Source organism: Pseudocitrobacter sp. 2023LY-00077 (genome assembly GCF_055796175.1).
In genome coordinates this window covers 1-115,343 of the sequence record NZ_JBSPEI010000009.1, presented here as the reverse complement: position 1 = coordinate 115,343, position 115,343 = coordinate 1, and the positions used below count along the sequence as shown (strand labels likewise).

Genomic DNA, 115,343 nt, shown 5'->3' with positions numbered 1-115,343 from the left:
ATGGGGTGATGACGCTCATGTGGGTCGTTTTGGCGATTTTCGGTATTAAGCTGGCCCTTCGCTCATCATTTTTCTTAACGTTGGTCACACTGGCGATCACGGCATTTATGATTTACCAGATTTATGTGACTGACGGGATTTCTCTGGCCGCCGTGCTGGCCTTTCCGGGCATTATTCCCGGTGGTGCATGGCAGCATTTTGACGCCGGGCTGGCGCTTACCGGCGGAACCGCTGGCACTATTGCGCTGGTTAGTGCTGATTTTGGCCGCTACAGCCGTAGTCGCAGAGATGTCACTATTCTGGCGGCACTGGGCCCTTTGGTACAGAACCTGTTGACGTTAATAATGGGGGCGCTGATTTTTATTGGCAGCCTGCCGCAAATCGTCGATTTCCTGTTACGTAAACATCCTGAACTGAATCAGCAAGCGGCGAGTGCCATGGCGCATCATTTCGCCATGGGTAACACCGGCGCCTATTACGTTATCCTGGCAGGGATGGTGGGGTTTGTGACGATTTATGCCGCTCAGGCAAAAGCTCAGGCGATCAACGCCTATTCGGGGTCGTTGGCGCTGGTTAACCTGGTGGATAGCCTGTTCAACGTGAAACCGGGGCGCGCCGCGATGGTTATCTTCGGCAACGTGCTGGCCTTGCTGATGATCGCCGCAGGTATTCTTGAGCAATTCGCCGCGTGGATTGCCTGGCTCGGTTGCATGACGATGGCGCTGTGCGGCGTGATGATTGCGGATTACTACCTGGTGCGTCGCCAGCGGCCACCGACTCAGGTGGAAAACTGCAACTGGGCCGGGGTGATTACGCTGATGGTTTCAAGCGCGGTCGGGATTGCGCTGATTCACAGTCAGGTTTTCCCCTGTGGTTTTCTTGTCACGCTGGTTATGACATTCCTGCTTTATCCCCTGTTACGCAAGTGGCTACCCGACGGCACCGCGACGCATTATGTCGCCGAACACGCCGCGCTGGAAGAGGCGCTTTAAAGCTCACTGTTTTTCCTTACTTAAGAGAGATAAACCATGCTTTCATTTCGTGAAGGTTGTATTGCCTGCGCGTTTTTTCTGGTCGCTGTCGTGACACCGGCGCAGGGGGCCACGCCGACGGTCAATCAGCCGGCAGGGCTAAATACCGGGTTTACCAGTTTTTATGATGGTTTTCCGGCGGCACAGCCGGGGCAGTTTGCTTATCTGGGTTATTACCGTTACTCACATGCTAATCAGTTGCGCGACAACAGCGGTAATCGTATAGATGCGTTCAATCCGATGAAGCTGGATGTGTGGGTAAGTAATCACCAGTTCCTCTACACCTTTGCCGACTCGCCTTTCGATGGCGCTTCGCTGGGACTGGATTTGATTATTCCACTTGTCGGGTTTGATACGCATTTTGGTGGCCCGGCAAAACTAAAAGCGAACAGCGGCGGGGTCGGGGATATCTTTATCGGAACGTATCTGCAATATCACCCGCTAACCAACGTGCGCGGTGAACCCGTCTTTGTTCACCGTTTTGAGATTGGTTTTAACGTTCCTACGGGGAAATATGATGCGAACAGGGATATTAACCCCGGTGCAAATCAGTGGTCATTTACGCCTACCTGGTCTGCCACCTGGCTGCCTGAACCACGCTGGACGGTAAACTGGCGCTTGCAATATCTGTATAACTTTAAGAATGATGATCCCGCCAGCAGCCAGCCGCTTACCTGGCGAGACGGTAGTGTGAATGACACCCAGGCGGGGCAACTGGTGTGGCTCAACTTTGCCAGTGAATATGAGGTGGCGCCGACGTGGCACGTCGGTATTAATGGTTACTATCTGAAGCAGATCACCGACGATAAAGTGAATAGCGATACGTTAAAAGATTCACGGGAACAGGTATTGGGAATAGGGCCTGGTGTGATGTGGGGATATTCGCCAACGGATACGTTGACGCTTAATGTCTACACGGAAACGGAAGTGCGCAACCGCAGTCGTAATGCGGCAATCGTCAATTTTCTGTACGTCAAAGCATTTTAAAAAAAGCCACCGGTTATGGCCGGTGGCTTTTCACATTCGGGATCACGCCAACACTAAATCACCCTGCGGATGACAGGAGCACGCCAGCACGTATCCGTCGGCGATTTCCTGCTCGCTCAGCGTCATGATGCTGGTGACGGTGTAATCGCCAGACACCACTTTGGTTTTGCAGCAGCCGCACACGCCTGCGCGGCAAGCGGCCTGTACCGGCACTTTGTTGCTTTCCATCGCTTCCAGAAGCGTCGTGCCTACCGGGCCGTAAAACTCCTGTGCCGGTTGCAGTTTGGTGAATTTCAGACCGCTGTTAACGGCGTCGGCCACCGGCGTGAAGAACTTCTCTTTAAAGAAGCGGGTTACGCCGAGCGCTTTCACCTCTTTCTCCACCATGTCCATGTACGGCGCGGGACCGCAGGTCATCACGGTGCGAGACGCAATCTCCGGCACGCTTTGCAGCAGTTCACGGCTCAGACGACCAGAGACAAAACCATGGGTGGCATTGTTTTCTGCCACCAGCGTGACCGGATAGTTGCGCCATTCGTCGGCGAAAATCACATCCTGTGGCGAGCGAATGTTGAAGATAACCTGCACGTCAGCCTGCGGGCGATATTTTGCCAACCAGCGACGCATCGACATGATCGGCGTCACCCCGCAACCGGCTGCCAGCAGCAGGAAACGGTCGTTCGGCTCATTGTCACAGGTAAACTCGCCCATCGCATCAGACAGCCAGATGTAATCGCCGCGTTTGACATCGCGGGTCAGCCACTGGGAGCCTGCGCCATCGTCGATACGACGAACGGTCAGCGTAATGTATTCGCTCACGCCCGGCGTCGATGAGAGGGTATACGCGCGCAGGGTGTCGGCCGAGTTACCCACGCTCACCAGCGCATGCTGGCCAGGGCGGTACGGATAGTAGTCGTGACACAGCAGTGACAGCGTCCATACATCCGGTGTTTCCTGGTGGATGTGGTGTACCTGCATCCGCCACGGACATTGAGGGGTTGGCATCGTCATCGTTTACTCCTTACGCGCTCAGCAGCTGCTTCATATCTTCTTCAACGGTGGTCACAGAACGCAGACCAAACTTCTCGTTGAGGATTGCCAGCAGGTCCGGCGTGAAGAAGCCCGGTGCGGTTGGGCCAGTAACGATGTTTTTCACGCCCAGCGACAGCAGAGTCAGCAGAATGACGATCGCTTTCTGTTCGAACCAGGAGAGCACCAGGGAGAGCGGCAGGTCATTGACGCCACAGCCCAGTTTTTCCGCCAGCGTCACCGCCAGGATAATTGCGGAGTATGCATCGTTACACTGACCGGCATCCACCAGACGCGGCAGACCTTCAATATCGCCGAAGTCCAGTTTGTTGAAGCGGTATTTCCCGCACGCCAGGGTCAGGATCAGGCAATCGTCCGGCACGCTGGTGGCGAAATCGGTGAAGTAGTTACGTTCGCCGCGCGCGCCATCGCAGCCGCCGACCAGGAAGATGTGACGCAGTTTTTCGCGGCTCACCAGGTCAATCAGAGTATCCGTTGCGCCCAGCAGCGTCTGGCGACCGAAACCAACGGTGATCAGGTGCGGGATTTCGCTGTACGGGAAGCCCGCCATCTGCTGTGCCTGGGCAATAACCGGCCCGAAGTTGTCGCCTTCGAGGTGGCTCACGCCCGGCCAGCCGACGATGCTACGGGTCCAGATACGGTCGTCGTATGCGCCAACAGTCGGGTCGATGATGCAGTTAGATGTCATCACGATAGGGCCAGGGAAGCGGGCGAATTCCACCTGCTGATTCTGCCAGCCGCTACCGTAGTTGCCGATCAGATGTTTGAATTTACGCAGTTCCGGGTAGCCGTGTGCTGGCAGCATTTCACCGTGGGTATAAACGTTAACGCCGGTGCCTTCGGTTTGTTCCAGCAGATTGTAGAGATCTTTCAGGTCGTGACCGGAAATCAGAATACATTTCCCTTCGGTCGCTTTGACGTTCACCTGAGTCGGCGTCGGGTGACCATATTTGGTGGTTTCACCGGCATCCAGAATGCTCATTACTTTGAAGTTCATCTGGCCGATTTCCATTGAGCACTCCAGCAGAGCGTTCATATCGGAAGGCCAGGTGCCCAGCCACGCCATGATTTTGTGATACTGCGCGTAGATATCGTTGTCGTACTGACCGAGAACGTGCGCGTGCTCCATGTAAGCTGCCGCGCCTTTCAGGCCGTACAGGCACAGCAGACGCAGGCCGAGGATGTTCTCGCCAATCGCTGCTTTGTCTTTGTTCGGGGTAAATTCGGCCGCCTGCTGTTGCAGTGCGCCTAAATCATCGCTGACCAGTTGCAGATCGGCCATCGGGTTATTCACGCTTGCGCTGGCATCAACGGCCAGACATTGGGCTTTCAGTGCATCACGCAGGGCGATGGCTTCACGTGCGTAGCCGACGATGCGCGGAGAATCGAAGTTAACGTTGGTCAGCGTGGAGAAGAAGGCGCGCGGCGCAAAGTTATCAATCGCATGATCGACAATGCCATATTCACGCGCTTTCACCGCCCAGGCGGAGAGGCCTTGCAGAGCGGCAATCAACAGGTCCTGAAGATCGGACGTTTCGGCGGTTTTACCGCACATACCCTGCGAGTACGCGCAGCCGTTTCCTGCCGGAGTACGGATGGTTTGTTCACATTGCACACAAAACATGGTCATACCTTTTAAAGTTATATTTAATATACATGTTTAAGGGTAAGCCTGAGCCATGTGGTTGAAAAGCGGTTTTTATGGCTAGTTAAAGGGAGGTTGATTTAGCGCAATTTTGGCGGCAGCGAAGGCTACCGCCATGGGGGTAATCAGGCGGTGAAGAAGGCCATCAGCAGGGGAACCAGCAGGCTCAACACAAAGCCGTGAACAATCGCGGGCGGCACCATTTCCACGCCGCCGGAGCGCTGAAGAACAGGGAGTGTGAAGTCCATTGACGTCGCACCGCACAAACCGAGTGCCGTAGAACGACTACGCTGCACCAGCGCCGGAATGAGCATAATGGCAATGAGTTCGCGTGCCAGATCGTTAAAGAAAGTGGCGCTGCCAATCACCGGGCCAAAAGCATCGGTGGTCATAATGCCGGAAAGGGAGTACCAGCCAAATCCGGACGCCATCGCCAGCCCGGTTTTTAACGGCAGACCGAGAATCAGGGAATTAATCGCTCCGCCAATTAAAGAACTTACCATCACCACCACGGAAATAATCATCCCACGGCGATTGAGGACAATCTGTTTTAGCGTCATGCCGCTATTGCGCAGTTGAATACCCACAAGGAACAAAAGGAAAATAAGCGTATATTCGCTGGCGGCGGTCGCGTGTTGTAAAAATGAGAGGCCAGTTAAACCCACGACAAAACCACCGACTACCACAAAGCACAGTTTTAATGATTCCAGCGCCATTGCGAGGCGTGAAGGTAATTTTTCCTGCTGATGATGGTGACGCCAGGGCAGCGACTTTTCGAGCCAGAAAAGTGCTGCAATATTACACAGCAAAATAACCACAATACTGATAGAGGAATAGTAGAAAATAGCCAACAGATTGCTGGCCAGATTATCGAGAAATGCCAGGCTCACGCCCATCAAAAAGAGGATTACGTAAACAATCCAGCTAAGCAGTCGATTAATCAGCTGAAGCGTGGGGCGATGGGTGAGGGGGATCAGGTAACCCAGAATCAGGGGTACAAGAATGATCAGCAGTCCCGACAACATGAGCGGTCTATTCCTTGCAGTGTGTATTGAGCGGCAATGACACTACCGAAATTGGCATCAAATATCAAACCTGCCCGGTGGCGCTGCACTTACCGGGCCTACGGGGCGGTGATGAAGTAGGTCGGATAAGCGTAGCGCCATCCGACACAAAAAAAAGCCCGCATAGCGGGCTTTTCATCAAACGCAGCGTAAATCAGTCGCGTTTTTCCAGCAGAGTACGGTAGATGAGGCCACCGAGGATACCGCCGATAATCGGCATAACCCAGAACAGCCACAGCTGTTGCAGCGCCCAGCCGCCCTGGAAGATAGCGACCGCGGTGCTACGCGCCGGGTTAACAGAGGTGTTGGTAACCGGGATGCTGATCAGGTGGATAAGAGTCAGCGCCAGGCCGATAGCGATCGGTGCAAAGCCTGCCGGCGCATGTTTGTCGGTCGCGCCGTGGATGACCAGCAGGAAGCCACAGGTCAGCACGATTTCAATGACGATAGCGGAAAGCATAGAGAAGCCGCCCGGTGAATGTTCGCCATAGCCGTTAGACGCGAAGCCGCTTGCCGCAGCGTCGAAGCCTGCTTTACCGCTGGCCACCAGATACAGCACTGCCGCAGCGACGATACCGCCGATAACCTGCGCCACGATGTAGCCGATAACGTCTTTCGCCGGGAAACGACCGCCCGCCCACAGGCCCAGCGTAACGGCCGGGTTAAAGTGACCGCCGGAGATATGACCGACAGCGAACGCCATGGTCAGCACGGTCAGACCGAATGCCAGCGCCACGCCCGCGAAACCGATACCCAGTTCCGGGAATGCCGCAGCCAGAACGGCGCTACCGCAACCACCAAACACCAGCCAGAAAGTACCGAAGAACTCTGCAGCTAATTTTCTAAACATAACCACCTCAATAAAAAAGCACGTACAGGATGAGAAAATTCTCTCTGTACATTATTTATCGTCAGAAAGGGGTGACGACACAATTTATACCCACGACATTACTGCTGGCAGGGAAAGTGAGCAGAATCACCGCAATGCCAACAGAATAAAGCCGAGTATAGAAGTCGTTATTTTAAAAACGTTGTCATCCCTTCACCAGTTAAATTTATACGTTAAATTTGATGTAAGGCAATGTGATGTTATTCCTTAAACAATCTGCGTGGTTGAATAGAGTGTAGTGCATTCTTTTAAGAATATTCATTGGTAGCATTATCTGTTTACTCTCACATTTTTGTGTTAGCGAAAAGCACCGTCGCGTTGCGACCGGGCAGTCCGGATCCGTATCAATGCCGCACTCTCTTAACGGCTTGACGCAACTTGAATGTTTTTGCGTATATACTCCCGATAACAGAAGGAAAAGGCGGTAGCTAAACGGAGGGGACATGCTTCTTGAACGCGTAGAAATTGTCGGTTTTCGTGGCATTAATCGATTGTCATTAATGCTTGAGCAAAACAACGTCCTGATTGGCGAGAACGCCTGGGGCAAATCGAGCCTGCTGGACGCGTTAACCCTGCTGTTATCTCCTCGTGATGAGCTCTATCACTTTGTGCGTAACGATTTTTGGTTTCCGCCAGGCGATGTGAAGGGCCGCGAACATCATTTGCATATTATTCTGACCTTCCGCGAATCTGAACCGGGGCGTTATCGTGGGCGGCGCTACCGCCCGCTGGCCGATTGCTGGTCGCGCGGCGAAGATGGTTATCATCGTCTGTTTTACCGTCTGGAAGGTGAGCTGGGCGCGGATGACAGCGTCATGACGCTGCGCAGTTTTATCGACAGCAACGGGCATGCGCTGGAGCTGGACGATATCGATGCGATGGCGCGCCATTTGATTCGCCTGATGCCAGTGCTGCGCCTGCGCGACGCGCGCTTTATGCGCCGCATTCGCAACGGCACCGTGCCTAATACGCCGGACGTCGAAGTGACCGCGCAACAGCTTGATTTTCTCTCCCGCGAGCTGGTTTCCAGCCCGCAAAATCTGAGCGATGCACAAATTCGTCAGGGGCTGTCGGCGATGGTGCAACTGCTGGAGCACTACTTCTCTGAACAAGGCTCGGATGAAGCGCGCAACCGCCTGATGCGTCAGCGCTCTCACGATGAACAGCGAAGCTGGCGTTATCTCGATATCATCAACCGAATGATTGATAAACCTGGCGCACGCAGCCACCGGATGATCCTTCTCGCGCTCTTTTCCACGTTATTGCAGGCAAAAGGCACCGTACGCCTCGATAAAGACGCGCGTCCGTTGCTGTTAATTGAAGACCCGGAAACGCGACTACACCCGATCATGCTGTCGGTGGCGTGGAATTTACTCAATCTGCTGCCGCTACAGCGCGTGACCACCACCAATTCTGGCGAGCTATTATCGTTAACGCCGATGGAACACGTATGCCGTCTGGTGCGTGAATCCTCCCGCGTGGCGGCGTGGCGTTTAGGGCCGGGCGGTATGAACCCCGACGACAGCCGCCGCATTTCGTTCCACATTCGCTTTAATCGCGCGTCGTCGCTGTTTGCGCGCTGTTGGCTGCTGGTGGAGGGCGAAACCGAAACCTGGGTCATTAACGAACTGGCGCGCCAGTGTGGTCATCACTTCGATGCCGAAGGCGTTAAAGTTATTGAATTTGCCCAGTCAGGCCTGAAGCCGTTGATTAAATTCGCCCGGCGAATGGGGATTGAGTGGCACGTGCTGGTGGATGGCGATGAGGCCGGTAAGAAGTACGCCGCGACCGTGCGCGGCCTGCTCAATAATGACAGGGAACAGGAGCGTCACTACCTGACGACGCTCCCGGCGCTGGATATGGAACACTTTATGTATCGTCAGGGTTTCTCTGATGTTTACCATCGGGTGGCGCAGTTGCCGGAGAATATTCCCATGAACATGCGCCGGGTGATCACCAAAGCGATTCACCGCTCCTCAAAACCTGACCTGGCCATTGAGGTGGCGATGGAAGCAGGGCGGCGCGGCGTGGACGCCGTACCGACGCTGCTGCGAAAAATGTTCTCGCGGGTTATCTGGCTGGCGCGCGGGAAAGCCGACTAAATATTGAAGCGCTGCTGGATCTGGCTGGTGATGCTGTCCAGCAGCGCGTAACGGCGGCGATATTCCGCGCGTTTTTTACTGGCGATATCCGCTTCGTCTTTACGGGCGACGGAGAGCGGTAAATGGTAATAACCACGCTCATCGTTCACCCCGCCGACAGCTTCCCAGAAATTGTCATAATCCGCGTGGATTTTTTTCTCTTTATCGCGATAACGCAGGCTGCGGTAAATGTGCGCCTGATTGCTCACTGCGAGAATTTGCTCCATCTGCCAGCGCTGGGCAAAGCTGCACACCGCTTCCATCACCACGCGCTTCGGGAACAGGCCGTGACAGGCTTTGGTCGCCTGATGAATATCCTGCTGTGACTGCTCGGTTTTCCCGCCCTGCAAGCCGCCAATAAACAGCGTGCGCTTACCTTCATATTCGCAAATGGTGAAAGTAATTTCCGCCAGCATTTCATTGCGCGCGTTGCGCAGCAGAATCGTGCTTTCCCCCTCTTTATCCAGTGAGATGACGGACGCAAAATGGAGGGTAAAGATTTCGCCGTCTTTGCCTTCGATTTCTGCCAGCGGAATGCCTGCGTGGGCGAAGTAGCGCTGTAACTCATCCGTGGTCAGCGCCTGGCGCAGCGTATGATAATGATAGCGCAGGGCATCCAGCAACTGATGGCGATCAAGATTGACGGCCAGATAAGGGCGGTGCAGGCGAACCGGCAGGCGCGGCTGAATTAATAACAGGCGTTCGAGGTCGGGCCATTTCGCCATTTCTGCCATCCATTGGCGTGATAAACGCGGCATCACCAGTGAACGCAGCATAAACTTTCTACGAAAGCTGCGCTGATGCCAGAACTTTCCGGGGCGCCACAGCCCGCTCCATAAGCAGAAAAACAGGCCAACGCTGGAGGTAGGGAGTGTCGGGTAATGGGAGTTTTCAGTGGTTTGCAACATATCAGCAATCCGCGTAATGGATGATGCGTTGATTTCACCACTGGCAAACTTAACCAATTCTCAATAACTCTGTTACCCTGTTCACCTTTACTTATTTGTTTAGTAACGGTTGATGTTGACGCTCTCACTCTGGCTGAAACAACGAAAAATATCAGGATAGGTATGCGTATTAAGGGAAAAATAAAAAAACGATATGTGCTGCTCGCGGTGGTGGTCATCGTGGGGCTGATTGCCGTCTGGCGCACGCTGAATGCGCCACTGCCGCAGTATCAAACGCTGATTGTTCGCCCGGGCGAGCTGGAACAAAGCGTGCTGGCGACAGGCAAGCTTGATGCGCTGCGTAAAGTTGACGTCGGCGCGCAGGTGAGCGGGCAGTTGAAAACGCTCTCCGTTGAGATTGGCGACAAAGTCAAAAAAGGGCAACTGCTGGGGGTGATTGACCCGGAGCAGGCGGAAAACCAGATTAAAGAAGTTGAAGCGACGCTGATGGAACTGCGCGCGCAACGTGCTCAGGCGGAAGCCGAACGTAAGCTGGCGCAGGTGACGCTGGCACGTCAACAGCAGCTGGCGAAAACGCAGGCCATTTCGCGCCAGGAACTCGACACCGCGACGACCGAACTTGCAGTGAAACAGGCGCAAATCGGCACGATTGATGCGCAAATTAAGCGGAATCAGGCCTCGCTTGATACGGCAAAAACGAATCTCGATTATACGCGGATCGTGGCGCCAATGGCCGGTGAAGTCACGCAAATTACGACTCTGCAAGGGCAGACGGTGATTGCGGCGCAGCAAGCGCCAAACATCCTGACGCTGGCGGATCTCAGCACCATGCTGGTGAAAGCACAGGTCTCTGAAGCCGATGTCATTAACCTGAAACCGGGGCAGAAAGCCTGGTTCACCGTTCTCGGCGATCCGTTAACGCGCTACGAAGGCACGCTGAAAGATATCCTGCCGACGCCGGAAAAAGTGAACGATGCCATTTTCTATCATGCGCGTTTTGAAGTGCCTAACCCACAGGGCGTATTACGTCTGGAGATGACCGCGCAGGTACATATTCAGCTCACAGGCGTGAAAAACGTGCTGACCATCCCGCTGAGTGCGCTGGGCGACAGCGTGGGCGATAACCGCTATACCGTGCGCCTGCTGCGTAACGGTGAGGTGAAACCGCGCGAAGTATCCATCGGTTCGCGCAACGACACGGAAGTGGAAATTGCGAAAGGTCTGGAAGCGGGCGACGAAGTGATTATTGGCGAGGGCAAAGCGGGAGCCGCGAAATGACGGCGCTGCTGCAGCTCACGGATATTCGCCGTAGTTATCCTTCCGGTGACGGGAATGTTGACGTCCTGAAAGGCATTACGCTGGATATCAACGCCGGGGAGATGGTGGCGATTGTCGGCGCGTCCGGCTCCGGTAAATCCACGCTGATGAATATCATTGGCTGCCTCGATAAACCGACCAGTGGCACCTATCGCGTGGCGGGCGTTGACGTCGCCACACTCGATAGCGATGCGCTGGCGCAACTGCGCCGTGAGCACTTTGGTTTTATCTTCCAGCGTTATCATTTGCTCTCGCATTTGACGGCGGTGCAAAACGTGGAAATGCCCGCGGTGTACGCCGGTATGGAGCGCAAAGCCCGCCTGACGCGCGCGGCGGAACTGCTCAAGCGCCTCGGACTGGAAGAGCGCGTCGAGTACGCGCCTTCACAACTTTCCGGTGGCCAGCAGCAGCGCGTGAGTATTGCGCGTGCGTTGATGAACGGCGGGCAGGTGATCCTCGCGGATGAACCGACCGGGGCGCTGGATAGCCGTTCCGGCGAAGAGGTGATGGCGATTCTGCACCAGCTCAAAGAGCAGGGGCACACGATTATTATCGTCACCCACGACCCGCAGGTGGCCGCGCAGGCCGAACGGGTGATCGAAATTCATGACGGTGAGATTTTGCGTAATCCGCCGGCCAAAACAGCGACGGGCGAAGCGCGACGCCTGAGCGGTGAGCACGTCTCCGGCTGGCGGCAGTTCAGCAACAGTTTCCGCGAAGCGCTGTCGATGGCGTGGCGCGCGCTGGCGGCCAATAAAATGCGCACGCTGTTAACCATGCTCGGCATCATTATCGGTATTGCCTCGGTGGTGTCGATTGTGGTGGTGGGCGATGCGGCAAAACAGATGGTGCTGGCGGATATTCGTTCTATTGGTACCAACACGATTGATGTGTATCCCGGTAAAGACTTTGGCGATGACGACCCGCAGTATCAACAATCGCTAAAATACGACGACCTGCTGGCGATTGAAAAACAGTCGTGGGTGAGTTCCGCAACGCCCGCCGTTTCTAAAAACCTGCGGTTACGCGCGGGTAATATTGATGTTGCCGCCAGCGTGCAGGGCATTGGCCAGCAGTACTTCAATGTTTACGGCATGACCTTCAGCGAGGGCAACACCTTTAATGCGATTCAGGCCGCTGAGCGCGCGCAGGTGGTGGTGCTGGATAACAATACTCGTCGCCAGCTTTTCCCGAATAAAACCAGCGTGGTCGGCGAAATTATTCTGGTCGGGAATATGCCCGCCACGGTAATTGGCGTGGCGGATGAGAAGCAGTCGATGTTTGGCAGCAGTACAATTTTGCGCGTCTGGCTGCCTTACTCAACGATGGCGGGGCGCGTAATGGGGCAGTCGTGGCTCAATTCGATCACGGTACGCGTGAAAGAGGGCTACGACAGCAGTTTTGCCGAGCAGCAGCTCACGCGGTTGCTCAATCTTCGCCATGGCAAAAAAGATTTCTTCGTCTGGAATATGGACAGCGTCTTGAAAACGGCGGAACGCACCACACATACATTACAGCTGTTTCTGACATTGGTGGCGGTCATCTCGCTGGTGGTCGGCGGTATTGGCGTGATGAATATTATGCTGGTGTCGGTGACCGAGCGAACGCGCGAAATCGGTATTCGTATGGCGGTGGGGGCGCGGGCCAGCAATGTGCTGCAACAATTTTTGATTGAAGCGGTTTTGGTGTGTCTGGTAGGCGGAGCGTTAGGTGTGACGCTATCCTTAATGATAGCGCTGGCGCTGCAGCTGATTTTGCCGGGCTGGGAAATTGGTTTTTCGCCCGTCGCGCTGCTCACGGCGTTTATCTGTTCGACGCTCACCGGCGTGCTGTTTGGCTGGCTACCCGCTCGCAATGCGGCCCGGCTTGACCCGGTGGATGCGCTGGCGCGCGAGTAAAAGAAAAATGCCAGTCGAAGGGACTGGCATTTTGACGGCGGGATGTACACAATGAAGCGTGAAGGCTATGCGGCAGTTTCTGCCTCGACGACGGGAATAATCACGCTGGCGTGGTTACCCTTCGGGCCTTCATGAACATCAAACTGGACCGATTGCCCGGCTTTTAGCGTTCTGTAACCATCCATCTGAATGGTGGAGTAATGGGCGAATATGTCATCGCCACCGCCTTCCGGGCAGATAAAACCAAACCCTTTGGCATTGTTGAACCACTTAACAGTACCCATTTCCATACTTCGACATCCTTCGTAACTCTTATATGTAGATGGAATGAACCGGTGGTGGAGTCAGGGGCTGTTTAAAACCTCGCCAACTCTCGCCACTACAATTTAGAGTTTTCGCGCGAAGCGTCAAGGGTTTGAAGGGGTAGATTGGCGGAAAATGAATCAAAATTTGAAGCAGTTAACGCTATTGACGGGAATGTGACAGAGTTCGCTAATGACAGCTATAGGTGATAGTTATCTATGATCTACAGTAGATTTAGTACCTGTATAAACAGAGGTCAGCGACTGCGCACTTGCCACCGAAGATGATGACTGACAATGAGTAAGAGCAGAGACTGGCTGGATTTTGACCAGCTAACGGAAGACAAACTACAGGATGGGCTGAAACCCCCATCGATGTATAAAGTGATTTTAGTCAATGATGATTACACGCCAATGGAGTTTGTTATTGACGTGTTACAAAAATTCTTTTCTTATGATGTAGAACGTGCCACACAACTCATGCTCACGGTTCACTATCAGGGTAAAGCTATTTGTGGTGTTTTCACTGCCGAGGTGGCAGAAACCAAAGTAGCCATGGTGAACAAATACGCGAGGGAGAACGAGCATCCATTGTTGTGTACGCTGGAAAAAGCCTGAAATCAGGCATGAAAATTGGGGGAGGTGCCTATGCTCAATCAAGAACTGGAACTCAGTTTAAACATGGCTTTCGCCAGAGCGCGCGAGCACCGTCATGAGTTTATGACCGTCGAGCACTTGCTGCTGGCACTGCTTAGCAACCCATCGGCCCGTGAAGCGCTGGAAGCGTGTTCTGTAGACCTGGTCGCGCTGCGTCAGGAACTCGAAGCCTTCATCGAACAAACCACGCCGGTTCTGCCGGTTAGTGAAGAAGAGCGCGACACACAGCCGACGCTCAGCTTCCAGCGTGTCCTGCAACGCGCGGTATTCCACGTTCAGTCTTCTGGCCGTAGCGAAGTCACCGGCGCAAATGTTCTGGTCGCCATTTTCAGCGAGCAGGAGTCGCAAGCTGCGTATCTTCTGCGTAAACATGAAGTGAGCCGCCTCGATGTGGTCAACTTTATCTCTCACGGTACGCGTAAAGACGAACCGAGCCAGTCTTCTGACTCCGGAAGCCCGGCCCCGAACAATGAAGAGCAAGCAGGCGGGGAGGAACGTATGGAAAACTTCACCACCAACCTTAACCAGCTTGCTCGCGTCGGCGGTATTGACCCGCTGATTGGCCGCGACAAAGAGCTGGAGCGCGCCATTCAGGTGCTCTGCCGTCGTCGCAAAAACAACCCGCTGCTGGTGGGCGAATCCGGCGTCGGTAAAACCGCAATTGCCGAAGGTCTGGCATGGCGCATCGTGCGCGGTGACGTGCCGGAAATTATGGCCGACTGCACCATCTACTCACTGGATATCGGCTCGCTGCTGGCGGGGACTAAATATCGCGGTGACTTTGAAAAACGCTTTAAAGCGTTGCTCAAACAGCTGGAGCAGGACAACAACAGTATTCTGTTCATCGACGAAATCCATACCATTATCGGTGCGGGTGCGGCGTCGGGTGGCCAGGTGGATGCCGCTAACCTGATTAAACCGCTGCTCTCCAGCGGTAAAATTCGGGTGATGGGCTCAACCACTTACCAGGAATTCAGCAACATCTTTGAGAAAGACCGCGCCCTGGCGCGTCGTTTCCAGAAAATCGACATTACCGAACCTTCTGTCGAGGAAACCGTGCAGATTATCAACGGTCTGAAACCGAAGTATGAAGCTCACCATGACGTGCGCTACACCGCGAAAGCGGTACGTGCGGCGGTTGAGCTGGCGGTGAAATACATCAACGACCGTCATCTGCCGGATAAAGCGATTGACGTGATTGATGAAGCAGGTGCGCGTGCGCGCCTGATGCCTATCAGCAAGCGTAAGAAAACGATCAACGTGGCGGACATTGAATCCGTGGTCGCGCGTATTGCGCGTATCCCGGAGAAAAGCGTCTCCCAGAGCGATCGCGATACGCTGAAAACGCTGGGTAATCGCCTGAAAATGCTGGTGTTTGGTCAGGATAAAGCCATCGATGCGTTAACCGAAGCGATCAAGATGAGCCGTGCCGGTCTCGGCCACGATCATCGTCCGGTCGGTTCATTCCTGTTCGCCGGGCCAACCGGGGTCGGGAAAACCGAGGTGACGGTCCAGCTGGCAAAAGCGATGGGCATTGAACTCCTGCGCTTTGATATGTCCGAATACATGGAACGCCATACGGTGAGCCGCCTGATTGGCGCGCCTCCTGGATACGTGGGCTTTGACCAGGGCGGTCTGCTCACCGATGCGGTTATCAAACATCCGCACGCGGTACTGCTGCTTGATGAAATCGAGAAAGCGCACCCGGACGTCTTTAACCTGCTGTTGCAGGTCATGGACAACGGCACGCTGACCGATAACAACGGCCGCAAAGCCGACTTCCGTAACGTGGTGCTGGTGATGACCACCAACGCCGGGGTGCGTGAAACCGAGCGTAAATCTATCGGCCTTATCCAGCAGGATAACAGCACCGATGCGATGGAAGAGATCAAAAAGATCTTTACGCCGGAATTCCGCAACCGTCTGGACAACATTATCTGGTTCGATCACCTCTCTACCGAGGTTATCCATCAGGTTGTCGATAAGTTTATCGTCGAGCTGCAGGTGCAGTTGGATCAGAAAGGCGTGTCGCTGGAAGTCACTCAGGAAGCCCGCAACTGGCTGGCGGAGAAAGGCTATGACCGCGCAATGGGCGCCCGTCCAATGTCCCGCGTGATTCAGGATAACCTGAAAAAACCGCTGGCGAACGAGCTGCTGTTCGGCTCACTGGTCGATGGCGGCCAGGTGACGGTGGCGCTGGATAAAGAGAAAAATGAGCTGACCTACGGGTTCCAGAGTGCGCAAAAGCACAAACCGGAAGCGGCGCATTGATTCTCTGAAGTCAGTAATTTGAAACCGGGCGAGAGCCCGGTTTTTTTATTTTTATAAAATAGAAAAGGCCGGGGATTACCCGGCCTTTCAGCATCTGGTTGCCACTAAAAGGGCTCAGGAACGATCAGCGACTACGGAAGACAATGCGGCCTTTGCTCAGGTCGTACGGGGTCAACTCAACAGTCACTTTGTCGCCCGTCAGAATGCGGATGTAGTTTTTGCGCATTTTACCGGAGATGTGCGCAGTTACCACGTGACCGTTTTCAAGTTCTACGCGGAACATAGTGTTAGGTAACGTATCAAGTACGGTACCCTGCATTTCAATATTGTCTTCTTTGGCCATCTAGTCCTCGGGGTATCACTACCATAGTTTTTAACCGGCAAGATAATGCCGAACTTCATCATGTAAGTAAAGATTTTGCGAATGAATCGCCGAAAGTCGTTTTTGCGCATTACCCCAACACCACGCGAAAAGAGCGTGCGAGTGACGCAGATCGGGTTGGATACTGCGGGAGATCTGACTCGAATGATTCCCAAACGGCGGCGGGGCAAAAGGCAGAAGCGACTCTCAGGGCACAATTATATCATCCCGACAAAAATTGTGCTGAAAACATTTACACTTCCGGTGAAAAGAGTGTCCGGGGGACCCAGAAATGTTCCGGCAAACGATGTATGCGTAATATATCGAGCTGTTCCAGGTAGTCGCGTCGCGCTATTTCTACCGCACCTAATGAGGCGGTATGACTATTCAGCACCTGACAGTCTATGAGTTTTCCGCCGCTTTGCTTAAACGTATCGCAAAATACCAACAGCGCCGTTTTTGACGCGTTTTCCGCACGGCTGAACATGGATTCCCCACAAAATAGGGCGCCCAGCGAGACACCGTACATGCCGCCAACCAGCTCGTCGCCTTTCCACACTTCAATAGAGTGCGCATGACCCAGTTCGTGCAGGCGATGATAGGCCTGTACGATGCCGGTGGTAATCCAGGTGCCTTCGTTGCGGTCTTGCGCGCAACCTTCAATCACCTGGCCAAACGCATAATTCAGCGTGATGCGATAGGGGGAACGGCTGTGAAAACGCTTCATGCTGCGGCTGATGTGAAAGGTATCTGGCCACAGCACCGCACGCGGATCGGGCGACCACCATAGAATTGGGTCGCCCGGTGAGAACCAGGGGAAAATGCCGCGCTGATAGGCCATCAGCAGGCGAGCGGGGCTTAAGTCGCCCCCTAAGGCCAGTAAACCATTCGGCTCGCGAAGCGCCCCTTCCGGGGAAGGAAACGCTATCGAGTGACGTGAGAGCTGAACAAGGCGCATGTTTCTACTACCTCATAATACCGATCGCTCAATAATAGCCTACAAACGCTGCTTAAACTTGTAATAACGCCCCTGTTGCGACAGCAATTCTGCGTGAGTACCTTGCTCAATAACTTGCCCGTTGTCCATCACCACGATGCGATTAAAACGCGCCAGCCCACGCAGGCGATGCGTCACCATCAGCACGGTTTTATCACGCATTAGCTCTGCCAGTAAATCGAGGATCTGGCTTTCAGTCGTGGCATCCAGACCTTCGGTGGGTTCATCCAGCAGCATCAGCGGCGCATCGTGCAGCAACGCTCGGGCGATTGCCAGGCGTCGCAGCTCACCACCGGACAGCTGGCGTCCACCTTCGCCCAGCCAACTGTTGAGACCGCTATCTTCCAGCAGTTTGCTAAGGCCCGTTTGTTCCAGAACGGCGCTCAGTTCGGCATCGCTGGCGTCAGGACGCGCCAGCAGAAGGTTGTCGCGGAGTGTGGCGCTAAAAAGATGCACACGCTGCGGCACCACGCTCATGGTACGGCGCAGTGTCGGTTCGTCCAGATTGCTGAGCGGTTGTTCATTAAGCAAAATCGCCCCTTGCTGCGGATCCCATGCACGCGTAATCAACTGAAGCAACGTCGATTTACCACAACCTGTGCGCCCCAGAATGGCAATATGCTCGCCTGCGTTCACCTGCAGGGAGATATCGCTCAGCGCTGACTGCGCCTGCTCCGGATAGCGGAAAGTCACTTTCTCAAAGCGTAGCGCAACCTGCGTTGGCACAGCGGCTTTTGTTTGTGGGAACGTCACTTCGGGTTTTTGCTCGATAATCTGCGTCAGGCGCAGCGCTGAAGCGATCACCTGACCAAGATGCTGGAACGCGCCGGTAACCGGGGCCAGCGCTTCAAACGCGGCCAGCGCACAGAAGACAAACAGTGCAATCAGCGCGCCAGGCTGCGTGTTGCCGCCTACGCCACCAGCGGCCAGCCAAAGCATGGCGATAACGGCTAAACCGCCAATCAGCAGCATCAGCGCTTGCGACAGGGCCGTCAGCTCCGACTGGCGACGCTGTGCGTCATGCCAGTTTACTTCCGTCTGTTCCATCTGTTCGCGGTAACGTGCGCTGGCGTTAAAAATCGTCAGCTCAGCCTGACCCTGTAGCCAACTGGTCAACTGCTGGCGATAGCGCCCGCGCAGGTGCGTTAATTGCTCGCCGGTGGGTTTGCCGGCGCGATAGAACAGCGGCGGCAGCAAAAAGAGCGTCAGCAGCATAATACCGCCGAGGGTCAGCGCCAGCGTGCCATCCAGGAAACTCAGTCCGAAGGTCACGACCAGAATAACCACCAGCGCGCCGACTAACGGCGAAATCACGCGCAGGTAGAGGTGGTCCAGCGTATCAACATCAGCCACCATGCGGTTAAGCAGTTCGCCCTGGCGAAAACGTGCCAGCCCGGCAGGGGAGAGGGGAAGCAATTTGCTGAAGGTGAAGACGCGCAGGTGTTGCAACACGCGGAAGGTGGCGTCGTGGCTGACCAGACGCTCGAAATAGCGCCCTGCGGTACGGATAATCGCTGAACCGCGTACGCCTGCCGCCGGCAGCATGTAGTTGAAGCTGTAGACGCCAGCCACGCCGACGACGGCGGAGGCCGATAAGAACCAGCCGGACAGCGTCAGCAGGCCGATGCTCGCCAGCAGGGTGACAATCGCCAGCACCACGCCGAGCGTCAGCAGCCATTTATGGCGTTTATACAGCGCCAGGTAGGGAAGTAACGCACGCATTTAAATTTCCTCCTGACGGTTAGCGAGCAGCCGCGCAAACGGCCCTTGCGCTACGGCAAGCTGCTGATAGCGGCCTTGCTCAACAATCTGACCGTTATCCATCACCCAGATGGCATCCCAGTCGGTAATTTCTTCCAGCTGGTGCGTCACCATCAGCGTGGTTTGCTGGGTAGAGGCGCGCGTCAGCGCCTGCATGACACGCTGCTCACTGTGCGCGTCCAGGCTGGCGGTGGGCTCATCGAGCAACAATAACCGGCACGGCATCAGCAGCGCACGTGCCACGGCAACGCGTTGCGCCTGGCCGACGGAGAGACGCGCGGCCTGATCGCCTACGACGGTATCAACACCCTGCGGAAGCTGCGGTAAAAACTCGCTGACCCAGGCGTTATCCAGCGCGGCCTGTAACTGTTGCTCGCTGGCGTGAGGATTGGCCAGCAGAACGTTTTCGCGCAGCGTGGTGGCCGGGAGCTGCGGGTTCTGCCCGACCCAACTCATCATGCGCCGCCAGCTATCGGGGTGAAGCTGACTCAGTTCCACGCCATTAACCTGTAAAGAACCGGTATACGGCAGAAATCCTGCCAGCGTGTTCAGCAATGAACTCTTTCCTGAGCCACTTTGCCCAACCATCACCACGCGCTGCCCGGCCTCCAGATTAAAGTTCAGAGGCCCGGCAAGGATTTTCCCTTCCGGTGAGGTAATGAAAAGCTCCCGCGCTGTCAGTGTGACCGGCTCTTTATCATTGATTTCTCGCTCACCCTGTTCCGGATGCGCCAGCGGCGTTTCCATAAATGTTTTTAAACTGTCGGCTGCGCCAACGGCCTGCGCTTTGGCGTGATAGAAGGTGCCTAAATCGCGCAATGGCTGGAAAAACTCCGGGGCGAGGATTAACGCGAGGAAACCCGACGAGAGCGTGACCGCCATCCCGTAGCTGCCAAAATTGAGTTCGCCGAGATACGAGAAACCAAAATAGACCGCCACCAGGGCGATAGAGAGTGAAGTAAAGAACTCCAGCACGCCGGAAGAGAGGAACGCCATGCGTAATACTTCCATCGTGCGCTGACGGAAATCTTGCGAGGCTTCACGGATACTGTCGGTTTCAGCCTCCCCGCGACCAAAGATACGCAGCGTTTCCATCCCACGCAGGCGGTCGAGGAAGTGGCCGCTCAGGCGAGCCAGCGCCTGGAAGTTGCGCCGGTTAGCGTCCGCCGCGCCCATCCCGACCAGCGCCATAAATAGCGGGATCAGCGGAGCGGTAAACAGCAGAATCAGCGCCGCTGCCCAGTTTGATGGGAAGATAGCAACCACAATCAGCAGCGGCACGCAGACGGCCAGCGCCATTTGCGGCAGATAACGCGCATAGTAGTCGTGCATGTCGTCAATCTGCTCAAGAATCAGCGTCGCCCAGCTACCGGCTGGTTTACCCTGAATCCATGCCGGGCCTGCCTGCTGCAGGTGGTCGAGCACCTGTTTGCGGATTTCAAAGCGAATATGCTGCCCCGCATGGAAACCCACGCGCTCGCGCAGCCACACCACCCAGGCGCGCAGAATAAAGACCAGCACCAGCAGCACAAAAGGCAGCAACAGCGCCTCGCGTGGAATATTTTCCATAATCATGTGGTGCAGAATGCGGGCCAGAAGCCAAGCTTGCGCGATAATTAATGCGCCGCTGACAAAGCCCAGCAGACGGGAAATCATCAACCAGCGACGGGAGATCAAACTTTGCTGTTTTAACCAGCGGGTGAGTTCTTGTTGACGGCTTTTATTCATTGCGTGCTTCGCAGGTGCTTGTAATGAGAATTTTTAGGCACGGCAATGTTACATCGCGGCAAAAATAAAGGCGACTTATAGTCGCCTTATTTACCTTTGTTACTGACTTGTAAAGATTATTTACACGCGTCAGCCAAACCGTCGAGATAACGCTCTGCATCGAGCGCCGCCATACAGCCGGTGCCCGCAGAGGTAATAGCCTGACGGTAGATGTGGTCCATGACGTCGCCTGCGGCGAACACGCCAGGGATGCTGGTTTGGGTAGCGTTACCGTGAATACCGGACTGCACTTTGATGTAGCCGTTTTCCAGCTCCAGCTGACCTTCAAAGATAGCCGTATTCGGGCTGTGGCCGATGGCGACAAACAGACCCGCAACGTCCAGCGTTTCAATATTGTCGCTGTTTTGCGTATCGCGCAGGCGCAGACCGCTCACGCCCATCTGATCGCCCGTCACTTCTTCGAGCGTACGGTGGGTGTGCAGCACGATGTTGCCGCTTTCCACTTTATCCATCAGACGCTTGATCAGAATTTTTTCCGCGCGGAAGCTGTCGCGACGGTGAATAAGGTGCACTTCAGCGGCGATATTAGAGAGGTACAGCGCTTCTTCAACTGCAGTGTTGCCCCCGCCGATAACCGCGACTTTCTGGTTGCGATAGAAGAAACCGTCGCAGGTCGCGCAGGCGGAAACGCCGCGGCCTTTGAACGCGTCTTCAGAAGGCAGACCCAGATAGCGAGCAGATGCTCCCGTGGCAATGATTAACGCATCGCAGGTGTATTCGCCGCTGTCGCCAATCAGGCGGAACGGACGATTTTGTAAATCCACGCTGGTGATGTGATCGAACAGAATTTCGGTTTCGAATTTCGTCGCATGCTCGTGCATACGTTCCATCAGCAGCGGCCCGGTCAGGTCGTTTGGATCGCCAGGCCAGTTTTCCACTTCTGTGGTGGTGGTCAGCTGACCGCCTTTTTCCATGCCGGTAATCAGTACCGGGTGCAGGTTTGCGCGTGCGGCGTAGACCGCTGCGGTGTATCCCGCAGGTCCTGAACCAAGGATAAGCAGCTTACTGTGTTTGGCCGTGCCCATGAGATCCCCATAATTGTTGGCAGACATTGGGCTGGATTGTAGGGAATTTGTTGACGTAAAAAAAGGGCAGAGCGATTTTGTTAACGATATGTGCAATAGCAAGAACCGATGAATTGATGGTTTTTACTACAGGGAATATAACTATTCCTACTGTGAGTCGCCCAATTATAAGACGATTTGCTATCAATTTTGCCCCACTGATAATGAATATCCGGCATGTTGTACTAAAAAACGATGTTTTGCTTTGACAATCCCCTGTGCTTTTGCGAAAACATTCAAGGAAGAAGAAAAGCAGTGTTGGCAGTGTTACGAATTTTAATGCACTGAAACACCATTTTTACCCGGCTCGCTGAAATCTACGTATGGTGTGGACAGACATCATACGTGATGTCAGCGGTGCTTTGCGGCACCGGGCTTCTCATACACGTACCCCTGGGTTATGCGCCGTCAGTGAATAGATTGCGCATAGACAACGGGTTAAGGCTCTGAACAGTGAAGTGCACAGGGTCAAGACAGGAGTAGGGAAGGAATACAGAGAGACAATAATAATGGTAGATAGTAAAAAGCGCCCCGGCAAAGATCTCGACCGCATCGATCGTAATATTCTGAACGAATTGCAAAAAGATGGGCGTATTTCCAACGTCGAGCTTTCAAAACGAGTAGGGCTTTCTCCGACGCCGTGCCTTGAGCGTGTGCGCCGACTGGAACGTCAGGGCTTCATTCAGGGCTATACTGCACTGTTGAACCCGCATTATCTGGACGCTTCACTGCTGGTCTTTGTTGAGATTACTCTGAATCGCGGTGCGCCGGATGTGTTTGAACAATTTAACGCCGCTGTACAAAAACTTGAAGAAATTCAAGAGTGTCATCTGGTCTCCGGTGATTTCGACTACCTGTTGAAAACCCGCGTACCGGATATGTCGGCATACCGTAAACTCCTGGGCGAAACCCTGCTGCGCCTGCCTGGCGTGAACGACACCCGTACCTATGTTGTTATGGAAGAAGTTAAGCAGAGTAATCGTCTGGTAATTAAGACTCGCTAATACGGAACAGGTGCAAAATCAGCTCAGTTTGATTACACTCCTGTTAATCCATACAGCAACAGTGCCGGGGAGACCCGGCGCTGTTGTCCGTTTTAGCATTTGGCACCTGGAGAGCCTTTCTTGAGCCAGGAATATACAGAAGACAAAGAAGTCAAACTGACAAAACTGAGCAGTGGACGCCGACTCCTTGAGGCGTTACTCCTCTTATGTTCCCTTTTTGCCATCTGGTTGATGGCGGCACTACTGAGCTTCAATCCTTCCGATCCCAGTTGGTCGCAAACAGCCTGGCATGAACCTATCCATAATCTGTGCGGCGCATCGGGCGCATGGCTTGCTGATACGCTGTTCTTTATTTTTGGCGTAATGGCTTACACCATTCCGGTGATAATCGTCGGCGGCTGCTGGTTTGCCTGGCGACACCGCGCCAGCGATGAATACATCGATTACTTCGCGGTCTCGTTACGCCTGATTGGCGTGCTGGCGATGATCCTCACCGCCTGCGGTCTGGCCGCGATAAACGCCGATGATATCTGGTACTTTGCCTCCGGTGGCGTGATTGGCAGCCTGCTCAGCACCGCGCTGCAACCGATGCTGCACAGCAGCGGCGGCACCATTGCCCTGTTATGTATCTGGGCGGCGGGCTTAACGCTGTTCACCGGCTGGTCCTGGGTCAGCATTGCCGAGAAAATCGGTAGCTGGATCCTCAATATTCTCACCTTCGCCAGTAATCGTACGCGCCGGGATGACACCTGGGTGGACGAAGAAGAGTACGAAGATGACGAAGAGTACGAAGACGATGTCCCTGTCGCGAAGCGTGAGTCTCGTCGGGCGCGTATTCTTCGTGGCGCACTGGCACGCCGTCAGCGTATCGCTGAAAAATTCTCAAACCCGATGGGGCGCAAGACCGATGCCGCGCTTTTCTCGGGTAAACGCATGGACGACCCGGAAGAGGCGGTACAGTACAGCGCCCGTGGCGTACAGGCCGATCCTGATGATGTGTTGTTTTCTGGCTCTACCGCATTGCGCCCGGATGCCGATGATGTGCTGTTCTCTGGCTCAAGTGCAGTGCGCAGCGAAAACGATGAATACGATCCGCTGCTGAACGGTCATTCCGTGAACGAACCGATTGCCGCCGCTGCCGCTGCTACAACGGCGACGCAGGCCTGGGCGGCCCCGGCTGACCCTGTGACGACAGCGCCGAGCGCGCTCGATGGTGCAGCACAGCCTGGCGTCGAGTGGCAGACTATCTCTGCCGCAAATCCGGTAGAACCGTCAATTGCGCCAGCGCCAGAAGGTTGGCCACCTGCGCAACCCCAACAGTACCAGGATGACCCGCTGTTGCAGGGCTATCAACAAACTCAACCGTATGTTCAGGAACCGGTTTATCAGCAACCGCAGCAGTATCAGCCGTATGAGCCTGAACCGGTGTACGAACAGCCGCAGCAATATGTGTCAGAGCCGGTCTATCAACAGCCGCAGCCGTACGTGCAAGAGCCTGTTTACGAACAGCCGCAACAGCCTCAGCCGTATACGCCGGAGCCAGTTTATCAGCAGCCGCAGGTTGAGCCTGTCGCGCCTGAACCGGTTGTAGAAGAAGAGCCGAAACCGCATCAGCGTCCGCCGCTTTACTATTTCGAAGAGGTGGAAGAAAAACGTGCGCGCGAGCGTGAGCAACTTGCCGCCTGGTATCAACCGATTCCTGAGCCGCTGGCTCCGGTTGAACAGCACATTGCGCCAGCCGTTACGCCAGCGATAGACCCGACGCCTGCCGTCGCGCCTGTTGCCGCCAGCGTGCGTGAGGCCTCCTCCACCGTTGCCGCAGTCGCCGCCACGGCAGCCGCTGCCGCACCGCTCTTTAGCCCGGTTGATGGCCCGCGCCCACAGGTAAAAGAGGGCATTGGCCCGAAATTGCCGCGGCCTAACCGCGTACGTGTGCCTACTCGCCGCGAGCTGGCGTCTTTTGGTATCAAACTGCCGTCACAGCGCATGGCGGAAGAGCGTGCCCGTGGCGTGGAGCGCGATCAGCACGATGACGATATCGACAACCTGACCGATGATGAAGCCGATGCGCTGCAACAGGATGCGTTAGCGCGTCAGTTTGCGGCGACGCAGCAGCAGCGTTACGGCAGCGATACCGATATCGATAGCGCTGAAGACGACGCAGATGATGCCGCCGAAGCGGAACTGGCTCGCCAGTTTGCCGCCAGCCAGCAGTCGCGTTATGCCAGTGAACAGCCGGCAGGCGCGCATCCGTTCTCGCTGGATGACTTCGATTTCTCGCCAACGAAAGCGCTGGTTGATGACACCCCGAAAGCCCCGCTGTTTACGCCGAGCGTAGCGCCGGAGCCGCAGGTGCAGCAGCCTCAGACACAGCAGCATTATCAGCAGCCACCTGTGCAGCAGCCGCCGCAGCATCAGCAGGCTTACCAGCCTCAGGTGCAGCAACCACCAGTGCAACAGCCGCATTATCAGCAGCCACCTGTGCAGCAACCGCAGCAGCAGGGCTATCAACCTCAGGTTCAGCAGCCGCAACAACCGGCCCCGCAGCCTAAAGAGAGCCTGATCCACCCGCTGTTGATGCGCAACGGTGACGATCGTCCGGCGCTTAAGCCGACTACGCCGCTGCCGTCATTAGATTTGCTGACTCCGCCGCCAACGGAAGTTGAGCCGGTGGATACCTTCGCGCTGGAACAAATGGCGCGTCTGGTTGAAGCACGTCTGGCTGATTTCCGTATCAAAGCGGACGTGGTGAACTACTCTCCAGGCCCGGTCATCACTCGCTTCGAGCTGAACCTGGCTCCGGGCGTAAAAGCGGCGCGTATCTCTAACCTGTCGCGCGACCTGGCCCGTTCACTCTCCACCGTCGCTGTGCGTGTGGTGGAAGTGATCCCAGGAAAACCGTACGTTGGCCTGGAACTGCCAAACAAAAAACGTCAGACCGTGTATCTGCGCGAAGTGCTCGACTGCGCACGTTTCCGCGATAACCCGTCGCCACTCTCTGTGGTGCTGGGTAAAGACATTGCCGGTGATCCGGTGGTAGCCGATCTGGCGAAAATGCCGCACCTGCTGGTTGCCGGTACGACGGGTTCCGGTAAGTCTGTCGGCGTGAACGCCATGATCCTCAGCATGCTTTACAAAGCGCAGCCTGAAGATGTGCGTTTCATCATGATCGACCCGAAAATGCTGGAGCTTTCCGTTTATGAAGGTATTCCGCATCTGTTAACGGAAGTGGTCACCGACATGAAAGACGCGGCCAACGCCCTGCGCTGGAGCGTTAACGAGATGGAACGTCGCTACAAGCTGATGTCGGCATTGGGCGTGCGAAACCTGGCGGGCTACAACGAGAAAATCGCCGAAGCGAAACGCATGGGCCGTCCGATTCCGGACCCATACTGGAAACCGGGCGACAGCATGGATGCCACGCATCCGGTGCTGGAAAAACTGCCGTACATCGTGGTGCTGGTGGATGAATTTGCTGACCTGATGATGACGGTCGGTAAAAAAGTGGAAGAGCTGATCGCCCGTCTGGCACAGAAAGCGCGTGCCGCCGGTATCCACCTGGTGCTGGCAACCCAGCGTCCGTCGGTTGACGTTATTACTGGCCTGATTAAAGCGAACATCCCGACGCGTATCGCGTTTACCGTGTCGAGTAAAATCGACTCCCGTACCATCCTTGATCAGGGCGGCGCGGAATCGCTGCTGGGGATGGGCGACATGCTCTACTCCGGGCCGAACTCCAGCACGCCGGTGCGTGTCCATGGCGCGTTTGTGCGCGATGAAGAAGTTCACGCCGTGGTGCAGGACTGGAAAGCGCGCGGTCGTCCGCAGTATGTTGACGGCATCACCTCTGACAGCGAAAGCGAAGGCGGCGGTGGCGGCTTAGACGGCGGCGAAGAGCTGGATCCGTTATTCGATCAGGCGGTGAATTTTGTGACGCAAAAACGTAAAGCCTCGATCTCTGGCGTACAGCGCCAGTTCCGTATCGGTTATAACCGTGCGGCGCGCATCATCGAACAGATGGAAGCGCAGGGTATCGTGAGCGAGCAAGGGCACAACGGTAACCGCGAAGTGCTTGCGCCACCACCGTTTGAGTGATCGTAAAACCAGGTAAATAAGTCAAAATTCAGTATTTTCTTCTGTCGCCTCGCCGGGCTTAGGCCTAAAGTGAGCGACAGAAGACTCCCCGTCGGGAGCATGATGCTATTAAGGATTAACGATGAAAAAGGCAGCAATCACGTGTGCATTACTTTCCAGCTTTGTTGTCACTAGCGTCTGGGCAGATGCTGCCAGCGACCTGAAAAGCCGTCTGGATAAAGTGAGCAGTTTCCACGCGAGTTTCACCCAGAAAGTGACTGACGGTAGCGGCAATGCGGTACAGGAAGGTCAGGGCGATCTGTGGGTGAAACGCCCGAATCTGTTTAACTGGCACATGACTCAGCCGGATGAAAGCATTCTGGTGTCTGATGGTAAAACCCTGTGGTTCTACAACCCGTTTGTGGAACAGGCCACCGCCACGCGTCTGAGCGATGCGACCGGCAATACGCCGTTTATGCTGATTGCGCGCAACCAGTCCAGCGACTGGGCGCAGTACAACATCAAACAGAGCGGCGATGACTTCATGCTGACGCCGAAAGGCAGCAACGGCAATCTGAAGCAGTTCACCATTAACGTCGGTCGCGATGGCACCATCCATCAGTTCAGCGCGATTGAACAGGACGACCAGCGCAGCAGCTATCAGCTGAAATCGCAGCAAAACGGCGCGGTGGACGCGTCTAAGTTTACCTTTACGCCGCCAGCCGGGGTGACGGTGGACGATCAACGTAAATAGAGGTAAGTCGTGAGCAACATGTCGCTCGACTTTTCAGATAATACCTTTCAACCTCTGGCCGCCCGTATGCGGCCAGAAAATTTAGCGCAGTACATCGGCCAGCAGCATCTGCTGGCCGCCGGGAAACCGCTGCCGCGCGCTATCGAAGCCGGGCATTTGCACTCAATGATCCTGTGGGGGCCGCCGGGCACCGGTAAAACGACCCTTGCGGAAGTGATTGCCCGTTACGCCAGCGCTGATGTCGAACGCATCTCTGCGGTGACGTCCGGGGTGAAAGAGATCCGCGAAGCCATTGAACGCGCCCGACAGAATCGCAATGCCGGTCGTCGCACCATTCTGTTTGTCGATGAAGTCCACCGTTTCAATAAAAGTCAGCAGGACGCCTTTCTGCCGCACATTGAAGACGGCACCATTACCTTTATCGGCGCGACAACCGAAAACCCCTCGTTTGAACTGAATTCGGCGCTGCTCTCCAGGGCGCGCGTCTATTTGCTGAAATCCCTCACCACTGAGGATATTGAGCAGGTTCTGGCTCAGGCGATGGAAGACAAAACGCGCGGCTACGGCGGCCAGGATATCGTGTTGCCGGATGATACCCGCCGGGCAATTGCCGAACTGGTGAATGGCGATGCGCGTCGCGCCCTGAATACGCTGGAAATGATGGCCGATATGGCCGAAGTGGATGATTCCGGCAAGCGCACGCTCAAACCTGAACTGTTAACGGAAATCGCCGGCGAGCGCAGCGCGCGCTTTGATAACAAAGGCGACCGTTTCTACGATTTGATTTCCGCGCTGCATAAATCGGTACGCGGCAGCGCGCCGGATGCGGCGCTTTACTGGTATGCACGTATCATCTCCGCCGGTGGCGACCCGCTGTACGTCGCGCGTCGTTGCCTGGCGATTGCCTCCGAAGATGTTGGCAACGCCGACCCCCGCGCGATGCAGGTCGCCATTTCAGCATGGGATTGCTTCACCCGCGTTGGCCCTTCGGAAGGTGAACGCGCAATTGCCCAGGCGATCGTGTATCTCGCCTGTGCGCCGAAAAGTAATGCCGTCTACACCGCGTTTAAAGCGGCAATGGCCGATGCGCGTGAACGCCCGGACTATGACGTGCCGGTTCACCTGCGTAACGCGCCGACCAAACTGATGAAAGAGATGGGCTATGGGCAGGAGTATCGCTATGCCCATGATGAGCCAAATGCCTATGCTGCCGGTGAAGAGTACTTCCCGCAGGAAATGGCACAAACGCGCTATTATCGTCCAACTAACCGTGGCCTTGAAGGCAAGATTGGCGAAAAGCTCGCCTGGCTCGCTGAACAGGATCAAAATAGCCGCACAAAACGCTACCGCTAGCGCAGGCGTTGCGGTAATGTTGGCAATGTATCTTTGCAACCGCAGGCTGCGGTTGCATTCCCTTTTTTAATTCGATAAGCACAGGATAAGCATGCTCGATCCCAATCTGCTGCGTACCGAGCCAGACGCAGTCGCAGAAAAACTGGCACGCCGGGGCTTTAAGCTGGATGTAGATAAACTTCGCGCTCTTGAAGAGCGTCGTAAAGTGCTGCAGGTAGAAACCGAAAACCTGCAGGCAGAGCGCAACTCGCGATCGAAATCCATTGGCCAGGCGAAAGCGCGCGGGGAAGATATCGAGCCATTACGCCTGGAAGTGAACAAACTCGGTGAGCAGCTTGATGCCGCGAAATCTGAGCTGGATGTGCTGCTGGCGGAAATCCGCGATATCGCACTGACTATCCCGAACATTCCGCACGACGATGTGCCGGTCGGTAAAGACGAAAACGACAACGTTGAAGTCAGCCGCTGGGGTACGCCGCGTGAGTTCGATTTCGAAGTCCGCGACCACGTAACGCTGGGCGAAATGCACAGCGGCCTCGATTTCGCTGCAGCAGTGAAACTGACCGGTTCCCGCTTTGTGGTGATGAAAGGCCAGATCGCGCGCATGCACCGTGCACTGTCTCAGTTCATGCTGGATCTGCACACTGAACAGCACGGTTACAGCGAGAACTATGTGCCGTATCTGGTTAACCAGGACACGCTGTACGGTACGGGTCAGCTGCCGAAATTCGCCGGTGACCTGTTCCATACGCGTCCGCTGGAAGAAGAAGCCGACAGCAGCAACTATGCGTTGATCCCAACGGCCGAAGTGCCGCTGACCAACCTGGTGCGCGATGAAATCATCGACGAAGACGACCTGCCGATCAAAATGACCGCGCATACGCCGTGCTTCCGTTCTGAAGCCGGTTCTTACGGTCGTGATACCCGTGGTCTGATCCGTATGCACCAGTTCGACAAAGTTGAGATGGTGCAGGTTGTTCGCCCGGAAGACTCCATGGCGGCGCTGGAAGAGATGACCGGTCACGCAGAGAAAGTGCTGCAACTGCTGGGTCTGCCGTACCGCAAAATCATTCTGTGCACAGGGGATATGGGCTTCGGCGCCTGCAAAACCTATGACCTGGAAGTGTGGGTTCCGGCGCAGAATACCTACCGCGAGATCTCTTCCTGCTCTAACGTCTGGGATTTCCAGGCGCGTCGTATGCAGGCTCGTTGCCGTAGCAAATCTGATAAGAAAACCCGTCTGGTGCACACCCTGAACGGCTCCGGCCTGGCAGTAGGTCGTACGCTGGTGGCGGTGCTGGAAAACTACCAGCAGGCCGATGGTCGTATTGAGGTGCCGGAAGTTCTGCGCCCGTACATGAACGGCCTCGAATATATCGGTTGATTCACCTTTCTTATGTAAAAAGCGCCTGCGGGCGCTTTTTTTATGCCCATCATTGATACTGAGCAATACCTTAACCATTCAAAAGAGAAATACTCCCTTCGAAGTAACCCGCAGCATATAAAACTAAAAAATAAATATCTCGTTATATATATGACTATATAGCGGTATTGTTTTCAATGTGAGCAACGAAGTGAGTATCCATGAAAATTAAGACCCCCGATGCCATTCTGGCAGCCGAGGTCAGCCGTCGCGGTTTGATGAAAACCTCGGCAATTGGCGGCCTGGCGATGGCCAGCAGTGCCTTCACGCTCCCGTTTAGCCGTATGGTAAGCGCCGCTGATGCGTTAGCCCCGGCAACTGCCGCTGAGCGTCTCACCTGGAGCGCGTGTACCGTAAACTGTGGCAGCCGTTGCCCGCTACGCATGCACGTTGTGGATGGTGAAATCAAATACGTCGAAACCGACAATACCGGTGATGATAACTACGACGGCTTACACCAGGTTCGCGCCTGCCTGCGCGGGCGTTCAATGCGCCGCCGCGTCTACAATCCAGACCGTCTGAAATACCCGATGAAACGCGTAGGCAAACGTGGCGAAGGGAAATTTGAGCGCATCACCTGGGAAGAGGCGTTCGATACCATCGCCACCAACATGCAGCGCCTGATCAAAGAGTACGGTAACGAATCTATCTATCTCAACTACGGTACCGGTACGCTGGGCGGCACCATGACGCGCTCCTGGCCGCCGGGAAATACCCTGGTGGCCCGCCTGATGAACTGCTGTGGCGGTTATCTGAACCATTACGGTGACTACTCGTCTGCGCAGATTGCGGAAGGTCTGAACTACACCTACGGCGGTTGGGCCGACGGCAACAGCCCGTCTGATATTGAAAACAGCCAACTTGTCGTGTTGTTTGGTAATAACCCTGGCGAAACGCGTATGAGCGGCGGTGGGGTGACGTACTACCTTGAACAGGCGCGTCAGAAATCGAATGCGCGCATGATCATCGTCGATCCGCGCTATACCGATACCGGCGCCGGGCGTGAAGATGAATGGATCCCTATTCGTCCAGGTACCGACGGGGCGTTGGTTTCTGCACTGGCGTGGGTGATGATCAGCGAAAATCTGGTCGATCAGCCGTTCCTCGATAAATACTGCGTCGGTTACGACGAGAAAACGCTGCCAGCGGGCGCGCCAGCCAATGGGCACTATAAAGCCTATATCCTCGGTCAGGGCAACGACGGCGTGGCGAAAACGCCGGAGTGGGCATCCTCTATCACCGGTATTCCGGTAGAGCGCATTGTGAAGCTGGCACGTGAAATTGCGACCGCTAAACCGGCGTTTATCTCTCAGGGCTGGGGCCCGCAGCGTCATGCTAACGGTGAAATCGCCACCCGTGCGATCTCCATGCTCTCTATTCTGACCGGTAACGTCGGTATTCATGGCGGCAATACTGGTGCCCGTGAAGGGTCTTACTCTTTACCTTTCGTCCGTATGCCGACCCTGGAAAACCCGATTCAGACCAGCATCTCCATGTTTATGTGGACCGATGCAATTGAACGTGGCCCGGAAATGACGGCGCTACGCGACGGTGTGCGCGGGAAAGATAAACTCGACGTGCCGATCAAAATGATCTGGAACTATGCGGGCAACTGCATTATCAACCAGCACTCGGAAATCAACCGCACCCACGAGATCCTCCAGGATGACAAGAAGTGCGAGCTGATTGTGGTGATCGACTGCCATATGACCTCGTCCGCGAAATACGCCGATATCATCCTGCCGGACTGCACCGCGTCTGAACAGATGGACTTCGCGCTGGATGCGTCCTGCGGCAACATGTCGTACGTCATCTTTGCTGACCAGGCGATTAAACCGCGCTTCGAGTGCAAAACTATCTACGACATGACCACAGAGCTTGCCAAACGGATGGGCGTGGAGCAGCAGTTTACCGAAGGCCGTAGCCAGGAAGAGTGGATGCGCCATCTGTATGAACAGTCGCGCGAAGCAATTCCTGAGCTGCCGGACTTCGACACCTTCCGCAAGCAGGGGATTTTCAAACAGCGCGATCCTGAAGGACATCACGTTGCGTATAAGGCTTTCCGTGAAGATCCTCAGGCCAACCCACTGACCACGCCATCGGGCAAAATCGAAATTTACTCTCAGGAACTGGCGAAAATCGCCGCAACCTGGGAACTGGCAGAAGGCGATGTTATCGATCCGCTGCCTATCTACACCCCGGGATTTGAAAACTATAACGATCCGCTGACCGAGAAATTCCCGCTTCAGCTGACTGGTTTCCACTATAAATCCCGCGTTCACTCTACCTATGGCAACGTTGAAGTGCTGAAAGCGGCCTGCCGTCAGGAAATGTGGATCAACCCGCTGGATGCGAAGAAACGCGGTATCGCCAACGGCGATCGTGTGCGCATCTTTAACGACCGTGGCGAAGTACACATCGAGGCGAAAGTCACGCCGCGTATGATGCCGGGCGTTGTCGCACTGGGCGAAGGGGCATGGTATGACCCGGATGCTAAAGGTGTGGATCAGGCGGGCTGTATCAACGTTCTGACGACGCAGCGTCCATCGCCGCTGGCGAAGGGCAACCCGTCACACACAAATCTCGTTCAGGTTGAAAGGGTGTAAGGAGTAATCGATGACAACCCAATATGGTTTTTATATTGATTCGAGTCGTTGCACCGGCTGCAAAACCTGCGAGCTGGCGTGTAAAGACTACAAAGATTTAGGCCCGGACGTCAGCTTCCGCCGTATTTACGAATACGCAGGTGGCGACTGGCAGGAAGACAACGGCGTCTGGCATCAGAACGTCTTTGCTTACTATCTCTCTATTTCGTGCAACCACTGTTAAGATCCAGCCTGTACCAAGGTTTGCCCGAGCGGCGCGATGCACAAACGCGAAGATGGTTTTGTGGTCGTCGATGAAGATGTTTGCATCGGCTGCCGCTACTGCCATATGGCCTGCCCATACGGCGCGCCGCAGTACAACGCAGCGAAAGGGCACATGACGAAATGCGATGGCTGCCACGACCGCGTGGCAGACGGTAAAAAGCCAATCTGTGTGGAATCCTGCCCGCTGCGCGCGCTCGATTTCGGCCCGATTGACGAGCTGCGCAAAAAACACGGTAATCTTGCCGCCGTTGCGCCGCTGCCGTCTGCGCACTTCACCAAACCGAGCATCGTCATTAAGCCGAATGCCAACAGTCGCCCAACCGGCGATACCACTGGCTACTTAGCCAATCCGAAGGAGGTGTGAGATGGGTAGTGGATGGCATGAATGGCCGCTGATGATCTTCACGGTCTTTGGTCAATGTGTGGTAGGTGCGTTTATCGTGCTGGCACTGGCGCTGTTGAAGGGCGATTTACGTCCTAACGCGCAGCAGCGCGTGGTGACCGGGATGTTTGCGCTGTGGGTGCTGATGGGCATTGCATTTATCGCATCGACGCTGCATCTGGGTTCCCCAATGCGCGCATTCAACTCGCTCAACCGCGTGGGTTCGTCGGCGCTGAGTAATGAAATTGCCAGCGGCGCAATCTTCTTTGCGGTCGGTGGCCTTGGCTGGCTGCTGGCGATGATGAAAAAACTGTCGCCAGCGCTGCGTGGGCTGTGGCTGATTGTCACCGCAGTGCTGGGCGTGGTATTCGTCTGGATGATGGCGCGTGTGTACAACAGCATTGATACCGTGCCGACCTGGTACAGCGTCTGGACGCCGATGAGCTTCTTCCTGACACTGTTTATTGGTGGCCCGCTGCTGGGCTACCTGCTGCTGCGTGCGGCCGATGTCACCGGTTGGGCGATGCGTCTGCTGCCTGCCGTTAGCATCGTTGCGCTGGTGGTGAGCGTGGTGGTTGCCCTGATGCAGGGCGCTGAACTGGCGACGATTCACAGCTCTATTCAGCAGGCGTCAGCACTGGTGCCGGATTACGGTTCGTTGATGGCCTGGCGCGTGGTGCTGATTGCCCTGGCGCTGGTGTGCTGGGTTGCGCCGCAGCTGAGAGGCTATCAACCGGCGCTGCCGCTGCTGAGCATTGCCGTGGTGCTGGTCATTGCGGGTGAGCTGATTGGCCGTGGCGTTTTCTACGGCCTGCATATGACCGTCGGCATGGCGATTGCCAGCTAAGTTATTGTGGGTATAAAAAAAGCCAGGGCATTGCGTCCTGGCTTTTTAATGCTTTTTTATCATGAAATTTTTCGACCAATCGTTCCGACATGTTCCGGTAATAAACGAATAAAAACAATGAAATGATTGATGGCGTGAATTTATTTCCGCTTCGCTGGATAAGAAACATCAATCGTCGCCCCATATTCCCCGCAGCCCCCGTCAGACGGGCGATTGACTTTAATAATGGCCGTGGCATGATGCGCTCGAAATCTGATCATCCTCACGGTTTTTACCCATGAACACCTATACTCGCCCGGTGCAGCTGTTGCTCTGTGGCTTACTTTTGTTGACTCTGGCGATCGCGGTATTAAATACGCTCGTCCCGCTTTGGCTCGCCCACGAAAACTTGCCGACCTGGCAGGTCGGGATGGTCGGTTCCTCCTATTTCACCGGTAACCTGGTGGGGACGTTGCTGACCGGGCGCTTAATTAAGCGTATGGGATTTAACCGTAGCTACTACATTGCCTCCGCGATTTTTGCCGTGGGCTGCGTAGGATTAGGGATGATGGTCGGGTTCTGGAGCTGGATGTTCTGGCGCTTTGTCGCGGGCGTGGGTTGCGCCATGATTTGGGTCGTCGTGGAAAGCGCGCTGATGTGCAGTGGCACCTCACGTAATCGCGGGCGTTTGCTGGCGGCGTACATGATGGTCTATTACGTGGGTACGGTGCTTGGCCAGCTAATGGTCAGTAAACTGCCGACTGACCTGGTGACAGTCTTACCGGTGATGACGGGCCTGGTACTGGCCGCCATTTTGCCGATGCTGTTCGCGCGTATCAACAATCAGCAGGATGAAACGCATGTATCAACCCGCGTGTGGTCGATGTTCACGCTTCGCCAGGCGCGCCTTGGCGTAAACGGCTGCATTATCTCCGGGATTGTACTGGGATCGCTTTATGGCCTGATGCCGCTCTATCTGAACCACCAGGGCGTGAGCGATTCCGGCATCGGTTTCTGGATGGCGGTGATGGTCAGTGCAGGTATCGTGGGTCAGTGGCCGGTTGGCCGCCTGGCGGATCGCTATGGACGTCTGTTAGTCCTGCGTGTTCAGGTCTTCGTTGTGATCCTTGGATGCCTGGCGATGCTGAGCAATGCGGCAATGGCACCTGCACTATTTGTTCTTGGCGCTTCCGGGTTCACGTTATATCCGGTGGCAATGGCCTGGGCCTGCGAAAAGGTGGAACATCATCAACTGGTGTCGATGAACCAGGCACTGCTGCTGAGCTACACCATCGGTAGCCTGCTCGGCCCGACGCTGACGGCAATGCTGATGCAGAATTATTCCGATAACCTGCTGTTTGTGATGATCGCCTGCGTATCGTTTGTGTATCTGCTGATGCTGCTGCGTAAAGCCGGGCATCACCCGACGCCGGTGGCGCATGCCTGATCCGCACTCAAAGTGAAAGCCCGATAATTCAAATCTTATCGGGCTTTACGATTATTTCGCCTGCGCCAGAATATTCCCTTCCCAGCCTTTCTGCGCATAGTCATTAAGGCCGCTGATGTTTTTCACCGGCTGACCGGCGCTGAAGTTGATCTGTTTTAAATCCACCCACACCTGCGAGGCGGCAAAGGTCGATTTAAAGTGATACTCCTGATGCGAGAGGTCAGATATCGTCGTCCAGTAGGTGCCAATACCTTTGTTGTTTTCCGGTTTCTTACTGTATTTCGCGTACATATCGGTGACTTTTTGCTCGTCACTTTCCGCCGGAATACCGATCGGGTAGGCCACGTTATTGATGACCGACAGGACAAATCCCTGGGCCTGGTTCTTGTTCTCCGGTTTTGGAAGATTCTGTAAGTTCCAGCTGGCGCGCACCAGACGCTGGTCGGCATCCAGCCCGGTTGGAATAGCGTCGCGTTTCGCGTGGCTGAAACGCGCGAGATTCGCTAACTGTTTGTCGTAAGAAGGCGGGTTGGTCATCACACGGTAATTTTTATCGTGGTAGATATTCACTTTGCCGTTATCAATTTCAATGATGGCAGAGTCGCCACTCTTATCTTCGATCGCAATATGTTTTGTGTCCGTGGCGTAATCCACCGGCAGTTTAGCCGCCGCGAGACGCACGTTATGGCGAATACCCTCGACGGCGTCGTTCACTGTTGCATAGTTATCAAGGATATAGCTTAGCCACGCTCGGCTTTCGAGCACTGGCTTATCCTGATTATCCTGCTGTACCTGCGAGCCATTCATATAAAACAGGGTATGTCCCGCCAGCCCGGCCTCATTCATGCCATCCATCGGAAAGACACCATCCGCATAGACCACGACGCTGCCGTAACGTGTGGTCCAGTGCGCCGCTTTGGCGCTGTCCCCGCCATTATGGGCGATGCCTTTTGGGGTGATCACCAGTGACGGATCGACAGGGCCAAAGAAATCCAGGTTGCGAGCGGTGACCATATAGCCCGGAAACATGTTCATAAATGCGCGGGTACAGGCATCGGCGCTGACGCTTACCCCTGCAGTGAGTACCAGACCTAAAGCGACGGCGGAGATTTTTTGATTCTTCATTTTTCTTCCTCAGTTAAGTTCACCCGTCTATGTTAGGGTTAATATGCTCAGCGCAATAAATCACTTAGCGGGGGAAAATCCCCCGTAAATGGATAAGGAACCTATGGAGCCGATTAATTTTTCTCTGGCGCAAATTGAAGCGTTTGCCTGCGTTTGTGAGTGCGGAACCCTGACGCAGGCGGCGAAAAAGCTGAAGAAAGACAGAACGACGGTAAGTCAGCTTATTGATTATCTTGAAATAGACTTAGGTTATGTCCTGTTTGATCGCACGAAGCGTCCGCTTGAACTGACCGATTCCGGCAAACGTCTGTATCGCCAGGCACGATTGTTCTTGCATGAAGCGCAGGCTTTTTCGCAGGTTGCTAAGCAGCTGCCCGATCAGCTCAAGACACAACTGACGCTGTGCTATGACCCCTTCACGCCGCGTGATTTTTTACTCAGCCTGGCAAGCACTCTCGCACAGCAACATATTTCGCTCGATTTGCTGATGTGTGAACGTGAACAGGCGGAGCGTTGGCTGGATGAAGGAAAGGCGGATATTGGTATTTACCAGGCGCTCAATCGATCGGTTAACGATCATCTTAAGTGGCGAGCGGTGGGGGCAATTTCGCTTTCTGTCTGGGCGCGAAAAGGCTTTTTCCCTGTCTCGCCGGTATCGATGTTACACCTCGCCGCCAGCCCGCAGCTGGTGCCGTTCTGTACGTTGCAGCAGGCGCTGGCACAACGTATTCAAATTGCCGACCGTATCATTCGCGTTAATGAAATCACGTTGCTGCAAAAACGGTTGTCCGCCGGAGACGGCTGGGCTTTTTTACCGCGTCATTTCGGGGTGGAAGAGTGGGAGAACATCGAACGCCAGGAGACCGAAGCGGGCGATAAGGGGTTAACGCATCCGGTCGTCGCGCTGTGGAAGCCAGGGCAGATACAACCTAATCAACTGGAGCAGGTTTTGAATGCGATTGATGAAGTCTGGCAGGAAGGTGAGTAAAGCAGGCGGCATGGTCAGCGGTTCATACATTATCGATGATGCTTCCCACGCCGGGCACCGTCAGGATTAAGCTGTCAAACCAGTAACAAGCCTCGACACCGATGCAACCAGTTCCGAGAGTTCATCCTGGTGACGAATGTGACTCAACTGATGTAAACGATCGTGTTCATCCAGCCAGCTCACTAACCCCTGGATCATGAGGATATGCTGCTGACTGTTCGCGGCAGCGAGGACAACGATAAACCGAACATCTGGATGTTCAGGAAATGCAATTCGTTCGCTGCAACATAGCAGGGATAAGCAACTTTGCTGGCTGAGGACGCCTTCTTCGGGGCGGGCGTGGGGAAGGGCGAATTCAGGGCTCAGAATATACCACGGGCCGTTTTCCTCTGTAGCCTGAATGATAGCGCCAGCATAACCGGTGGTTACTTTCCCTTGTTGTTCTAGCGGGAGACAAGCCATTTCGATGGCGTGTTTCCAGTCAATACTATGGTTTATATACTGATAAGCGCTGAATAAAGGATTATCCATAATAACCTCGTAAGAGCGGGCTGCTCCTGGCGTTGAGCAGCCCGTGATGTGACTAACTCAGTGCGTGATAAATAGCAGCGCCAGAGATCCCATACTTCGTTTTTAGCTCGCGGCTATTTCCTGACTCCGTGAACGTATCCTGGGTACCCAAACGGCACAGTTTTGCTGGAATGCCTCTTTGCGTCATGGCTTCCGCAATTTGTCCGCCCAGACCTCCGTTGACCGTATGATTCTCGATGGTGACGAGCGAAGGGCAGCCCTCAATCAAGGCGTAAAAAGCGTCGTGATTAAACGGCTTAAGTTTGGCAACATGGATGAGCTTGCCTTGCTTACCAGCGGCCACGAGCTTTTCGTAACCCTCCATTGCTTGTTCCATTACGGTGCCTTCAAAGAGAATGGCAAAGTCGTTGCCATTCTCTGCAATAGCCGCGATATCGGTAACGCGCGGAATAACGGATTTATCGCGTATTGGCATAGGCTCACGCGCCACGCGGATGTAAACAGGCCCGTGGATTTTTACCGCCTGTTCGAAAGCGTCTTCTATTTCGTCGGCGTCGGCAGGGGTAAGGATCGTCAACCCAGGCAGAACGCGAGTCAGAGCCAGATCTTCGAGAGCGTGGTGTGAGGCGCCATCAGGGCCATCGTCCATGCCCGGATGGCTGCCAACCAGTTTGATATTGGCTTTGGCGTAGCAGGCCTGGCGTAGCTGAGTCCAGGCTGTTCCGGTAACGAACATGGCAAAGTTCACGTAGAAGGGAATATTGCCTTCGACTGCCTGCCCAATGGCAAAACTCATCGCGGAACCTTCGGCGATCCCCATTTCAAAAAAGGATGCCGGATAGGCGGCCTGGAATTGATCGGTTCTCGTTGAGCTCGCGAGATCGCTATCAATAGCGACAATCGGATAACCTTTATTTTTCAAGGCAATAAGTGCTTTGCCAATTTCATCGCGTGGGGCTTTCATTATTGCAATTCCTCCATTGCCTGATGATATTGCTCCGTTGACGGCGTTTTGGAATGCCAGTCGCCGTTGTTTTCCATATAGCTCACACCACAGCCTTTGGTGGTATTTGCGATGATGGCGACCGGTTTACCTTTCAGATAGCGAGATAAGCGCAGCGTATTGGCAACCTGATGCATATCGTTGCCATTCTGAAGTTCAAGAACATGCCAGCCAAAATGGCGCACTTTATCTGCCAGTGGTTCAAGATTGACAACCTGATTTACCGGGTCATGCGAGGAGAATCCGTTGTAATCGATGATGGCGACCAGATTGTCTATTTTCGCATGGCCAGCCTGCTGCAAGGTCTCCCAGATTTGCCCTTCATGCATTTCGCCATCGCCGATAATGGCGAACACACGTTCGGTTTCGCCCCGCTGTCGCTTCGCGGCAGCCATACCGAAGGCAATAGACAAACCCTGTCCGAGCAGCCCCGTGGTAGCGTCAACCTCAGGCATCGCCTTGATGCTGGGGTGGCCCTGTAAGCGCGAATTAATTTGTCTGAATGTCTTAAATTCGCTGCGTGCTATGACTCCTTTCTGATGCAGCATGGCGTATTGTGCAGCCACGGCATGGCCTTTACTCATGACCACTCGAGCACGGGGAGATGCGGTTAAATCAACCTCTTCGTTATAAATCCAGGTCAGGATATCGATAATCGATAGCGCTCCTCCTGGGTGTCCGATTCCGGATTCGTAAATCATGCTGACAATATCGCGACGTGCGGCGAGTGCGTGGGACTGAAGTTGCTCTATATTCATTTTTTCCTTCCTATGGCAGCATTTTGCCGATGTAGTACACCACCAAACCCAGGGCAACAAAGTCGGTTTCCGGGAAGCTGGTGCCTGATAAACCTACGGATTCCATGATCGGGTAGATCAATGCTGGCCCAACGCCTATCAATATTCCGGTCACAAAGCTGCCGACAATTGCGCCTTTCCAGCCACCAGAGGCGTTACCAAATACCGCTGCGGTCGCGCCAATAAAGAAATAGGGGATAGCGACAGGGATAATGACCGTCTGGCCGAAGATGGCGAGGAACCCCATAACCACTAATCCACCGATAAACGATGAGATGAAACCCAGCACGGTTGCTGTAGGGGCGTAGGGAAACACTACAGGGCAGTCCAGCGCGGGCTTGGCATTGGGAATAAATTTCTCTGAAATGCCCAGGAATGCAGGGACGATTTCGGACAGCAGCAAGCGAACACCGGTGATAATGATGTATAGCGATGCGGTAAAGGTTAACGACTGGTACAGCGGATAAACCAGCCAGTGCATGCCACCTGCCGCGGCGGTGACGGCAACTTTACCGGCAGCAAGCGCTGCGATGTAGTAGAAGATGCTGACAGATATGGATACGGAGACAATATAGTCTTTAAATATCCCCAGCCAGCCCGGTAGATTTAGTTTTTCTGTCGATTGTTTCGGATCGCCGACTTTTGAACCTATCCAGCCTGAGATAGCGTAAGCCAGGGTGACGTAATGGCCCATGGCAATTTCATCGTTGCCGGTGATCTTCCGCATCCAGGGCTGCGCGATGGCGGGATAGAGACAGGCCGCGAGTCCCAGAAGCACGGAACCAACAATGATGGTAGTCATGTCGCTGTAGCCCAACGCTTTAAGCGTGACGGTGAGCAGGGCGGAGAGATAAAGGTTATGTTGCCCGGTAAGGAATATGTATTTAAAGGGAGTTATGCGGGCGAATAAAAGGTTCCAGCCAAAACCAATGACCATGATGAGCGAGACGCACATGGCGAACTTGGTTTGGGCAAGCCCAGTTAATGCCTCCGCTAATGGCATAACACCTTTCAGGCCGAATCCATCGCTAAATAACGTCTGAAAGTTTCCCAGCGAGGTAACCGCAAGCCCGGCACCGCCAGCAAATACCAGAAATCCCACGATAGTTTTAAACGTACCAGAAAGGACCTTTTCGATGGGTTTACGCTGGATAAGCAGTCCGATTAATGCAATAAAACCAACTAAAAGTGGGGTTACACCCAGAATGTCGAATACAATGAACTTTAGGAGATCCATATTTCCCCCGAGAGAGATTAGTTGTTCTGAACGACGCTGGTGAGCGCAGATTCCATTTCTTCGCTGTTCATCAAATCGGTAATACCGATAGCCCTGAACCCGGCCGCTTCTACTTCATCGGTGAGATCGCGCATGGTGATGACAAAATCAATGCCTCGCCAGGTTGCCAGCCCGGAAAGCACATCGTGTTCGAGATCGATGTCCCATCCGTGTTTATCGATGATTTTTTGTGCTTTAATTTTGAGCATGAGTGAGCTGCCCATGCCGGTACGACAGACGATAAGACCTTTCATAAGATGTCCTTCTGTTTGTGAAAATAATTATTTTTAACCATCATTAATTCGATAAAAATTATTATCACAATCCCGGTCGAAATATGTGACAACATTTGCATTTTGTGTAAAAAGGCGAAAAATGAGCCAGATAGACAATAATTTGTTGATAAACATACGAAATGAAGCATCCGGGCTAAGTCCGATCCTCGAAAAGGTCGGGCGTTTTATTACTGAAAATCCCGATTTTGTGATGCGGCACACGATTACCGAACTGGCTGATTCCATAGATACCAGCGAGGGGAGCATTACCCGATTTTGTCGAGCGTTTGGATTCAAAGGATTCTCTGACTTCAGAACCGCACTAGCGCTGGAGCAGGGCGCTGCCCGTTCGGATGAACGGGGCGATGATGAGACGTCTGCGGTATTGGCCAGTATTCGTGACAGCAATGCAATTATCGACAGTCTTGAGCTGCAAGCCGTTGCATCATGGCTGAATCAGCTGGGGAACATTGCCATTTATGCGGTGGGTACCGCCGTGCCGGTGGCGCTTTTCCTTCAGATGCATTTGGTGCAAATGGGAAAAATTGCGAGTTTTATCGACAGATCTTATCCAACAGCCATCTCCCCTTTAGCCGATAACCAGAAAACGGGCATTATCGTCATTCATACCGAACAAACGTCTACCGATATGATGCAGGCGCTGTCTCTGGCAAAAGAGCAGGGGATTAAAATATTGTCGCTGACGCGCGGATCGTTTGCACAATTGAACCGCCTCTCAGACTGGAACTTACAGGCTGCTGTGGCGCTTCAGGGGGATGGGGAGTCTGGTTTTGCGGAAATTGCGGGCGCGATGATGGTTGCAGATCGCATACTCAGTGCACTGGAAGAGCAGGACGAACGTTATGTTCAGTGCCGAAAAGCGCATCAGAAACGCATTTTCTCAATTGAAAGCGTGACGAATAAGCTGTCAGAATATTTTATGTCGTAGGGAAAGCATGGCAGATCTCGCGGATTATTATTCCGCATAGCATCTGCCACGCTGAAGGTTTTAGTACATCACCTTATGACCATACTGTTCCAGAATGCCTTTTACGCGTTCCATGGTCTCTTTTTTCGGCGGATGGACGCCATCCAGTTTGTATTCTTCGCCCATCGCAACCCATTTATGTTTACCCAGTTCGTGATACGGCAGCAGTTCGATTTTTTCGACGTTGCCCATATCTCGGGTAAATTCGCCCAGACGGTGCGCGGAATCGTCATCGTCTGACCAGCCTGGAACCACCACGTAACGGATCCAGACGTTGATCTCTTTTTTCGACAGATACTGCGCAAATTCCAGCGTGCGATGGTTAGAGACGCCAACCAGATTCTGGTGAATTTCATCGTTCATCTGTTTGAGATCGAGCATCACCAGATCGGTAACTTCCAGCAGTTCATCGATGACCGGATCGTAGCGACGCACAAAACCATTGGTATCCAGACAGGTGTGGATGCCTTCTTTCTTACAGGCACGGAACCAGTCACGCACGAACTCTGCCTGAAGAATGGCTTCGCCGCCGGATGCGGTCACACCGCCGCCGGACGCGTTCATAAAGTGGCGATAGGTCACCACCTCTTTCATAAGTTCTTCAACGGTGACTTCTTTGCCGCCGTGCGTATCCCACGTGTCGCGGTTATGGCAATAGAGGCAGCGCATCAGGCAGCCCTGGAAGAAGGTGATAAAACGGATACCTGGGCCATCAACGGTGCCACAGGATTCAAAGGAGTGAATGCGACCAGTTACAGACATTGCAGTGTTATCTCCAGTTTTTCCCCGCGTCCGGCAGGGGTGACGATCATGACTTCAGGCCGTCTTGAGTTTATTTTGCACGTTAATTTCATTATAGAGATTAACCCGCAAAATAGGCTCGGAGAGAGTGGGGCACTTATAAGAAAGGCCCCACTTGCGTGGAGCCTTTATTGTACGCTTTTTAAATCGCGATTTCAGTCAAATCCATTACATGGACTGAGTGAAGGTACGAGTAATAACGTCCTGCTGCTGTTCTTTAGTCAGGGAGTTAAAACGTACTGCGTAGCCAGATACGCGGATGGTCAGCTGCGGATATTTTTCCGGGTGTTCCATCGCGTCGAGCAGCATTTCGCGGTTCATAACGTTAACGTTCAGGTGCTGACCGCCTTCGATAGACGCTTCATGGTGGAAGTAACCATCCATCAGGCCTGCGAGGTTGGTTTTACGAACGTCGTCGTCTTTACCCAGTGCGTTCGGAACGATAGAGAAGGTGTAAGAGATACCATCTTTAGCGTAAGCAAACGGCAGTTTTGCAACGGAGGTCAGAGAGGCAACAGCACCTTTCTGGTCACGGCCGTGCATCGGGTTAGCACCTGGTCCGAACGGAGCGCCTGCGCGACGACCGTCTGGGGTGTTACCGGTTTTCTTACCATACACAACGTTGGAAGTGATGGTCAGAACGGACTGAGTCGGGATAGCGTTGCGGTAAGTAGTCAGTTTCTGAATTTTTTTCATGAAACGTTCTACCAGGTCAACAGCCATGTCATCGACGCGAGAGTCGTTGTTACCAAACTGCGGGTATTCGCCTTCGATTTCGAAGTCGATAGCCAGACCGTCTTCGTCACGAATCGGTTTAACTTTCGCATATTTGATTGCAGACAGGGAGTCAGCCGCTACGGACAGACCTGCGATACCGCAAGCCATGGTACGGATAACGTCACGGTCGTGCAGCGCCATCAGAGAAGCTTCGTAGCTGTATTTGTCATGCATGTAGTGGATGACGTTCAGTGCGGTGACGTACTGTTTAGCCAGCCAATCCATGAAGTGATCCATACGGTCGATAACTTCGTCGTAGTTCAGCACATCGCCTTTGATTGGTTCAGATTTCGGACCAACCTGCATTTTCAGTTTTTCATCAACGCCGCCGTTGATTGCGTACAGCATGGTTTTCGCCAGGTTAGCACGCGCACCGAAGAACTGCATTTGTTTACCAACGATCATCGGGCTTACGCAGCAAGCGATAGCATAGTCATCGTTGTTGAAGTCTGGACGCATCAGGTCATCGTTCTCATACTGCAGAGAAGAGGTATCGATGGACACTTTCGCAGCGTATTTTTTGAACGCCAGCGGCAGTTTTTCAGACCACAGGATAGTGATGTTCGGTTCCGGAGACGGGCCCATGGTGTACAGGGTGTTCAGGAAACGGAAGCTGTTTTTGGTCACCAGGGTACGGCCATCAACGCCCATACCACCGACGGATTCAGTTGCCCAAATCGGGTCACCGGAGAACAGTTCATCATATTCAGGAGTACGCAGGAAGCGAACCATACGCAGTTTCATGACCAGGTGGTCAATCATTTCCTGAGCTTCTTGTTCAGTGATTTTGCCTGCTTTCAGGTCACGTTCGATGTAGATATCCAGGAAGCTGGAGGTACGACCGAAGGACATTGCAGCGCCGTTCTGGGATTTAACCGCGGCCAGGTAGCCGAAGTAAGTCCACTGAATAGCTTCCTGAGCGTTGGTAGCAGGACCAGAGATATCGCAGCCATATTTAGCAGCCATTTCTTTGATCTGACCCAGTGCGCGGTGCTGTTCAGCAATTTCTTCACGCAGACGGATGGTCGCTTCCAGGTTTACGCCGTTTTCCATGTCAGATTGCAGTGACAGGAACTGTGCGTATTTGTCTTTCATCAGGAAGTCGATACCGTATACCGCGATACGACGGTAGTCACCGATGATACGACCACGACCGTATGCATCTGGCAGACCGGTCAGAACGCCAGATTTACGGCAGTTCAGGATGTCTTTGGTGTAAACATCAAAAACGCCCTGGTTGTGGGTTTTACGGTATTCGGTGAAGATTTTTTTGATCTGAGGATCCATTTCGCGGTTGTACGCTTTGCAGGAGTTCTCGATCATTTTGATGCCGCCAAACGGAATCAGCGCGCGTTTCAGCGGAGCTTCAGTCTGCAGACCAACGATTTTTTCCAGCGACTTGTTGATGTAGCCCGCGTCGTGGGAGGTGATGGTAGAAGCAACAGCGGTGTCGAAGTCAACAGGCGCGTGAGTGCGGTTTTCCTGTTTAACACCTTCCATTACTTTGTCCCACAGCTCGGTAGTTGCTTTAGTAGCACCTGCCAGGAAGGACTCGTCACCCTCGTATGGAGTGTAGTTTTTCTGGATGAAGTCACGTAAGTTGACTTCATTCTGCCAGTCACCTTTAGTAAAACCTTCCCAGGCTGTGGCTAACTTTTCATTAAGCTCGGACATGTAACACCTACCTTCTTATGTGGATTTTTTATTTACTGCCTGACACAACGCTCACTTTAGTGATGGTCGCCTTCACGCAGGTAAATGACCCAGTATGTCAGCCCAACTAACAGGCCTCCGCCAATGATATTCCCGATAGTCACCGGAATGAGGTTATCAGTGATGAAGTTCATGATAGTCAGGTGAGAAAAACTATCCGGGGTTGAACCAACTGCGGTCCAGAACTCCGGGCTTGCAAAGTTGCGAATCACAATCCCCATTGGGATCATAAACATGTTTGCAATACTGTGCTCAAAGCCGCTGGCGACGAACATGGCAACCGGAAGAACCATAATCATGGCTTTGTCCATCAGGCTGCGGCCAGAGTAGCTCATCCAGACAGCCAGACAAACCATCAGGTTAGCCAGGATGCCGAGTGCAACGGCTTCGATAAATGTGTGGTGCATTTTGTGGTCAGCGGTTTGCAGGACATTCATGCCCCAGCCACCGTTAGCGGTCATGTACTCGCCGGAAAGCCACATCAGCAGAACAAAGAGCAGACATCCTACCAGGTTACCAACATAGACGTTCAACCAGTTTTTCGCCAGTTGACCCCATGTGATGCGACCGCTGGCTTTCGCCACAACGATCAGTACCGTGGAAGTGAAGAGGTCGGCCCCGCAAATGACGCAGAGAATCAAGCCCAGTGAGAAGCAGATACCCCCAATCAGTTTCGCGACGCCAAAAGGCATGCCCGCGGTTCCTGTGGTGGCAGTAATGTAGAAAACAAAAGCAATCGAGATGAACACGCCCGCAGTAATCGCCAGATAAAAGGTTTTCAGCGGATGCTTCGTTGCTTTATAGACACCTGCTTCTTCGGCAACTTTGGCCATAGCGGCAGGAACAAGTAGATCAAAAGGGTTGTCAGCTTTCACACTAACTCTCTCTTTATTAAGTCGGCGACGAGATACTAACAAAGCATTATAGATGAGAATTTGATGTAGATCATATCTCGCCTGGCTTATAGGCCCGCAAATCGAATGGTTTTTCATCGAAAGCGGCATAACTTTTTGATTATCAAAGTAAAAATAAATTTTAAAGTTTGCAATATCAGTTGATTTTTTTCGTCACCCTCCCGTTTTGCCAGTTAATTAAAATGGAGTAATGATCATTTAAATTAACATTATTGGTAAGCTACCAATAATAGTGTTTACTTGTACGTAACGTAATTATCACAAATTAATTTACGGCATTTTAGAAATAAAAAAAGGGCCGTTAAACGGCCCCATAATATAGCGTAGACTAATCTTTAAACCTACTTATTCTCCGGTCTTTTTAGCCCTGCTTTGACCAAAACGCAGCTTTTGCACACTGCAATTTTTCATAGGCTGCCAACAGCGACTGGTGCGCCGGGAAGGCCGCCAGGTCGTTGTCAACGGCCTGCAAACCGTAGAACGGCGCTTCGCCGCTCAGCGCGGCGCTGGCAGCTTCTACGGCTTCAGCACCGTACATACGTATAAACGCGTTCAGGTATTGCAGCGGCTGGCGTTCTTCTTCCTGAGACAGCAGTAATAAGGTTTGCAGGCAACGGTAATAATTCGCACGCTCGGCACTAAAGATTGACGCGTTGAATTCCATTGTCCATTCGGTCCAGATCAGCGCCTGTTCCAGATCGCCACCGGCCAGCGCGAGCATCGCTTTCAACTCACCAACGCGCAGCGTATACCAACCGTTGTCTTTGCCTGTTGCCAGGCCCAGCAGTTCACGCACGCGGGTGAAATCGTCCAGACCTTCTTCATCAAGCTGTTCGATCAGATTCAGGTACTCTTCTTTTTCCCATTCACTGTTTGGCAGGGTCAGAATCGTCTCGCGCAGATGGCTACCCATATTATTGTTCGCCAGCCACAAATCTTCCGCCGGATAGATATCAGACATTCCCGGCACCAGGATACGGCAGGCGTACACGCCTAAATGCTCGTAATCCGCGATGTACACTTCTTTATCTTCCGCGTGGAAAATCGCCATCAGGGTCGCGAACTCTTCTTCAGTAGTGCCGGAGAAATTCCAGTCCACAAACGGATAGTCGGCATCCTGCTTAAAGAGATCCCAGGAGATCAAACCGCTGGAATCGATGAAGTGGGTTTCCAGGTTGGCATGCTCTGCGACTTCTTCATCATCAAAGGTTGGCGGCGTGAACACGTCCAGATCTTTCAGACCACGGCCCTGAAGCAGTTCCGTAACGGTACGTTCCAGCGCGACGCCAAAGTCCGGGTGCGCGCCGAAGGAGGCAAAGCAGGTGCCGTTTGCCGGGTTGAACAGCACAACGCAGATAACCGGATATTTACCGCCTAAAGAGCCGTCATAGGCGAAGATAGGGAAACCTTCCGCTTCCAGTTTCTCAATAGACGCCACGACGCCGGGATAGCGCGCCATCACTTCTTTCGGGATCTCTGGCAGACTGATGCTTTCAGCAATAATACGGTTTTTGATATGGCGTTCGAACACTTCGGACAACCCCTGTACGCGGGCTTCGTTAGCGGTGTTGCCCGCAGACATACCGTTAGAAACGTACAGGTTGCCGACGATGTTCATCGGGATATAAATGGTTTCACCGTCAGACTGGCGCGTAAACGGCAGGCCACATACACCGCGATCGGTATTGCCCGATTGCAGATCGACCATCAGGCTGCCGGTCAACTGATCGTCAGGATCGTAGAACGCTCGCAGACGCGTATCGAGCAGGCCTTCCGGCAGTTCGTCATCTTCCGGGATCGGGAACCATTTTTCGTTCGGATAATGCACGAATGGACCGTTAGCGATTTTCTCACCCAGCCAGAAATCGGCGAAGAAGTAGTTGGTTGACAGGCGCTCGAAATATTCCCCTAACGCAGACGCCAGCGCGGCTTTTTTGGTTGCGCCTTTACCGTTGGTAAAGCACAGCGAGCACGCTTTGTCGCGGATATGTACCGACCAGACGTTCGGCACCGGGTTCAGCCAGGAGGCCTCTTCGATGTCAAAGCCCAGGTCGAGCAGTTTTTGCTGGAAGCGAGCGATGGAATCTTCCAGTGCGGCATCTTTGCCGGGGATATAGGTTTGCGTCATGACGGTCTCATTTTTATCGTACGGAAAGCGCGCAATGATACGGGGTTTGGATGAATGTAGCTATCGCGATTGATAACGATAATAAATTAAATGCGCTGGTCTATGATTAACGGCAATGGCATCTTTGCAGGTATAAAAATGAAATCGTTCGATCTACACCGCATGGCGCTGGATAAAGTCCCGCTGGACTTCCTCGGCGAAGTGGCGCTGCGTTCGCTCTATACCTTTATACTGGTTTTCCTGTTCCTGAAAATCACTGGCCGGCGTGGTGTCCGCCAGATGTCGCTGTTTGAAGTGCTCATCATCCTGACGCTGGGTTCCGCCGCAGGCGATGTGGCATTTTATGACGATGTGCCGATGCTGCCGGTGCTGGTGGTGTTTATCACTCTGGCTGCCCTTTATCGGTTGGTGATGTGGCTGATGTCGCGTAGCGAAAAACTGGAAGATTTGCTGGAGGGGAAACCGGTCATTGTAGTGGAAGAGGGTGAGCTGGCGTGGGAACGTTTGCAGTCTGAGAACATGACTGAGTTTGAGTTTTTCATGGAACTGCGGCTGGGCGGCGTCGAGCAACTCGGGCAGGTGCGGCTGGCCATTATGGAAACGAATGGGCAAATCAGCCTCTATTACTATCCCGATGATGACGTAAAAGCCGGTATGGTGATTTTACCGTCGAGCTGTGTCTCGCGCTTTACCACGGTTCCCGAGGCAGCGGACTACGCCTGCGTTCGGTGCAGCGCGATTTTTCACTTTAATGCCGGGGAACATCAATTATGTCCCCGCTGCGCAAATCCAGAATGGTCGAAGGCCAGCACCGCGAAACGCGTCACCTGATAGCGGATTTCTCCATTTTCACTCGTCAATGCGGAAGATTCTGTTGTGTGACTTATGACACATTTTCTGACCGCTCAGTATTACCCATTGCGGCGAGTGTCACTGAATGATAAAACCGATATCCACAGGAATAACTTATACCCGGGTGAACGCACACGGGTAGACAACATTGCAACGTGGTGAGGGGAAATGGCTCAGGTCTTTAATTTCAGTTCAGGTCCGGCAATGCTACCGGCAGATGTCCTTAAACAGGCGCAAAACGAATTACGCGACTGGAACGGATTGGGTACATCAGTAATGGAAGTTAGCCACCGTGGGAAAGAGTTTATCCACGTGGCGGAAGAAGCAGAAAAGGATTTTCGTGACCTGCTCAATATCCCTTCCAACTATAAAGTGTTGTTTTGCCATGGCGGCGGTCGCGGCCAGTTCGCTGGCGTGCCGCTGAACATTTTGGGTGATAAAACCACCGCAGACTATGTTGACGCGGGTTACTGGGCAGCCAGCGCAGTAAAGGAAGCGAAGAAATACTGCACGCCGAACGTGATTGACGCCAAAATCACCGTTGACGGCAAGCGTGCCGTGACGCCGATGAGCGAATGGCAGCTTTCTGACAATGCTGCGTATCTGCACTATTGCCCGAATGAAACCATTGATGGCATCGCTATCGATGAAACCCCGAATTTCGGTAAAGACGTGGTCGTTGCAGCTGACTTCTCCTCTACCATCCTTTCCCGCCCGATTGATGTCAGCCGCTTTGGCGTGATTTACGCTGGCGCGCAGAAAAACATCGGCCCGGCCGGCCTGACGCTGGTGATTGTGCGTGAAGATCTGCTTGGCAAAGCCAACATTGCCTGCCCGTCGATTCTGGATTACTCCGTGCTGAACGAAAATGATTCCATGTTCAACACGCCGCCGACCTTCGCCTGGTATCTGGCGGGTCTGGTCTTCAAATGGCTGAAAGAGCAGGGCGGCGTGGCGGCGATGGATCGCGTCAACCAGCAGAAAGCTGAACTGCTGTATGGCGTTATCGACAACAGCGATTTCTATCGTAACGATGTTGCGGCGTCTAACCGTTCTCGCATGAACATTCCGTTCCAGCTGGCGGACAGCGCACTGGATAAAGTCTTCCTTGAAGAGTCCTTCGCGGCGGGTCTGCATTCACTGAAAGGCCACCGCGTCGTTGGCGGGATGCGCGCGTCAATCTATAACGCGATGCCGCTGGCGGGCGTTCAGGCATTGACCGATTTCATGCAGGACTTCGAACGTCGCCACGGTTAATTTTTTCGTTTTCATCCCCCGCAGTATTCTGCGGGGGTTTTTATTGTCGATTTTGAGAGTTGAGTTTCATGGAATCCCTGACGTTACAACCCATTGCGCGTGTTGATGGCACCATTAACCTGCCTGGTTCAAAAAGTGTCTCTAACCGCGCCTTGCTGCTGGCAGCTTTAGCACGCGGCACCACTGTCCTGACTAATCTGCTGGACAGCGACGATGTTCGCCACATGCTGAATGCGCTGAGTGCGCTGGGAATTCATTACACCTTGTCTGCCGATCGCACCCGTTGTGAAGTCACGGGTAACGCAGGCCCGTTGCAGGCCAATGAATCACTGGAATTGTTCCTCGGGAATGCGGGCACGGCGATGCGTCCTCTGGCGGCTGCACTTTGTCTGGGTCGCAACGATATCGTGCTGACCGGCGAACCGCGCATGAAAGAGCGTCCGATTGGCCATCTGGTTGACGCGCTGCGTCAGGGCGGGGCGCAAATCACGTATCTCGAGCAGGAAAATTATCCACCGCTGCGTTTGCAGGGCGGCTTTAGCGGCGGCAGCGTTGAGGTTGACGGTACCGTTTCCAGCCAGTTCCTGACAGCACTGCTGATGACCGCGCCGCTGGCACCAAATGACACCACCATCACCATCAAAGGCGATCTGGTTTCTAAACCGTATATCGACATCACCCTGCACCTGATGAAAACGTTTGGTGTTGAGGTGGAAAACCAAAACTATCAGCGCTTTGTCGTGCGTGGCGGTCAGCAGTATCAGTCTCCGGGCCAGTATCTGGTGGAAGGCGATGCCTCGTCTGCGTCCTATTTCCTGGCGGCGGGAGCAATCCGCGGCGGGACCGTGAAGGTGACCGGGATTGGGCGTAACAGCGTGCAGGGCGATATTCGCTTTGCCGATGTGCTGGAAAAAATGGGCGCAACGATTACCTGGGGTGATGACTACATCGCCTGTACCCGTGGCGAACTGAATGCCATTGATATGGATATGAACCATATTCCCGATGCAGCGATGACTATCGCCACCGCAGCGTTGTTTGCCAAAGGCACCACTACGCTGCGTAACATCTATAACTGGCGCGTAAAAGAGACCGACCGTCTGTTTGCGATGGCGACAGAGCTGCGCAAAGTGGGCGCCGAAGTGGAAGAGGGCGAAGATTACATTCGCGTCACGCCGCCGACAAAATTGCAGTTTGCCGAAATTGGCACCTACAACGATCACCGTATGGCGATGTGCTTCTCGCTGGTGGCGCTGTCTGACACGCCGGTAACTATCCTTGACCCTAAATGTACGGCGAAGACCTTCCCGGATTACTTCGAACAGCTGGCGCGTATTAGTACGTTGGCTTAATTGAAATCGTGATCTAAAAACGCCGACCTTGTGTCGGCGTTTTTTTTCGGACTTTCTGCGCATTCCTCATAGTGATAATCTTGATTGCTTTGTTAACTTATTGATATTTAGATAAATTATATATAATCAACGGATGATTCACATGAAGAATACTAAACTTCTGCTGGCGCTGGCTGTTTCCGCCACGCTACTCAGCGGCTGTCAAAATACCCACGGTATCGACACCAACATGGCGATCAGTTCAGGAATGTCAGCTTACAAAGCGGCAACCCTGAATGACGCAGATGCCAAAGCCATCGCCAATCAGGGCTGCCAGGAACTGGACAGCCAGAATCAAATGGCAGGCGCATCCAGCAAATACAGCAAACGCCTGGCGAAAATCGCCAAAGCGCTGGGCAATAACATCAATGGTACGCCGGTCAACTATAAGGTTTACATGACCAGCGATGTGAACGCATGGGCGATGGCTAACGGCTGTGTGCGCGTGTATAGCGGCCTGATGGACATGATGAACGACAACGAAATCGAAGGCGTTCTCGGTCATGAACTGGGCCACGTAGCGCTCGGTCACTCCCTGGCTGAAATGAAAGCATCTTATGCGATCGTTGCCGCACGTGATGCTATCTCTGCAACCAGCGGCGTGGCAGCGCAGCTCTCTCGTTCTCAGCTTGGCGATATTGCGGAAGGCGCCATTAATGCGAAATACTCGCGTGATAAAGAGTCTGAAGCCGATGACTTCTCTTACGATCTGCTGAAAAAACGCGGTATCAGCACCCAGGGCCTGGTCGGCAGCTTCGACAAACTGGCAAGCCTGGACTCCGGGCACACCAAATCGATGTTTGATTCCCATCCGCCTTCAACCGAACGTGCGCAGCATATCCGCGAACGTATCGCCTCTGACAAAAAGTAAAACATTGTCATCTTTCGGGCTGGCCCTGTGCCAGCCCGCTATAATTAGTGTTCACTATTCCTACCATTTTTGGCGTTAATTCCGTAATTCGCAGACAAAGGTAACTGTCAGGCGTAGACATGCGTATAATGCGCGCGTTTAGGTTCTATACGCCTTGTGTTGAAGGAGATAAAGATGACGGCAGTTGCCCCGGTAATCACAATTGATGGACCAAGCGGTGCGGGTAAAGGCACCCTGTGTAAAGCGATGGCTGAGGCTTTACAGTGGCATTTATTGGACTCGGGAGCCATCTATCGTGTTCTGGCGCTGGCCGCGCTACATCACCACGTTGATGTGACGTCGGAAGATGCGCTGGTTCCGCTGGCCGCTCACCTGGATGTGCGTTTTGTCTCTACGGAAGGCAACCTGGAAGTGATTCTGGAAGGGGAAGACGTTAGTGGTGAAATCCGCACCCAGGAAGTGGCGAATGCCGCTTCACAAGTGGCGGCTTTTCCTCGCGTTCGCGAAGCGCTTCTGCGCCGTCAGCGCGCGTTTCGTGAAGCGCCGGGCTTAATCGCCGATGGCCGCGATATGGGCACGGTGGTATTCCCTGATGCGCCAGTAAAAATTTTCCTCGACGCCTCATCGGAAGAGCGTGCGAATCGCCGCATGCTACAGTTGCAGGAAAAGGGCTTTAGTGTTAACTTTGAACGCCTTTTGGCCGAGATACAGGAACGAGACGACCGCGATCGCAACCGCGCCGTGGCGCCGCTGGTTCCGGCTGCTGATGCTTTAGTGTTGGATTCCACCACCTTAAGCATTGAGCAAGTGATTGAAAAAGCGCTACAATACGCGCGCCAAAAGTTGGCTCTCGCCTAATACGCGACCGAATTTGCAGTACCCCCGTTGCAATGGATTGACAGCGGGTATGTTAAACAACCCCACCCGGCACGGAGCCAGGTGGACGTTAAATATGAAACCTGAAGATTAAACATGACTGAATCTTTTGCTCAACTTTTTGAAGAATCCTTAAAAACAATCGAAACCCGCCCGGGTTCCATCGTTCGTGGCGTTGTTGTCTCTATCGACAAAGACGTTGTTCTGGTTGATGCGGGCCTGAAATCTGAATCTGCTATCCCAGCAGAGCAGTTCAAAAACGCAGCCGGCGAACTGGAAATCCAGGTTGGTGACGAAGTTGATGTTGCCCTGGATGCAGTAGAAGACGGCTTCGGTGAAACCCTGCTGTCCCGTGAAAAAGCTAAACGTCATGAAGCTTGGATCACGCTGGAAAAAGCTTACGAAGACGCTGAAACTGTTGTTGGTGTTATCAACGGTAAAGTTAAAGGTGGCTTCACTGTTGAGCTGAACGGTATTCGTGCGTTCCTGCCAGGTTCACTGGTAGACGTTCGTCCGGTTCGCGATACTCTGCACCTGGAAGGCAAAGAGCTTGAGTTCAAAGTAATCAAGCTTGACCAGAAACGTAACAACGTTGTTGTTTCCCGTCGTGCTGTTATCGAATCCGAAAACAGTGCAGAACGCGATCAGCTGCTTGAAAACCTGCAAGAAGGCATGGAAGTTAAAGGTATCGTTAAGAACCTCACTGACTACGGTGCATTCGTTGATCTGGGTGGCGTTGACGGCCTGCTGCACATCACCGACATGGCATGGAAACGCGTTAAGCATCCGAGCGAAATCGTAAACGTTGGCGACGAAATCACTGTTAAAGTGCTGAAATTCGACCGCGAACGTACCCGTGTATCCCTTGGCCTGAAACAGCTGGGCGAAGATCCGTGGGTAGCTATCGCTAAACGTTATCCGGAAGGTACTAAACTGACCGGTCGCGTTACCAACCTGACTGACTACGGCTGCTTCGTTGAAATCGAAGAAGGCGTTGAAGGCCTGGTTCACGTTTCCGAAATGGATTGGACCAACAAAAACATCCACCCGTCCAAAGTTGTTAACGTTGGCGACGTAGTGGAAGTTATGGTTCTGGATATCGACGAAGAACGTCGTCGTATCTCCCTGGGCCTGAAACAGTGCAAAAACAACCCATGGCAGCAGTTCGCGGAAACCCACAACAAGGGTGACCGTGTTGAAGGTAAAATCAAGTCTATCACTGACTTCGGTATCTTCATCGGCCTGGACGGCGGCATCGATGGCCTGGTTCACCTGTCTGACATCTCCTGGAACGTTGCAGGCGAAGAAGCAGTACGTGAATACAAAAAAGGCGACGAAATCGCTGCAGTTGTACTGCAGGTTGACGCAGAACGTGAACGTATCTCCCTGGGCGTTAAACAGCTCGCAGAAGATCCGTTCAACAACTGGGTTGCTCTGAACAAGAAAGGCGCTATCGTAAACGGTAAAGTGACTGCAGTTGACGCTAAAGGCGCAACCGTAGAACTGGCTGACGGCGTTGAAGGTTACCTGCGTGCTTCTGAAGCATCCCGTGACCGCGTTGAAGATGCAACTCTGGTTCTGAGCGTTGGCGACGACGTTGAAGCTAAATTCACCGGTGTTGACCGCAAAAACCGTGCAATCAGCCTGTCTGTACGTGCTAAAGACGAAGCTGACGAGAAAGATGCAATCGCGACTGTTAACAACAAACAGGAAGACGGCAACTTCTCCAACGCAATGGCTGAAGCATTCAAAGCAGCTAAAGGCGAGTAATTCTCTTACTCTTCGGTCTGATTATCAGCCGAAGAATCATGAGATTACTTGACAGATTACGGTTTTCGTTCTGTAATCAAGCACAAAGGGCGGCTACGGCCGCCCTTGTTTAAGCTGTTAGCTAATTTTCCTTGAAAGGAAACCGGAGGAATTATGACCAAGTCAGAATTGATTGAAAGACTTGCCAGCCAGCAATCTCACATCCCTGCAAAAGCAGTGGAAGATGCGGTAAAAGAGATGCTGGAGCATATGGCCTCAACCCTCGCACAGGGTGAGCGCATTGAAATCCGCGGTTTCGGCAGCTTCTCCCTGCACTATCGAGCACCACGTACCGGGCGTAACCCGAAGACTGGCGATAAAGTGGAACTTGAAGGCAAATATGTGCCGCACTTTAAGCCGGGTAAAGAACTGCGCGATCGCGCCAACATTTACGATTGAGTTTGTGCCGTGCGTTAACGGCTTAACTTGATTGCGAAAAAAGCACCTGCGGGTGCTTTTTTCATTTCTTGCGTTCCAGCATCACCGTCATTCCCCACGCTTTCTGAATCCTCCTCGCAAAACCCTTTGCCGTTTGCTGCAAACTCAACATTGTCTGGAAGACGCCTCGACGCTTCTTCTTTTGCCCCACGACAAGGCATGGCGTACGCGCGACACTCGGCACAACAAGGAGGTGTTGATGCGTGTACCACTGTTTGCCTGCTGTGTGATGCTGGGCGTAATCCCTCTGCTTTGGCTACCAGCGCTTCCTCCTTTGCCGGTCATTGAAGCGGCAATTGTTGTTCTTAGCCTGTTAGCATTGATATGCCCGAAACCGGGTGTGCGCATGCTGTGTATTGTGGGGTTACTTTTTTGCTGGGGCGTGCTGGCCGCCTGGCAGGTGCAACTGCCCGCGCTGCGTATTCCCGGAAAAAATCAGGCCGTCGAGATAGTGCTTAGCCAGACTGACGGACAAACCACGCATCAGGGGAACATTACCCGTTTCAACGGGCAGCGGCTTTTCCCGACACCGGTCATTACGCTGTATGGCAACTACCTGCCACAGCCGCCCTGTGCAGGCCAGCGCTGGGCGATGACGATTCGCGCTCGTGCCGTGCACGGCCAGCTCAACGACGGCGGGTTTGATTCTCAACGCTACGCGCTGGCACAGCATCAGCCGCTCACCGGGCGGTTAATTAATGCTACGCCGCTGGATGCAGCATGCAGCCTGCGAGCGCAGTTTCTGGCATCGTTACGGGTCTCTCTTGCAGGCTACCGATGGTGCGATGTGCTGCTGGCGTTAGGGCTTGGCGAACGTCTCAGCGTTGATCCGGAAATAAAACGGCTGATGCAGCAAACCGGAACGTCGCATCTGATGGCGATTTCCGGGTTACATATCGCGCTGGGCGCATCGCTGGGCTGGATGATTATTCGCGCGTTACAGTTTTTCCTGCCGTGCCGCTTTATTAACTGGCGTCTCCCGCTGGTTGGGGCATTAGTCTGCAGTTTCCTTTACGCCTGGCTCACCGGGTTACAGCCTCCCGCGGTACGCACGGTAGTGGCAGGGGGGATCTGGACGCTGCTGCGGCTATCCGGGCGGCGATGGCGTGGCTGGGACGTATGGCTGTGCTGCATCGCGGCTATCGTATTCATTGACCCATTAGCGGTGTTGTCCGACAGCCTTTGGCTCTCTGCCTTCGCGGTAGCCACGCTAATTTTCTGGTATCAGTGGGTGCCGCCGCCGCGCTGGAAAGGGCGTGCGCCGTTGCGTTTCCTGAAAGAAATGCTCTACCTGCAATTGGGATTGATGCTTTTGCTGACGCCCATGCAAGTGTTTCTGTTTCATGGTGTGAGCACCACTTCGCTGGTGGCGAATTTGCTGGCGGTACCGGTGGTGACGTTTGTGGTCGTGCCGTTGGTGCTTCTGGGAATGTTACTTCACCTGAGCGGGCCAATGGCACTTGAGACGGTGGTCTGGTTTTGCGCTGACACGGTTATGGGATGGGTATTTGCGTATCTGCGTAGCTTGCCAGATGGCTGGCTAAGCGTGGATTCGCGCTGGGCGTGGGCAACGCTCATTCCGTGGATGCTGATCATCGTCTGGCGTCTTCACGGCTGGCGTACTTATCCTGCGCTCTATCTGTCTGGCGTAGCACTGTTAACTTTTCCCTTGTGGCGTTCGACGCCCAACGACCGTTGGCAGGTCACCATGCTGGACGTGGGGCAGGGGCTTTCCATTGTGATTTCGCGACATGATAAGGCGATTGTTTATGATACCGGGCTGGCGTGGCCTGGAGGCGATAGCGGAACGCAACTGATTATTCCCTGGCTGCGCTGGCGTAATCTGACCCCGGAGGGGATTATCCTGAGCCATGAGCATCTGGACCATCGAGGCGGTTTTGACAGCCTGCATAATGCCTGGCCGAAAAGCTGGGTACGAAGCCCTTTAGGTTGGAAAGGGCATCAGGGATGTTTTCGTGGTGACGCCTGGCAATGGCAGGGATTATCTTTTCGGGTGCTCTGGCCGATATCAGCAAACAGACAAACCGGTAATAATGGTTCCTGTGTTATTCGTGTCGATGATGGAAAAAATAGCGTTTTGCTGACTGGCGACATCGAGTTATCGGCGGAAATGGCCATGCAAAGCCATTACTGGCAGTATCTTAGGTCTACAATTATTCAGGTGCCGCATCATGGCAGTAATACCTCGTCAGGCATCGCATTATTACAGCAGGTTAACGGGCAAGCCGCGTTGGCTTCCGCATCCCGCTATAACGCGTGGCGTCTGCCTTCGGCGAAAGTGAAGACGCGCTATCAACAGCATAATTATGCATGGTTCGACACCCCGCATCAGGGGCAGATTACGGTCACTTTTTTCACCAATAAGTGGAAAATAGAAGGCTTACGCGATCAACTTTTACCTCGTTGGTATCATCAGTGGTTTGGCGAGGGGCAGGATAACGGGTAGAATATGCGGCTATTTCAACATAAGCTGGTTTTTTGAATGCAGAACGACAAAGATCTCTCCACGTGGCAGACCTTCCGCCGACTCTGGCCGACTATTGCGCCATTTAAAGCAGGGCTGATTGTGGCTGCGGTTGCGTTAATCTTCAACGCAGCCAGTGATACCTTTATGCTATCGCTCCTCAAACCATTACTGGATGATGGTTTTGGTAAAACGGACAGGTCAGTGCTGTTATGGATGCCATTGGTGGTAATTGGTCTGATGATCCTCAGGGGGATCACCAGTTATATCTCCAGTTATTGCATCTCCTGGGTTTCCGGCAAGGTCGTTATGACCGTGCGCCGCCGCTTATTCAGTCACATGATGGGGATGCCCGTCTCCTTCTTTGATAAGCAATCCACCGGTACGCTGCTTTCTCGTATTACTTACGACTCTGAGCAGGTAGCATCGTCTTCTTCCAGCGCCTTGATTACCGTCGTGCGTGAAGGGGCATCGATCATCGGTCTGTTCATCATGATGTTCTACTACAGCTGGCAGCTGTCGCTGATCCTCATCGTGCTGGCGCCGATTGTGTCAATTGCTATCCGTGTGGTTTCTAAGCGCTTCCGTAACATCAGTAAAAATATGCAAAACACGATGGGGCAGGTGACCACCAGTGCAGAGCAAATGCTGAAAGGGCACAAAGAGGTGCTGATTTTCGGTGGTCAGCAGGTTGAGACCAAACGCTTTGATAAAGTCAGCAATAAGATGCGTCTGCAGGGCATGAAAATGGTTTCTGCGTCTTCTATTTCTGACCCGATCATTCAGCTGATTGCTTCTCTGGCGCTGGCCTTTGTCCTGTATGCTGCAAGCTTCCCAAGCGTCATGGAAACCCTGACTGCCGGTACTATCACCGTGGTCTTCTCATCCATGATTGCCCTGATGCGCCCGCTGAAATCACTGACTAACGTCAACGCGCAGTTCCAGCGCGGGATGGCTGCCTGCCAGACGCTGTTTGCTATCCTCGATAGCGAGCAGGAAAAAGACGAAGGTACTCGCGTGGTTGAACGTGCAAAAGGCGACCTGGAGTTCCGTAATGTCACCTTTACCTATCCTGGCCGTGAAACGCCTGCGCTGCGCGATATCAACCTGTCGATTCCGGAAGGCAAAACGGTGGCGCTGGTAGGGCGTTCGGGCTCAGGTAAATCAACCATTGCGAGCCTGATCACCCGCTTCTACGATATCGACAAGGGCGAAATTCTGCTCGATGGGCATGACCTGCGTGAGTACACCCTGGCGTCACTGCGTAATCAGGTTGCGCTGGTATCGCAAAACGTTCACCTGTTCAACGATACCGTTGCCAATAACATTGCTTATGCGCGTACCGAAGAGTTCAGCCGCGAGCAGATCGAAAAAGCCGCGGAAATGGCCTACGCCATGGACTTCATCAATAAGATGGATCAAGGTCTGGATACGGTTATCGGTGAAAACGGCGTGCTGCTTTCCGGCGGTCAGCGTCAGCGTATTGCCATTGCCCGTGCGCTGCTGCGCGACAGCCCAATCCTGATTCTTGACGAAGCCACCTCTGCGCTGGATACGGAATCAGAACGTGCGATTCAGTCGGCTCTTGATGAGCTGCAGAAAAACCGTACCTCACTGGTGATTGCGCACCGTCTGTCCACTATCGAACAGGCTGACGAAATTGTGGTGGTGGAAGATGGTCGTATCGTTGAACGCGGTAGCCATGCGGATCTACTGGCTCATCGCGGCGTTTACGCACAACTGCACAAGATGCAATTTGGCGAATGATAGCGCGCATCTGGTCGGGCGAATCACCGCTCTGGTTGTTGCTGTTACCGCTCTCCTGGCTTTACGGCCTGGTGAGCGGGCTTATCCGCTTGAGCTATAAGCTGGGCCTTAAAAAGACCTGGCACGCTCCGGTGCCGGTTGTCGTCGTGGGTAACCTGACGGCGGGCGGTAACGGCAAAACGCCGGTGGTGATTTGGCTGGTCGAACAGCTCCAGCAGCGGGGCATTCGCGTTGGCGTGGTGTCTCGTGGTTATGGCGGTAAAGCGGAGACGTATCCGCTGCTGCTGGACCCGGAAACCACCACCGCCCAGGCCGGTGATGAACCGGTGCTTATTTTCCAGCGCACGGGCGCGCCGGTAGCGGTATCGCCTGTTCGTTCGGACGCGGTCAAAGCGCTGCTTGCTGCGCATCCTGTACAACTCATCATCACCGACGACGGCCTGCAACACTATCGACTGGCGCGGGATAAAGAAATTGTCGTCGTTGACGGCGTTCGCCGTTTTGGTAATGGCTGGTGGCTGCCCGCGGGGCCGATGCGCGAACGTGCGTCTCGACTAAAATCGGTCGATGCGATCGTTACCAATGGCGGCACAGCGCAGGCGGGAGAAATCCCGATGCGCCTAAAGCCCGGTCTGGCGGTCAATCTCTTGACCGGCGAACGTCTGGCGCTCCCTGAACTGCATAATGTGGTGGCGATGGCCGGTATCGGTCACCCTCCTCGTTTCTTTGCCACGCTTGAAAGCAGCGGCCTGCAACCGGTCAAAACCGTTGCACTGGCCGATCATCAGGCGCTGACGCTTACGGATGTCGAGGCGCTAACTGCGCCGGGGCAAACGCTCATCATGACCGAAAAGGATGCGGTGAAATGCCGCGCGTTTGCTAAGTCCAACTGGTGGTATCTGCCGGTTGATGCCGAACTGAGCGGCGAGCGGGCGCAACGTTTACTTCAGGAACTGGTCGCTCTGGCGCAACAATAGCCGAAACGGTAAGGCGCGCGGGCGGAATACGGGGATGTGACATGTCAGAGTTGCACTTGACCCTCAGCGCCGCGCGTCATCTCCATCTGGCTGCGCAGGGGTTACTCAAACGCCCACGGCGTCAGGCGAAACCGGCGGATATTCTTGCCACTATTCAACGCATGTCACTGCTGCAAATCGACACCATTAACGTTGTCGCCCGCAGCCCCTATCTTGTTCTCTTCAGTCGCCTTGGCGCTTATCCGCAAAGCTGGCTGGATGACGCGCTGCTTCGTGGCGAACTGATGGAATACTGGGCGCACGAAGCCTGTTTTCTGCCTCGCTCGGATTTCCCGCTGGTTCGTCACAAAATGCTCTCGCCGCATAATATGGGCTGGAAATACCATCCGGAGTGGATGGCTGAGCATGCTGACGAGATCGACGCGCTTATCGCGCATATTGCTGAAAATGGCCCGGTGCGTTCTGCGGATTTTGTCCACCCGCGCAAAGGCGCAAGCGGCTGGTGGGAATGGAAACCGCACAAACGTCATCTGGAAGGGTTGTTTACCGCAGGCAAGGTGATGGTGGTGGAGCGACGCAACTTTCAGCGCGTCTACGACCTCACGCATCGCGTGATGCCAGGCTGGCAGGATGAACTGCACGCACTCTCTCAGGAAGACGCAGAAGCGCTAATGCTGGAAAACAGCGCGCGCAGCCTGGGAATATTTCGTCCGCAGTGGCTGGCAGATTACTATCGCCTGCGTCAGCCGAATCTTCCCGCGCTACTCAAACGCTGGCACGATGCGCAGCAGGTGGTGCCCGTACAGGTTGAGCAACTGGGCGAGATGTGGGTGCACACCGACCTGCTGCCCCAACTTGCGCTGGCGGCGGAGGGCAAACTGAACGCCACGCACAGCGCCGTGCTTTCTCCCTTCGACCCTGTTGTCTGGGATCGCAAACGCGCGGAACAATTTTTTGATTTTACCTATCGGCTGGAATGCTACACCCCGGCACCCAAGCGTCAGTATGGCTATTTTGTATTGCCGCTGTTGCATCAGGGTAAGCTGGTGGGGCGCATCGACAGTAAAATGCACAGAAAAGAGGGCGTCCTGGAAATTTTTGCGCTTTATCTGGAGGAGGGGACTCGCGTGAGCGCCTCGCTGGAAAAAGGCTTGAAACAGGCGCTGGATGATTTTGCCCGTTGGCAAGGCGCTAACCGGATCCGCCTGCAACGGCTGCCGGAAAAGCTCTTTTTGCATCAGCGGGATGGCTGGGAAATTGACGTTGCCTGAGATGGCACTATGATATGCTGCATCGAGGCCTACCCGGTGCATCAGGAGGAACCATGGATCACCGTTTATTAGAAATTATCGCCTGCCCGGTTTGTAACGGCAAACTCTACTACAGCCAGGATAAGCAGGAACTGATTTGCAAGATTGATAACCTGGCGTTCCCGTTCCGCGATGGGATCCCGGTTCTGTTAGAACATGAAGCGCGCCCGCTGGCGGCAGAAGAGAGCAGACCATGAGTTTTGTCGTTATTATTCCGGCGCGATTCGCTTCCACGCGCCTGCCGGGTAAACCGCTACAGGATATAAACGGCAAGCCGATGATTGTTCATGTGCTGGAACGCGCGCGTGAATCAGGTGCGGATCGCATCATCGTCGCGACCGACCATGCCGACGTGGCGAAAGCTGTAGAAGCGGCGGGTGGCGAAGTGTGCATGACCCGTGCCGATCATCAGTCCGGTACCGAGCGTCTGGCTGAAGTAGTCGAGAAATGCGGCTTCAGCGATGACACCATCGTGGTGAACGTGCAGGGCGATGAACCGATGATCCCGGCGGTCATTATTCGCCAGGTGGCGGAAAACCTCGCGGCCAGCAAAGCCGGAATGGCCACGCTTGCAGTGCCTATCGACAATGCGGAAGAAGCGTTTAACCCGAATGCGGTAAAAGTGGTGATGGATAAAGAGGGTTATGCGCTCTATTTCTCCCGCGCCACCATTCCGTGGGATCGCGACCGCTTTGCCAAAAGCCGTGAGACGGTGGGAGATTCCCTGCTGCGCCACATTGGTATTTACGGCTATCGCGCCGGATTCATTCGCCGCTACGTTGGCTGGGCACCGAGCCCGCTTGAGCAGATTGAAATGCTCGAGCAGCTGCGTGTGCTGTGGTACGGCGAAAAAATTCACGTTGCCGTTGCCGAGGAAGTGCCAGGTACGGGCGTCGATACGCCAGAAGATCTGGAACGCGTTCGCGCCGAAATGAAGTAATCCTCTCGCCCCTGCATCCGTGGGGGCCGTTTACCGCTGCGTATTCTGCTGTTTTCTGTAACAGTTTTGATCTTATCCGGTGACATCTGCCTTGCATATGCTCATTATAAAAGCAGTAGCTTTTATGGGGGCAACCTGAAATGGAACAACTGCGCGCCGAACTAAGCCACCTTCTGGGGGAAAAACTCAGTCGGGTGGAATGTATCAATGAGAAGGCTGATACCGCGCTGTGGTCACTGTATGACGCCCACGGCAATCCGCTACCTTTACTCGCCCGAAGCTTCACTACGCCCGGCCTTGCCCGTCAGCTGGCATGGAAAATCTCGATGCTTGCCCGCAGCGGCACGGTGCGAATGCCTGTCGTTTACGGCGTCATGACCCACGAAGAACATCCCGGCCCGGATGTCCTGCTGCTGGAACGCCTGCGCGGCGTACCGGTCGAAGCACCTGCGCGTACTCCGGAACGCTGGGAACAGCTTAAAGACCAGATTGTTGAAGGCTTGCTGGCCTGGCATCGTCAGGATAGCGGCGGATTGGTCGGGTTTGTCGACAGCACTCAGGAAAACCTGTGGCCGCACTGGTATCGCCAGCGTGTCGAAGTGCTGTGGGGAACGCTCAATCTTTATCAAAATACCGGCTTAACGATGCAGGATAAGCGTATTCTGTTTCGTACCCGCGAGTGCTTGCCCGCGCTGTTCGAGGGTTTTAACGACAACTGCGTGCTGATTCACGGTAACTTTACGCTACGCAGCATGTTGAAAGATGCGCGTAGTGACCAGCTGCTGGCGATGGTGGGGCCAGGGGCCATGCTGTGGGCGCCACGGGAGTTTGAACTGTTTCGCCTGACCGAAAGCGGCCATGCGGAAGGCCTGCTGTGGCGCTATCTTCAGCGTGCGCCGGTGGCGGAATCGTTCCTCTGGCGACGCTGGCTATACCTGCTGTGGGATGAAGTCGCCCGGCTGGTGAATACCGGGCGTTTTAACCGCGAGAATTTTGATCTGGCAGCGAAATCACTCTTGCCCTGGATCTCCTGAAATGCCTTTTAGCCACTGCCAGACTCGCCCGAGCGTCTCATAGCCAACGCGATCGCTGTGCATCAGCCAGACCGGGGACGGGATCGCTTTCTCCCACGGGTTCAGCGGCGATTCGATCGCCAACTGGTTGGCGGGGGCTGGCAGCGGATTCAGCCCTGCATGCTGGAAGAAGATCATCGCGCGCGGCAGATGCGACGCAGAGGTTACCAGCAGGAACGGCGCATCGCCGATCGCCGCTTTCACTGCGGCGGCTTCTTCCTCGGTATCTTTCGGTGTGTCGAGGACAATAATCTCGCTTCGCGGCACGCCGAGGCTTTCCGCCACCCGCGCGCCGGCTTCACCGGTGCTGACCGGGTTGGTCAACGCGCGTGCGCCGGTAAAGATCATTTTTGATCCCGGATTCGCCTGCCACAGTCGAATACCTTCGTTCAGGCGCGGCAGGCTGTTGTTAATGAGATTTGAGCTGGGCGCCCACGCCGGATTCCAGGTGTATCCGCCGCCCAGAACCACGATATATTCAGCGTGTTGCTCGCCGCGCCAGGTGGGATATTTATCCTCAATAGGTTTCAGTAACCCATCGGCAACAGGCTGTAGGCTTAACAGCAGGATCAGGAGCCAGCCAAGGGTGATCGCCGTTTTGCCCGTCTTCTGAAAACGCGTAAACCAAACCAGGAATAATCCTAGCCCCGTCAGTAAAAGCAGCAGCGGCAGCGGCAACATCATCCCGCCAATATACTTTTTCAGCATAAAAAGCATCTGAATGGGTCCTTTTTTAACCATCTAAGTGGATCAACGCAGGGATATTACACCAGATAGCTTCATTATCGCCGTGGGTGTGACAAAATAGCCGCCTTGTTGTTGGCGAGTGAGGTCGTCCTGTGCAGGATCGCAATTTTGATGACATCGCGGAAAAATTTTCGCGCAATATCTATGGCACAACGAAAGGGCAGTTGCGTCAGGCCATTTTGTGGCAGGATCTCGACCGGCTGCTGGAAACCTTTGACTCTCGCCCACTGCGCGTCCTGGACGCCGGTGGCGGAGAAGGGCAGACGGCGATTAAAATGGCCGAGCGCGGGCACGAGGTGATTCTGTGCGATCTTTCCGCAGAAATGATCGCCCGCGCAAAACAGGCTGCCAGCGACAAAGGTGTGAGCGACAACATGCATTTTATACAATGCGCGGTCCAGGATGTGGCTCACCATTTGGAAACCCCGGTTGATCTGATATTGTTTCATGCTGTGCTGGAGTGGGTGGCGGAACCGAAAGACGCGCTGAATGCGTTATGGTCCGTCCTGCGTCCGGGCGGCGCATTATCGTTAATGTTCTACAATGCAAACGGCTTGTTGATGCATAACATGGTGGCCGGTAATTTTGACTATGTCATGATCGGTATGCCGAAAAAGAAAAAGCGGACGTTATCGCCGAACTATCCGCGCGATCCGCAACAGGTCTATGGCTGGCTGGAAGAGGCTGGCTGGCAGGTCACCGGGAAAACCGGCGTGCGAGTGTTTCATGACTATCTTCGCGAAAAACATCGGCAGCATGACTGCTATGAGATGTTACTGGAATTAGAGACGCGCTATTGCCGTCAGGAGCCTTACATTAGCCTGGGGCGCTATATTCATGTCACCGCGCTGAAGCCGCAGAAGCAAGGATAAACTATGAGTGAATTTTCCCAGACAGTCCCCGAACTGGTTGCCTGGGCCAGAAAAAATGATTTTGCCATCTCGCTTCCGGTCGACAGGCTCTCATTTTTACTGGCTGTTGCAACGCTGAACGGCGAGCGACTGGAGGGTGAAATGACGGAAGGCGAGCTGGTGGACGCGTTTCGTCATGTGAGTGATGCGTTTGAGCAAACCAGTGAAACCATCAGTACGCGTGCCAACAACGCGATTAACGATTTGGTTCGCCAACGTCTGCTGAACCGCTTTACCAGCGAAGTGACCGAAGGCAATTCTATTTATCGCCTGACGCCGCTTGGGATCGGTATTACCGATTACTATATCCGCCAGCGCGAATTCTCGACCCTGCGCCTCTCAATGCAGCTGTCGATCGTGGCCGGCGAACTGAAACGCGCCGCCGATGCGGCAGCGGAAGGTGGCGATGAATTCCACTGGCACCGTAATGTCTATGCGCCGCTGAAATACTCGGTGGCCGAGATTTTCGACAGCATCGACCTGACGCAGCGCATCATGGATGAGCAGCAGCAGTCGGTAAAAGATGATATCGCCCAGTTGCTGAATAAAGACTGGCGTGCGGCGATCTCCAGCTGCGAAATGCTGCTGTCTGAAACGTCTGGCACACTGCGTGAATTACAGGATACCCTGGACGCGGCAGGCGATAAGCTACAGGCTAACCTGTTGCGTATTCAGGATGCGACGCTCAGCCTTGATAATCTGCACTTTGTCGACCACCTGGTGTTCGATTTGCAGAATAAACTCGACCGCATCGTGAGCTGGGGCCAGCAGGCGATTGACCTGTGGATTGGCTACGATCGTCACGTGCATAAATTTATCCGTACCGCCATCGATATGGATAAAAACCGCGTCTTTGCCCAGCGTTTACGCCAGTCGGTACAGAATTACTTCGATGCGCCGTGGGCGCTCACCTACGCCAGCGCCGATCGTCTGCTGGATATGCGTGACGAAGAGATGACGCTGCGCGATGAAGAGGTGATGGGTGAACTTCCGCCTGATTTAGAGTACGAAGAGTTTAACGAAATCCGTGAACAGCTGGCAGCGCTGATTGAAGAGCAGCTCGCTATCTATAAAACCAAAGCGCTCCCGCTGGATCTGGGGCTGGTGGTAAAAGAGTATCTGCTCCAGTACCCGCGCGCACGACACTTCGACGTGGCGCGTATTGTAGTCGATCAGGCGGTTCGTTTAGGTTTTGCACAAGCAGATTTCACCGGGTTGCCAGCAAAATGGCAGCCAATTAATGATTACGGAGCCAAGGTACAGGCGCATGTCATCGACAAATATTGAACAAGTGATGCCAGTTAAACTGGCGCAGGCCCTGGCCAATCCTATTTTTCCGGCGCTGGATAGCGCGTTGCGTGCGGGTCGGCATATCGGTCTGGATGAGCTGGATAATCACGCCTTTTTGATGGATTTCCAGGAATATCTGGAAGAGTTTTACGCGCGTTATAACGTTGAGCTGATTCGTGCGCCGGAAGGGTTTTTCTACCTGCGCCCGCGTTCCACCACGCTGATTCCGCGCTCGGTATTGTCCGAGCTGGATATGATGGTCGGAAAGATCCTCTGCTACCTCTATCTGAGTCCGGAGCGCCTGGCAAACGAGGGGATTTTCACCCAGCAGGAGCTCTACGACGAGCTACTGGCGCTGGCGGATGAAGCCAAGCTGTTGAAGCTGGTGAACAACCGTTCTACCGGTTCTGACCTTGATCGTCAGAAGCTACAGGAAAAAGTCCGTTCGTCCCTGAACCGTCTGCGCCGTCTGGGTATGGTGTGGTTCATGGGCCATGACAGCAGTAAATTCCGCATCACCGAATCCGTGTTCCGCTTCGGCGCTGACGTGCGTTCGGGCGACGATGCGCGTGAAGCGCAACTGCGTATGATCCGCGACGGCGAAGCGATGGCGATTGAAAACCATCTGCAACTCAATGATGAGAATGAAGACAATCAGCCGGATAGCGGGGAGGAAGAGTAATGATCGATCGCGGTAAATTTCGTTCGCTAACGCTGATTAACTGGAACGGGTTCTTTGCCCGTACCTTTGACCTTGATGAATTAGTCACCACTCTGTCGGGCGGTAACGGGGCAGGGAAATCCACCACCATGGCGGCCTTCGTCACGGCGCTGATCCCTGATTTAACCCTGCTGCACTTCCGTAACACCACCGAAGCGGGCGCGACCAGCGGCTCGCGCGATAAAGGTCTGCACGGTAAGCTGAAAGCGGGTGTCTGTTACTCGGTGCTGGACGTCATGAACTCGCGCCATCAGCGCGTGGTCGTGGGTGTACGTTTGCAACAGGTCGCCGGGCGCGACCGTAAAGTTGACATCAAACCGTTCGCCATTCAGGGGCTGCCAACCTCTATGCAGCCGACGTCGTTGCTTACCGAAACGCTCAACGAGCGTCAGGCGCGCGTACTGACCCTGCAAGAGCTGAAAGACAAGCTCGAAGCCATTGAGGGCGTGCAGTTCAAGCAGTTTAACTCAATCACCGATTACCACTCGCTGATGTTCGATCTGGGCATCGTGGCGCGTCGTCTGCGTTCTGCGTCTGACCGTAGCAAGTTCTATCGCCTGATTGAAGCCTCGCTGTACGGCGGGATCTCCAGCGCCATCACCCGTTCTCTACGTGACTACCTGCTGCCAGAAAACAGCGGCGTGCGCAAAGCGTTCCAGGACATGGAAGCCGCGCTGCGCGAAAACCGCATGACGCTGGAAGCGATTCGCGTCACTCAGTCAGACCGCGACCTGTTCAAGCATTTGATTTCCGAAGCGACAGATTATGTGGCGGCGGACTACATGCGTCACGCCAACGAACGTCGTATCCACCTCGATAAAGCGCTGGAGTATCGTCGCGAACTGTTTACCTCTCGTCAGCAGCTGGCAGCGGAGCAGTACAAGCACGTCGATATGGCCCGTGAGCTGCAGGAGCATAACGGCGCGGAAGGCGATCTTGAAGCCGATCACCAGGCGGCAAGCGACCACCTGAATCTGGTGCAGACCGCGTTGCGTCAGCAGGAAAAAATTGAGCGCTACGAAGCGGATCTGGAAGAGTTACAGGTCCGCCTTGAAGAGCAGAACGAAGTGGTTGCCGAGGCGGCAGAGCAGCAGGAAGAGAACGAAGCCCGCGCCGAAGCCGCTGAACTGGAAGTTGATGAGCTGAAAAGCCAGCTTGCCGACTACCAGCAGGCGCTGGACGTACAGCAAACTCGCGCCATTCAGTACAACCAGGCGCAACAGGCGCTGGCCCGCGCGAAAGAGCTGTGTCATCTGCCCGATCTGACGCCTGACAGCGCCGATGAATGGCTGGAAACGTTCCAGGCCAAAGAGCAGGAAGCCACTGAAAAACTGCTTTCCCTCGAACAGAAAATGAGCGTGGCGCAAACCGCCCACAGCCAGTTCGAGCAGGCCTATCAGATTGTGGTTGCCATTAACGGCCCGGTTGCCCGCGATGAAGCGTGGAACGTGGCGCGTGAATTACTGCGTGACGGCGTCAATCAGCGTCATCTCGCCGAGCAGGCGCAGTCTCTGCGTGGCCGACTGAACGAGCTGGAACAGCGTCTGCGTGAGCAGCAGGAAGCCGAACGTTTGCTGGCGGAATTCTGCAAACGTCAGGGCAAACACTACGATATTGAAGACCTGGAAACGCTGCATCAGGAACTGGAAGCACGTATCTCCGCGCTCTCCGACAGCGTTTCAAGCGCCAGCGAACAGCGTATGTCGCTGCGCCAGGAACTGGAAACGCTGCAATCGCGCATCTCTGCGCTGATGCACCGCGCGCCAGTATGGCTGGCAGCGCAGAACAGCCTGAACCAGCTGTGCGAACAGAGTGGCGAACAGTTTGAGTCCAGCTCGGATGTCACTGAATATCTACAACAGTTGCTTGAGCGCGAGCGTGAAGCGATTGTTGAGCGTGATGAAGTTGGCGCGCGTAAACGTGAAATCGATGAAGAGATTGAACGTTTAAGCCAGCCGGGCGGCTCGGAAGATCAGCGCCTTAATGCGCTGGCCGAGCGTTTTGGCGGCGTGCTGCTGTCTGAAATTTATGATGATGTCAGCCTGGACGATGCGCCGTACTTCTCTGCGTTGTATGGCCCATCTCGTCACGCGATCGTGGTCCCGGATCTCTCGCAGATCGCCGAACAGCTGGAAGGTCTGGAGGATTGCCCGGAAGATCTGTATCTGATCGAGGGTGACCCGCAGTCGTTCGATGACAGCGTCTTCAGCGTCGATGAGCTGGAAAAAGCGGTGGTGGTGAAAATCGCCGATCGCCAGTGGCGTTATTCTCGCTTCCCAAGCCTGCCGCTGTTTGGCCGCGCGGCGCGCGAAAACCGCATCGAGACCCTGCACGCCGAGCGCGAAGTGCTCTCCGAGCGTTTTGCCACGCTCTCCTTTGACGTGCAGAAAACCCAGCGTCTGCATCAGGCGTTCAGCCGCTTTATCGGCAGCCATCTGTCGGTGGCGTTTGACGATGACCCGGAAGCCGAGATTCGCAAACTGAATACCCGTCGCGGTGAGCTGGAACGCGCGTTGAATACGCACGAAAGCGACAACCAGCAGCAGCGTACCCAGTTTGAACAGGCGAAAGAGGGCGTAGCCCAGCTTAACCGCCTGCTGCCGCGTCTGAGCCTGCTGGCCGATGAAACGCTGGCAGACCGCGTCGGTGAAATTCAGGAACGTCTGGATGAAGCGCAGGAAGCCGCGCGCTTTATTCAGCAGCACGGTAACCAACTGGCGAAACTGGAGCCGGTGGTGTCGGTTCTGCAAAGTGACCCGGAACAGTTTGAACAGCTGAAAGAAGATTATGCCTGGTCGCAGCAGGTGCAGCGCGAAGCCCGTCAGCAGGCGTTTGCCCTGACGGAAGTGGTGCAGCGTCGTGCACACTTCAGCTACTCTGATTCGGCTGAGATGCTCAGCGGCAACAGCGATCTCAATGAAAAACTGCGTCAGCGTCTGGAGCAGGCAGAAGGTGAACGTACGCGTGCCCGTGAAGCGATGCGTACCCATGCCGCGCAGCTGAGTCAGTACAGCCAGGTCCTGGCGTCGCTGAAAAGTTCTTACGACACCAAGAAAGAGCTGCTTAACGATCTCTACAAAGAGTTGCAGGATATTGGTGTACGCGCCGACAGCGGGGCGGAAGAACGTGCGCGTATTCGCCGCGATGAACTGCACGCGCAGTTAAGCAACAACCGCGCGCGTCGTAATCAGCTGGAAAAAGCGCTGACCTTCTGCGAAGCAGAAATGGATAACCTGACCCGTAAGCTGCGTAAGCTGGAACGTGATTACCTGGAAATGCGCGAGCAGGTGGTGAGCGCGAAAGCCGGCTGGTGCGCGGTGATGCGTCTGGTGAAAGACAATGGCGTAGAACGTCGTCTGCACCGCCGCGAGCTGGCGTATCTTTCTGCCGATGACCTGCGTTCGATGTCGGATAAAGCGTTGGGTGCGCTGCGTCTGGCGGTGGCTGACAACGAACACCTGCGCGATGTGCTGCGCATGTCGGAAGATCCGAAACGTCCGGAACGTAAAATTCAGTTCTTCGTGGCGGTGTACCAGCATCTGCGCGAACGTATCCGTCAGGATATTATTCGTACCGATGATCCGGTCGAAGCTATCGAACAGATGGAAATCGAACTGAGTCGTCTGACCGAAGAGCTGACCGGGCGTGAACAGAAACTGGCGATTAGCTCTCGCAGCGTGGCGAACATTATTCGCAAAACCATTCAACGCGAACAGAACCGTATTCGCCAGTTGAACCAGGGGCTGCAAAGCGTGTCGTTTGGTCAGGTTAACAGCGTGCGTCTGAACGTTAACGTTCGTGAAACGCACTCGACGCTGCTGAATGTGCTTTCCGAGCAGCATGAACAGCATCAGGATCTGTTTAACAGCAACCGTCTGACCTTCTCAGAAGCGCTGGCGAAGCTCTATTCCCGCCTCAATCCGCAAATCGATATGGGGCAGCGCACGCCGCAAACCATCGGTGAAGAACTGCTGGATTATCGTAGCTATCTGGAGATGGAAGTCGAAGTTAACCGTGGTTCCGATGGCTGGCTGCGTGCGGAATCCGGCGCGCTCTCTACCGGTGAAGCGATCGGTACCGGGATGTCGATTCTGGTGATGGTGGTACAGAGCTGGGAAGATGAAGCGCGTCGTCTGCGCGGAAAAGACCTCTCGCCGTGCCGTCTGCTGTTCCTCGATGAAGCGGCCCGTCTGGATGCCCGTTCCATCGCCACGCTGTTCGAGCTGTGCGAGCGTCTGGAGATGCAGCTGATTATCGCCGCGCCAGAAAATATCAGCCCGGAAAAAGGCACCACCTATAAACTGGTGCGTAAAGTGGTTGGCGCCCATGAGCACGTTCACGTGGTCGGTCTGCGCGGTTTTGCCGCACAGCTGCCAGAGACGCTGCCGGGAACGGCCGACGCTTCATGATGTAAAAAGTCGTAAAGGACAAACCCGGTTCGCGAAAGCAACCGGGTTTTGTCTTATTAATCGTTTAGGTATCTGCTTTTGCTGGCGGAAGAGGTATCATCTTTAGACTTCTTTACATTTGGTCAGGCAGAATTTTTTTGTCTTTATATACTGAGAGTAAGCCCGTTTTACGAGCATTAATGCAATAACAGGGGGCAAGGGATGTTGCTTAATAAAAAGAATGGTCGTCGATTGTCGGTCGTGAGTATGTGTCTGGCAATGACGTTTGCTCCACTGTTTAACGCGCTGGCCGATGAGCCAGAAGTCGTGCCTTCAGACAGTTCCGCCACGGTTGCGGAAACGGCGCCTGCGCTGGCGGTACCGGGAAGCCAGGCATCCGCGATGGCGAATCTGTTGGGAACGCAGCCGCTCCCGGATGGGGCTGCGGCGAAGAGCCGTGCCGATATTCAGTCATGGCTGCCGGCAGGCTATACGCCGGTTTATCTGAATCCGCTGGTCATGCTTTATGCCGCTCACGATATGAAACCGATGTGGGAAAATCGTGATGCCGTACGCGCGTTCCAGCAGCAACTGGCCGAAGTCGCTATCGCCGGTTTTCAGCCGCAGTTTACCAAATGGGTTGAGCTGTTAACCGACCCGAACGTTAGCGGGATGGCGCGGGATGTCGTGCTGTCTGATGCGTTGATGGGCTATCTGCACTTTATCAGCGGTATCCCGGTTCAGGGTAATCGCTGGCTCTACAGCGCGAAACCGTACACCCTGGCGACGCCGCCGCTGTCGGTGATTAACCAGTGGCAACTGGCGCTCTCCGAGGGCACGTTACCGCAGTTTATCGCCGGGCTGGCCCCGCAGCATCCGCAGTATGAAACTATGCACCAGACGCTGCTGTCGCTGCTCTCCGATACCAAACCCTGGCCAACACTCAAGGCTGGCGCGTCGCTGCGTCCGGGGCAATGGAGTAGCGATGTGCCTGCGCTACGTGAAATTTTACAGCGCCATGGCATGCTTGATGGCGGGCCCAATATAACGTTGCCAGGCGATGAGCCCGCAGTCAGCCCATCAGCGAATACCCGGAAAACGGTGAAGCCCGGGCCTCAGGCGTATGACCGTACATTGTCCGATGCCGTCAAACGCTTCCAGACTTCCCAGGGGCTGGGCAGCGATGGCGTCATTGGCGGTGCCACGCGCGATGCGCTCAATCTTTCCAACGCCGAACGTGCAGGTGTGGTAGCGCTGAATATTCAGCGTTTGCGTCTGCTGCCAGGCAAACTCTCCACGGGCATTATGGTCAATATTCCGGCGTATTCGCTGGTCTATTATCAGGACGGAAATCAGGTGCTGGCGTCCCGCGTCATCGTGGGACGCCCGGATCGTAAAACGCCGATGATGAGCAGCGCGCTGAATAACGTGGTGGTCAATCCGCCGTGGAACGTGCCGCCAACGCTGGCACGCAACGATATTCTGCCGAAACTGCGCAATGACCCTGGCTATCTTGAGCGTCATAACTACACGGTAATGCGCGGCTGGAGCAGCAGCGAAACCATTGACCCATGGCGCGTAGACTGGTCAACGATTACGCCGTCGAATCTGCCGTTCCGCTTCCAGCAGGCTCCGGGACCGCGCAATTCGCTCGGGCGGTATAAGTTTAATATGCCGAGTTCGGACGCCATCTATTTGCACGATACGCCGAACCATAATTTATTCCAGAAAGATGCCCGCGCGTTAAGTTCTGGTTGTGTGCGTGTGAATAAAGCATCTGAACTTGCCGGTATGTTATTGGGTGATGCCGGATGGAATGACACGAGAATTTCCGATGCGCTGAAGCAGGGGAATACCCGTTATGTGAATATCCGACAGAATATCCCGGTCAATCTTTATTACCTCACCGCTTTTGTGGATGCTGATGGAAAGACACAATATCGCACAGATATTTACAATTATGATGTAACAGCGCGATCTGGCGCACAAATTCTGCCAAAAGCGGAACAATTAATCAGATAAATGAAGTAGTTCAGGTAATTTAGTGGTCCTATCTATGTCGCAACCTTCTCCCCGGAAAGCCCTGGTGGCGCGGGTTGCGCTGGGATGGTCGCCTTGACGCTGGCAGAAATGCCCGGTAAGGTGCCCTACGTGCGCCAGAAGTGCATAAATTTCGATCACATTTACTTGTAGACCTGATTATCATGGACAAATTTGACGCTAATCGCCGCAAACTGCTGGCGCTAGGTGGGGCTGCGCTGGGCGCTGCTGCCATCTTGCCGACGCCCGCACTTGCTACCCTCTCGACCCCACGTCCGCGGATCCTGACGCTGAACAATCTTCATACGGGTGAGTTGATAAAAGCCGAGTTTTTCGACGGCAGAGGCTATATTCAGGATGAATTAGCAAAACTCAATCATTTCTTCCGTGATTTTCGCGCGAATAAAATAACCTCTATCGACCCCTCATTATTCGACCAGCTTTATCGGTTGCAGGGCTTATTAGGCTCTAACCGTCCGGTACAGCTAATCTCTGGCTATCGTGCCATTGACACGAATAATGAATTACGTGCCCATAGCCGTGGTGTAGCGAAAAACAGCTACCACACGAAAGGACGGGCGATGGATTTCCATATTGAAGGTGTTTCGTTAAGCAATATTCGCAAAGCCGCGTTATCTATGCGCGCAGGTGGTGTAGGATACTACCCACGTAGCAACTTTGTGCATATTGATACCGGGCCGGTGCGGCACTGGTAACGAAACAGGAGCCTTATGAACTATCGTATTATTCCGGTCACCGCGTTCGCGCAGAACTGTTCATTGATTTGGTGCGAGCAAACGAAACTTGCTGCGCTGGTCGATCCAGGCGGCGACGCAGAGAAAATCAAAGAACAGGTTGAGGCCGCTGGCGTTACTCTGGTTCAGATTTTACTCACTCACGGGCATCTTGATCACGTAGGCGCGGCGGCGGAGCTGGCTGCGCATTACGGTATTCCCGTGATTGGGCCGGAAAAAGAAGATGAGTTCTGGCTGCAGGGATTACCGCAACAGAGCCGGATGTTTGGCCTCGAAGAGTGCCAGCCGCTGACGCCAGACCGTTGGCTGAATGAAGGCGAAACGGTGAGCGTGGGTAACCTGAAGTTGCAGGTTCTTCATTGTCCGGGCCATACGCCGGGCCACATCGTCTTTTTCGATGATGCCTCGCGCTTGCTGATTTCCGGGGATGTTATCTTTAAGGGCGGGGTGGGGCGCAGCGATTTTCCGCGCGGTGACCACGGCCAACTGATCGACGCGATTAAACGCAAGCTGTTGCCGCTGGGCGATGACGTGACGTTTATTCCAGGTCATGGGCCGCTGTCAACGCTCGGCTATGAGCGGCTGCACAACCCGTTCCTGCAGGATGAAATGCCTGTCTGGTAAGAGCAAAAAAGGCCGCGAAAGCGGCCTTTTTTATGTCGTCTGATCCGTCTTACAACACGGCGACAATGGCTTCGCACAGCGGCGCCATGTTGTCCGGCGTCATACCGGCGACGTTGATACGGCCAGACGCCACCGCATACACGCCAAACTCTTCACGCAGACGCAGCACCTGATCTTTGGTCAGGCCGCTGAACGAGAACATCCCGTTTTGTTTAGTGATAAAGGTGAAGTCGCGATTCGCGCCTTTCTCCTGCAGCGTGTTCACGAACAGCAGACGCATGCGCTGAATGCGTTGACGCATGTCGGTCAGTTCCTGTTCCCAGATAGCGCGCAGAGCGTCATTGCTGAGAATGGTGGCGACAACGGACGCACCGTGAGCTGGCGGGTTGGAATAGTTAGCACGAATGACCGACTTCATCTGGCTGAAGGCGCGATCGGCGTTGTCCGCATCGCGGGTGACCAGGGTGCAGGCGCCAACACGTTCGTTATACAGACCGAAGTTTTTAGAGTAAGAGCTGGCAACAATCAGCTCATCATGCAGCGCGGCGAACGCGCGCAGACCTTCTGCATCTTCTTCCAGACCACGGGCGAAGCCCTGGTAGGCGAAATCGAACAGCGGCAGCCAGCCTTTCTCAGCGGAGATCTTCGCCAGCTGTTGCCACTGCTCCAGCGTCGGATCGATACCGGTCGGGTTATGACAGCAGCCGTGGAACAGCACCACATCGCCGGCCTGTGCATTGTTCAGGCTGGCAACAAGGCCATCAAAATTGAGCGCATGGTTCTGTGCGTCATAGTAGTCATATTCGCAAACTTCGAGACCCGCAGCGTTGAAGACGCCTTTATGGTTCGGCCAGCTCGGGTTGCTAACCCAGATGCGTTTCGCACTGGTGTTTTTGGCGAGGAAATCTGCCGCGACGCGCAGTGCGCCAGTACCGCCAGGCGTTTGCGCCGTGCGGGCGCGTTTAGCGTTGACGATTTCACTTCCTTTACCGAACAGCAGCTCCTGCGTGCAACGACCAAACTCCGGGATACCATCAATACCGAGGTAATTTTTGGTCGTTTCATTTTCCAGCAGATAAAGCTCCGCTTTTTTAACGCTGGTCAGAACCGGGGTTTTACCGGTCTCATCTTTGTAAACTCCAATCCCGAGGTTGATTTTGCTCGGGCGGTCGTCGGCACGAAACAGATCGGCCAGGCCCAGAATTGGGTCGGCAGGGGCGGCTGTAATGTTCTCAAACATGACGGGGTTCCATTTATGAGTGACTTGGAGAAATCCGCTATCAGGTTAACGGCAGATTTACAAAATGCCAACCGTTTGCAATGAAAAGCGCGAGCCTTTTCAAAAGTCGCGATTTTTAACTGGCTGAAATATAAAAAACAGGGCCGAAGCCCTGTTTCCTGTGCATATAACAAAGTGGCGTACTGATTAGAACTGGTACACGATACCCACGGCTGCCTGGTCGTCGGTGGACAGGCCAGTGGCTGCGGTGTAGTCGTTTTCGTCCAGCAGGTTGAATTTATACGCTGCATAGACGTTCATGTTTTTGTTGAAGTAGTACCAGGTACCCACTTCGATATATTTCAGCAGGTCAGCAGTGCCGCCGTCGAAGCCAGGGCGGGAAGCCAGGTTTTTACCTTTAGACTGGACGTAGCCAACGGAGGGACGCAGGCCGAAGTCGAACTGGTACTGAACTACTGCTTCAATGTTCTGGGTTTTGTTGGCAAAGCCAGCGTCTTCTGGGGTCATGTTGTAGGTCTGAGAGTACATGACAGCAGCATAGACGTTGTTGGCATCGTACTTAGCAGAGGTCGCCCACGCTTCAGCTTTGTCGCCGCTGGCGCTGAAGGCCTGGTTTTTCTGATCGGTAGTACGGTTGGAGTTCGCATAGCCTGCGGAAATCGCGAAGCCTTCACCAAAGGCATAAGTTGCAGAGGTGCTGACGCCGTCGCCATTCTGCTTCTGAATGCTACGTTCTTCGTTTTTACCCTGATACTGAACCGCGAAGCTCAGACCATCGACCAGGCCGAAGAAGTCAGAGTTACGGTAGGTGGCTACGCCATTGGTACGCGCAGTCATGAAGTTATCAGTGTAGTTCCAGCCGTCGCCGCCCCACTCAACCAGCATATCGGTTGCGGATTCAACGTCGTAGATAGCGCCGTAGTTACGACCGTAGTCGAAAGAGCCGAATTCACCGGCTTTCAGGCCTGCGAAGGCCAGACGGGTTTTGCTGGTTTGAGAACCTTCAACATTGGACGCATCCATGTTGTATTCCCACTGACCATAACCGGTCAGCTGTTCGTTAATTTGAGTTTCCCCTTTCACACCAATACGGGCATAGGTGGTATCAGAGTTGCTGGTGTCACCATTGGTGGTCCACACATGCTCACCGACCATTTTGCCGTAAAAGTCCAGTTTGTTGCCGTTTTTGTTGTAGATTTCTGCAGCGTTAGCTGCACCGGCTACCAGCAGGGCAGGGATCACCACTGCCAGGATATTGCGCTTCATCATTATTTATTACCCTCATTAGGTTTTTTTTATATCGACACTCGCCACTGCCGCCAATAACTTCTGTCAATAAAAATTTACAGAAACATTGATGATAGTTTGGTGTCTTTTTGTGTCTGAGAGGCATATTTCCATTCAAACCACCGTTTCGCTAGCCTGAAAGTGCTACAAATATCCTAATTAAGTAACAAGAAGAAATTATGTGTAACAAAAAGTTAAAAATAAGGAACTTTGTGAGACAACTCAAAGTTCTGTTGGGGTTAGGGAAGCATTAAGTGAAATGGTGAATATCTATATGAATTTCTTATCTTTAATCTCTAATATGGTTGTTTGTTGAGCATGTTGATGTAAATATGAGCTGCCAGAAATGTTAAATTTAAGTATCTAAGTGACGGTGGTTTCGCTTAAAAATAATGCTATCGGCTCAGGTATTTCTAAAATCCATAAGCAATTGCACATTTTTTGTGCATAAACGTTAACGGAAATGGGATGTAACAAACTACGTGATGCAGGGGGTTGATCCTTAAGGTAATTGACGAAGATTTACGTTAAGGGCACAAAAAAGGCCAGCATATGCTGGCCTTGTTGAGAGTGCGGAGATTTAGAAGCTGGCGTTACGCGGCGTTCTTGGGAATGCAATCACGTCACGGACGTTTTGTACGCCAGTTACATAGGCAATCAGACGTTCGAAGCCCAGACCGAAACCGGAGTGCGGTACGGTGCCGTAACGACGCAGATCGCGGTACCACCAGTAATCTTCTTTGTTCAGACCCATCTCTGCCATGCGGGCATCCAGCACGTCCAGACGCTCTTCACGCTGTGAACCACCGATGATTTCGCCGATACCCGGGGCCAGCACGTCCATTGCCGCAACGGTTTTACCGTCGTCGTTAAGACGCATGTAGAATGCCTTGATCTCTTTCGGATAGTTTTTCACCACCACCGGCGCTTTGAAGTGTTTCTCAGCAAGATAGCGTTCATGCTCGGAAGAGAGGTCAACGCCCCAGTAAACCGGGTTTTCGAAGGTCTGGCCGCAGTTTTCGAGGATGGTGACCGCGTCGGTGTAATCCACCTGCGCGAAATCCGCCTCGATAAAGCGTTGCAGACGTTCAATGGCTTCTTTATCCACGCGTTCAGCGAAGAATTTCATGTCGTCCATACGTTCTTCAAGGACCGCTTTGAAGACATATTTCAACATGGCTTCCGCCAGCGCGGCGTTATCTTCCAGATCGGCAAAAGCGACTTCCGGCTCCAGCATCCAGAACTCGGCCAGGTGGCGGCTGGTGTTGGAGTTTTCAGCGCGGAAGGTCGGGCCGAAGGTGTAGATTTTTGACAGCGCGCAGGCGTAGGTTTCGCCGTTCAGCTGGCCGGAAACGGTCAGGAAAGACTCTTTACCGAAGAAGTCTTTATCGAAATCGACTTTCCCCTGGTCGTTACGCGGCAGGTTTTCCATATCCAGCGTGGAGACGCGGAACATTTCGCCAGCGCCTTCGGTATCGGATGCGGTAATCAGCGGGGTGGACACCCAGAAGAAACCCTGCTCATCGAAGAAGCGGTGCAGCGCCTGTGCCAGCGTATGGCGAACACGTGCCACCGCGCCAATCAGGTTGGTGCGCGGACGCAGGTGCGCTACTTCACGCAGGTATTCGATGCTGTGACGTTTAGCCGCCATCGGGTAGGTATCCGGATCTTCCACCCAACCGGTCACTTCCACGCTTGTCGCCTGAATTTCGAAGCTCTGGCCCTGGCCCTGAGACGCCACGACTTTACCGGTGACGACCACGGAGCAACCGGTGGTCAGACGCAGGATTTCCTGATTGTAATTGGGCAGAGAATTATTAATAACGGCCTGTACAGGATCAAAGCAGGAACCGTCATAGACGGCGAGGAAGGAAAAGCCAGCTTTTGAATCTCGGCGAGTACGTACCCATCCGCGCACGGTGACTTCGCTGTCAACGGCGGCACGGCCCTGGAGTACGTCGGCTACAGGCACAACGCTCATAATAGTCTCTCTGTTAAGTTGTCCAATAAAGAATAAGTTGCTCCCTAAAAAGGGAGATATCTATGTTACCTGTCATCCGCCATCAGACAAGCAGATTTCGCACTGTGAAGGGGAGAATTCAGAAATTAATAAAGAAGAAGGGAGCCGAATGGCTCCCTTTGGTGATTAACTCGCCTTTTTGACCTGTGGCAGGTCGAAGGCTTTACGCAATGCGCGAACGAACGCCTTGTCGTGACAGATGGTTTTCCCTGGGCTGTCAGAGAGTTTCGCCACCGGCTTACCGTTACATTCCACCAGTTTAATAACAATATTCAGTGGTTTTACCTGGGGGATGTCGCAGGTAAGACGGGTACCAATACCGAAGCTCAGGTTCACGCGCGAAGAGAAGTGACGATAGAGGTCGACCGCTTTGGGCAAATCGAGATTATCGGAGAACACCAGCACTTTGCTGTGCGGGTCGATTCCCAGTTTCTCATAGTGGGCAATCGCTTTTTCGCCCCATTCAACCGGATCGCCCGAATCGTGGCGTAGCCCCTGATAACGGGTCGCAAATTCCGGCCCGAAATCGCGCAGGAAGGCGTCCATGGTGATGCAGTCGGTGAGCGCGATCCCCAGTTGGTCTGGATACTCGGCAAGCCAGGCCGCCAGTGCCGCACGCTGGCTGGTCGCCAGGTCGGGGCTGATTTGCTGATGCGCCTGGAACCACTCGTGCGCCTGTGTACCCATTGGGGTAAGGTCGAGACGACGCGCGAGATCGTAGTTGCTGGTACCGGTGAACCACGGCTCCTGCTGGAGACGTTTGACGATCGCTTCCTGCACCTGTCGGGAGAAACGACGACGGGTACCGAAATCCATCAGACGGAACGCGGACATATCAAGGTCTGCGGTCATGCGCGTGAAATCAGTGAGTTTATGCTCAAGCATTTCAAGCGCCTGCGGTACACCTTCTTCCGGGGAACGGTAGCGATGAACCAGCTCGCTTATCACCGCCAGTAGCGGCACTTCCCACATAATGACTTCACGCCACGGGCCATCGAGCCGAATGTTCAGCTTGCCGTTATCGTTGGTGACGGTCACCTGTTGCGGGTCGTAGCGAAAATCGCGCAGCCAGGTCAGGTAATCTTCTTTAAAGAAGGGCAGCCCGGAAAGCCAGTGATATTCCTCATCACTGAGCCTCAGCGAGCGCATAGCGTCTACCTGTTCCCGAATGGCATCAGCATAAATGCCCAGCAGATCGTCACCACGGCAGCGGAATTCCGCCGCGACGTTTACGTCGTAGTAGTGGTGAAACACCGCCTGCTGCATGTGCAGTTTGTAGGCATCCGTATCAAGCAACGAATGCAGAACAGGAGTCACGAATTGAGTCATGGTGCGCAATAGCATCCTCTCACAGGAGCGTTTAGTAAAATAAACAACAGGGAGATTAGCAGGAGTATACCTTGTTTATTCATTTATTGAACCCCGATCACATCATAAGGCCTGCTAAGGGGCTAGGGCATTTCGTGCCAATGTGTTATCCAAATGTAGCAATTTTTGGTATTTGTCTGGAAAAGATGAAGATTCTGCGTAGCGCGATTTAAACAACAGGAATAGACTGGATACGACATTTTACAAACGACGCTAAAGGTTTTTTATGACACAACAGCCCCAAGCCAAGTACCGCCACGACTACCGTGCGCCGGACTACCTGATCAGTGATATCGACCTGGCCTTTGACCTGGATGCCGCAAAAACCGTCGTGACGGCCCAAAGCCAGGTTTCCCGTCATGCAGCGTCCGATGTGCCGCTACGTCTGGATGGCGAAGATTTAACGCTTATTTCCGTACACGTGAACGGCGAGCAGTGGACGAACTATAAAGAAGAAGAGAAGCAGCTGGTTATCAGCGGTTTGCCAGAGCGTTTTACGCTGCTAATTGTGAACGAAATCAGCCCGGCGTCGAATACCGCGCTGGAAGGGCTTTACCAGTCTGGCGAAGCGCTGTGTACGCAATGCGAGGCGGAAGGTTTCCGTCACATCACTTATTATCTCGATCGCCCGGACGTTCTGGCGCGTTTCACCACCAAAATTACCGCCGATAAAGCGAAGTATCCGTTCCTGCTGTCTAACGGCAACCGCGTAGCGCAAGGCGAGCTGGATAATGGCCGTCACTGGGTGCAGTGGCAGGATCCGTTCCCGAAACCATGCTACCTCTTTGCGCTGGTGGCGGGCGACTTCGATGTTCTGCGCGATACTTTTACCACCCGTTCCGGTCGTCAGGTGGCGCTGGAGCTGTTTGTCGATCGCGGCAACCTTGACCGCGCGCCGTGGGCGATGACTTCGCTGCAAAATTCCATGAAGTGGGATGAGGAGCGTTTCGGCCTCGAATATGACCTCGACATCTATATGATTGTCGCCGTTGACTTCTTTAATATGGGCGCGATGGAGAATAAAGGTCTCAACATCTTTAACTCCAAATATGTGCTGGCGCGTACCGACACCGCGACGGATAAAGATTATCTCGATATCGAGCGCGTGATTGGCCACGAATATTTCCATAACTGGACCGGGAACCGCGTCACCTGCCGCGACTGGTTCCAGCTCAGCCTGAAAGAAGGCTTAACCGTTTTCCGCGACCAGGAGTTCAGCTCCGACCTCGGTTCGCGCGCGGTGAATCGCATCAATAACGTGCGTACTATGCGCGGGTTGCAGTTTGCAGAAGATGCCAGCCCAATGGCGCATCCGATTCGCCCGGATAGTGTTATTGAGATGAACAACTTCTATACCCTGACCGTGTATGAGAAGGGCGCGGAAGTGATTCGCATGCTGCATACCCTGCTGGGGGAAGCGAATTTCCAGAAAGGGATGCAGCTCTACTTCGAACGTCACGATGGTAGTGCCGCGACCTGTGATGATTTTGTGCAGGCGATGGAGGATGCCTCCAACGTTGACCTGTCGCATTTCCGTCGCTGGTACAGCCAGTCTGGTACGCCAATCGTCAGCGTGCATGATGATTACAACCCGGAAACCGAGCAGTACACGCTGACCATTAGCCAGCGTACGCCGGCGACGGCAGAGCAGCAGGAAAAACAGCCGCTGCATATTCCGTTCGATATCGAACTGTATGATAACGAAGGGAAGGTGATCCCGTTGCAGAAAGACGGGCATCCGGTCCATAACGTGCTGAACGTCACTCAGGCAGAGCAGACCTTTGTCTTCGATAACGTTTACTTCCAGCCGGTGCCGTCGCTGCTGCGCGAGTTTTCAGCACCCGTTAAGCTGGAATATAAATGGAGCGATCAGCAGTTAACCTTCCTGATGCGCCATGCCCGTAACGACTTCTCTCGTTGGGATGCGGCGCAAAGCCTGCTGGCCAACTACATCAAGATTAACGTCAACCGTCACCAGCAGAATCAGCCGCTGTCGCTGCCGGTTCACGTGGCTGATGCGTTCCGCGCCATCCTGCTGGATGAGAAAATCGACCCGGCGCTGGCGGCTGAAATTCTGACGCTGCCGTCCGCCAATGAAATTGCGGAACTGTTCGATGTTATCGACCCAATCGCCATCGCTGCCGTTCGCGAAGCGCTGACCCGCACGCTGGCTAATGAGCTGGCGGATGAGTTCCTGGTTATCTATAACGCCAACAAATTGCCGAGCTATCGCGTTGAGCATGAAGATATCGGCAAGCGTTCACTGCGTAATACTTGCCTGCGCTATCTGGCGTTTGGCGAGCGCGAACTGGCGGATAAACTGGTGCGCCAGCAATATCATCAGGCCGACAATATGACTGATGCGCTGGCGGCGTTAGCGGCATCCGTAGCGGCAGAGCTGCCGTGCCGCGATGCGCTGATGCAGGAGTACGATGACAAATGGCATCAGGATGGCCTGGTGATGGACAAATGGTTCATTCTGCAAGCCACCAGCCCGGCGGATAACGTGCTGGAAACGGTGCGCAAGCTGTTGAATCACCGCTCATTCACCATGAACAACCCGAACCGTCTGCGTTCGTTGATTGGCGCGTTTGCCAGCAGCAACCCGGCCGCGTTCCACGCGCTGGACGGTAGCGGCTATCAGTTCCTGGTTGAGATGCTGACAGAACTCAACAGCCGTAACCCGCAGGTGGCGTCACGTCTGATTGAGCCGCTGATCCGCCTGAAACGCTATGATGCAAAACGTCAGGCGATGATGCGTGCGGCGCTGGAACAGCTGAAAGGGCTGGAGAATCTTTCCGGGGATCTGTACGAGAAGATTACCAAAGCGTTAGCGTAACAACAGTGCCGGATGGCGCTTCGCTTATTCGGCCTGGAATGACATTCTCTGGTAGGCCGGGTAAGGCGTAGCCGCCACCCGGCTTTTTTTACGCATGTTCAAACTGCTCATGAAACGCCGGAACACGAATATCACGGCGGTGAAGGGCTTGCCAGAATGTCTCCAGCGCACTGTCCAGACGGCCCTGCAAATTTGGGCTGAACTGAGGCTTATGCTGGTAATCCGTAACCTGACTGTCGTCGGCAAACACGCCATGCAGGATCTCCTGCGCTTTCAACGCGCTCAGTACCGGTTTCAGCGCGTAATCCACCGCCAGCATATGAGCAACCGTACCGCCTGTGGCTAATGGCAGCACCACTTTCCCCTCCAGCGCACGTTCGGGCAGCAGATCCAGCAGCGTTTTTAACGCACCGGAAAATGATGCTTTATAAATCGGCGTGGCAACGATTAAACCATCGGCCTGCGCTAGTTGCTCGGTCAATGTTTTCAGCGCCGGGCTGTCAAAACGTGCATAAAGCAGATCTTCTGGCTCGAAATTTTGCAAATGCCAGTGGCAAACCTCAACATCCACCGCCGCCAGTTTTTCACGGGCGTACTCCAGCAATGCGCTGGAACGTGAAGGGAAGCGTGGGCTTCCCGCTAAGGTGATGACGCGCATACACTCTCCTTATAACAAAATGTGGTTATTTATCTAACATTGATAACATTAAGGAGGAGTCTCGCAGACCCCCGAACGAACGCTAAATAATTTTTCTGCGGTTCGATTGCCGAAAAACGCATATGCGTGGCGTCGTACAAGGGCGGGGGAGAGAAAGAAGAAGGTCTCCTGGGAAAACGATTGCGTTTAATACGCTTTTTTTGCCGCAGGTCAATTCCCTTTCTGTGCGGGATAGCACATAATACGCCCCCGGTTTGCACACCGGGAATCCAGGAGAGTTCATGTACTACCCCTTCGTTCGTAAAGCCCTTTTCCAGCTCGATCCTGAGCGCGCTCATGAATTTACTTTTCAATCATTACGCCGGGTAACCGGAACGCCGTTTGAAGCGCTGGTTCGCCAGAAAGTGCCTTCAAAACCGGTGAGCTGTATGGGATTGACCTTCAAAAATCCGCTGGGTCTGGCGGCAGGTCTGGACAAAAATGGCGAGTGCATTGATGCGCTCGGTGCGATGGGTTTTGGTTCGATCGAAATCGGCACCGTCACACCGCGCCCACAGCCGGGGAACGATAAGCCGAGGATCTTCCGTCTGGTTGATGCCGAAGGTTTGATCAACCGTATGGGCTTTAATAACCTGGGTGTTGATAACCTGGTTGAGAACGTTAAAAAAGCACATTTCGACGGCGTTCTGGGTATTAATATCGGTAAAAATAAAGATACGCCGGTTGAGCAGGGTAAAGATGACTATCTGATTTGTATGGAAAAAATCTATGCCTACGCCGGATATATTGCCATCAATATCTCGTCGCCAAATACCCCAGGGCTGCGTACGCTGCAATATGGTGATGCGCTGGACGATCTGCTTTCCAGTATTAAAAATAAGCAGACTGAGCTTCAGGCGAAACACCATAAATATGTTCCTGTGGCGGTGAAGATCGCGCCGGATCTTTCTGTTGAAGAGTTGATCCAGGTTGCCGATAGTTTAGTTCGCCATAATATTGATGGGGTGATCGCCACCAATACCACATTGGATCGTTCTCTGGTTCAGGGGATGAAAAATTGCGATGAAATCGGTGGTCTGAGTGGTCGTCCATTGCAATTAAAAAGCACCGAAATTATCCGTATGCTCTCCGGCGAATTAAACGGGCGCTTGCCTATTATTGGCGTAGGCGGAATTGACTCCGTTATCGCCGCCCGCGAGAAGGTGGCAGCCGGGGCGACGCTGGTGCAGATCTATTCCGGGTTTATTTTTAAAGGCCCGCCGCTGATTAAAGAAATCGTTACCCACATCTAATCTTTTATCTCATTATGTGAACCAGGGCTTTATTTTAAGCCCTGGTTGCTTTATATTTCCTCATTGTTGCTTATTTAAACATTTTAGTCTTTTATTATTTAGGCAGTAAAAACGACGCGGGAAAGATTACACAGCAAACGGATGCTGAAATGAGGGGAGCGGACAATGCGAATTAAACCAGACGATAACTGGCGTTGGTATTATGATGAAGAGCACGATCGTATGATGCTCGATTTAGCCAATGGCATGTTGTTCCGTTCGCGTTTTGCTCGCCGGATGTTAACTCCCGATGCCTTCGACCCTACCGGATTCTGCGTTGACGACGCGGCGCTCTATTTCTCCTTTGAAGAAAAATGCCGCGACCTCGAACTCTCTAAAGAACATCGCGCTGAACTCATTCTTAATGCGCTGGTGGCGATTCGCTTCCTGAAGCCGCAAATGCCGAAAAGCTGGCATTTCCGCGCCCATGGCGATTGCTGGTCTCCGGTGACGGGGGATGCGGCGAGCGTTTGGCTGAGCGATACCGATCAACAGGTCAATCTGCTGGTGGTGGAGCCGGGTGATAACGCCGCGCTGTGTCTGCTGGCGCAGCCAGGGCTGGTGCTGGCCGGGCGAACGATGCAGTTGGGCGATGCTATCAAAGTGATGAATGACAGGCTGCAACCCCAGCCAGGCCTGGCGGGTTACAGCCTGGAGCAGGCGGTTTAACTTCGCAATTTCAACGCGGTTTTTGGCACACAGCTACAGCACAGTATGGTGCCATCGTTACCAATCGCGCTCTTCTTGAGCGGGCTCACTTCACCTTCTTCCAGCGTAATGCGGCAGCTTCCGCAAATTCCGGCGCGGCAGGAGTAGGGAATACGAATTCCCTGCTGTTCGAGCTGTTCCAGTAACACCTGCTGGTTATTCCCGTTAAAGGTTTGTCCCTGCCAACTGATATCGACTTTGGTGGCCGCGTTATCTTCAACGGCTAACGTGTCGTCATCTGCGCCCGCGCCGTACAGTTTGCCAGGCCCGGTGGCGAGGACTTCCACTTCATCGCCCACACGAACCACGCCGCTGTTGCGCGGGATCAGGTTCTGGCCGAAATCGACGTCGCCGTTATCCTGCGCGGTGCGGAAAGACTGCAGCGTGTGCAGCGGTTCGCCGGCCGGATGTTTCTGCCCTTTTTCCGGGCTAATGGTGGTAAAAATGCAGCGGCTGCACGGCTTCACCACGTCAAAGACCACCTCGCCAATGCGCAGGGTTTTCCAGCTGTCTTCTTCCCACGCCTGTGCGCCGGTTACCACCAGATTCGGACGGAACTGTTCCATCCTGACGCTGGCAGGGCAGCGCTGCTGTAAATCGCGCAGCGAGGCTTCGTTGGTCAGCAGGTAGGGGAAACCATCGGCAAAGGAAAGCGGCACCGCGTCGTGACGTTTTACCCGACGCGTGAGCGTGTCGCCAAGCCAGCGCAGCTGCACATCGCGTTTAAAGAACGGTGACAGCCATTGATTGATCGCATCCGGGGCGATATGGGCGGTAAAATGGTTGCCCCACACCTCCGTCGGCTCAGCCTGTGCAGTGAAATCGACAAAACGCACCAGCGCGCTACTGCCGTCAGGAGCCGTAAGATGCAGACCGTCGCGGAGAATCGCGGGGGTGAAGCGCACCATCGGCGGGTACTGTCGCGCGGTGATAAACGTGCCATCGGGTTCGGTCACCATAAAGATGCGGTCGAACGCCATTCCGCTGATATCCGCGAAGGCGTGAGTGAGCCCGATACCCCTCATGGATTTCACCGGGTGAATGAAAAGTCGCGATAACGTCAGCATGACGCATTCCCTGAGTCAGAAATAAGCCTTTAACTTTATGACATGGGGCCGAGATTGGCTATAATGCGCAACAATTTTCTGCAAGTAAAAGTGATGATATGAATTCTCTGTTTGCCAGTACGGCCCGTGGGCTGGAAGAGCTGTTAAAAACTGAACTGGAAGGTCTGGGCGCGCAAGAGTGCAAAGTAACCCAGGGTGGGGTCCATTTTCAGGGAGACACGCGCCTTCTTTATCAAAGCCTGATGTGGAGTCGCCTGGCGTCGCGCATCATGATGCCGCTGGGCGAGTGCAGTGTCTGGAGCGATCTGGACCTCTATCTCGGCGTGCAGGCGATCAACTGGACGGAGATCTTCACCCCGAACGCCACTTTTGCCGTGAGCTTTAACGGGCTGAACGATGAGATCCGTAACAGCCAGTACGGTGCGCTGAAAGTAAAAGACGCCATCGTCGATGCCTTTACGCGCAAGAATTTGCCGCGCCCGAATGTCGATCGTGAAAATCCGGACCTGCGCATCAACGTGCGATTGAACAAAGAGAAGGCGTTTATCTCTCTCGATCTGAGCGGTGAGGGCCTGCATCTGCGCGGCTACCGCGATCGTACCGGTCTGGCGCCAATCAAAGAAAACCTCGCGGCGGCGATTGTCATGCGTTCTGGCTGGGTGCCGGGTACGCCAATGCTCGATCCGATGTGTGGTTCCGGTACGCTGCTGATTGAAGCGGCGATGTGGGCGACCGATCGCGCGCCGGGGCTGCATCGCGGCCACTGGGGCTTTGGCGGCTGGGCGCAGCACGACGACGCAATCTGGCAGGAAGTGAAAGCCGATGCGCAAACCCGCGCACGGGCAGGCCTTGCGGCTTATGAATCCCGTTTTTACGGCTCTGATACCGACCGTCGCGTAGTGGAAATTGCGCGCAGTAACGCCCGTCGCGCCGGTATTGGCGAGCTGATTACCTTCGAACAAAAGGATGTGGCGCAGCTGAGCAATCCGCTGCCGAAAGGCCCGTACGGGACCGTTATCAGCAACCCGCCATACGGCGAGCGTCTGGAGAGCGAACCGGCGCTGATTGCCCTGCACAGCCTGCTGGGCCGCATCATGAAAAACCAGTTTGGCGGCTGGAATCTGTCGCTGTTTAGCGCCTCGCCGGAACTGCTGAGCTGCGTGTCGCTGCGTGCTGAACGCCAGTTTAAAGCCAAAAACGGCCCGCTGGATTGTATCCAGAAGAACTATCACGTGTCGGAAAGCACCGGCGAAGTGAAGGCTACCGTCGCGGAAGACTATGCCAACCGTCTGCGCAAAAATCTCAAGAAACTTGAGAAGTGGGCGAAGCAGGAAGGTATTGAGTGCTATCGTCTGTACGATGCCGATCTGCCGGAGTATAACGTGGCGGTGGATCGCTACGCCGACTGGGTCGTCGTGCAGGAATATGCGCCGCCGAAAACCGTTGATGCGCACAAAGCACGTCAGCGCCTGTTTGATATTATTGCCGCAACCATCGCCGTGCTGGGCATCGCGCCAAACAAGCTGGTGCTGAAAACCCGTGAGCGCCAGAAAGGCAAAAATCAGTACGAGAAAATGAACGAGAAGGGCGACTTCATGGAGGTGAGCGAATATAACGCCCGCCTGTGGGTTAACCTGACCGACTACCTCGATACTGGCCTGTTCCTCGACCACCGCATCGCCCGTCGCATGCTGGGTCAGATGAGTAAAGGCAAAGATTTCCTTAACCTCTTCTCCTACACCGGTAGCGCCAGCGTGCACGCGGGCCTCGGCGGTGCGCGTTCCACGACCACGGTCGATATGTCGCGCACCTACCTCGAGTGGGCCGAGCGCAACCTGCGTCTGAATGGCCTGACCGGTCGCGCTCATCGCCTGATGCAGGCGGATGTGCTTGCCTGGCTGCGCGATACCGACGAACAGTTCGACGTGATCTTCATCGATCCGCCGACCTTCTCCAACTCAAAACGTATGGAAGATGCGTTTGATGTTCAGCGCGATCACCTGCGCCTGATGAAAGACCTGAAGCGTCTGCTGCGTAAGGGCGGCACCATCATGTTCTCGAACAACAAACGCGGTTTCCGTATGGATCACGACGGCCTGGCCGAACTGGGACTGAAAGCACAAGACATTACCCATAAAACACAGTCTCAGGATTTCGCCCGTAACCGTCAGATCCACAACTGCTGGCTGATTACCGCAGCCTGAAAGGAATAAAGAATGTCATTAATTAGTATGCATGGTGCGTGGCTGTCGTTCAGCGATGCGCCACTCCTCGACAATGCTGAACTGCATATCGAAGATAACGAACGTGTCTGTCTGGTTGGCCGTAACGGCGCGGGCAAATCGACGCTGATGAAGATCCTGAACCGCGAGCAGGGTCTGGACGACGGGCGCATCATTTACGAACAGGACCTGGTTGTGGCGCGTCTGCAACAGGACCCGCCGCGCAACGTGCAGGGCAGCGTGTATGATTTCGTCGCTGAAGGCATTGAAGAACAAGCGGTTTACCTGAAGCGTTATCACGATGTCTCGCATCTGGTCATGACCGACCCGAGCGATAAGAATTTACAGGAGCTGGCGAAAATTCAGGAACAGCTGGATCACCATGGCCTGTGGCAGCTTGAAAACCGCATTAACGAGGTGCTGGCGCAGTTAGGCCTCGAACCTGATATGGAGCTGGCATCGCTTTCTGGCGGCTGGCTGCGTAAGGCGGCGTTAGGGCGTGCGCTGGTCAGCGCGCCGCGCGTGCTGCTGCTTGACGAACCAACGAACCACCTCGATATCGAAACTATCGACTGGCTGGAAGGGTTCCTGAAGACATTTAAAGGCACCATTATTTTCATCTCGCACGACCGTTCGTTTATCCGCAATATGGCCACCCGTATTGTCGATCTCGATCGCGGTAAGCTGGTCACCTATCCGGGTAACTACGATCAGTACCTCATCGAAAAAGAAGAGGCACTGCGTGTTGAAGATCTGCAAAACGCCGAGTTCGACCGCAAACTGGCGCAGGAAGAAGTGTGGATCCGTCAGGGCATCAAAGCGCGTCGTACCCGTAACGAAGGCCGTGTTCGCGCACTGAAAGCGATGCGTAATGAACGTAGCGCCCGACGTGAAGTGATGGGCAGCGCCAAAATGCAGGTCGAAGAAGCATCTCGCTCCGGTAAAATTGTCTTTGAAATGGAAGATGTTAACTACCAGGTTGACGGCAAAGTGCTGGTGAAAGATTTCTCCGCTCAGGTGCAGCGTAGCGATAAAATCGCGCTGATTGGCCCGAACGGCTGCGGTAAAACCACGCTGCTGAAACTGATGCTGGGTCAGTTACAGGCCGACAGTGGTCGAATTCATGTCGGTACCAAGCTGGAAGTGGCTTACTTCGATCAGCACCGCGCAGAGCTGGACCCGGATAAAACGGTGATGGACAACCTGGCGGAAGGCAAACAGGAAGTGATGGTGAATGGTAAACCTCGCCACATCCTGGGTTATTTACAGGACTTCCTGTTCCATCCGAAACGCGCCATGACGCCGGTGCGTGCGCTTTCCGGTGGTGAGCGTAACCGTCTGTTGCTTGCTCGATTATTCCTAAAACCCAGCAACCTGTTGATTCTCGATGAACCGACCAACGACCTGGATGTCGAAACGCTCGAACTGCTGGAAGAGCTGATTGATGGTTATCAGGGCACCGTTTTGCTGGTCAGCCACGATCGTCAATTTGTTGATAACACAGTCACCGAGTGCTGGATCTTCGAAGGCAACGGTAAAATTGGTCAGTATGTCGGCGGTTATCACGATGCGCGCGGGCAACAGAGCCAATCACAGGCGCAAAAACAAGCTATTGTTAAGAAAACAGCCGAAGCGACGCAGTCGAAAGCAGAAACTGTTAAGCGAACCAGTACCAAACTAAGCTATAACCTGCAGCGCGAGCTGGAGCAGCTTCCGCAAAAGCTGGAAGAGCTGGAAGCGAATCTGGAATCGTTGCAGGCACAGGTTGCTGATGCCTCCTTCTTCAGCCAGCCGCACGACCATACGCAAAAAGTGTTGTCTGATTTGACGCAGGCCGAGCAGGCGTTAGAAGAGGCGTTTGAACGCTGGGAATATCTGGAAGCGTTAAAAAACGGTGCCTGATACCGAGGAGTTTTCATGTGCGATCAACATCATGCCGCGCGGCATATTCTGTGCCGTCAATGTGACATGCTGGTGGCGTTGCCGCACCTTGAACATCGACATAAAGCGGAGTGCCCACGCTGCGGCACGACGCTGACCACCGTATGGGACGAGCCGAGAACCCGTCCCACTGCTTATGCCATTGTCGCACTTTTCATGCTGGTGCTGGCGAACCTCTTCCCCTTTATTTATATGAAGGTAGCTGGGGTTAACAGCGAGATTGAGCTGCTGGAAATTCCGCGCGTGCTGTTTACCGAGGACTACGCCAGCCTGGGCACCTTCTTTATGCTGTTTGTGCAGCTGGTGCCTGCCTTTTGCCTGGTCACCGTTTTATTGCTGGTGAATCGGGTAAAAATGTCGGTCAGTGTGAAGGCCTATCTCGCCAGAATCCTCTTTCAGCTGAAATCCTGGGGCATGGCAGAAATCTTTCTCGCGGGTGTGCTGGTCAGTTTCGTGAAGCTGATGGCCTATGGTGATATTGGAATTGGCAGCAGTTTCATTCCCTGGTGTCTTTTCTGCATCCTGCAATTGCGCACTTTCCAGTGCGTCGATCGCCGCTGGTTATGGGACGACATTGCCCCGATGCCGGTGCTTAAAACTGAACCCCAGCCCGGTGTGACGGGGATTCGCCAGGGGCTGCGTTCGTGCGCGTGTTGCACCGCCATTTTGCCTGCTGATGAACACGTTTGTCCGCGCTGTCACTCAAAAGGATACGTGCGCCGCAAAAACAGCCTGCAATGGACGATGGCGCTGCTGGTCACTTCTATCATTCTTTATCTTCCGGCGAATATTCTGCCGATCATGATTACCGATCTGTTGGGCGACAAAATGCCCTCGACGATCCTCGCCGGGGTGATTTTGCTGTGGAGCGAAGGTTCCTACCCGGTGGCGATGGTTATTTTTATTGCCAGTATTATGGTACCGACGCTGAAGATGATTGCCATCGCGTGGCTGTGCTGGGATGCGAAAGGGCATGGCCGTCGCGACAGCGAGCGCATGCATCTGATTTATGAGGTGGTGGAATTCGTCGGCCGCTGGTCGATGATCGATGTTTTTGTAATAGCAGTGCTTTCTGCATTAGTAAGAATGGGCGGACTGATGAACATCTACCCGGCGATGGGCGCACTGATGTTTGCGCTGGTCGTGATAATGACCATGTTTTCCGCAATGACCTTTGACCCTCGACTGTCGTGGGATCGGGATCCGGAATCAAGCCATGAGGAATCGTAATAGCATGGAAACGAAGAGTGGGGAGGCCAAAGTGCAGAAGGTGAAGAACTGGTCTCCGGTCTGGATCTTCCCGATTGTCACTGCGCTGATTGGTGCATGGATCTTGTTTTACCACTACAGCCACCAGGGGCCGGAGGTGACGCTCATCACCACCAATGCCGAGGGAATTGAAGGCGGTAAAACCACGATTAAAAGTCGTAGCGTTGACGTGGGCGTGGTGGAAAGCACTACGCTGACGGACGATCTCACGCACGTGGAAATTAAAGCGCGCCTGAATGCCGGTATGGAAAAACTGTTGCACAAAGACTCCGTTTTCTGGGTCGTCAAACCGCAGGTTGGGCGTGAAGGGATCAGCGGCTTAGGCACACTGCTTTCGGGGGCCTATATTGAGCTGCAGCCGGGCAACAAAGGCGGGAGAGAGGAGGATTACCAACTCCTCGACCAGCCGCCGCTGGCGCCGCCGGATGCGAAAGGCATTCGCGTGATCCTCGACAGCAAAAAAGCCGGGCAGCTGAATCCGGGCGATCCGGTTCTGTTCCGTGGTTACCGCGTCGGATCCGTCGAAACCAGTACCTTTGATGCGCAGAAACGCGCCATCAGTTACCAGCTGTTTATCACCGCGCCAAACGATCGTCTGGTGACCAGTAACGTTCGCTTCTGGAAAGACAGCGGCGTAGCGGTCGATCTGACCTCTGCCGGGATGCGCGTAGAGATGGGCTCGCTCACCACGCTGTTTAGCGGCGGTGTCAGTTTTGACGTGCCGGAAGGGCTGGATCTCGGTCAGCCGGTGACAGAAAAAAGCGCATTCCGCCTCTATGACGATCAAAAAAGTATTCAGGACTCTCTCTATACCGAGCACCTTGATTACCTGATGTTCTTCAAAGATTCCGTACGTGGCCTGCAACCCGGCGCGCCCGTTGAGTTCCGCGGTATTCGCCTGGGAACGGTCGGTCAGGTGCCATTTGATGTGAAAGGTCTGCGTCAGGCGCTGAACAACGACTATCGTATTCCGGTGCTGATCCGTATCGAACCAGAACGTCTGGCAAATCAGCTGGGCGAACACCCGGATCTGGGCAAACATCTTGAAGAGCTGATGAAACGTGGCCTGCGCGGCTCGCTTAAAACCGGTAACCTGGTGACCGGCGCGCTGTATGTTGACATGGACTTCTATCCGAAAGAGCCGCAGATGACCGGTATCCGTGAGTTTAGCGGTTATCAGATTATCCCGACCGTGAGTGGCGGCCTGGCGCAGATCCAGCAGCGTCTGATGGATACGCTGGACAAATTCAACAACTTGCCGCTGAATCCGATGATCGAGCAGGCGACCAATACGTTGACCGAAAGCCAGCGCACTATGCGTCAGCTGCAAACGACGCTGGATAATCTGAATAAGATAACGGCCAGCCAGTCGATGCAGCAATTGCCGGAAGACATGCAGAAAACGCTGCGCGAGCTGAATCGCAGTATGCAGGGCTTCCAGCCGGGATCGGCTGCTTACAACAAAATGGTCGCGGATATGCAACGTCTGGATCAGGTGCTGCGTGAGCTGCAACCGGTTCTGAAAACGCTTAACGAGAAGAGTAACGCGCTGGTGTTTGAAGCGAAGGATAAAAAAGATCCAGAGCCTAAGAGGGCGAAACAATGAAAAAATGGATAGTGCTGGCGGCGGCCTGCCTGCTGGCAGCCTGTAGCAGCAGCAGTGAGAATAAAACCTACTATCAGCTGCCGGTGGACAAAGGCACGGTGCAAAACAGCGCCAGCTCCGGCAGCCGTCTGCTGTGGGTAGAGCAGGTCTCGGTTCCGGATTACCTCGCCGGGAGCGGCGTGGTGTATCAGACCAGCGACGTGCAGTATGTGATTGCCAGCAATAACCTGTGGGCCAGCCCGCTTGACCAACAGCTGCGTACCACGCTTATCGCCAACCTGAGCAACCAGTTGCCAGGTTGGGTGATTGCGTCGCAACCCCTGGGCCACGATCAGGACACGCTCAACGTGTCGGTGAATGGCTTCCACGGGCGCTATGATGGGAAAGTCATTGTCAGCGGCGAATGGCTGCTGAACCATCAGGGGCAGCTGATTAAGCGTCCGTTCCACATTGAACTGGCGCAGCAGAAAGATGGTTATGATGAGATGGTGAAAATGCTGGCGCAAGCCTGGAGCCAGGAAGCGGTCTCGATTGCCCGCTCTCTCAATCAGCAACTATAAGTAGAATTAATAGTACTTAAGACCGTCGTGGGTGCGAAATCCACGGCGGTTTTTTTGTTTTTATGCTCAGCAGGTTAGTTGTCCCGCCTCACATTTTTTGTACAAATGAACTCTTGGGTAGCTCACAAATATGACACTGGCGTGAATTTTGCGCATTGACGATCGTGATGATTCAGGTTATTCGTAATGTGTGGTTGCACACTTTGTAATCACTGTTTTCATTTCCACCAGATAAAAGTAATGAGGGAAACGAGGCATGAAGAGACAAAAACGAGATCGCCTGGAACGGGCACATCAGCGTGGGTATCAGGCCGGTATTGCCGGTAAGTCGAAGGAGATTTGTCCTTACCAGACGTTAAATCAACGTTCACACTGGCTCGGAGGCTGGCGAGAAGCCATGGAGGACAGGACAGTTATCGCCTGACGCTGTCTCTTTAGAAGAAACCTCCGCTATGCGGAGGTTTCGCGTTAATACGAGGTCTTAGAACGCAGAAGTATCCTGGAACAACCCAACCTTCAGGTCGTTAGCGGTATAGATCAGACGACCATCAACCAGCACTTCGCCATCCGCCAGGCCCATGATCAGACGACGGTTAACGATGCGTTTGAAGTGAATACGGTAGGTCACTTTCTTCGCGGTCGGCAGAACCTGACCGGTGAATTTTACTTCACCCACGCCCAACGCACGGCCTTTGCCTTCACCGCCAAGCCAGCCAAGATAGAAGCCTACCAGCTGCCACATGGCGTCCAGACCCAGACAGCCTGGCATCACCGGGTCGCCGATGAAGTGGCAACCGAAGAACCACAGATCCGGGTTGATATCGAGCTCTGCTTCAACATAGCCCTTATCAAAATTGCCGCCCGTTTCGGTCATTTTAACGACACGATCCATCATCAGCATGCTAGGGGCTGGCAACTGCGGGCCTTTCGCGCCAAACAGTTCACCGCGACCAGAGGCAAGAAGATCTTCTTTTGTATAAGATTCGCGTTTATCTACCATGTTTTCAGTAAGCCTTATTTTGAGTTCGGGACGCAGGATAGCTAACACGTGTACGCTGAACAAGTCCGATCAGTTCGAATTGAACCAGCCCAGCCAGCGCAATGGCCACGGATAACGATGCCGCGCGTCGGGCTGTGAGGCCTGCGCGATACGTTCCTGAATCGTTTGCAACAAATTCGTCTGCCCTTCAGCATCCCAGTTCAACTGGGTGAGAAGCGGCAGGGCCTCGGTCACATCATCGACCGCCCAGATAGAAAATTGTCCGGCTTCAACCGCTTCCTGAACATCCATGGACAAACTCAAATGGCGCACGTTGGCGTTGGGAATAATCACGCCCTGTTTGCCGTTCAAGCCACGCTGTTGACAGATAGTAAAGAAGCCTTCGATTTTTTCATTTAGACCGCCAACCGGCTGCGCACGTCCAAACTGATCGACGGAACCGGTGATGGCGATGCTTTGATTGATAGGTACGCCGGAAAGGGCGCTTATCAAGGCGCACAGCTCAGCCATGGACGCGCTATCGCCATCCACTTCGCTGTAGGACTGTTCAAAGGTTAACGATGCAGAGAACGGGATCTGTTGATCGAGTTCGAGTTCCGACATCAGAAACGCCTGCATGATCATCATGCCTTTAGCGTGAATATTGCCGCCAAGCTCGGCTTTGCGTTCGATATCCGTGAATTCGCCGTCACCGATGTGCACGACGCAGCTGATGCGAGAAGGTTCACCAAAGGCGCGCGGGTGGCCAGGGAATTCAATCACCGACAGGGCGTTAATCTGCCCGACACACTCACCTTCGGTTTCAATCAGAATCTGCTCAAGCAGGATCTCGTCCTGCATCCGTTCGGCCAGATAACCTTCGCGCCACTGACGCTGTTCGAGCATGGTTTTGAGCTGCTCGTCGCCAATGGTTTCACCTTCGCAGAACGGCGCAGTTTCGCGCAACTGGCGGCTAATCCACAGCGGACAAAGCGGCAGCGTTTCCTGATCGCCGGTGTAGCGAGCGCCTTCCTGAATCAGACGCGGCCAGGCATCGGCCGCGAGCATCGGCAGGTTTGCATCACGCGCGACCTGCTGAACCCACTGACACCACTGTTTTATGGTCTCTTCATCGGTGAGCTGCAAATTGTCTTCATACTCGCAGTAGAGCGATTTTTCAGCCAGTTCAGGTTCCATTTCCTGGAAATCGGCCAGCGCATCACGATCGCCAACCAGCATCACTTTCAGCGACAGCGGCATGGAAGGAATCGTGACGGGTAACGGTCGTGACTCATCAAAGGATAGCCACTCAAAACGCTGTTGGGTCACCTGCGATTTTAGACGCATCCACAGCAGGGGCTGAGCCAGTAATGCGCGCAGAGAGAGAATGAGTACGCCACCGTTGGCTTTGTGCACCAGACCAGGCTGAAGCGAAATATCGCCATTAAACTGACGCACGCAGCCGAACAGTTGCTCGGCTTCCACCCAGTCGGCAAAAATGACCGGGCCAGAGCTCGCGAAATTATCATCCGGCGATGTTGCCGGAGAGACGCTGACCTGGCCTGCGGCGATGGTATAGTTCACGCCGGTCAGGAGAGACGCTGTATCGCCACGCAAGGCGAAGGTCGTGTTGTTAAGCAGTTGCAGGTACGCTTTTTCTTCTGGCGCTTTCACCAGTAAAAAGTCGCTGACGCCCTGAGGGTGCAGAAACTGCTCCAGAGCATAGTGCAAACGAGCCTGCAGCTCGCTGAATAAGGATTCATTAACTGACGAGATTTCAGGCAGTGTAAATAGCGCCTGGTACGCATCAGTCGCAGGGGCAAGGTCGCGCCGGGAAAGAGTATTTATGGTCAAAGTCGCTATTTTTAGTCAGATGTAAAGCGCGAGATTATACCTTATGCCGCAGGGAAGCTCACGGAGAATAGGGCGGTTATTCTGATATCGCCGACATTGTCTTCACACTCACTGATTTCTTCTCAGCACATTGGCAAAAAACTGATATCCTGAAAAGAGTTACACGGTCACCTTGGGATCGCAATGAAATATCAACAACTGGAAAATCTTGAGAGCGGGTGGAAGTGGAAGTACCTGGTGAAGAAGCACCGGGAAGGCGAACCGATCACCCGTTACATTGAAACCAGCGCCGCGCAGGAAGCGGTTGATCTCCTGCTGAAACTTGAGCATGAGCCGGTACAGGTGAATGAGTGGATTGCACAGAATATAAATCCCGGCCTGGTGAACCGCATGAAGCAGACGATTCGCGCGCGCCGCAAACGTCATTTTAACGCCGAGCATCAGCATACGCGTAAGAAGTCGATAGATCTGGAATTCGCCGTCTGGCAGCGTCTGGCAGGCCTGGCTCAGCGCCGCGGCAAAACGCTCTCAGAAACCATTGTGCAGCTGATTGAAGACGCGGAAAACAAAGAGAAATATGCCTCGAAGATGAGCACTCTGAAGCAGGATTTACAGGCGCTATTAGGCAAAGAATAATCGTTTAAACCTTTTCTTCAGGCCAAAAAAAACCCCGCATCGCGGGGTTTTTTCATAAGACGATAACTTAAGCCTGCGGCTGAGCTACAACGTCTTTGATGCCTTTAACTTCGATCTCTACGCGACGATCCGGGGCCAGGCAGTCGATCAGTGCAGCGCGAGCTTTCACGTTGTCACAGGTGTTGCCGGTAACCGGGTTGGATTCGCCCATGCCACGTGCAGAGATTTTGTCAGAAGGAATACCTTTAGAGATCAGGTAATCAACAACGGACTGAGCACGTTTCTCGGACAGACCCTGGTTGTAAGCGTCAGAACCGATGCGGTCAGTGAAGCCCAGAACAACTACGGAACCGTCTTTCGGATCCAGGTTGCTCAGCTGGCTGTACATCTGATCCAGAGCCTGCTGGCCTTCTGGTTTCAGAGTTGCTTTGTTGAAGTTGAACAGAACGTCAGACTTCAGAGTGAAGTGTTTGGTCTGTACTTCTGGAGCCGGAGCCGGAGCCGGTGCAACTACTGGAGCTGCATCTTCCTGCTGGCCGAAACGGTAGGAAACACCTACGCTCAGCAGGCCGTTGTCCGGACGACCACCAACGGTGTTCGCGTCACCGATGTTGTTAGTCCACTGGTATTCCAGACGGGTAGCGATGTCACGGGTAACCGCGTATTCAACGCCGCCAGCGAATACTGGGGATACGCCAGTGTCGTGGTCTTTGAAGCCGTCGTTGTTTTTAGCGTCTGCACGCCAAACCATACCACCCAGACGAGTGTAGATGTCCAGATCGTCAGTGATTGGGTAACCCAGTTTAGCGGTCAGCTGAACGCCCTGAGCTTTGAAAGCACCGTTCTGCTCGCTGCCTTTGTACGGCATACGGCCTAACCAGTCATAACCCATTTCGAAACCAACGTACGGGTTAACCTGATAACCACCGAAGGCACCAGCGCCCAGTTGGCTTTCATGGGTCGGACCGTTGTTGTTGATCTGGTTGTTGCCGACATCGTGGAACTGAGACCAGCCCAGTTTAGCACCAGTATACCAGGTGTTATCTTTCGGAGCGGCCTGCGCTACGGTAGCGAAACCAGCCAGTGCCACTGCAATCGCGATAGCTGTCTTTTTCATTTTTTGCGCCTCGTTATCATCCAAAATTTGCCATGAAAATCTAAAAGACTCACGGTTAAATCCTTCACCGGGGGCGTGACTTATTAATTACTCAGCAGATCTCTGCGGCGTAAGCTGATCACCCCTGGCGATGTAAAGTCTACAACGTAGTTGGAAACTTACAAGTGTGAACTCCGTCAGGCATATGAAAAAAAAGGGGTTGTATACACAATATTTAACATTTACGGCTAGAATTTATGCGAGATAAAATTCTGAGAACCGCATCACACCAGCGTTCACAGGATTTCCAGCTCCTGAAACATGCCTGTAACGAGACTGCAAAAAAAATTCCAGGAAAATTCCTAATTTCTTTTAATGATACAAATTTGAGTGAATTTTTAGCCCATTCAGTTGTCCTGCTGGATGAGAGGACGAGTTAACCGGGCGCATGATAAACGCCATGGCGTTTCCTTCCTCGGCCGCACTCATCAACCGGGCATGTTCCTGCTCCGACAATTCTTCCGCCACCCAGGCGATAACCACACTATAGTTTCCTGTACGTAATGCGCGCTCCATGGAGTCGAGCATGTTGTACGAGGACATCTGGCGAAGCTGCATGACCTTGGACAATGGCAGACCGGAAGCCTGAACCCACTGGCGGCTCAACTTTTGTTGCGGCGTGAGCCACAGCTGCCAGCGAGATTGCTGACCCAGCTGTTGCAATAAAGGCAGCAGCAGTAACTGCGCCATCATGGGCTGATCTTCACGATAAACCACTTCGCTCACCAGGGCAGGGGAGGCCTGTACAGGAGACGCGAATGCGCGATGCGTCGCAGGCACTGCCGCGACGGAAGAACGATTTACAACACCAGATGTATACATAGCTAATCCAACCTTGTGGGTTACTGTATGAATATACAGTACTACCCCTGTCACGAAAGATCAACCTCATTTTCTGAAAGCGACTCGCAAAATCGCACATCAAATTCACGCAATCCTTGCCGTGCTGGCGGAAGTTTCTTATGTTGCTCATTACTGGATCTATTAACGACTTTAATGCTCATAATTACATGATTAGTAAGGGATAATCATGAAAAAAATATCTTATAAACGGATTTATCAATCCCAGGAATACCTCGCACCGCTGGGCGTCGTGCGCTCCCGTTCGCTGTTTGGCGGTTATAGTCTTTCGGTTAACAACACCGTTTTCGCCATGGTCTCAGAAGGGGAACTTTATCTTCGGGCCTGTGAAGATACAGCGGTGTATCAACGCAAAGTGAAAACGCCACTTCTGACGCTTAAAAAGCGAGGCGGCCCGCTTCAACTTAACTATTTCCGCGTCGATGAGGCGCTATGGCAGAACCAAAAAATGTTGCTGCGATTAAGTAAGTATTCGTTAAAAGATGCGCAACGGGAGAAAAAAGGGCGTCTGGTATCGCAACGATTAAAGGATCTGCCAAATCTTTCCTTTCATATGGAACTGCTTATGGCGGAGGCCGGGATATGTAATGTGGCGGATTTGCAACGACTGGGCGCAAAAGACGCGTGGGCGAAATTACGCCGTCTGCGCGAGAATCTGAGCGTGGGGTTTATTTTATCGCTCGAAGGGGCGTTGACGGGCGTTCATGCCGCAGCTGTTCCGCTGCGGCGGCGCGATGAGTTGATTGACTGGGCAAGCGCGCTGAACATTCACACGCCCGCCCAGGTCGATTAGGCAAGAACGCGTTGCTGCAAACGGCAAATTTCCGGCAGCAGGGCAACGAGCAAGCCAATTTGTTGCAGAACCAACGGCTCTTTACTGTCCGGGCGTGGTTCAAGGTGGCGGATGCGTTCCGCCAGCCCGGTCAGCGCTTCCTGAACACGCTCTTCATCCGTTGGCAGGTGATGGAAAGCGTCATCGACATAGCACACGGCATCGTCCAGCAGCGCCAGAATATCCGGGTTAGTCAGCTTTTCACGGTGTGCGCCCAGTGCGGAGATATAGCTGGTGAGCGTATGGTTCAGGCACAGCAAACGGAATGCCGTTTCCCGCATCTCATTGGTGACCTTGGGTTCCGTCGACATGTTCGATACCACCGACGCCAGCTCAGCATCGCGGTTATGCGCGTCGCGGCGGGCGATGCGATAGGCAAGACGGTTATCGCGGCCCTGATGATACTGCTCAAGGATGGCATCCAGATAGCGGCAGTTGGCATCCACCGCGCGCGCCAGCACCCGTGGGAGGTTACGGAACTTCCAGTCCGGCCAGATGAAGCTGACGGCGAACCAGGCGATACCACAACCGATCAGCGTGTCGATAACGCGCGGCAGCGCCACCTCAAAGCCTTCGCCCAGCAGGTTGAAGCACAACAACACCAGCAGGGTAATGAACATGGTGGCGTGGGCGTACTGCACGTTACGGAAGGCGAAGAACAGCACCCCGGTTATCACAATCAGTGCCAGTTGCCCTTCCAGCGACGGCACCAGCAACAGAACCGGAATACCTAACGCCACGCCGACCAATGTACCGATAATACGCAATGCCAGACGGTGGCGCGTGGCGTTGTAGTTGGGCTGGCAAACAAACAGGCTGGTGAGCAAAATCCAGTAACCGTGGTTCAGGCCGGTAAACTGAATAAACGCATACCCGGCGCAAAGCACCAGCGACATTCTGACCGCATGACGGAACAGGGCGGAATCGGGAGACATATTCATGCTCAAACGCAGGCGAATATCGCTAAAGCCGTGCAGGCCGTCATCGGCGAGCAGGGTTTCCGTTTCGCTTTTCGCCTGAGCTTCCGCCTGTTCGGATTCGATGGTGGCCAATTGAGCGTCAATCGCCCGCAGGTTATTGAGCAGAAAACCCAACGCTTTCATCTGTTCTGGCGACGCGCCGCTCGCCCGAACGCGATCTAACGCGGCATCCAGATGGGTAAATGCCCGCTCAAAGCGGCTGTCATGCTGGTAAGGCGTACGTAGCAGAATCGCTTTCGACAGCTGCTGGCAAGCCTGCGCCTGCATAGACAGCAGACGCTGGAAGCGGAACATCACGTCGCTGTAGCGGAAGTTATCGCGCAGCGTCTGATACTGGATATGCGAGGAACTGGCCCGCTCGTGGATATCCTGCGCCACAAAATAGTAGTGCAGCGTGCGACGCGTCCCGCGCTGGCCACGGTCGCCGCGCAGACGCGTCAGTAACGAGGTTTTGGTCTGGTTGAGCGTCGCCATCAGCTTGCCGTTTGCCAGTGCCAGTTCATACAGCGGAGCCTGGTTTTCGTCTTCAATATCCGGGTCGAACAGGCGTGATTTCAGTTCCAGATAATGTGCCAGCTGTTCATAGCTGCGCGCGATATTATCCTGCAACGGGCGGATCGGGAAAATCAGATGCCCGGTGAGAGTCAGCAGGTTATACCAGACGGCGCCGGCAATCAGCAGCATCGGTTGCTGATACCACTGGGAATAGAGGGAAACGCCCAGCATGGTATAGATGGCAATCAGCAGCGCGCCAAAGGCTATTGTGGCGTAGCGTTGCCCCAGGCAACCTAACAGAATAAACCCGGTGGTCGATACCGTCAGCCCCAGCGCAAACAGCCACGGCCAGGGGAAGAGCAACTCGACGGAAGCGGAAGCAATAAAGAAGCAGATAAGCGTAATCACCAGATTACGCAGGCGTCCGGCTAAACGATCGTCAAGGTCGGTCAGCGCCGCCGCAACGACGCCGAGGGTTAACGGAATGGTCAGTTTTGAATCGCCGAGCCACCACGGCAGCGCCGTGGTGCCGCACAGGGCGATAAAAATCCTGACGTTATAAAGCCATGCGCTGTTCCATGTATAGCGGCGTAGCAGGGGACTTAACATAAAGAGAATCAGCCCCGATTACTGGAAGCGACGACGCGCATTGGCTTCGCGCGCGGCGCGAGCCACTTCAACCGGTACTACGCGACGGCCAACCGGCCACAGCGCAATCGCCGCGATTTTAAAGTTGGCGATGCCCACCGGAATCCCGATGATGCTGATGCATTGCGCAATACCTACTGCGATATGCGACAAGCACAGCCACCAGCCAAACAGCACCAGCCAGACGATATTGAGCACGGTGCCTCCCGCATTCAACACGCTGTTTTTCGACTGCGGCTCCAGTTCATCAACATGCACCGCTTCGTTGCCGTAAGGGATCAGCGACAGTTTGGTTATCTCCCAGCAGGAACGGGTGAGCGGCAGAGTGATAATAAAAATGATGCTGAAGAACGTTGCTACCAGCCAACCGAGGGTTGTGGCAAAACCACCTAATACAAAATTTAAAATATTCAGAACGGTACGCATAAATCCTCTGTGCGGCCTGTGAATAATAAGTCCGGGTAATTGTAACGTTTTTTTGCGCTGGAGCACCTATTCTCTGGCGGTTACACTGTGTGATATCGAAAAAGTCAGGATTCGGCGAAGATGGAATTAAGAGCGACAACGTTGGGCAAGCGCATGGCGCAGCATCCTTACGATCGGGTTGAGCTTCTCAACGCGGGGGTTAAGGTATCGGGCGAACAGCATGAATATCTCATTCCTTTCAATCAGTTGTTGTCGATTAACTGCAAGCGCGGGCTGGTATGGGGCGAGCTGGAATTTGTCCTGCCCGAAGATAAAGTTGTCCGTCTGCACGGTACAGAGTGGGGCGAAACCCAACGTTTTCATCGTCACTTAATCACCCGCTGGCAGGCATGGAGCCAGGAGATGAGCGACATTTCCGCCGATGTGTTACAGCATCTGCTGGCGGAAATTGCTGACAATAACGACGCCGGGAAATGGCTTACCCGCCAGCAGACTGCGACTATCCGTCAGCGGATTTTGCATGCGCTGGAAGGTTTGCCGGTGCCGGTGAGTCGCCTGGATAGCTTCGACAACTGTCGCGAGGCGTGGCATCAGTGCCAGGCCTGGCTCAACGATGTGGAAGCCAGCCGTCAGGCGCATAATCAGCGCTATACCGACTCGATGCTGGAACAGTACGCCGATTTCTTCGAACAGGTTGAATCCTCACCGCTTAACGATTCTCAGGCCCGTGCGGTGGTGAACGGTGAACGCTCACTGCTGGTGCTGGCGGGCGCAGGGAGCGGTAAAACGTCGGTGCTGGTGGCGCGCGCAGGCTGGCTGATGACACGCGGCGAAGCGGCAGCTGAGCAAATCTTACTGCTGGCATTTGGACGCAAAGCGGCGCAGGAGATGGATGAGCGTATACAGGAGCGTCTGCATACGGATGCGATATCCGCGCGAACCTTCCATTCCCTGGCATTGCACATCATTCAGCAGGGCAGTAAAAAAGTGCCGGTGGTCAGCAAACTGGAAAATGACACCGCCGCCCGCTACAAACTTTTCACCGACTGCTGGCAGCAGCAGTGCAAAGAGAAAAAAGCCCAGGCCAAGGGCTGGCGCTTATGGTTGCAGGAAGAGATGGGTTGGGAGGTTGGCGAAGACAATTTCTGGAATGATGCGAAGATCCTCAAACGGATGGGCAGCCGACTGGATCGCTGGGTTAGCCTGATGCGCATGCATGGCGGTACGCAGGCCGAGATGATCGACAACGCGCCGGAAGAGGTTCGTGAACTGTTCGGCAAGCGCGTTAAGCTGATGGCCCCGCTGCTGAAAGCGTGGAAAACCGCGCTAAAAGAAGAGAACGCGGTGGACTTCTCCGGGCTGATTCACCAGGCGATTAACGTGCTGGAAAAAAGGCGCTTTGTCAGCCCCTGGAAACACATTCTGGTCGATGAGTTTCAGGATATCTCCCCACAGCGCGCGGCCTTGCTGGCAGCGCTGCGTAAGCAGAATTCACAAACTACGCTATTTGCCGTGGGGGATGACTGGCAGGCAATTTATCGCTTCAGCGGCGCACAGTTGTCGCTTACGACTGCCTTTACGCACTATTTCGGCGAGGGCGATAACTGCGCGCTGGATACCACCTATCGCTTCAACGGTCGCATCGGTCAGATAGCTAACCGATTTATTCAACAAAACCCGCACCAGCTGCATAAGCCATTAAACAGCCTGACGGCCGGGGATAAAAAGGCGGTTACCCTGTTGCCGGACGATCAGCTTGATGCGCTGTTTGACAAGCTAAGCGGTTACGTCACGGCGGAGCAGCGTATTCTGGTGCTGGCGCGTTATCACCATCTGAAACCGGCCGCACTGGAAAAAGCCGCCACCCGTTGGCCGAAGCTGAATATCGATTTTATGACCGTGCATGCCAGTAAAGGTCAGCAGGCGGATTACGTGATTGTGCTGGGGTTGCAGGAAGGGCAGGATGGTTTCCCGGCACCCGCGCGGGAATCAATCATGGAACAAGCGTTGCTGCCGGAGCCGGAGGATTTTATCGACGCCGAAGAACGCCGTTTACTGTATGTGGCGATGACCCGCGCCCGACACCGCGTGTGGTTGATGTTCAACAAAGAGAATCCATCGCCGTTTGTCGAAACGCTTAAACAGCTGGATGTACCGGTGGCGCGTAAACCGTGAAAAAGAAACCCGGCGTGATAGCCGGGTTGATGAATTATTTCAGACGATCGGCAAGATAACGCTGATAATCCGGAATCAAAATATCCACCGGGTCGCTGAAATGCGGCGACTGAATAATGAGATCTGCCGTTGAGGCGTTGGTGGCGACCGGAATGTTCCAGACGGTCGCCAGACGCAGCAGCGCTTTGACGTCCGGATCGTGCGGCACGGCGTTCAGCGGGTCCCAGAAGAAAATTAGCACATCAATTTTCCCTTCAGAGATCAGCGCGCCAACCTGCTGATCGCCGCCCATCGGGCCGCTCAACAGCGCATTCACTTCCAGACCCGTGGCGCGCGCCACCAGGTTTCCGGTAGTGCCGGTCGCCGATAACGCGTGCTGCGCCAGCACAGCTTTGTGGCGATCGACCCATTTCATAAGCATATCTTTGCAGTGGTCGTGGGCAACCAGCGCAATGTGTTTGCGCGCAGGCAGTGTGCGAGTGGTGAGTTCCATAGCGTAATATCCTGATCAATAAATGCAGACAGATTACTGGATGGGAATACTGCTGCAAGCTTTAAGGGTAAAAAATATGATGAGTGGTGAAATTGGCGGCAGTGCGCGCGTTTATGGCTGGCCTGGACGGATTGACGTACACTTAGCGCAAAGGCCAGGAGGATAATGATGACTGAAAGTGATATTGCAGACATTTTGAACACTACGCGCACCATTGCGCTGGTTGGCGCAAGTGACAAACCAGATCGCCCAAGCTATCGGGTGATGAAATATTTGCTGGATCAGGGTTACCACGTGATTCCTGTCTCGCCAAAAGTGGCGGGTAAAGAGTTGTTGGGTCAGAAGGGCTATGCAACGCTTGCGGACGTGCCGGAAAAAATCGATATGGTTGATGTTTTCCGTAACTCAGAAGCGGCCTGGGGCGTGGCGCAGGAAGCGGTTGCCATAGGGGCAAAAGTACTGTGGTTACAGCTGGGCGTGATTAACGAACAGGCGGCCGTGCTGGCGCGCAATGCGGGGCTGAGCGTGGTAATGGATCGCTGTCCGGCGATTGAAATTCCGCGTCTGGGGCTGGCGAAATAATTGATTCCGCCCGGTAATTCTCACGGGCGGTCTCTGATTTTTCTGCGTACAGAACGCCGTTAAACGGTCAGCGCATTCACCACGTCGGCGACGCTGACAATGGCTTTAATGCCGCCAATCCCGGTTCCCAGTGAGATATAGCCCTCATCCGTATTGCCTTCCAGCATACCCAACCGCAAGCCACGAAGCCCGCCCATCGCCTGGCCAATCTCCTCTTTACTGGCCCCGGACTTGTCCATAGCGACCAGTTTCTCGGTCAGTTTCCCCGGCAGGGAGCGGTAGTAGTCCGGCAGGGTACGGAACAGACTTAAATCCAGCCCGTTCGCCGCGACTATTTTCTCTTTAATCGATTGCGGTACGCGGTTTTCCAGCGTGCTGATAAACACTGAACCCGCGAAGACACCTTCCGCGCCCAATGCGTGGGCGGCTCTGGCCGTACGTTGATCAACAATCCCCCCGGCGGCGAGTACAGGCACGTTTTCTACAGCATCGACGATCATTGGGACGATAGAGAAGGTGCCCAGCGCGGTGGCTGGTAAGGTTCCGCCTTCATCAAAACCCGTCGCCACGATGATATCTGCGCCAGCGCGTTCAGCTTCACGGCTGTTGGCGGGCGTGGGGTTGATATCACGATAAATAATGGCAATACCGGCGGCTTTCAGCTCCTCAAACAGCGCAGGAATAATCGCGCCTTCGCCGTAACCGGTATAGACCACGGCTTTCACCGCTTCGTCTTTGACAACCTGCAAGATGCCTGGCGTCCAGATGTCGTTTTGCGGCGAAGGGATAAGATTCACGGCAAACGGCTTTTCGGTTAATTGCTTGGTTTTGCGGATCTCTTCGCGCATTTTCTCGGCGGTTTCTTGCGGGGTAGAGACCGCCGTTTCAGCGGTAAGACCTGCGTTTGGCCCTAAAACCCCCAGCCCGCCCGCGTTGCTTACGGCGGCGACCAAACGCGCATCGGTTAACCACGAGAGTGGGCCCTGAATAACCGGTTTTTCAATGCCTAGAATCTGGCAGATACGATTCGTTTTCATGATCTTATTTCCTCGTCACGAACTCATTTCTGGTGTGGGAGGGAGTGTATAGCGATTTATTGTTCATAAAAATAGTGAAAAAAATTCTTCACTGTTATTAAATTAGTAACAATGGAAACGGGCGACGGTCACCGCACATGCAATTGAATCTGTTTGATAATATTAAGATATTCATGGAGATAGTCGACGCCGGAAGCTTTACACAAGCGGCGGAAAACCTGGAGCTGCATCGCCCGGCGGTCACCAAAGCGGTGCAGCAGCTGGAAACGCAATGTGGCGTCCGCTTACTTCAGCGCACCACGCGGCGCATCGCGTTAACTTCGGAAGGCGAAGAGTTTTACCGCCGTAGCAAACCTTTGTTGTATCAGGCCGATGAACTCCTGGCATCATTTGCGCCGGACCGCCCCTTACACGGGCAGCTGCGCGTCGATATGCCGGTTGCCTTTGCGCGTCAGTTGGTGGTTCCCCGGCTCGCTGAGTTTTATGCCGAACACCCTGACCTTGAGATTATCCTCACCGGTAGCGATGTACGGCGCGATATGCTGCGCGAGGGGCTGGACTGCATGCTGCGCGTCGGGAAGCTCGATGACGGTGACTATATGGCGCGCCCGATGGGTGAGGTGAGGAGAATGACCTGCGCCAGCCCCGGGTATCTTGCACAGTATGGCACGCCGCAGACGCTTGACGATCTGCGCCATCATCAGGCTGTTAACTGGATTGTCAGCAATAACCGGGAGATTGTGCCCTGGCACTTTACGACGTCTCAGGGCGTCGAAGAACGCGTTCTGCCGGGGCGATTGATTCTGGATAATGCCGAGGTCTATATTTCGGCGGGTCTTTCCGGGCTCGGAATGTTGCAGGGGATGAATTTCTTCTTACAGCCCTATATCGATAGCGGTCAGTTGGTTGAGGTACTGCCGAATTTTCCCTGCCCATCGCGTAAGTTATCGCTTATCTACCCGCATCGGCATCTGCCGCAGAAGGTGAGAGTATTTGCGCAGTGGCTGGAAACCGTGTTGCAGGCGTTATGATCGAAATAATGTAAAAAAACACCGCTCACGCAAGTGAACGGTGTGATTACGGTGTAGAACGGGGGGTTAGTTACGCAGTCGCGGCGCCTGAAGCTGCTGGCGAATAGTACGCGCCAGCTCATCCATCGAAGGTTGTTCCGGATGATCTTCACGCACTTCACCGCTCAGTTGCGCTTCAGCCAGATAGGTATGAACCGGCTGGCCGTCTTCATCTTCCATGACCACGTGATACCACGGCAGCATCCGAAGTTCATCGTTTGCCGCCAGTTCATCGGGCTCTGGTTCATCAAGTGAGTATTCCGGGTCGATATCGACAACCACGCCCAGATACCCTAATAAGGAATGACGGACCTGTTGGCCGATACCGAATTTGCTGGCAATCATAGTCACCTCCCGGGAAACATTAACTCCATACAATATGAGGTCGTTGTTTCGCTTTTCAAGTTACATGACGCGACAGGCAAACCCTTTCAGATACAGCCCTTCGGGATAAGTCGCGATCACCGGGTGATCGGCTGCCTGACGGAACTGCTCTATAAATTGTACATCACGACCGGCATCTATTGCGGCATCAGCGATGATTTTCTGGAATAAATCTGTTGTCATCAGCCCGGAGCAGGAGAATGTCAGCAGCACGCCACCCGGATTAAGCAGCTGGATAGCCAGCATGTTAATATCTTTATAGCCACGGCAGGCGCCCTGAAGCTGGCTTTTGTTCTCAACAAATTTCGGCGGATCCATCACGATAACGTCGAACTTCTCGCCCTGATCGCGGTATTTGCGCAGCAGTTTGAACACGTCGTCACGGACGAACTCCGCTTTGCTGAGATCCAGTTTGTTCAGCTCGACGTTCTGCTTCGCGATATCCAGCGCTTCCTGCGACGTATCGACGCTGGTGACCTGACGGCAGCCGCCCATCAGCGCAGAGACAGCGAAACCGCCGGTGTAAGAGAAGCAGTTGAGGACGCGTTTGTCGGCCACATAGCGGCGTGTTGCCAGACGGCTGTCGCGCTGATCGAGGTAGTAACCGGTTTTGTGACCGTGCTGGATATCCACCAGCAGCTTCATACCGTGCTCCTGAATTGGCAGCAGGGCTGGCGGCAGTTCACCGGTAACCGGGCCTTGTGTCAGTTCCATACCTTCTTTCTTACGCACCGCAACGTCGCTACGATCATAAATCGGGCATTCCGGGTACAGCGTTTGCAGCGCGCTGATTAACGCCGCACGTTGATATTCCGCCCCGGCGCTCAACAGTTGCAGGACGAGGAAGCTGCCAAAGCGGTCAATCGTTACGCCCGGCAACCCGTCAGACTCGCCGGCAATCAGACGATAGCTATCGAGCCCATCCTTCTGTGCCAGCCAGTCGCGCCACTGCTGCGCCTGCTGCAAGCGACGGACAAAAAAGGCGATATCAATGGTTTCATCGGCATCGAACGTCCAGACGCGCGCGCGGATTTGCGATTCCGGCGAGTAAGCCCCGCGGGCTAACCATTTCCCTTTGTGATCAACGATATCAATGGTTTCACCGAGGTTGGCTTTGCCTTCCATACGGGCAACGGCCCCGGAAAAGACCCAGGGATGGCGGCGGAGTAAGGATTTCTCACGCCCTTTGGCTAACACTAAACGTACGCTCATAGATAATATACTGCCCTAACCGATTAAATTATTGAATTTAAAAACTATTTCATGCCGTGAATGCCCTTTGGGGCATGCTTGGGGCATAATCTGATAAATGCCTGTTCAGCATTTCAACCTGTACAGCATTATCATCCGGCATCCATGCCCCGTATACCTGGAACACCATTTTTGCATCAGTGTGTCCCATCTGACTTGCAATAAAGCTCGGGTTCGCACCTGCCGACAAAGACCAGCAAGCGTATGTGTGTCTTGATTGATATGCTTTGCGATGCCTAATTCCAGCCCGCTTTATTGCCGCATCCCATGTGTTATTGATAGAATTCACTGAGAAGCAGTCTCCAGCCTGATGGGTCCTGTCAGTGAGCTTGGGATTGAAGACAAATGTGCACGGGTGGATGGTACTTAATCCATATTCCCGGGTTATGACTTCAATCCGATGCTGCTTGCCAAGCCGGGTAAGTTCGGCTTGATTCTTCAAAACATCAATTGCTGGTTGAATCAGGTGAATCACCCTGTCTGTACTCGCCAAAGTTTTTGGCAGGGTGAACTCCTTCATTTTGGTGTAGTTCCTTCTCACCATTATCGTGCCTTTCTTCAGATCGATGTCTTCCCAGGCCAGCGCACACAGTTCGCCATGACGCATACCGGTATACACTGCCAAAGCCCAGAAGTTCTTTGTTTGCTGGTGGTGGCAAGCTCCGATCATTCTCACGAACTCATCTTTGGTTAACGGGTCCGGGGGCTGGCGGGATTTCTTCAAAAGAGGAATCCCTGAAAACGGGTTTTGCTGGATGTACCCATTTTCTACGGCAAACTTAAAGACTGCTGACGTGATTAACATGTAATAATTTACTGTCGCAACGCGCCGGCCTTTTGCGATGGGTTTCTGTTTAACTGATGGAAGGTGGAAACCCGTAAGCAATTCCTTCCTGATAAACAGCACATCTTCCTTTGTTACGGTTGATGCTAAGCGCCCATCGCCAAAACGAGGCAGCATATTTCGTAGCACAGATCCGTAACGGTCATACGTACTGTTAGCAATGTCCATTGTCTTAAGAGAAAGCCATTTTTTTGCCAAATCCGCGACGGTTATCTCCTTCTCTACAACCCCAAAAGCGTTGAGGTTAGGCGACTCAGGGAATTGTTCTGCATAATCAAAATTCCCCGTCTTAATCGCAAAACAGACAGAAGTACGCAATTCACCTGCAATCTTTCTATTTTTAACGGTGTCAGGGACACCGAGGTTTTCCCTGACACGCTTACCTTTATAGGTAAACCAGATGCGTAATGTGCCACCATGGTTTTCGACGCCTGTCGGATATGTGTTCTTATCCATAACATTCTCCAGACGCCCAAGAGCGAAGTGAGCTTACCTTTTTCATGGCTTCAAATCACCCTGGTTGTTTGTTTTTCATCGAAGCTACCCAGGCATCAACAGCTTTTCTGTTGTACATACACTCGCTTGATGGCTTAGGGTTTCCGTCAGGTGATACATGTAAATACTCCCGTCCTACCATCCAACATTCTTTTCTTGCACGGAGGATGGTACCGGGCTTTAGCCCGGTTACCGCGATAAGAACACTTTCGCAGACCCAGTCATTTGGGGCTAATTGAATAACGCTGCTCATGATATGGTTCTCCACTTAACCGGCTGCACCCGGCTATCTATTCCGATATGCGCAAGATGAGCACCCACAACGGAGTCCATCATTGCACGCTTTGCACATTTTATTATCGAGCTGGTGGATGATGTCTGCTGGCACCATAACCGGCATTGGAACACGCAGAACCTGAGAACGGAGCAGGGCGATTTCATCTGCTTGTTCCATCACACGGACATAGAGATCGTGCGATTCTGCTTTCCACCAGGATACATCAGCTTTAAGGCGGCGCGTACGCCGCTGTTTTAGTTTGCTCACCATATGCCATAACCTGTCATCGAAATTAATTGGCACACAGCGAACATCACTGCAGTGATGACAATCACTTTGACTGGAGGCATCACTTCCCCTCCTGCTGCGGTGCTGCTGGCAGTGGCATCCAGTGGGTTATTTCGCTGCTCTGGAACTGAGCCTGAAGGTCACTTTTGATAAACCATACTGGCCCCTGACGCTTGCTTTCACTCCACCATCCCCAGTAATTTCCATCCTCTTCCGGCACGCGCTCACTAACCGGAATCCAACCATCCGGAATTGCCGGAGAGTTGCCAGCCTGAAGCATGGCGGTGCGGCAGGCGTCATACGATTCACGCATCGCATCTTTGACCCAACCGAGTGGTTTGTTGCCGCGAATTTCCAGCCAT

Annotated in this window: 92 protein-coding genes and 2 pseudogenes (1 of these 94 running past the window's edge); 53 read left to right on the top strand and 41 right to left on the bottom strand. The window is 54.0% G+C overall.

What is annotated here, in order from left to right; genetic code table 11:
- Both ACWWFX_RS13300 and ACWWFX_RS13295 read left to right on the top strand, forming a co-directional pair.
- On the top strand, window positions 1–992 hold the 3' portion of the coding sequence (locus tag ACWWFX_RS13300) for a purine-cytosine permease family protein (protein WP_473224005.1). Its footprint begins 442 nt before the window's first position; the window shows 992 of its 1,434 coding nt (coding positions 443–1,434); its start codon lies off the left edge, out of view; it ends in the stop codon at window positions 990–992.
- A gap of 36 nt (window positions 993–1,028) precedes the next feature.
- Window positions 1,029–2,018, top strand: a complete 990-nt coding sequence (locus ACWWFX_RS13295; protein WP_473224004.1) for a SphA family protein — start codon at window positions 1,029–1,031, stop codon at window positions 2,016–2,018.
- 42 nt (window positions 2,019–2,060) lie between these two features.
- Here the strand turns inward: ACWWFX_RS13295 and hcr are convergent, their stop codons facing one another.
- The 4 genes from hcr to aqpZ form a co-directional block, all read right to left on the bottom strand.
- Window positions 2,061–3,029: an NADH oxidoreductase gene (gene hcr, locus ACWWFX_RS13290; RefSeq protein ID WP_473224003.1), complete on the bottom strand. Its 969-nt coding sequence runs from the start codon at window positions 3,027–3,029 to the stop codon at window positions 2,061–2,063.
- A gap of 10 nt (window positions 3,030–3,039) precedes the next feature.
- Window positions 3,040–4,692 carry a hydroxylamine reductase gene (gene hcp / locus ACWWFX_RS13285; protein ID WP_473224002.1) on the bottom strand — a complete coding sequence of 551 codons (1,653 nt, stop codon included), beginning with the start codon at window positions 4,690–4,692 and terminating at the stop codon, window positions 3,040–3,042.
- Window positions 4,693–4,838: 146 nt separating this feature from the next.
- The gene (locus tag ACWWFX_RS13280; protein ID WP_276218045.1) at window positions 4,839–5,738 is read right to left on the bottom strand and encodes a LysO family transporter; all 900 of its coding nucleotides are present in this window, start codon (window positions 5,736–5,738) and stop codon (window positions 4,839–4,841) included.
- Window positions 5,739–5,931: 193 nt separating this feature from the next.
- The gene (aqpZ, locus tag ACWWFX_RS13275; RefSeq protein ID WP_015965127.1) at window positions 5,932–6,627 is read right to left on the bottom strand and encodes an aquaporin Z; all 696 of its coding nucleotides are present in this window, start codon (window positions 6,625–6,627) and stop codon (window positions 5,932–5,934) included.
- A 482-nt stretch (window positions 6,628–7,109) separates the two neighbouring features.
- On the opposite strand from aqpZ, the gene ACWWFX_RS13270 reads away from it, so the two are divergent.
- Complete coding sequence (locus tag ACWWFX_RS13270; protein WP_015965126.1) at window positions 7,110–8,768, top strand: ATP-dependent endonuclease; 1,659 nt, start codon at window positions 7,110–7,112, stop codon at window positions 8,766–8,768.
- On the opposite strand, the gene ACWWFX_RS13265 is transcribed toward ACWWFX_RS13270, so the two are convergent.
- Window positions 8,765–9,715: a VirK/YbjX family protein gene (locus tag ACWWFX_RS13265; protein WP_276218042.1), complete on the bottom strand. Its 951-nt coding sequence runs from the start codon at window positions 9,713–9,715 to the stop codon at window positions 8,765–8,767. The genes ACWWFX_RS13270 and ACWWFX_RS13265 overlap by 4 nt on opposite strands.
- Before the next feature lie 162 nt (window positions 9,716–9,877).
- Between ACWWFX_RS13265 and macA the strand changes: the two genes are divergently transcribed.
- Together macA and macB are read left to right on the top strand one after the other, a co-directional pair.
- On the top strand, window positions 9,878–10,993 hold the full coding sequence (gene macA / locus ACWWFX_RS13260) for a macrolide transporter subunit MacA (protein ID WP_473224001.1): 1,116 nt from the start codon (window positions 9,878–9,880) through the stop codon (window positions 10,991–10,993).
- The gene (gene macB / locus ACWWFX_RS13255) at window positions 10,990–12,930 is read left to right on the top strand and encodes a macrolide ABC transporter ATP-binding protein/permease MacB (protein WP_473224000.1); all 1,941 of its coding nucleotides are present in this window, start codon (window positions 10,990–10,992) and stop codon (window positions 12,928–12,930) included. Before macA ends, macB begins: the two co-directional genes overlap by 4 nt.
- 65 nt (window positions 12,931–12,995) lie before the next feature.
- Here macB and cspD read toward each other — a convergent pair whose 3' ends face one another.
- The gene (gene cspD / locus ACWWFX_RS13250) at window positions 12,996–13,220 is read right to left on the bottom strand and encodes a cold shock-like protein CspD (RefSeq protein WP_015965122.1); all 225 of its coding nucleotides are present in this window, start codon (window positions 13,218–13,220) and stop codon (window positions 12,996–12,998) included.
- 309 nt (window positions 13,221–13,529) lie between these two features.
- On the opposite strand from cspD, the gene clpS reads away from it, so the two are divergent.
- A complete protein-coding gene (gene clpS / locus ACWWFX_RS13245) occupies window positions 13,530–13,850 on the top strand; it encodes an ATP-dependent Clp protease adapter ClpS (RefSeq protein ID WP_015965121.1) in 321 nt (106 codons plus the stop codon).
- A 30-nt stretch (window positions 13,851–13,880) separates the two neighbouring features.
- Window positions 13,881–16,160 carry an ATP-dependent Clp protease ATP-binding subunit ClpA gene (gene clpA, locus ACWWFX_RS13240; RefSeq protein WP_456147520.1) on the top strand — a complete coding sequence of 760 codons (2,280 nt, stop codon included), beginning with the start codon at window positions 13,881–13,883 and terminating at the stop codon, window positions 16,158–16,160.
- Window positions 16,161–16,284: 124 nt separating this feature from the next.
- Here clpA and infA read toward each other — a convergent pair whose 3' ends face one another.
- From infA to trxB, 5 genes are all read right to left on the bottom strand, one after another.
- Window positions 16,285–16,503: a translation initiation factor IF-1 gene (infA, locus tag ACWWFX_RS13235; protein WP_002211347.1), complete on the bottom strand. Its 219-nt coding sequence runs from the start codon at window positions 16,501–16,503 to the stop codon at window positions 16,285–16,287.
- Between the two features lie 271 nt (window positions 16,504–16,774).
- Entirely contained in the window at window positions 16,775–17,479 is a 705-nt protein-coding gene (gene aat / locus ACWWFX_RS13230; protein WP_473223999.1) for a leucyl/phenylalanyl-tRNA--protein transferase, read from the bottom strand.
- 39 nt (window positions 17,480–17,518) lie between these two features.
- On the bottom strand, window positions 17,519–19,240 hold the full coding sequence (cydC, locus tag ACWWFX_RS13225) for a heme ABC transporter ATP-binding protein/permease CydC (protein ID WP_473223998.1): 1,722 nt from the start codon (window positions 19,238–19,240) through the stop codon (window positions 17,519–17,521).
- Entirely contained in the window at window positions 19,241–21,007 is a 1,767-nt protein-coding gene (cydD, locus tag ACWWFX_RS13220) for a heme ABC transporter permease/ATP-binding protein CydD (protein ID WP_473223997.1), read from the bottom strand.
- Between the two features lie 116 nt (window positions 21,008–21,123).
- Window positions 21,124–22,092, bottom strand: a complete 969-nt coding sequence (gene trxB / locus ACWWFX_RS13215; RefSeq protein ID WP_041686280.1) for a thioredoxin-disulfide reductase — start codon at window positions 22,090–22,092, stop codon at window positions 21,124–21,126.
- A gap of 548 nt (window positions 22,093–22,640) precedes the next feature.
- On the opposite strand from trxB, the gene lrp reads away from it, so the two are divergent.
- From lrp to ACWWFX_RS13170, 9 genes and pseudogenes are all read left to right on the top strand, one after another.
- Window positions 22,641–23,135, top strand: coding sequence for a leucine-responsive transcriptional regulator Lrp (lrp, locus tag ACWWFX_RS13210; protein ID WP_000228469.1), 495 nt, complete (start codon window positions 22,641–22,643; stop codon window positions 23,133–23,135).
- Between the two features lie 120 nt (window positions 23,136–23,255).
- Complete coding sequence (gene ftsK / locus ACWWFX_RS13205) at window positions 23,256–27,230, top strand: DNA translocase FtsK (RefSeq protein WP_473223996.1); 3,975 nt, start codon at window positions 23,256–23,258, stop codon at window positions 27,228–27,230.
- 121 nt (window positions 27,231–27,351) lie between these two features.
- The gene (lolA, locus tag ACWWFX_RS13200) at window positions 27,352–27,963 is read left to right on the top strand and encodes an outer membrane lipoprotein periplasmic chaperone LolA (protein WP_473223995.1); all 612 of its coding nucleotides are present in this window, start codon (window positions 27,352–27,354) and stop codon (window positions 27,961–27,963) included.
- A gap of 9 nt (window positions 27,964–27,972) precedes the next feature.
- Window positions 27,973–29,316: a replication-associated recombination protein RarA gene (rarA, locus tag ACWWFX_RS13195; protein ID WP_276218013.1), complete on the top strand. Its 1,344-nt coding sequence runs from the start codon at window positions 27,973–27,975 to the stop codon at window positions 29,314–29,316.
- A 91-nt stretch (window positions 29,317–29,407) separates the two neighbouring features.
- A complete protein-coding gene (gene serS / locus ACWWFX_RS13190) occupies window positions 29,408–30,700 on the top strand; it encodes a serine--tRNA ligase (RefSeq protein ID WP_015965112.1) in 1,293 nt (430 codons plus the stop codon).
- A 200-nt stretch (window positions 30,701–30,900) separates the two neighbouring features.
- A complete protein-coding gene (dmsA, locus tag ACWWFX_RS13185) occupies window positions 30,901–33,345 on the top strand; it encodes a dimethylsulfoxide reductase subunit A (protein ID WP_473223994.1) in 2,445 nt (814 codons plus the stop codon).
- Window positions 33,346–33,355: 10 nt separating this feature from the next.
- A pseudogene (locus tag ACWWFX_RS13180) lies at window positions 33,356–33,973 on the top strand (DMSO/selenate family reductase complex B subunit).
- A gap of 1 nt (window position 33,974) precedes the next feature.
- A complete protein-coding gene (locus ACWWFX_RS13175) occupies window positions 33,975–34,838 on the top strand; it encodes a dimethyl sulfoxide reductase anchor subunit family protein (protein WP_276218008.1) in 864 nt (287 codons plus the stop codon).
- Window positions 34,839–35,115: 277 nt separating this feature from the next.
- Complete coding sequence (locus ACWWFX_RS13170) at window positions 35,116–36,264, top strand: MFS transporter (protein ID WP_473223993.1); 1,149 nt, start codon at window positions 35,116–35,118, stop codon at window positions 36,262–36,264.
- Window positions 36,265–36,315: 51 nt separating this feature from the next.
- On the opposite strand, the gene ACWWFX_RS13165 is transcribed toward ACWWFX_RS13170, so the two are convergent.
- Window positions 36,316–37,389 carry a linear amide C-N hydrolase gene (locus tag ACWWFX_RS13165; RefSeq protein WP_473223992.1) on the bottom strand — a complete coding sequence of 358 codons (1,074 nt, stop codon included), beginning with the start codon at window positions 37,387–37,389 and terminating at the stop codon, window positions 36,316–36,318.
- Window positions 37,390–37,477: 88 nt separating this feature from the next.
- On the opposite strand from ACWWFX_RS13165, the gene ACWWFX_RS13160 reads away from it, so the two are divergent.
- Window positions 37,478–38,377 (top strand): LysR family transcriptional regulator, encoded by a 900-nt coding sequence (locus tag ACWWFX_RS13160; protein WP_473223991.1) that lies wholly within the window; start codon window positions 37,478–37,480, stop codon window positions 38,375–38,377.
- A gap of 66 nt (window positions 38,378–38,443) precedes the next feature.
- Here ACWWFX_RS13160 and ACWWFX_RS13155 read toward each other — a convergent pair whose 3' ends face one another.
- From ACWWFX_RS13155 to ACWWFX_RS13135, 5 genes are read right to left on the bottom strand one after another with little or no spacing between them, the layout of a single operon-like run.
- Window positions 38,444–38,908 (bottom strand): PTS sugar transporter subunit IIA, encoded by a 465-nt coding sequence (locus ACWWFX_RS13155; protein ID WP_276217998.1) that lies wholly within the window; start codon window positions 38,906–38,908, stop codon window positions 38,444–38,446.
- A gap of 52 nt (window positions 38,909–38,960) precedes the next feature.
- Window positions 38,961–39,872: a transketolase family protein gene (locus ACWWFX_RS13150; protein ID WP_473223990.1), complete on the bottom strand. Its 912-nt coding sequence runs from the start codon at window positions 39,870–39,872 to the stop codon at window positions 38,961–38,963.
- A complete protein-coding gene (locus ACWWFX_RS13145; RefSeq protein ID WP_276217994.1) occupies window positions 39,872–40,669 on the bottom strand; it encodes a transketolase in 798 nt (265 codons plus the stop codon). Before ACWWFX_RS13145 ends, ACWWFX_RS13150 begins: the two co-directional genes overlap by 1 nt.
- Window positions 40,670–40,679: 10 nt before the next feature.
- Window positions 40,680–41,945 (bottom strand): PTS ascorbate transporter subunit IIC, encoded by a 1,266-nt coding sequence (locus tag ACWWFX_RS13140; protein ID WP_473223989.1) that lies wholly within the window; start codon window positions 41,943–41,945, stop codon window positions 40,680–40,682.
- 17 nt (window positions 41,946–41,962) lie between these two features.
- Complete coding sequence (locus tag ACWWFX_RS13135) at window positions 41,963–42,238, bottom strand: PTS sugar transporter subunit IIB (RefSeq protein ID WP_276217990.1); 276 nt, start codon at window positions 42,236–42,238, stop codon at window positions 41,963–41,965.
- A 121-nt stretch (window positions 42,239–42,359) separates the two neighbouring features.
- Between ACWWFX_RS13135 and ACWWFX_RS13130 the strand changes: the two genes are divergently transcribed.
- Window positions 42,360–43,208, top strand: a complete 849-nt coding sequence (locus ACWWFX_RS13130; protein ID WP_276217988.1) for a MurR/RpiR family transcriptional regulator — start codon at window positions 42,360–42,362, stop codon at window positions 43,206–43,208.
- Between the two features lie 60 nt (window positions 43,209–43,268).
- Here the strand turns inward: ACWWFX_RS13130 and pflA are convergent, their stop codons facing one another.
- The 4 genes from pflA to ycaO form a co-directional block, all read right to left on the bottom strand.
- Window positions 43,269–44,009, bottom strand: a complete 741-nt coding sequence (gene pflA / locus ACWWFX_RS13125) for a pyruvate formate lyase 1-activating protein (protein WP_149461501.1) — start codon at window positions 44,007–44,009, stop codon at window positions 43,269–43,271.
- Window positions 44,010–44,216: 207 nt separating this feature from the next.
- Window positions 44,217–46,499 carry a formate C-acetyltransferase gene (gene pflB / locus ACWWFX_RS13120; protein WP_276217985.1) on the bottom strand — a complete coding sequence of 761 codons (2,283 nt, stop codon included), beginning with the start codon at window positions 46,497–46,499 and terminating at the stop codon, window positions 44,217–44,219.
- Window positions 46,500–46,555: 56 nt separating this feature from the next.
- Complete coding sequence (focA, locus tag ACWWFX_RS13115; RefSeq protein WP_041686279.1) at window positions 46,556–47,413, bottom strand: formate transporter FocA; 858 nt, start codon at window positions 47,411–47,413, stop codon at window positions 46,556–46,558.
- 400 nt (window positions 47,414–47,813) lie between these two features.
- On the bottom strand, window positions 47,814–49,580 hold the full coding sequence (gene ycaO, locus ACWWFX_RS13110) for a 30S ribosomal protein S12 methylthiotransferase accessory factor YcaO (RefSeq protein ID WP_276217982.1): 1,767 nt from the start codon (window positions 49,578–49,580) through the stop codon (window positions 47,814–47,816).
- Window positions 49,581–49,718: 138 nt separating this feature from the next.
- Here ycaO and ACWWFX_RS13105 point away from each other — a divergent pair, with 138 nt between their 5' ends.
- From ACWWFX_RS13105 to ACWWFX_RS13040, 14 genes are all read left to right on the top strand, one after another.
- Entirely contained in the window at window positions 49,719–50,411 is a 693-nt protein-coding gene (locus ACWWFX_RS13105; RefSeq protein WP_473223988.1) for a DUF421 domain-containing protein, read from the top strand.
- A 189-nt stretch (window positions 50,412–50,600) separates the two neighbouring features.
- On the top strand, window positions 50,601–51,689 hold the full coding sequence (gene serC, locus ACWWFX_RS13100; RefSeq protein WP_276217978.1) for a 3-phosphoserine/phosphohydroxythreonine transaminase: 1,089 nt from the start codon (window positions 50,601–50,603) through the stop codon (window positions 51,687–51,689).
- A gap of 68 nt (window positions 51,690–51,757) precedes the next feature.
- Window positions 51,758–53,041: a 3-phosphoshikimate 1-carboxyvinyltransferase gene (aroA, locus tag ACWWFX_RS13095; protein WP_473223987.1), complete on the top strand. Its 1,284-nt coding sequence runs from the start codon at window positions 51,758–51,760 to the stop codon at window positions 53,039–53,041.
- A 142-nt stretch (window positions 53,042–53,183) separates the two neighbouring features.
- Window positions 53,184–53,951, top strand: a complete 768-nt coding sequence (gene loiP, locus ACWWFX_RS13090) for a metalloprotease LoiP (protein WP_456145134.1) — start codon at window positions 53,184–53,186, stop codon at window positions 53,949–53,951.
- 174 nt (window positions 53,952–54,125) lie between these two features.
- Entirely contained in the window at window positions 54,126–54,809 is a 684-nt protein-coding gene (cmk, locus tag ACWWFX_RS13085) for a (d)CMP kinase (protein WP_015965096.1), read from the top strand.
- Between the two features lie 114 nt (window positions 54,810–54,923).
- Window positions 54,924–56,597: a 30S ribosomal protein S1 gene (gene rpsA, locus ACWWFX_RS13080; protein ID WP_276217972.1), complete on the top strand. Its 1,674-nt coding sequence runs from the start codon at window positions 54,924–54,926 to the stop codon at window positions 56,595–56,597.
- A gap of 153 nt (window positions 56,598–56,750) precedes the next feature.
- A complete protein-coding gene (gene ihfB, locus ACWWFX_RS13075) occupies window positions 56,751–57,035 on the top strand; it encodes an integration host factor subunit beta (RefSeq protein WP_015965094.1) in 285 nt (94 codons plus the stop codon).
- Window positions 57,036–57,273: 238 nt separating this feature from the next.
- Window positions 57,274–59,541, top strand: coding sequence for a ComEC family protein (locus tag ACWWFX_RS13070; protein ID WP_473223986.1), 2,268 nt, complete (start codon window positions 57,274–57,276; stop codon window positions 59,539–59,541).
- 36 nt (window positions 59,542–59,577) lie between these two features.
- Window positions 59,578–61,326, top strand: coding sequence for a lipid A ABC transporter ATP-binding protein/permease MsbA (gene msbA, locus ACWWFX_RS13065; protein WP_276217967.1), 1,749 nt, complete (start codon window positions 59,578–59,580; stop codon window positions 61,324–61,326).
- Window positions 61,323–62,303, top strand: a complete 981-nt coding sequence (lpxK, locus tag ACWWFX_RS13060; RefSeq protein ID WP_473223985.1) for a tetraacyldisaccharide 4'-kinase — start codon at window positions 61,323–61,325, stop codon at window positions 62,301–62,303. Before msbA ends, lpxK begins: the two co-directional genes overlap by 4 nt.
- A gap of 41 nt (window positions 62,304–62,344) precedes the next feature.
- Window positions 62,345–63,574 (top strand): winged helix-turn-helix domain-containing protein, encoded by a 1,230-nt coding sequence (locus ACWWFX_RS13055; RefSeq protein WP_473223984.1) that lies wholly within the window; start codon window positions 62,345–62,347, stop codon window positions 63,572–63,574.
- Window positions 63,575–63,627: 53 nt separating this feature from the next.
- Window positions 63,628–63,810 carry a protein YcaR gene (gene ycaR, locus ACWWFX_RS13050; RefSeq protein ID WP_015965089.1) on the top strand — a complete coding sequence of 61 codons (183 nt, stop codon included), beginning with the start codon at window positions 63,628–63,630 and terminating at the stop codon, window positions 63,808–63,810.
- Complete coding sequence (gene kdsB, locus ACWWFX_RS13045; RefSeq protein WP_113857358.1) at window positions 63,807–64,553, top strand: 3-deoxy-manno-octulosonate cytidylyltransferase; 747 nt, start codon at window positions 63,807–63,809, stop codon at window positions 64,551–64,553. The genes ycaR and kdsB overlap by 4 nt, the downstream gene beginning before the upstream one ends.
- A gap of 140 nt (window positions 64,554–64,693) precedes the next feature.
- Entirely contained in the window at window positions 64,694–65,587 is an 894-nt protein-coding gene (locus tag ACWWFX_RS13040) for a YcbJ family phosphotransferase (protein WP_473223983.1), read from the top strand.
- Here the strand turns inward: ACWWFX_RS13040 and elyC are convergent.
- Entirely contained in the window at window positions 65,564–66,343 is a 780-nt protein-coding gene (gene elyC, locus ACWWFX_RS13035) for an envelope biogenesis factor ElyC (protein WP_473223982.1), read from the bottom strand. The genes ACWWFX_RS13040 and elyC overlap by 24 nt on opposite strands.
- Window positions 66,344–66,465: 122 nt before the next feature.
- Between elyC and cmoM the strand changes: the two are divergent.
- The 7 genes and pseudogenes from cmoM to ACWWFX_RS13000 all read left to right on the top strand — a co-directional run bounded on the left by cmoM (window position 66,466) and on the right by ACWWFX_RS13000 (window position 77,102).
- Window positions 66,466–67,252 (top strand): annotated as a pseudogene (cmoM, locus tag ACWWFX_RS13030) (tRNA uridine 5-oxyacetic acid(34) methyltransferase CmoM).
- On the top strand, window positions 67,249–68,571 hold the full coding sequence (mukF, locus tag ACWWFX_RS13025; RefSeq protein WP_276217953.1) for a chromosome partition protein MukF: 1,323 nt from the start codon (window positions 67,249–67,251) through the stop codon (window positions 68,569–68,571). Before cmoM ends, mukF begins: the two are co-directional and overlap by 4 nt.
- On the top strand, window positions 68,552–69,256 hold the full coding sequence (gene mukE / locus ACWWFX_RS13020) for a chromosome partition protein MukE (protein WP_015965083.1): 705 nt from the start codon (window positions 68,552–68,554) through the stop codon (window positions 69,254–69,256). Before mukF ends, mukE begins: the two co-directional genes overlap by 20 nt.
- Window positions 69,256–73,704, top strand: a complete 4,449-nt coding sequence (gene mukB / locus ACWWFX_RS13015) for a chromosome partition protein MukB (protein WP_473223981.1) — start codon at window positions 69,256–69,258, stop codon at window positions 73,702–73,704. Before mukE ends, mukB begins: the two co-directional genes overlap by 1 nt.
- Before the next feature lie 201 nt (window positions 73,705–73,905).
- Window positions 73,906–75,705 (top strand): L,D-transpeptidase, encoded by a 1,800-nt coding sequence (ldtD, locus tag ACWWFX_RS13010; protein WP_276217948.1) that lies wholly within the window; start codon window positions 73,906–73,908, stop codon window positions 75,703–75,705.
- Between the two features lie 182 nt (window positions 75,706–75,887).
- Window positions 75,888–76,439, top strand: a complete 552-nt coding sequence (gene mepK, locus ACWWFX_RS13005) for a peptidoglycan L,D-endopeptidase MepK (protein WP_015965080.1) — start codon at window positions 75,888–75,890, stop codon at window positions 76,437–76,439.
- Window positions 76,440–76,454: 15 nt separating this feature from the next.
- Entirely contained in the window at window positions 76,455–77,102 is a 648-nt protein-coding gene (locus ACWWFX_RS13000) for an MBL fold metallo-hydrolase (RefSeq protein WP_473223980.1), read from the top strand.
- A gap of 49 nt (window positions 77,103–77,151) precedes the next feature.
- Here the strand turns inward: ACWWFX_RS13000 and ACWWFX_RS12995 are convergent, their stop codons facing one another.
- The 4 genes from ACWWFX_RS12995 to pncB all read right to left on the bottom strand — a co-directional run bounded on the left by ACWWFX_RS12995 (window position 77,152) and on the right by pncB (window position 82,978).
- Complete coding sequence (locus ACWWFX_RS12995) at window positions 77,152–78,342, bottom strand: amino acid aminotransferase (RefSeq protein ID WP_276217945.1); 1,191 nt, start codon at window positions 78,340–78,342, stop codon at window positions 77,152–77,154.
- Between the two features lie 186 nt (window positions 78,343–78,528).
- On the bottom strand, window positions 78,529–79,611 hold the full coding sequence (locus tag ACWWFX_RS12990; protein WP_456145144.1) for a porin: 1,083 nt from the start codon (window positions 79,609–79,611) through the stop codon (window positions 78,529–78,531).
- A gap of 598 nt (window positions 79,612–80,209) precedes the next feature.
- Window positions 80,210–81,610, bottom strand: a complete 1,401-nt coding sequence (asnS, locus tag ACWWFX_RS12985) for an asparagine--tRNA ligase (protein WP_149461526.1) — start codon at window positions 81,608–81,610, stop codon at window positions 80,210–80,212.
- A 165-nt stretch (window positions 81,611–81,775) separates the two neighbouring features.
- Complete coding sequence (gene pncB, locus ACWWFX_RS12980) at window positions 81,776–82,978, bottom strand: nicotinate phosphoribosyltransferase (protein ID WP_473223979.1); 1,203 nt, start codon at window positions 82,976–82,978, stop codon at window positions 81,776–81,778.
- A 265-nt stretch (window positions 82,979–83,243) separates the two neighbouring features.
- Between pncB and pepN the strand changes: the two genes are divergently transcribed.
- Window positions 83,244–85,856 (top strand): aminopeptidase N, encoded by a 2,613-nt coding sequence (pepN, locus tag ACWWFX_RS12975; protein WP_473223978.1) that lies wholly within the window; start codon window positions 83,244–83,246, stop codon window positions 85,854–85,856.
- Window positions 85,857–85,944: 88 nt separating this feature from the next.
- Here pepN and ssuE read toward each other — a convergent pair whose 3' ends face one another.
- Window positions 85,945–86,514: an NADPH-dependent FMN reductase gene (ssuE, locus tag ACWWFX_RS12970; protein ID WP_473223977.1), complete on the bottom strand. Its 570-nt coding sequence runs from the start codon at window positions 86,512–86,514 to the stop codon at window positions 85,945–85,947.
- Window positions 86,515–86,795: 281 nt separating this feature from the next.
- Between ssuE and pyrD the strand changes: the two genes are divergently transcribed.
- Both pyrD and zapC read left to right on the top strand, forming a co-directional pair.
- Window positions 86,796–87,806: a quinone-dependent dihydroorotate dehydrogenase gene (gene pyrD / locus ACWWFX_RS12965; protein WP_276217925.1), complete on the top strand. Its 1,011-nt coding sequence runs from the start codon at window positions 86,796–86,798 to the stop codon at window positions 87,804–87,806.
- Between the two features lie 165 nt (window positions 87,807–87,971).
- Complete coding sequence (zapC, locus tag ACWWFX_RS12960) at window positions 87,972–88,514, top strand: cell division protein ZapC (protein WP_276217923.1); 543 nt, start codon at window positions 87,972–87,974, stop codon at window positions 88,512–88,514.
- Here zapC and ACWWFX_RS12955 read toward each other — a convergent pair.
- Window positions 88,511–89,620, bottom strand: coding sequence for a YcbX family protein (locus tag ACWWFX_RS12955; RefSeq protein ID WP_473223976.1), 1,110 nt, complete (start codon window positions 89,618–89,620; stop codon window positions 88,511–88,513). The genes zapC and ACWWFX_RS12955 overlap by 4 nt on opposite strands.
- Before the next feature lie 98 nt (window positions 89,621–89,718).
- Here ACWWFX_RS12955 and rlmKL point away from each other — a divergent pair, with 98 nt between their 5' ends.
- From rlmKL to rmf, 6 genes are all read left to right on the top strand, one after another.
- Window positions 89,719–91,824, top strand: coding sequence for a bifunctional 23S rRNA (guanine(2069)-N(7))-methyltransferase RlmK/23S rRNA (guanine(2445)-N(2))-methyltransferase RlmL (rlmKL, locus tag ACWWFX_RS12950; protein ID WP_473223975.1), 2,106 nt, complete (start codon window positions 89,719–89,721; stop codon window positions 91,822–91,824).
- Window positions 91,825–91,836: 12 nt separating this feature from the next.
- Window positions 91,837–93,744 carry an ABC transporter ATP-binding protein gene (locus ACWWFX_RS12945; protein WP_231827809.1) on the top strand — a complete coding sequence of 636 codons (1,908 nt, stop codon included), beginning with the start codon at window positions 91,837–91,839 and terminating at the stop codon, window positions 93,742–93,744.
- Between the two features lie 15 nt (window positions 93,745–93,759).
- A complete protein-coding gene (gene pqiA / locus ACWWFX_RS12940) occupies window positions 93,760–95,013 on the top strand; it encodes a membrane integrity-associated transporter subunit PqiA (RefSeq protein WP_276217916.1) in 1,254 nt (417 codons plus the stop codon).
- Between the two features lie 4 nt (window positions 95,014–95,017).
- Window positions 95,018–96,658 carry an intermembrane transport protein PqiB gene (gene pqiB, locus ACWWFX_RS12935; RefSeq protein WP_276217913.1) on the top strand — a complete coding sequence of 547 codons (1,641 nt, stop codon included), beginning with the start codon at window positions 95,018–95,020 and terminating at the stop codon, window positions 96,656–96,658.
- The gene (pqiC, locus tag ACWWFX_RS12930; protein WP_276217910.1) at window positions 96,655–97,218 is read left to right on the top strand and encodes a membrane integrity-associated transporter subunit PqiC; all 564 of its coding nucleotides are present in this window, start codon (window positions 96,655–96,657) and stop codon (window positions 97,216–97,218) included. The genes pqiB and pqiC overlap by 4 nt, the downstream gene beginning before the upstream one ends.
- Window positions 97,219–97,474: 256 nt before the next feature.
- Window positions 97,475–97,642, top strand: coding sequence for a ribosome modulation factor (rmf, locus tag ACWWFX_RS12925; RefSeq protein ID WP_015965056.1), 168 nt, complete (start codon window positions 97,475–97,477; stop codon window positions 97,640–97,642).
- A 57-nt stretch (window positions 97,643–97,699) separates the two neighbouring features.
- Here the strand turns inward: rmf and fabA are convergent, their stop codons facing one another.
- A complete protein-coding gene (fabA, locus tag ACWWFX_RS12920; protein ID WP_010429339.1) occupies window positions 97,700–98,218 on the bottom strand; it encodes a bifunctional 3-hydroxydecanoyl-ACP dehydratase/trans-2-decenoyl-ACP isomerase in 519 nt (172 codons plus the stop codon).
- Window positions 98,219–98,287: 69 nt separating this feature from the next.
- On the bottom strand, window positions 98,288–100,051 hold the full coding sequence (locus ACWWFX_RS12915; protein ID WP_473223974.1) for an AAA family ATPase: 1,764 nt from the start codon (window positions 100,049–100,051) through the stop codon (window positions 98,288–98,290).
- Between the two features lie 183 nt (window positions 100,052–100,234).
- Between ACWWFX_RS12915 and matP the strand changes: the two genes are divergently transcribed.
- Window positions 100,235–100,687, top strand: a complete 453-nt coding sequence (matP, locus tag ACWWFX_RS12910; protein WP_015965054.1) for a macrodomain Ter protein MatP — start codon at window positions 100,235–100,237, stop codon at window positions 100,685–100,687.
- Between the two features lie 67 nt (window positions 100,688–100,754).
- Here the strand turns inward: matP and ompA are convergent, their stop codons facing one another.
- Together ompA and sulA are read right to left on the bottom strand one after the other, a co-directional pair.
- On the bottom strand, window positions 100,755–101,804 hold the full coding sequence (ompA, locus tag ACWWFX_RS12905; protein WP_231827805.1) for a porin OmpA: 1,050 nt from the start codon (window positions 101,802–101,804) through the stop codon (window positions 100,755–100,757).
- Between the two features lie 351 nt (window positions 101,805–102,155).
- Window positions 102,156–102,665, bottom strand: a complete 510-nt coding sequence (gene sulA, locus ACWWFX_RS12900) for an SOS-induced cell division inhibitor SulA (protein WP_473223973.1) — start codon at window positions 102,663–102,665, stop codon at window positions 102,156–102,158.
- Between the two features lie 208 nt (window positions 102,666–102,873).
- On the opposite strand from sulA, the gene ACWWFX_RS12895 reads away from it, so the two are divergent.
- Window positions 102,874–103,497, top strand: coding sequence for a TfoX/Sxy family DNA transformation protein (locus ACWWFX_RS12895; RefSeq protein WP_276217897.1), 624 nt, complete (start codon window positions 102,874–102,876; stop codon window positions 103,495–103,497).
- On the opposite strand, the gene yccS is transcribed toward ACWWFX_RS12895, so the two are convergent.
- Together yccS and ACWWFX_RS12885 are read right to left on the bottom strand one after the other, a co-directional pair.
- Window positions 103,494–105,620 carry a YccS family putative transporter gene (gene yccS, locus ACWWFX_RS12890; protein ID WP_473223972.1) on the bottom strand — a complete coding sequence of 709 codons (2,127 nt, stop codon included), beginning with the start codon at window positions 105,618–105,620 and terminating at the stop codon, window positions 103,494–103,496. The genes ACWWFX_RS12895 and yccS overlap by 4 nt on opposite strands.
- A gap of 18 nt (window positions 105,621–105,638) precedes the next feature.
- Window positions 105,639–106,085 (bottom strand): YccF domain-containing protein, encoded by a 447-nt coding sequence (locus ACWWFX_RS12885; protein WP_276217893.1) that lies wholly within the window; start codon window positions 106,083–106,085, stop codon window positions 105,639–105,641.
- 120 nt (window positions 106,086–106,205) lie between these two features.
- Between ACWWFX_RS12885 and helD the strand changes: the two genes are divergently transcribed.
- Window positions 106,206–108,260 carry a DNA helicase IV gene (gene helD / locus ACWWFX_RS12880; RefSeq protein WP_473223971.1) on the top strand — a complete coding sequence of 685 codons (2,055 nt, stop codon included), beginning with the start codon at window positions 106,206–106,208 and terminating at the stop codon, window positions 108,258–108,260.
- Window positions 108,261–108,294: 34 nt separating this feature from the next.
- Here helD and mgsA read toward each other — a convergent pair whose 3' ends face one another.
- Window positions 108,295–108,753, bottom strand: coding sequence for a methylglyoxal synthase (gene mgsA / locus ACWWFX_RS12875; RefSeq protein ID WP_253896788.1), 459 nt, complete (start codon window positions 108,751–108,753; stop codon window positions 108,295–108,297).
- A gap of 168 nt (window positions 108,754–108,921) precedes the next feature.
- Here mgsA and ACWWFX_RS12870 point away from each other — a divergent pair, with 168 nt between their 5' ends.
- Window positions 108,922–109,335 carry a CoA-binding protein gene (locus tag ACWWFX_RS12870; RefSeq protein ID WP_015965046.1) on the top strand — a complete coding sequence of 138 codons (414 nt, stop codon included), beginning with the start codon at window positions 108,922–108,924 and terminating at the stop codon, window positions 109,333–109,335.
- Between the two features lie 59 nt (window positions 109,336–109,394).
- On the opposite strand, the gene ACWWFX_RS12865 is transcribed toward ACWWFX_RS12870, so the two are convergent.
- Window positions 109,395–110,372: an NAD(P)H-dependent flavin oxidoreductase gene (locus ACWWFX_RS12865; RefSeq protein ID WP_473223970.1), complete on the bottom strand. Its 978-nt coding sequence runs from the start codon at window positions 110,370–110,372 to the stop codon at window positions 109,395–109,397.
- A 137-nt stretch (window positions 110,373–110,509) separates the two neighbouring features.
- Here ACWWFX_RS12865 and ACWWFX_RS12860 point away from each other — a divergent pair, with 137 nt between their 5' ends.
- Window positions 110,510–111,403, top strand: coding sequence for a LysR family transcriptional regulator (locus ACWWFX_RS12860; protein WP_473223969.1), 894 nt, complete (start codon window positions 110,510–110,512; stop codon window positions 111,401–111,403).
- A 66-nt stretch (window positions 111,404–111,469) separates the two neighbouring features.
- On the opposite strand, the gene hspQ is transcribed toward ACWWFX_RS12860, so the two are convergent.
- The 5 genes from hspQ to ACWWFX_RS12835 all read right to left on the bottom strand — a co-directional run.
- Window positions 111,470–111,787 carry a heat shock protein HspQ gene (hspQ, locus tag ACWWFX_RS12855; protein WP_108474540.1) on the bottom strand — a complete coding sequence of 106 codons (318 nt, stop codon included), beginning with the start codon at window positions 111,785–111,787 and terminating at the stop codon, window positions 111,470–111,472.
- A 60-nt stretch (window positions 111,788–111,847) separates the two neighbouring features.
- Window positions 111,848–113,038 (bottom strand): 23S rRNA (cytosine(1962)-C(5))-methyltransferase RlmI, encoded by a 1,191-nt coding sequence (rlmI, locus tag ACWWFX_RS12850; protein ID WP_473223968.1) that lies wholly within the window; start codon window positions 113,036–113,038, stop codon window positions 111,848–111,850.
- 49 nt (window positions 113,039–113,087) lie between these two features.
- Window positions 113,088–114,377 (bottom strand): tyrosine-type recombinase/integrase, encoded by a 1,290-nt coding sequence (locus ACWWFX_RS12845; protein ID WP_473223967.1) that lies wholly within the window; start codon window positions 114,375–114,377, stop codon window positions 113,088–113,090.
- A 55-nt stretch (window positions 114,378–114,432) separates the two neighbouring features.
- A complete protein-coding gene (locus tag ACWWFX_RS12840; protein ID WP_473223966.1) occupies window positions 114,433–114,669 on the bottom strand; it encodes an excisionase family protein in 237 nt (78 codons plus the stop codon).
- Window positions 114,670–115,042: 373 nt separating this feature from the next.
- Window positions 115,043–115,343: DUF551 domain-containing protein (locus ACWWFX_RS12835; protein ID WP_473223965.1), on the bottom strand; the 301-nt coding region annotated here is incomplete at its 5' end.

Excerpts from the sequence above, each read along its gene's own strand:
- ACWWFX_RS13295 (WP_473224004.1), top strand. The coding sequence starts at position 1,029 with ATGCTTTCATTTCGTGAAGGTTGTATTGCCTGCGCGTTTTTTCTGGTC.
- hcr (WP_473224003.1), bottom strand. The coding sequence starts at position 3,029 with ATGACGATGCCAACCCCTCAATGTCCGTGGCGGATGCAGGTACACCAC.
- hcp (WP_473224002.1), bottom strand. The coding sequence starts at position 4,692 with ATGTTTTGTGTGCAATGTGAACAAACCATCCGTACTCCGGCAGGAAAC.
- ACWWFX_RS13280 (WP_276218045.1), bottom strand. The coding sequence starts at position 5,738 with ATGTTGTCGGGACTGCTGATCATTCTTGTACCCCTGATTCTGGGTTAC.
- aqpZ (WP_015965127.1), bottom strand. The coding sequence starts at position 6,627 with ATGTTTAGAAAATTAGCTGCAGAGTTCTTCGGTACTTTCTGGCTGGTG.
- ACWWFX_RS13270 (WP_015965126.1), top strand. The coding sequence starts at position 7,110 with ATGCTTCTTGAACGCGTAGAAATTGTCGGTTTTCGTGGCATTAATCGA.
- ACWWFX_RS13265 (WP_276218042.1), bottom strand. The coding sequence starts at position 9,715 with ATGTTGCAAACCACTGAAAACTCCCATTACCCGACACTCCCTACCTCC.
- macA (WP_473224001.1), top strand. The coding sequence starts at position 9,878 with ATGCGTATTAAGGGAAAAATAAAAAAACGATATGTGCTGCTCGCGGTG.
- macB (WP_473224000.1), top strand. The coding sequence starts at position 10,990 with ATGACGGCGCTGCTGCAGCTCACGGATATTCGCCGTAGTTATCCTTCC.
- cspD (WP_015965122.1), bottom strand. The coding sequence starts at position 13,220 with ATGGAAATGGGTACTGTTAAGTGGTTCAACAATGCCAAAGGGTTTGGT.
- clpS (WP_015965121.1), top strand. The coding sequence starts at position 13,530 with ATGAGTAAGAGCAGAGACTGGCTGGATTTTGACCAGCTAACGGAAGAC.
- clpA (WP_456147520.1), top strand. The coding sequence starts at position 13,881 with ATGCTCAATCAAGAACTGGAACTCAGTTTAAACATGGCTTTCGCCAGA.
- infA (WP_002211347.1), bottom strand. The coding sequence starts at position 16,503 with ATGGCCAAAGAAGACAATATTGAAATGCAGGGTACCGTACTTGATACG.
- aat (WP_473223999.1), bottom strand. The coding sequence starts at position 17,479 with ATGCGCCTTGTTCAGCTCTCACGTCACTCGATAGCGTTTCCTTCCCCG.
- cydC (WP_473223998.1), bottom strand. The coding sequence starts at position 19,240 with ATGCGTGCGTTACTTCCCTACCTGGCGCTGTATAAACGCCATAAATGG.
- cydD (WP_473223997.1), bottom strand. The coding sequence starts at position 21,007 with ATGAATAAAAGCCGTCAACAAGAACTCACCCGCTGGTTAAAACAGCAA.
- trxB (WP_041686280.1), bottom strand. The coding sequence starts at position 22,092 with ATGGGCACGGCCAAACACAGTAAGCTGCTTATCCTTGGTTCAGGACCT.
- lrp (WP_000228469.1), top strand. The coding sequence starts at position 22,641 with ATGGTAGATAGTAAAAAGCGCCCCGGCAAAGATCTCGACCGCATCGAT.
- lolA (WP_473223995.1), top strand. The coding sequence starts at position 27,352 with ATGAAAAAGGCAGCAATCACGTGTGCATTACTTTCCAGCTTTGTTGTC.
- serS (WP_015965112.1), top strand. The coding sequence starts at position 29,408 with ATGCTCGATCCCAATCTGCTGCGTACCGAGCCAGACGCAGTCGCAGAA.
- dmsA (WP_473223994.1), top strand. The coding sequence starts at position 30,901 with ATGAAAATTAAGACCCCCGATGCCATTCTGGCAGCCGAGGTCAGCCGT.
- ACWWFX_RS13175 (WP_276218008.1), top strand. The coding sequence starts at position 33,975 with ATGGGTAGTGGATGGCATGAATGGCCGCTGATGATCTTCACGGTCTTT.
- ACWWFX_RS13170 (WP_473223993.1), top strand. The coding sequence starts at position 35,116 with ATGAACACCTATACTCGCCCGGTGCAGCTGTTGCTCTGTGGCTTACTT.
- ACWWFX_RS13165 (WP_473223992.1), bottom strand. The coding sequence starts at position 37,389 with ATGAAGAATCAAAAAATCTCCGCCGTCGCTTTAGGTCTGGTACTCACT.
- ACWWFX_RS13160 (WP_473223991.1), top strand. The coding sequence starts at position 37,478 with ATGGATAAGGAACCTATGGAGCCGATTAATTTTTCTCTGGCGCAAATT.
- ACWWFX_RS13155 (WP_276217998.1), bottom strand. The coding sequence starts at position 38,908 with ATGGATAATCCTTTATTCAGCGCTTATCAGTATATAAACCATAGTATT.
- ACWWFX_RS13150 (WP_473223990.1), bottom strand. The coding sequence starts at position 39,872 with ATGAAAGCCCCACGCGATGAAATTGGCAAAGCACTTATTGCCTTGAAA.
- ACWWFX_RS13145 (WP_276217994.1), bottom strand. The coding sequence starts at position 40,669 with ATGAATATAGAGCAACTTCAGTCCCACGCACTCGCCGCACGTCGCGAT.
- ACWWFX_RS13140 (WP_473223989.1), bottom strand. The coding sequence starts at position 41,945 with ATGGATCTCCTAAAGTTCATTGTATTCGACATTCTGGGTGTAACCCCA.
- ACWWFX_RS13135 (WP_276217990.1), bottom strand. The coding sequence starts at position 42,238 with ATGAAAGGTCTTATCGTCTGTCGTACCGGCATGGGCAGCTCACTCATG.
- ACWWFX_RS13130 (WP_276217988.1), top strand. The coding sequence starts at position 42,360 with ATGAGCCAGATAGACAATAATTTGTTGATAAACATACGAAATGAAGCA.
- pflA (WP_149461501.1), bottom strand. The coding sequence starts at position 44,009 with ATGTCTGTAACTGGTCGCATTCACTCCTTTGAATCCTGTGGCACCGTT.
- pflB (WP_276217985.1), bottom strand. The coding sequence starts at position 46,499 with ATGTCCGAGCTTAATGAAAAGTTAGCCACAGCCTGGGAAGGTTTTACT.
- ycaO (WP_276217982.1), bottom strand. The coding sequence starts at position 49,580 with ATGACGCAAACCTATATCCCCGGCAAAGATGCCGCACTGGAAGATTCC.
- ACWWFX_RS13105 (WP_473223988.1), top strand. The coding sequence starts at position 49,719 with ATGAAATCGTTCGATCTACACCGCATGGCGCTGGATAAAGTCCCGCTG.
- serC (WP_276217978.1), top strand. The coding sequence starts at position 50,601 with ATGGCTCAGGTCTTTAATTTCAGTTCAGGTCCGGCAATGCTACCGGCA.
- aroA (WP_473223987.1), top strand. The coding sequence starts at position 51,758 with ATGGAATCCCTGACGTTACAACCCATTGCGCGTGTTGATGGCACCATT.
- loiP (WP_456145134.1), top strand. The coding sequence starts at position 53,184 with ATGAAGAATACTAAACTTCTGCTGGCGCTGGCTGTTTCCGCCACGCTA.
- cmk (WP_015965096.1), top strand. The coding sequence starts at position 54,126 with ATGACGGCAGTTGCCCCGGTAATCACAATTGATGGACCAAGCGGTGCG.
- rpsA (WP_276217972.1), top strand. The coding sequence starts at position 54,924 with ATGACTGAATCTTTTGCTCAACTTTTTGAAGAATCCTTAAAAACAATC.
- ihfB (WP_015965094.1), top strand. The coding sequence starts at position 56,751 with ATGACCAAGTCAGAATTGATTGAAAGACTTGCCAGCCAGCAATCTCAC.
- ACWWFX_RS13070 (WP_473223986.1), top strand. The coding sequence starts at position 57,274 with ATGCGTGTACCACTGTTTGCCTGCTGTGTGATGCTGGGCGTAATCCCT.
- msbA (WP_276217967.1), top strand. The coding sequence starts at position 59,578 with ATGCAGAACGACAAAGATCTCTCCACGTGGCAGACCTTCCGCCGACTC.
- lpxK (WP_473223985.1), top strand. The coding sequence starts at position 61,323 with ATGATAGCGCGCATCTGGTCGGGCGAATCACCGCTCTGGTTGTTGCTG.
- ACWWFX_RS13055 (WP_473223984.1), top strand. The coding sequence starts at position 62,345 with ATGTCAGAGTTGCACTTGACCCTCAGCGCCGCGCGTCATCTCCATCTG.
- ycaR (WP_015965089.1), top strand. The coding sequence starts at position 63,628 with ATGGATCACCGTTTATTAGAAATTATCGCCTGCCCGGTTTGTAACGGC.
- kdsB (WP_113857358.1), top strand. The coding sequence starts at position 63,807 with ATGAGTTTTGTCGTTATTATTCCGGCGCGATTCGCTTCCACGCGCCTG.
- ACWWFX_RS13040 (WP_473223983.1), top strand. The coding sequence starts at position 64,694 with ATGGAACAACTGCGCGCCGAACTAAGCCACCTTCTGGGGGAAAAACTC.
- elyC (WP_473223982.1), bottom strand. The coding sequence starts at position 66,343 with ATGCTTTTTATGCTGAAAAAGTATATTGGCGGGATGATGTTGCCGCTG.
- mukF (WP_276217953.1), top strand. The coding sequence starts at position 67,249 with ATGAGTGAATTTTCCCAGACAGTCCCCGAACTGGTTGCCTGGGCCAGA.
- mukE (WP_015965083.1), top strand. The coding sequence starts at position 68,552 with ATGTCATCGACAAATATTGAACAAGTGATGCCAGTTAAACTGGCGCAG.
- mukB (WP_473223981.1), top strand. The coding sequence starts at position 69,256 with ATGATCGATCGCGGTAAATTTCGTTCGCTAACGCTGATTAACTGGAAC.
- ldtD (WP_276217948.1), top strand. The coding sequence starts at position 73,906 with ATGTTGCTTAATAAAAAGAATGGTCGTCGATTGTCGGTCGTGAGTATG.
- mepK (WP_015965080.1), top strand. The coding sequence starts at position 75,888 with ATGGACAAATTTGACGCTAATCGCCGCAAACTGCTGGCGCTAGGTGGG.
- ACWWFX_RS13000 (WP_473223980.1), top strand. The coding sequence starts at position 76,455 with ATGAACTATCGTATTATTCCGGTCACCGCGTTCGCGCAGAACTGTTCA.
- ACWWFX_RS12995 (WP_276217945.1), bottom strand. The coding sequence starts at position 78,342 with ATGTTTGAGAACATTACAGCCGCCCCTGCCGACCCAATTCTGGGCCTG.
- ACWWFX_RS12990 (WP_456145144.1), bottom strand. The coding sequence starts at position 79,611 with ATGATGAAGCGCAATATCCTGGCAGTGGTGATCCCTGCCCTGCTGGTA.
- asnS (WP_149461526.1), bottom strand. The coding sequence starts at position 81,610 with ATGAGCGTTGTGCCTGTAGCCGACGTACTCCAGGGCCGTGCCGCCGTT.
- pncB (WP_473223979.1), bottom strand. The coding sequence starts at position 82,978 with ATGACTCAATTCGTGACTCCTGTTCTGCATTCGTTGCTTGATACGGAT.
- pepN (WP_473223978.1), top strand. The coding sequence starts at position 83,244 with ATGACACAACAGCCCCAAGCCAAGTACCGCCACGACTACCGTGCGCCG.
- ssuE (WP_473223977.1), bottom strand. The coding sequence starts at position 86,514 with ATGCGCGTCATCACCTTAGCGGGAAGCCCACGCTTCCCTTCACGTTCC.
- pyrD (WP_276217925.1), top strand. The coding sequence starts at position 86,796 with ATGTACTACCCCTTCGTTCGTAAAGCCCTTTTCCAGCTCGATCCTGAG.
- zapC (WP_276217923.1), top strand. The coding sequence starts at position 87,972 with ATGCGAATTAAACCAGACGATAACTGGCGTTGGTATTATGATGAAGAG.
- ACWWFX_RS12955 (WP_473223976.1), bottom strand. The coding sequence starts at position 89,620 with ATGCTGACGTTATCGCGACTTTTCATTCACCCGGTGAAATCCATGAGG.
- rlmKL (WP_473223975.1), top strand. The coding sequence starts at position 89,719 with ATGAATTCTCTGTTTGCCAGTACGGCCCGTGGGCTGGAAGAGCTGTTA.
- ACWWFX_RS12945 (WP_231827809.1), top strand. The coding sequence starts at position 91,837 with ATGTCATTAATTAGTATGCATGGTGCGTGGCTGTCGTTCAGCGATGCG.
- pqiA (WP_276217916.1), top strand. The coding sequence starts at position 93,760 with ATGTGCGATCAACATCATGCCGCGCGGCATATTCTGTGCCGTCAATGT.
- pqiB (WP_276217913.1), top strand. The coding sequence starts at position 95,018 with ATGGAAACGAAGAGTGGGGAGGCCAAAGTGCAGAAGGTGAAGAACTGG.
- pqiC (WP_276217910.1), top strand. The coding sequence starts at position 96,655 with ATGAAAAAATGGATAGTGCTGGCGGCGGCCTGCCTGCTGGCAGCCTGT.
- rmf (WP_015965056.1), top strand. The coding sequence starts at position 97,475 with ATGAAGAGACAAAAACGAGATCGCCTGGAACGGGCACATCAGCGTGGG.
- fabA (WP_010429339.1), bottom strand. The coding sequence starts at position 98,218 with ATGGTAGATAAACGCGAATCTTATACAAAAGAAGATCTTCTTGCCTCT.
- matP (WP_015965054.1), top strand. The coding sequence starts at position 100,235 with ATGAAATATCAACAACTGGAAAATCTTGAGAGCGGGTGGAAGTGGAAG.
- ompA (WP_231827805.1), bottom strand. The coding sequence starts at position 101,804 with ATGAAAAAGACAGCTATCGCGATTGCAGTGGCACTGGCTGGTTTCGCT.
- sulA (WP_473223973.1), bottom strand. The coding sequence starts at position 102,665 with ATGTATACATCTGGTGTTGTAAATCGTTCTTCCGTCGCGGCAGTGCCT.
- ACWWFX_RS12895 (WP_276217897.1), top strand. The coding sequence starts at position 102,874 with ATGAAAAAAATATCTTATAAACGGATTTATCAATCCCAGGAATACCTC.
- yccS (WP_473223972.1), bottom strand. The coding sequence starts at position 105,620 with ATGTTAAGTCCCCTGCTACGCCGCTATACATGGAACAGCGCATGGCTT.
- ACWWFX_RS12885 (WP_276217893.1), bottom strand. The coding sequence starts at position 106,085 with ATGCGTACCGTTCTGAATATTTTAAATTTTGTATTAGGTGGTTTTGCC.
- helD (WP_473223971.1), top strand. The coding sequence starts at position 106,206 with ATGGAATTAAGAGCGACAACGTTGGGCAAGCGCATGGCGCAGCATCCT.
- mgsA (WP_253896788.1), bottom strand. The coding sequence starts at position 108,753 with ATGGAACTCACCACTCGCACACTGCCTGCGCGCAAACACATTGCGCTG.
- ACWWFX_RS12870 (WP_015965046.1), top strand. The coding sequence starts at position 108,922 with ATGACTGAAAGTGATATTGCAGACATTTTGAACACTACGCGCACCATT.
- ACWWFX_RS12865 (WP_473223970.1), bottom strand. The coding sequence starts at position 110,372 with ATGAAAACGAATCGTATCTGCCAGATTCTAGGCATTGAAAAACCGGTT.
- ACWWFX_RS12860 (WP_473223969.1), top strand. The coding sequence starts at position 110,510 with ATGCAATTGAATCTGTTTGATAATATTAAGATATTCATGGAGATAGTC.
- hspQ (WP_108474540.1), bottom strand. The coding sequence starts at position 111,787 with ATGATTGCCAGCAAATTCGGTATCGGCCAACAGGTCCGTCATTCCTTA.
- rlmI (WP_473223968.1), bottom strand. The coding sequence starts at position 113,038 with ATGAGCGTACGTTTAGTGTTAGCCAAAGGGCGTGAGAAATCCTTACTC.
- ACWWFX_RS12845 (WP_473223967.1), bottom strand. The coding sequence starts at position 114,377 with ATGGATAAGAACACATATCCGACAGGCGTCGAAAACCATGGTGGCACA.
- ACWWFX_RS12840 (WP_473223966.1), bottom strand. The coding sequence starts at position 114,669 with ATGAGCAGCGTTATTCAATTAGCCCCAAATGACTGGGTCTGCGAAAGT.